Origin of the sequence: Zhouia amylolytica, from assembly GCF_900116365.1 — a bacterium.
GTDB lineage: Bacteria > Bacteroidota > Bacteroidia > Flavobacteriales > Flavobacteriaceae > Zhouia > Zhouia amylolytica.
The window spans coordinates 57,672-140,360 of sequence record NZ_FPAG01000010.1 but is presented as its reverse complement, the minus strand read 5'-3'; the positions used below and the strand labels follow the sequence as shown (position 1 = coordinate 140,360).

General features: G+C 35.8%; 56 protein-coding genes, 1 other RNA gene and 1 pseudogene (1 of these 58 cut by a window edge). 30 read left to right on the top strand and 28 right to left on the bottom strand.

Annotated elements, in window-relative coordinates:
• The 5 genes and pseudogenes from BM361_RS16135 to BM361_RS16115 all read right to left on the bottom strand — a co-directional run.
• A pseudogene (locus BM361_RS16135) lies at positions 1-375 on the bottom strand (glucosamine-6-phosphate deaminase); the annotation flags it as partial.
• Positions 376-505: 130 nt separating this feature from the next.
• Positions 506-2,200, bottom strand: a complete 1,695-nt coding sequence (locus tag BM361_RS16130; RefSeq protein ID WP_262508059.1) for a beta-N-acetylhexosaminidase — start codon at positions 2,198-2,200, stop codon at positions 506-508.
• 4 nt (positions 2,201-2,204) lie between these two features.
• Positions 2,205-3,836, bottom strand: coding sequence for a sulfatase family protein (locus BM361_RS16125; protein ID WP_074980138.1), 1,632 nt, complete (start codon positions 3,834-3,836; stop codon positions 2,205-2,207).
• A 189-nt stretch (positions 3,837-4,025) separates the two neighbouring features.
• A complete protein-coding gene (locus BM361_RS16120; RefSeq protein ID WP_074980137.1) occupies positions 4,026-5,756 on the bottom strand; it encodes a RagB/SusD family nutrient uptake outer membrane protein in 1,731 nt (576 codons plus the stop codon).
• Between the two features lie 12 nt (positions 5,757-5,768).
• Complete coding sequence (locus tag BM361_RS16115; protein WP_074980135.1) at positions 5,769-8,882, bottom strand: SusC/RagA family TonB-linked outer membrane protein; 3,114 nt, start codon at positions 8,880-8,882, stop codon at positions 5,769-5,771.
• Between the two features lie 363 nt (positions 8,883-9,245).
• Here BM361_RS16115 and BM361_RS16110 point away from each other — a divergent pair, with 363 nt between their 5' ends.
• The 14 genes from BM361_RS16110 to BM361_RS16040 all read left to right on the top strand — a co-directional run bounded on the left by BM361_RS16110 (position 9,246) and on the right by BM361_RS16040 (position 27,330).
• Positions 9,246-12,188, top strand: a complete 2,943-nt coding sequence (locus tag BM361_RS16110) for a ligand-binding sensor domain-containing protein (protein WP_217643786.1) — start codon at positions 9,246-9,248, stop codon at positions 12,186-12,188.
• Positions 12,189-12,341: 153 nt separating this feature from the next.
• Positions 12,342-12,914, top strand: coding sequence for a Crp/Fnr family transcriptional regulator (locus BM361_RS16105; RefSeq protein WP_074980132.1), 573 nt, complete (start codon positions 12,342-12,344; stop codon positions 12,912-12,914).
• 200 nt (positions 12,915-13,114) lie between these two features.
• Entirely contained in the window at positions 13,115-14,236 is a 1,122-nt protein-coding gene (locus BM361_RS16100; protein WP_254785857.1) for an MFS transporter, read from the top strand.
• Positions 14,226-14,750: a nucleoside deaminase gene (locus tag BM361_RS16095; RefSeq protein WP_200909603.1), complete on the top strand. Its 525-nt coding sequence runs from the start codon at positions 14,226-14,228 to the stop codon at positions 14,748-14,750. Before BM361_RS16100 ends, BM361_RS16095 begins: the two co-directional genes overlap by 11 nt.
• A 109-nt stretch (positions 14,751-14,859) precedes the next feature.
• The gene (gene uraH / locus BM361_RS16090; protein WP_394364649.1) at positions 14,860-15,264 is read left to right on the top strand and encodes a hydroxyisourate hydrolase; all 405 of its coding nucleotides are present in this window, start codon (positions 14,860-14,862) and stop codon (positions 15,262-15,264) included.
• Between the two features lie 164 nt (positions 15,265-15,428).
• Positions 15,429-16,526, top strand: a complete 1,098-nt coding sequence (locus BM361_RS16085) for a mechanosensitive ion channel family protein (RefSeq protein ID WP_038263272.1) — start codon at positions 15,429-15,431, stop codon at positions 16,524-16,526.
• A 40-nt stretch (positions 16,527-16,566) separates the two neighbouring features.
• The gene (locus tag BM361_RS16080; RefSeq protein WP_074980129.1) at positions 16,567-18,879 is read left to right on the top strand and encodes a beta-N-acetylhexosaminidase; all 2,313 of its coding nucleotides are present in this window, start codon (positions 16,567-16,569) and stop codon (positions 18,877-18,879) included.
• Positions 18,880-19,449: 570 nt separating this feature from the next.
• Positions 19,450-21,270, top strand: coding sequence for a M60 family metallopeptidase (locus BM361_RS16075; RefSeq protein WP_074980127.1), 1,821 nt, complete (start codon positions 19,450-19,452; stop codon positions 21,268-21,270).
• A 253-nt stretch (positions 21,271-21,523) separates the two neighbouring features.
• A complete protein-coding gene (locus BM361_RS16070; RefSeq protein ID WP_175496598.1) occupies positions 21,524-21,898 on the top strand; it encodes a DoxX family protein in 375 nt (124 codons plus the stop codon).
• A 177-nt stretch (positions 21,899-22,075) separates the two neighbouring features.
• Positions 22,076-22,636, top strand: a complete 561-nt coding sequence (locus BM361_RS16065) for a helix-turn-helix domain-containing protein (protein WP_074980124.1) — start codon at positions 22,076-22,078, stop codon at positions 22,634-22,636.
• Positions 22,637-22,719: 83 nt separating this feature from the next.
• The gene (locus tag BM361_RS16060; RefSeq protein ID WP_074980123.1) at positions 22,720-25,137 is read left to right on the top strand and encodes a heavy metal translocating P-type ATPase; all 2,418 of its coding nucleotides are present in this window, start codon (positions 22,720-22,722) and stop codon (positions 25,135-25,137) included.
• A gap of 103 nt (positions 25,138-25,240) precedes the next feature.
• On the top strand, positions 25,241-25,462 hold the full coding sequence (locus tag BM361_RS16055) for a heavy-metal-associated domain-containing protein (protein WP_074980121.1): 222 nt from the start codon (positions 25,241-25,243) through the stop codon (positions 25,460-25,462).
• A 12-nt stretch (positions 25,463-25,474) separates the two neighbouring features.
• Entirely contained in the window at positions 25,475-26,407 is a 933-nt protein-coding gene (locus tag BM361_RS16050) for a cation diffusion facilitator family transporter (RefSeq protein WP_074980120.1), read from the top strand.
• 329 nt (positions 26,408-26,736) lie between these two features.
• Complete coding sequence (locus tag BM361_RS16040; RefSeq protein WP_051413417.1) at positions 26,737-27,330, top strand: fasciclin domain-containing protein; 594 nt, start codon at positions 26,737-26,739, stop codon at positions 27,328-27,330.
• 278 nt (positions 27,331-27,608) lie between these two features.
• On the opposite strand, the gene BM361_RS16035 is transcribed toward BM361_RS16040, so the two are convergent.
• The gene (locus BM361_RS16035) at positions 27,609-29,738 is read right to left on the bottom strand and encodes an amino acid permease (protein WP_074980116.1); all 2,130 of its coding nucleotides are present in this window, start codon (positions 29,736-29,738) and stop codon (positions 27,609-27,611) included.
• 760 nt (positions 29,739-30,498) lie between these two features.
• Here BM361_RS16035 and BM361_RS16030 point away from each other — a divergent pair.
• The gene (locus tag BM361_RS16030; protein WP_051413416.1) at positions 30,499-32,088 is read left to right on the top strand and encodes a discoidin domain-containing protein; all 1,590 of its coding nucleotides are present in this window, start codon (positions 30,499-30,501) and stop codon (positions 32,086-32,088) included.
• 238 nt (positions 32,089-32,326) lie between these two features.
• Here BM361_RS16030 and BM361_RS16025 read toward each other — a convergent pair whose 3' ends face one another.
• Both BM361_RS16025 and BM361_RS16020 read right to left on the bottom strand, forming a co-directional pair.
• Positions 32,327-33,685 (bottom strand): peptidase associated/transthyretin-like domain-containing protein, encoded by a 1,359-nt coding sequence (locus BM361_RS16025; protein ID WP_139226740.1) that lies wholly within the window; start codon positions 33,683-33,685, stop codon positions 32,327-32,329.
• 601 nt (positions 33,686-34,286) lie between these two features.
• Positions 34,287-35,849 carry a glycoside hydrolase family 16 protein gene (locus tag BM361_RS16020; protein ID WP_083425986.1) on the bottom strand — a complete coding sequence of 521 codons (1,563 nt, stop codon included), beginning with the start codon at positions 35,847-35,849 and terminating at the stop codon, positions 34,287-34,289.
• 470 nt (positions 35,850-36,319) lie between these two features.
• Here BM361_RS16020 and BM361_RS16015 point away from each other — a divergent pair, with 470 nt between their 5' ends.
• Complete coding sequence (locus tag BM361_RS16015; RefSeq protein WP_074980113.1) at positions 36,320-37,768, top strand: serine hydrolase domain-containing protein; 1,449 nt, start codon at positions 36,320-36,322, stop codon at positions 37,766-37,768.
• A 168-nt stretch (positions 37,769-37,936) separates the two neighbouring features.
• Here BM361_RS16015 and BM361_RS16010 read toward each other — a convergent pair whose 3' ends face one another.
• The 6 genes from BM361_RS16010 to BM361_RS15985 form a co-directional block, all read right to left on the bottom strand.
• The gene (locus BM361_RS16010; protein ID WP_074980111.1) at positions 37,937-39,364 is read right to left on the bottom strand and encodes a tagaturonate reductase; all 1,428 of its coding nucleotides are present in this window, start codon (positions 39,362-39,364) and stop codon (positions 37,937-37,939) included.
• A 20-nt stretch (positions 39,365-39,384) separates the two neighbouring features.
• Entirely contained in the window at positions 39,385-40,392 is a 1,008-nt protein-coding gene (locus BM361_RS16005; protein ID WP_074980110.1) for a zinc-binding alcohol dehydrogenase family protein, read from the bottom strand.
• 17 nt (positions 40,393-40,409) lie between these two features.
• Entirely contained in the window at positions 40,410-42,059 is a 1,650-nt protein-coding gene (locus BM361_RS16000) for a glycoside hydrolase family protein (protein ID WP_051413414.1), read from the bottom strand.
• A 257-nt stretch (positions 42,060-42,316) separates the two neighbouring features.
• Entirely contained in the window at positions 42,317-43,825 is a 1,509-nt protein-coding gene (locus tag BM361_RS15995) for a SusD/RagB family nutrient-binding outer membrane lipoprotein (RefSeq protein WP_083425983.1), read from the bottom strand.
• 28 nt (positions 43,826-43,853) lie between these two features.
• Complete coding sequence (locus tag BM361_RS15990) at positions 43,854-47,216, bottom strand: SusC/RagA family TonB-linked outer membrane protein (protein ID WP_175496597.1); 3,363 nt, start codon at positions 47,214-47,216, stop codon at positions 43,854-43,856.
• Positions 47,217-47,372: 156 nt separating this feature from the next.
• Positions 47,373-48,554 (bottom strand): FecR family protein, encoded by a 1,182-nt coding sequence (locus BM361_RS15985; RefSeq protein ID WP_083425981.1) that lies wholly within the window; start codon positions 48,552-48,554, stop codon positions 47,373-47,375.
• 138 nt (positions 48,555-48,692) lie between these two features.
• Between BM361_RS15985 and BM361_RS15980 the strand changes: the two genes are divergently transcribed.
• The gene (locus BM361_RS15980) at positions 48,693-49,286 is read left to right on the top strand and encodes an RNA polymerase sigma factor (protein WP_074980107.1); all 594 of its coding nucleotides are present in this window, start codon (positions 48,693-48,695) and stop codon (positions 49,284-49,286) included.
• A gap of 105 nt (positions 49,287-49,391) precedes the next feature.
• On the top strand, positions 49,392-50,186 hold the full coding sequence (locus BM361_RS15975; RefSeq protein ID WP_038263219.1) for a hypothetical protein: 795 nt from the start codon (positions 49,392-49,394) through the stop codon (positions 50,184-50,186).
• Here BM361_RS15975 and BM361_RS15970 read toward each other — a convergent pair.
• The 3 genes from BM361_RS15970 to BM361_RS15960 form a co-directional block, all read right to left on the bottom strand.
• Positions 50,176-50,736, bottom strand: coding sequence for a hypothetical protein (locus tag BM361_RS15970; RefSeq protein ID WP_038263216.1), 561 nt, complete (start codon positions 50,734-50,736; stop codon positions 50,176-50,178). The two genes, BM361_RS15975 and BM361_RS15970, sit on opposite strands and share 11 nt — an antisense overlap.
• Positions 50,737-51,079: 343 nt before the next feature.
• On the bottom strand, positions 51,080-51,775 hold the full coding sequence (locus tag BM361_RS15965) for a response regulator transcription factor (protein ID WP_038263213.1): 696 nt from the start codon (positions 51,773-51,775) through the stop codon (positions 51,080-51,082).
• The gene (locus BM361_RS15960) at positions 51,768-53,222 is read right to left on the bottom strand and encodes a sensor histidine kinase (protein WP_074980105.1); all 1,455 of its coding nucleotides are present in this window, start codon (positions 53,220-53,222) and stop codon (positions 51,768-51,770) included. Before BM361_RS15960 ends, BM361_RS15965 begins: the two co-directional genes overlap by 8 nt.
• Positions 53,223-53,397: 175 nt before the next feature.
• Here BM361_RS15960 and BM361_RS15955 point away from each other — a divergent pair, with 175 nt between their 5' ends.
• Genes BM361_RS15955 through BM361_RS15940 form a run of 4 tightly spaced genes read left to right on the top strand, consistent with a single transcriptional unit; the run spans position 53,398 to position 59,452 of the window.
• Positions 53,398-54,066 carry a hypothetical protein gene (locus tag BM361_RS15955; protein WP_038263210.1) on the top strand — a complete coding sequence of 223 codons (669 nt, stop codon included), beginning with the start codon at positions 53,398-53,400 and terminating at the stop codon, positions 54,064-54,066.
• Between the two features lie 39 nt (positions 54,067-54,105).
• Positions 54,106-54,978 carry an ABC transporter ATP-binding protein gene (locus tag BM361_RS15950; protein WP_074980104.1) on the top strand — a complete coding sequence of 291 codons (873 nt, stop codon included), beginning with the start codon at positions 54,106-54,108 and terminating at the stop codon, positions 54,976-54,978.
• Positions 54,979-54,996: 18 nt separating this feature from the next.
• Positions 54,997-58,629, top strand: a complete 3,633-nt coding sequence (locus BM361_RS15945) for a M1 family aminopeptidase (protein WP_074980102.1) — start codon at positions 54,997-54,999, stop codon at positions 58,627-58,629.
• Between the two features lie 28 nt (positions 58,630-58,657).
• Positions 58,658-59,452: a TlpA family protein disulfide reductase gene (locus BM361_RS15940; protein ID WP_139226739.1), complete on the top strand. Its 795-nt coding sequence runs from the start codon at positions 58,658-58,660 to the stop codon at positions 59,450-59,452.
• A 594-nt stretch (positions 59,453-60,046) separates the two neighbouring features.
• Here BM361_RS15940 and ssrA read toward each other — a convergent pair.
• Positions 60,047-60,447, bottom strand: a transfer-messenger RNA (tmRNA) gene (gene ssrA / locus BM361_RS15935).
• 209 nt (positions 60,448-60,656) lie between these two features.
• On the opposite strand from ssrA, the gene BM361_RS15930 reads away from it, so the two are divergent.
• Positions 60,657-61,865, top strand: a complete 1,209-nt coding sequence (locus BM361_RS15930; RefSeq protein ID WP_074980100.1) for an NAD(P)-dependent oxidoreductase — start codon at positions 60,657-60,659, stop codon at positions 61,863-61,865.
• Positions 61,866-61,883: 18 nt separating this feature from the next.
• Here BM361_RS15930 and BM361_RS15925 read toward each other — a convergent pair whose 3' ends face one another.
• The 5 genes from BM361_RS15925 to BM361_RS15895 form a co-directional block, all read right to left on the bottom strand.
• Positions 61,884-62,714 carry an META domain-containing protein gene (locus BM361_RS15925; RefSeq protein WP_074980098.1) on the bottom strand — a complete coding sequence of 277 codons (831 nt, stop codon included), beginning with the start codon at positions 62,712-62,714 and terminating at the stop codon, positions 61,884-61,886.
• A gap of 80 nt (positions 62,715-62,794) precedes the next feature.
• Positions 62,795-64,711, bottom strand: coding sequence for a redoxin domain-containing protein (locus BM361_RS15920; RefSeq protein ID WP_083425980.1), 1,917 nt, complete (start codon positions 64,709-64,711; stop codon positions 62,795-62,797).
• 67 nt (positions 64,712-64,778) lie between these two features.
• Positions 64,779-66,344 (bottom strand): PepSY-associated TM helix domain-containing protein, encoded by a 1,566-nt coding sequence (locus BM361_RS15915; protein ID WP_074980094.1) that lies wholly within the window; start codon positions 66,342-66,344, stop codon positions 64,779-64,781.
• A gap of 722 nt (positions 66,345-67,066) precedes the next feature.
• Positions 67,067-67,795 (bottom strand): DUF4198 domain-containing protein, encoded by a 729-nt coding sequence (locus tag BM361_RS15900; protein WP_074980090.1) that lies wholly within the window; start codon positions 67,793-67,795, stop codon positions 67,067-67,069.
• A gap of 19 nt (positions 67,796-67,814) precedes the next feature.
• Entirely contained in the window at positions 67,815-70,151 is a 2,337-nt protein-coding gene (locus BM361_RS15895) for a TonB-dependent receptor (RefSeq protein ID WP_074980088.1), read from the bottom strand.
• Between the two features lie 77 nt (positions 70,152-70,228).
• Here BM361_RS15895 and BM361_RS15890 point away from each other — a divergent pair, with 77 nt between their 5' ends.
• A complete protein-coding gene (locus BM361_RS15890; RefSeq protein ID WP_074980087.1) occupies positions 70,229-71,209 on the top strand; it encodes a helix-turn-helix transcriptional regulator in 981 nt (326 codons plus the stop codon).
• On the opposite strand, the gene kdsA is transcribed toward BM361_RS15890, so the two are convergent.
• On the bottom strand, positions 71,204-72,022 hold the full coding sequence (gene kdsA, locus BM361_RS15885) for a 3-deoxy-8-phosphooctulonate synthase (protein WP_038263072.1): 819 nt from the start codon (positions 72,020-72,022) through the stop codon (positions 71,204-71,206). The genes BM361_RS15890 and kdsA overlap by 6 nt on opposite strands.
• 130 nt (positions 72,023-72,152) lie before the next feature.
• Here kdsA and BM361_RS15880 point away from each other — a divergent pair, with 130 nt between their 5' ends.
• The 5 genes from BM361_RS15880 to BM361_RS15865 all read left to right on the top strand — a co-directional run bounded on the left by BM361_RS15880 (position 72,153) and on the right by BM361_RS15865 (position 75,331).
• Complete coding sequence (locus BM361_RS15880; RefSeq protein ID WP_074980085.1) at positions 72,153-73,511, top strand: pyridoxal-phosphate dependent enzyme; 1,359 nt, start codon at positions 72,153-72,155, stop codon at positions 73,509-73,511.
• A 152-nt stretch (positions 73,512-73,663) separates the two neighbouring features.
• Positions 73,664-73,792: a hypothetical protein gene (locus BM361_RS17190; protein ID WP_255084339.1), complete on the top strand. Its 129-nt coding sequence runs from the start codon at positions 73,664-73,666 to the stop codon at positions 73,790-73,792.
• A gap of 107 nt (positions 73,793-73,899) precedes the next feature.
• Positions 73,900-74,334, top strand: coding sequence for an RrF2 family transcriptional regulator (locus BM361_RS15875; RefSeq protein WP_038263066.1), 435 nt, complete (start codon positions 73,900-73,902; stop codon positions 74,332-74,334).
• Between the two features lie 14 nt (positions 74,335-74,348).
• Complete coding sequence (locus BM361_RS15870; protein WP_074980083.1) at positions 74,349-74,738, top strand: group III truncated hemoglobin; 390 nt, start codon at positions 74,349-74,351, stop codon at positions 74,736-74,738.
• A gap of 23 nt (positions 74,739-74,761) precedes the next feature.
• Entirely contained in the window at positions 74,762-75,331 is a 570-nt protein-coding gene (locus BM361_RS15865; RefSeq protein ID WP_074980082.1) for a uracil-DNA glycosylase family protein, read from the top strand.
• A 521-nt stretch (positions 75,332-75,852) separates the two neighbouring features.
• Here BM361_RS15865 and BM361_RS15860 read toward each other — a convergent pair.
• From BM361_RS15860 to BM361_RS15845, 4 genes are read right to left on the bottom strand one after another with little or no spacing between them, the layout of a single operon-like run.
• Positions 75,853-78,231, bottom strand: coding sequence for a GumC family protein (locus tag BM361_RS15860; RefSeq protein ID WP_074980080.1), 2,379 nt, complete (start codon positions 78,229-78,231; stop codon positions 75,853-75,855).
• 29 nt (positions 78,232-78,260) lie between these two features.
• On the bottom strand, positions 78,261-79,040 hold the full coding sequence (locus tag BM361_RS15855) for a polysaccharide biosynthesis/export family protein (protein WP_074980079.1): 780 nt from the start codon (positions 79,038-79,040) through the stop codon (positions 78,261-78,263).
• 37 nt (positions 79,041-79,077) lie between these two features.
• Positions 79,078-81,033, bottom strand: a complete 1,956-nt coding sequence (locus BM361_RS15850; RefSeq protein WP_074980077.1) for a polysaccharide biosynthesis protein — start codon at positions 81,031-81,033, stop codon at positions 79,078-79,080.
• Positions 81,030-82,160 carry a DegT/DnrJ/EryC1/StrS family aminotransferase gene (locus BM361_RS15845; protein ID WP_074980076.1) on the bottom strand — a complete coding sequence of 377 codons (1,131 nt, stop codon included), beginning with the start codon at positions 82,158-82,160 and terminating at the stop codon, positions 81,030-81,032. The genes BM361_RS15850 and BM361_RS15845 overlap by 4 nt, the downstream gene beginning before the upstream one ends.
• A gap of 433 nt (positions 82,161-82,593) precedes the next feature.
• On the opposite strand from BM361_RS15845, the gene asnB reads away from it, so the two are divergent.
• On the top strand, positions 82,594-82,689 hold the 5' portion of the coding sequence (gene asnB / locus BM361_RS15840; RefSeq protein ID WP_074980074.1) for an asparagine synthase (glutamine-hydrolyzing). It continues 1,707 nt past the right edge of the window; 96 of the gene's 1,803 nt are visible here — the first part of the coding sequence; the start codon lies at positions 82,594-82,596; the stop codon falls past the right edge of the window.

Sequence of the window (82,689 nt, the reverse complement as noted above, 5' to 3'; positions counted from 1 at the left end):
ATCGACGTGATTGAATAAATATTCATGCATGAAGTAATGATAACTCTGTACATTCTGCTTGGTCATCGGATAATATTCATCCAAATTAAAGGTCACCACATTTTCAAAACTCAAACCTTCCTCTTTGTGAAGTCTCACTAACTCTTCATACACTTTAATTGGTGATGAACCCGTTGCTAAACCTAATACACATGGTGTGTTTTCTTCCTGCTTCTTTCTGATAAGTGCTGCGATCTCTGCAGCTACTATTGTGGAGGCTATATTTGAATCGTCAAAAACAACGTTGTGAATCTTTTCAAAACGCGTGTTCTCATAGATACCTGCCTCCTGGTAACTTATATCTTTTAGGTTCCTTAACTGTTCTTCAGCAATCATGATTATTTAATAATTAAATACATTTGATGGTTTCAATACTATATATGTATAACATAATGCAAATATATTGGTTTTTAATAGTTACACCCAAATTTTAACCATTATCAACTCATTTTATAAATACTACATGCTAATAAACCGATTTGTTATAATATTTAGGATGAAATCTAATTCCGGATCTTTTCCAAACATCATAATGCCCCTGATTTAATCTCTTAATAAAATCATTATAATTTTTGCGCTGATCTAGTGACCATAAATTTTCTGAAAATGCTGGTAATCTTGGTAAAAGCATATATTCCAGATGTTCTAGAGAAGATATAAACTCTGTCCATACGGCGAATTGACCCCCTTTAATTAGTCCCTTACCATTTTCATCCAATTGCTCAGGCCATATATTATATTCATAAACTCGCTGAAGTGTATTAATCGAATAAGAAGCCGCCAATGGTTCTTTCGCAGAATCATCCTGATAGCGATTAAAATAAAAAGGATTAGAAGGAGACATTATAACGTGGTGATTTTGTTTTGCCCCATTTATAGCTCTCTTTTCCCCTCTCCAACTCATAATTATGGCACTTTCAGGGGCACCTCCTTCTAAAATATCATCCCAGCCGATAACAGTTCTATTATTTTTTTCAAGGAATGAAGTAACCCGCTTCAAAAAATAACTTTGTAGTTCATTTTCATCTTTTAATCTTTCCGAATGCATCCGTTGTTGGCATTCATCGCAACGTTGCCAATATTGTTTATCCACTTCATCCCCACCAATATGAATATATCTTGATGGAAAAAGTTCCATTACTTCCGTTAATATATCCTCTATAAAAATAAAAGATGACTCCTTACCCGGACAGTAATTAAAGTTAACTTTATCCGTATCTACTTTACCGTTCCATAATGTTGAATTTGGAGCAGGATGCCTATATCCTTCGCATGAATATTCAGGATAAGCTGTAAGGGCCGCTGCCGAATGACCCGGGAGATCTATTTCCGGAATAACCATAACCCCCCTTTCCCTTGCGTATTTAACCACCTCTTTTATTTGCTGTTGGGTATAAAACCCTCCATAAGGATAAGGCTCTATCGCTAATGGCTTGGTATATGAACTATCCTTTTTATAAAAAATGCTTCCCGGTATTTCATTTCTCCAGGCTCCTATAGTAGTTAATTTTGGATACTTTTTAATTTGAATTCGCCAACCTTCGTTATCAGTAAGATGCCAATGAAAAACGTTGAGCTTATAATATGCTATCAGATCCAAAACCCTTTTAATAGCTTCCACTGAATAAAAATGCCTGCTAACATCCAACATCATACCCCTCCAGTTAACGGCAGGCTTATCATATACCGTTAAGCCCGGAAGCTTTACAGGTATGCTGGTATTATAAAAAGTAAAATATTGCAGTAAACTTTGTGTTGCATAAAAAAGCCCCTCATAGGAATTGGCCCTTAAATGAATTTTGGTTCTATCGATATAAAGCTGATACGATTCATCATTTTGTTCCCGAGCACTTTTTGTATTAATTTCTAAAATGATATTCTTTGGCTGCTTTTTCCCGGTATCCACTATAATCCCCGATTCCTTTTCAATTGATTTTTTAAGGTATGGAATCAAGAAACCCCGATCTGCTTTAGATAAATTTTTGTAGACCAGTCCAACCTTGGAATCAAACATGAAGCTTTCTGAATTCATATTCATAACCTCGGGATTTGGTATGATTTGACTTTGAAGACTTATACCACATAACAATAGAAAAAGCAACAATATGTTTCCTTTGAAATAAAAATTAAATCCAGATAGACTATATAAACAATTCTCCATAACGCTACTTTTTATAAGACTCTATATAAAAATCATCCAGTTTTTTAGAATCCTTATATTTTATTCTGGTTTCCTCAAGCTTTAATTTCATTTCACTCACAACATCCTGGTAGGCCTTGTCATAATACACGTTATTCATTTCCTGAGGATCTTTTTTTAAATCGTAGAGCTCCCATTCATCTATATCATAGTAAAAATGAATCAGTTTATAATTCTTCGTAGCTATACCATAATGTCTTTTGACATTATGTTCTCCGGGATATTCATAATAATGATAATAAACAGCATCTCTATCCCACTCCTTTTTAGCACCTGTTAACAATGGCATTAAACTTTTTCCCTGCATATCTTTAGGTGCAACTACTCCGGCTGCCTCTAAAAATGTTTGAGCAAAATCGAGATTCTGTACCATTTCATCCTCCGTAATTCCAGGTTTAATCTTGTTCGGCCATTTAATCAACAGCGGTGTTTTAAACGATTCATTATACATTAAACGTTTATCAAACCAACCATGCTCTCCTAAATAAAACCCCTGATCCGAGGTGTAAACCACAAGGGTGTTTTTATCGAGTTCATGAGCCTCCAAATAATCAAGTAATTCGCCTACATTTTCATCCACTGCCTTAATGGTTCCTAAATAATCTTGCATATACCGCTGGTATTTCCATGCCATTAAACTGGAGTCATTCATCTTGGGATAGGCCTCCTTAAATGCTTCTATTATTGGTTCATAAGCCTCATTCCAGTTTCTTCGCTGTTGTTCATTCATTCTGGCATGAGGTGAATAATTCATATAAGGCTCTGAAATCCCAAGCTCCAATAAGGTTTCTTTATCTATTTTATTATCATATGCCAGGGTCATATGCTCCCTGATGTTCATTTCGGCTTGTTTAGCAGCCGTACTATAAGGGTTGAGATTTATTTCTGGGGTCGCATCGATAGTATTAAAATCAGCTCCTGTAGGGTTTCTTTTATAATCATCATACAGTGTTTGTGGCAACGGAAATGATTTTTGCGTAAATTCTTTTAAATGTCTTTCGGCAGGCATCCAAGATCTATGAGGTGCCTTATGTAGGTACATTAAAAGAAAAGGTTGTTCTTTTTTTCTACGATTTTCTAACCAGTCGATAGTTAGGTCAGTAATAATATCCGTCACGTATCCTGTTATGGTGGTATCTCCTTTGTTGGTTATAAAGTCTGGATTGTAATAACTTCCTTGTCCGGGTAAAATTTTAAACTCATCAAAACCTTTAGGGTTATTTCCAAAATGAAGTTTACCAAACATGGCAGTTTGATAACCAGCCTTTTTCAACAATTGCGGAAAGGTAACATTGGTGGTGTCAAACTTGCTAATATTATCAATCTTACCATTAAGGTGACTATGTTTGCCCGTTAAAATAACTGCTCTGGAAGGAGCGCATATAGAATTAGTTACGCTGGCATTGGTAAATAACATTCCTTCTGACGCAATACGATCAATATTTGGGGTCTTGATCAGTTTATCACTATAAGCACTTATGGCTTGATAGGCATGATCATCCGACATAATGAAAACAATGTTTGGCCTTTCATCTTTTTCTTCATGAGTTTTGCATGCCAACATTAAAAATCCTAAAACAACAACTAAATATTTCATAACATTAAAATTTAATAAAAATATCCCGTCTGAAGCCAGAGACTTCAAACGGGAAAAACTAACTAATCCTCAAACTTTATGTATCACAACATAATCTTTTTGAACTAATACAATTTAAACCCCACCTTACTAAAAAGGATTAACCATAAGAGGTGGGGTCTAACCAACTTAATCATTTATTTTATAGACTTACCAGCCCGGATTTTGCTCTAAAGTCCCCTCGCTTAATACGATTTGTTCAGTTGGAATCGGAGATAAATAATCCCTGTCTTTGTTGAATCCATATCCCGAAGGAATTACATTCATATATGGGTCTATATATCCTTGATCATTTACCAAAATAGAGTTCCCAATAAGATCAGCGAATTCTTCCTCAAGATCACTACCCTGAATTTTAAACCCTACTAACCTCTTTCCTATGATTAGGTCATGAGCTCTCCAACGCATTAAATCATCAAATCTTTTTCCTTCGAGTGCAAGTTCAACTCTTCGTTCCCTGCGAATCTCATTAATGATATCGCTTACCCCAGGGAATAGTTTATTAGGGTCCGAAACGGGAAGTGTGGTCAAAGCTGGCATACCCACTCTGTCTCTCAGAACATTAACAGATTTATCAAGATCTGCCTGCGTTATAGTTCCAAGTTCTGCTTTAGCCTCTGCAAAATTTAACAACACTTCTGCATAACGATAAATAATTGATCCAGTAGTACTCTCTACACGCTCATCTTCATCTGTGGCTCCTCCTTTGTATATCTGATATCCTGTAGTAGATACAGTTTCTCCATTTTCTCGAAATGCAGGAAAATCAAAATATATATTATCCAATGCTGCACGTTCCGTAATTAAATCGCCTGGGGTACAAATAGTTTGTTGAAGTCTTGGATCTCTATTAGATACAACAGTTTCCAAACTATTTTCATTCGCTTCACTGTATAACGGACTAACAGAAATAGGTAATCCATCAGAACTCAAATACGATTCAACTAATGATTTACTTAAACCCGTACCAGCCCCGGTATGAGGTAAATAATGGCTTACCCGATGAATGACTCCATCTTCAATAGTATATTTCTTCCAGAATATTACCTCACTAACATCGTTATAATCATATTTATTAAACAACAATCTATAAGTATCGGCAGACCCATCGTTGTAGAGCTGATAGTTCCCCTCATTGATCATAGTCTCTGCGGCATCTGCAGCAAGTGTTAAAAACTTGGTACTCTCATTAGTTTCCGCTCCAAAAGGCGACCCTTCATGGTACTTTTCCCAAGTCCCTTCATAAAGACAAACCTCCGATTTAAACGCCAGAGCCACTCCACGATGAACCCTGAAGTTTTCAGCAGAACTCCTTGGCATTAATAAATTTAAAGCGCGATCTAAATCCTCTACAATCTTGGTAGCCAACTCATTACGAGGCATTCTGGGCGTTAACAATTCTGGAGAATCTGTATTTAAGGTTTTATCAATATAAGGAACTCCTCCATACCTTTTAAGAAGTCTAAAGTAGAAATAGGCTCTAAAAAAATAAGCTTCTCCATTATAATGATTGATAATATCTTCAGGTCCCTCTGCTGTATGGCTATTCTCTAAATAATAATTGACACTCCTGATATTACCAAAATTCCAGGATCCATCTGAAGATGGAGCAACATTATTATTTCCAACCAATCTGTTATTAACATTTACCGGAACAAGATTGTCGCTATTGTTGTCGAATTCAAATACGCCCCCATTCCATCCATTGTGAACCGGAAAAGTGGTATAAAACTGATTTAAAAATAACTTGAGATCATTATCCGTTTTCCAATACTGTTCAGGTGAAATTTCATCCTCCGGCAGTCTGTTTAAAAAATCTTCACTACATCCTGTTAAAAGGAAGCAAACTATGAGATATGAAAGTATTTTATATTTTTTCATTAGTGTAATAAATTAAAATTGAACATTTAACCCAATGGCAATTGATTTCTGTAAAGGATAAATCTTACCATTCCCCCATCGTCCTCCAGTCGCCTCAGGATCAAAAATGTCAGCTATTTTAGTGATCGTTACAACATTTTCTGCAGTCACATACAGTCGTAGTTTATCCATATGAAAACGATCCAGGATCGAATCTGAGAAACTATATCCAACAGTAACATTCTTTAAACGTAAGTAAGAAGCGTTTTGAAGGTATCTGGTTTGAACTTGCTGATTTCTCCATGTATTATTAAAGGTTGGTCTGGGATAAAATCCATTTGGATTATCTTCCGACCAATAATTTAAATGTTCTTTCAAACCAGCCGATTGCCATAAATTCCCTACGGCGCCAAAAGTATATGGACCACCTGTCCAAACATCTCTTTTACCTACACCTTGCCAAAACATAGAAAAGTCAATCCCTTTAAAATTCAATCCCCCAGTAATAGAATAAGTATATCTCGGAGTTGAATTACCGATTATCTTTCGATCACCTGGACTATCAGTAGTACTATCACCATAATCTATGATATTATCACCGTTTAAATCCTGATATTGAACATCACCGGGTTTCCAGTCGCCACCCCAAACAGGTGACTGGTCTGGTCCGTTATCGATTTCATCCTGAGATTGATACAAACCAACCGTTTCAAATCCCCAAATTTCTCCTAATTCCTGACCTACTCTATAAGTATTCAACAAATTATTAGGGTTGGAGTATTCGGTTACTGTAGTTCGTGCATCCGAAAGAATGAATCCTAAGTTATATCCTAAATCTCCAATATTATCCTTCCAATTCACACTCAAATCAAATCCTTTGGTCTCCAAAGATGCATTATTAGATTGTGGTGCACTTGTTCCCAATAAGGCAGGTAATCGTTCAGCCGGACCAAACATATCCTCAGTAGTTCTCTTGAATATTTCAAAAGTTACATCAAGACGTTGACTAAATGCAGAAATGTCTAAACCATAGTTGTCTGTTGTAACAGTTTCCCAGGTGATATCCGGACTAATTAATCCAGGTGTTAGAGTATAGTTAGGTCTACCTTCATCCGTTAACCACCATAGATTAGTGCGTATAGGCATGCGACCGATATAGAGGTAATTAGCAACATTTTGGTTACCGATACTTCCAACAGAATATCTTAATTTAAAAGTGCTAATGGGTTTAACATTCCAAAACCCTTCTTTCGCAATATTATATCCAACGGATACGGAAGGGAAAAAATCCCACCTCATATCTTCTGCAAATCGAGAAGATGCATCGTAACGCCCATTAACCTCTAGTAAATATTTTTCCTTGTAGTTATAAGCCAATCGACCAAAATATCCTCGAGTAACATACGTTCCTTGAGTAGCGTCAATATAATCTTCGCCAACAGCTGTTCTTATGGCAGGTACGTTGTCAGTGATTAAATTATCTTTGCTTCCACTTAAAGATCTATAGGTGTTTTCTTCTTGCTGATATCCGAGAAGCCCATTAAAATTATGATCCTGACTAAAGGTCTTTTTATAAGATAATACAAAGTTAGGAGACAAGTATGTATTGTTTGATGCATAATTCCAGATACTGCTGTTCTGTCTCAATTTACGCTCTGAACCGTTAGGTTCGGTAACCGAAACTATAGCATTATGACTTTGTATTTCAGTATGATAATTTCGATAAAGTAAACTAGTAGTAAACTTCAAATCTTTGATTGGTTCAAAAATCAAATTTAAACCAACATTCGAATTAAAAGATTCACTCAACCTTCTTCCTCCATCCATTATATAAGGAATTTCAGAACCATCACTATAACTTCCATTTGGCATAATTACACCGTTGGTTGGCCATCTTCTGGCTATATTATGTAAATAAAGTCCAGGATCATAACTAGGCCGCTCCTGATCTATTTTAGCCAAACGCATATTAACATCAAATCTGAACCAATTCGTCATTTTGGAAGCCAGTTTGGCATTCAAGTTATAACGATTGTATGAATCATCACCAAAGCTCATAACCCCAGGTGCATCCAACACAGCAGCAGACACGTGATAATTTACATCCTTTTGACGACCGGAAAAACTTAGATTATGTTGCTGACGTAAAACCATATCCTTGTACATGACGTCAAACCAATCCGTATTTGCATTAGATCCTGAGTATTGCTGCCATCTGGTACCATCGGGATTTGCAATAGTTACCGGTGTATTTTCCGGATCAGCTAAGTAAGCTTTAATACGCTCTATAGCCTCATCAGAGAAAACAGCTCCTCTACCTCCATTAGTAGCTGCCAGATTAAAATAATTGGCAAACTCCAAAGAATTCATCATTTCAGGTAAATTTAAAGGCGACGAATAGGCAAAATTGTTCGTGTAACTAAATTTATGTCCATCCATAGCTTCACCACTTTTGGTCTTAATTAAAATAACTCCAAAAGCAGCTCGAGAACCATAAATAGCCGAAGAAGCAGCATCCTTTAAAACAGAAATACTTTCGATATCCTCCGGATTAATATCATTCATATCACTCGGGTTATTCAAGGGGATATCGTCAACGATTACCAAAGGTGCGCCTGTTCCCTGAAGGTTTCCGGCTCCACGAATACTAATATTCATGCTGGCTCCTGGCTCACCACCTTGATTCCCTACACTAAGTTGCAATCCTGGCGCAGTTCCCTGAATCGCCTGCATAACATCAGTTACGGGTCGGTTCTCAATTTTATCAGATGAAATAGTACTAACGGCTCCGGTTAAATTTTCCTTTTTCTGAACTCCGTATCCGACTAATACCACCTCATCTAAATCCTCCATTTGGAGCTTTAAATTTACAGTCAAAAGTTCTGAAGAAGTAACCTTAACCTCCTTACGCTCATATCCAATATAGCTAAAGGTTAAAATAGCACCTCTCTTGACCTTAATGGTAAATTCTCCATCAAAGTTAGTAGCGTTCCCATTTGACGTGTTTTTCTCGAGTACGTTAACCCCAGGAATTGGTGATCCTGATTCCGCATCTAGTACCCGACCATTTAGAGTAATTACATCCTGCTGACCAAAGGTGTTCATTGTGGCAAACAGCATGCAACATAAAAAAATTAAGTTTCTCATAATTTTTTAAACATAGGTTTTGATTAATAGTTAATTGATTAGCTATTCAATAAGGACCATTTTAATTGTCACCCAAATAGATCCATATTGAAAATTTTTCGAACGCCAAATTATCAAACGGGTTAAATAATTGTTAATAATAATGGTTACAATCAGGTTACATCATTCTTACTTTTAGGTTACATCAAAGTATTTGAAAATATCTAACCAGCACAGTATAAAAGGAATTGTGAAAAAAAAGTAAATTGAGCTTCTTTACATTTTTAAATAATGAAAGGATACACATTAAAAAAAATTAAAAAATATAGTTCTACTGTCATCTTGGTGCTTTACGCCAGTATTTCGTTTGGCCAAAAGCCCATTTTGAGGTTTACAAGTATCAATCATAAAAATGGTCTTTCCTCCAACAAAATTACCGCAGTACTTCAAGATTCTGAAGGAATGATTTGGACTGGAAACAAAATTGCTATCGACCGTTATGACGGCTATAGAACACACTCTTATACGCTGGGTAGAAATAATAACATTAATAAAATTGTTGAGGATAAGGATAAAAATATATGGGCCACGACCACCAAAGGCTTATACTGCTTTAATAAAAAAGAAGGTGGTTTTAAAAAAATTACCAGTTCAAATTTCCAACATAAACAATTCTTAGATCAGAATATTGTTGCCTTGAAGTTTATGACGGACAATATTATATATATATCTACGGATAGTGGTAATTTTTTTCAGTACAAATACGACGATTCCTTAAATCCGATTGAAGATTCGTTTAAAGGAATTCTAAACCGCCCAGCTCCTTTGAAATTCCACATAACAAAAATAATAGACGGACCAGAAGAATCCTTAATTCTTGGAACAAGTTACGGTGAAGTCTTCAAAATGAAAGATGGGACCATTTCACATTATTTTTTGAAAAACTCCGAAAACATATACCGAATTAATGATCTGTCAATGGATGAACATAATAATCTATGGGTAGCAACCGATGGCAATGGATTATTCAAGATCGATCTTATAAAAAACAAGACCAAACATTTTATTAAAAATAAAAGCTCTAATCTTTCCATTAATAATAATGTAGTACTATGCCTATTGAGTGATAACAATAGGGTTTGGATGGGTACAGACGGAGGTGGTTTAAACCTTTATTACCACGACTCAGAGACATTTGAATATTATACCCAGGACTTTTACAGTACAACTAATATAGCTGATAATTCAATTTTAGATATTAAGAAAGGACATAATAATACTATTCTATTAAGCACAGTTCATGGGGGCTTGTCAATTGTTAAAAATAATTTTGATATTAAAAACATCCCAGCCCTTAAACTGGGTTTTTCTACTAAAGATCAACAAGGTTCTAACATTCTCGAAGACAGTAACAAAAAAATTTGGATTTCTGCTGGAAGGGAAGGCTTAGTTAAATACGATCCTGATTCTGGTAGCTCAACTCTATTCACCGATAATCCTTCTTTAGTATCAGATCTCAATGGAAGCATCGTAATGTCAATGGTTGAAGACCATAATAAACGTTTGTGGGTAGGCACCTTAAGAGGTGGTATCAGTATTATTGACTTAAATTCCGATGAGTTCTTAAATCTAAAGCCCGAAAACCAGGTTCACCAGGCATACGCACTGGCTTTAGATCATTCAGGGAACATTTGGGTAGGTAACAGAACAGGGATTACCATTTATAATGAAAATTTAGATATAAAAGAAAAGTTTACTCCAACTGAACCTTTATACAACTCATCAAATCTTGTAAATGTGATATTTAAGGATATTAAGAATGATATGTGGGTAGGTACTGCGAATGGTCTCTTCCGCTATGAACTCATAAATAAAGGCCAATATAAAAAACACTCTTATTATCACGACAATACCGATTCTACTACCATTAACGGTAATCACATTTTATCTGTTGGTCAAAATAGTAACCTTAATATATTTATTGGCACCTATGGTTATGGTGTAAATCAATTTAATCGCAAACAAAATAACTTTAGTCCCTATAAATTATCAGATCAGATGGCAGGAAAAACCATCGAAGGAATTATTTGTGATAAAAATAAAAACACATGGTTTAGTACCAATTTAGGACTTACTAAAGTTGATTCGTTACAAAATGTATTCAACTTCAACCATAATGATGCTGTGTATCCCTTTAATGGAGGTGGTGCTTATATAGGTACTAATGGACTGATTTATATGGCGGGTTCTTTCGGTTTGTCATACTTTAATCCAGTCCTTATCGATAACAGTGAATCAGAATTCAAAATCAATTTTATAGCAGCAAAAGCAATTAGCCAAAACACTGAAACAAGTTACTCGTTTAATGAACTTACCCAATGTAACAACAATTTCGATAGTAATATAACAATCCCTCCCAACAATAATTTATTTACAATAACCTACAGCTGCTCCGATCCTATTATTTCGAATGATTTAAAATACGAATACAAAATAGCTGAACTTAATAATACCTGGAATAATGTCGGATCTCAACAGACCATAACCTTTTCAAATATGAATCCTGGCACCTATTCATTATGGGTGAAAGCAATTGATAAAAATGGAACCCCGGTAAAAGCCCATGCCAGTTTAAAAATCACCGTCCTTCCGGCCATTCACCAAACCATCTGGTTCAAAGTTTTAATGATTTTGTTAGCCATTGTATTATTACTAATTATTTACTTTTGGAGAATCTCTTTTTTAAGAAAAAAAGAGATTCATTTAAAAAATCTTCTGGATCAAAAAACCAATGAGGCTAAAAGACAGGAACAAAGGATTGCTCAGGATAAAATTCGAATGCTACAAATAGAAAAAGATCATCAAGAATTATCTCAAAAACAGTTAATAGCTGAATTAAAATTCAAAAATCAGGAACTTACTAATAACACTTTGCTCACAGTTCATAAAAATGACCTGTTGAATAATATAAAAGACAAACTTCAATTTGAGGTAAAGCAAAAACAAATAGACAAAAAGAACATTCTCTTACTTATTGATCATATTAATGATAGCTTCATGTTAGATAAAGAGTGGGAACAATTTTATGCCTTATTTAAGGAAGTTCACCCCTTCTTTTTAGATAATCTAAAAAGTAAACATTCTAATTTAAGTGAACGAGACATAAAACTTTGTGCCCTGATTCTGATGAAATTCACCTCACAAAACATAGCCAATTTATTCGGAATTTCCCTAAGTTCAATTAAAGTAGCACGGCATCGACTGAGACGAAAACTTAACCTGGAAAACGATCAGGATCTTTATACGTTTTTAAAAAAATATAATTAAAGCTATCGCTTAAATTAAATACAGGAACTCCATTTACGCTCTTTTTAAAAGGTAATAATGATCCGTTAAAAAGCTTGGTCCTATCAGTACAGGAAAACATCAGTGCCAAATTCACAAGATTTAATATCTTTAAATTTCCTTATACCATTAAAAATGACTTATTCGATTCTGGAAAATTACCTTAAAAGTAAAGGTGACTTTACTAATAATGATGTCAACTACATTACCAATCATTTTAAACTAAAAAAGGTTAAAAAGAAGGAAATAATAATTGACTTTAACCAGGTTTCAAATGCATTTTATTTTGTTAACAAAGGAGCCTTAAGAATATTTACCATAAACAAAAAAGGAGTTGAATTAACTCGGTTTTTCACTTTTGAAAATAGTTTTTGTACCGCACTTCCAAGTTTCATTGATCAGAAACCGGCTTGTGAATATTTTCAGGCAATAGAACCTTCGGAACTTTTGGAAATAAAAAGAAACGATTTTTATAAATTAGTTGACCAGTACAGTGATTTCGATAAAATTTACAGAGAAATTTTAGAACGTAGCTTTATAAATAACCAAAAAAGAATTTATAGCTTTCAAGGATACGCAGCAATAGATAAACTAAAACTACTTTTAGAAACTTATCCAGATTTTTTAATAAGAGTTCCTAACAATCTTACTGCATCCTATTTAGGCATTTCTCCATCAACATTAAGTCGATTAAAATCTAAGCTTTAAAGTCTTGCTTTAGATCAATGCTTTTTAAGTAGTTGATAACTTTCTTTGCTGCCAAAGTAAATCATATCAATGGTGAACCTATGGGATCGATCATTGTTGTATCATTCCCCTTAAAGTTCGCAATACTTTAAATAAGATATGGATATTTTAACCTGAAACAAGCTATGGCTTTGCAACCCAAAAAATCTATTTTTTATTTAATGAGTTTAGCAGCGGGGTTAATTGTTGCTAACATCTATTATAGTCAGCCCTTATTGAATGAGATTTCCAATAGTTTCAATGTTTCGGAATCGGAAGTAAGTAATGTTGCTCTATGTTCCCAATTAGGTTATGCTTTCGGTTTACTTCTAATTATTCCATTGGGAGATAAAATTGCTACAAAGAAAATCTTGAGCTACAACTTTTTGTTTATGATTACCGGCCTTACTGCTATGGCTTTTTCCCCATCTCTTTTCTGCCTCTTACTGAGTAGCTTCGTCGTTGGTTTAGCATCATCGGTACCACAATTATTAATTCCTCTAGCTGCGCACATAGCTACCCCTGAAGAACGTGGAAAATCCATAGGAATAGTCATGAGTGGTTTACTCATTGGTATTCTGGTAAGTCGCATAATTAGTGGGGTTATTGGTGAACATTTTGGCTGGAGGATACTGTATATAATCGCAGGCATTTCTATGCTCCTGCTATATACCGTTTTACAATACAGGCTACCATCTTACAACCCTGATTATAAGGGAAATTATGTCCAATTAATGAATTCCTTACGGTTTTATTTAGTCGATGATAATAACATCAGAATGGCTGGGTTACGCGGTGCCTTGGGATTCGCTGGTCTAAGTGCTTTCTGGACAACCCTAGTTTTTTTAATGAATGATTCATTTGGTTATGGGAGTACAATTACCGGATTATTTGGCGTTATTGGTATTTTTGGAGCCCTTTCAGCCACTGTGATTGGCAAGTGGAATGATAAACTAAATCAAAAAACGATTCTCCTCATTGCAAGTATTACACTTTTCAGTGCATGGTGCGTTTTATCATTTTCTACACACTCTGTCATAATGTTAATTATTGGAGTAATACTTATCGATTTAGGCCTACAAGCCTTACACATAACGAATCAAAACATTATTTTTGAAAAATACCCCGACGCAAGAAATCGTGTAAACACGGTGTACATGTTCACTTCTTTTATAGGAGGTGCCCTTGGTACTACATTGGGTGCTTTCAGCTATCAAAATTGGGGTTGGACTGGCGTTACAACACTAGGTACTTTTTTAATGATTCTTTTATTAACCATGAATATAAAAAATTATGGATCATAATTTTCAAATGGAAGAAAGTTTCAGTAATAATGATAGGTTTCACCAAAAATATTTATTGAGATGTGTTGAATTGGCTAAAAAAGCCTTAGAAGCTGGTGATAAACCTTTTGGATCAATACTCGTAAATAAAGAGGGAACCATATTGGCTGAGGCTAGAAATAGAGTTAACGAAATTCATAGCTTATCACATCCGGAATTTGAATTAGCACAATGGGCACTTGAAAACTTAACTCCTATTGAGCGTAAACAATCTATTTTATACACCTCAGGGGAGCATTGTCCAATGTGTGCAGGAGCAAATGGCTGGGCTGGAATAGGAAAAATTGTCTATGCCTCTTCCGCTGCACAGTTATCAATATGGTTAAAAGGATTGCAGATAAATGACCTTCCATTAAATCTTATTCCCATACAAGAGATAATAAAAGATGTTGAAATAGTAGGTCCGTTTGAATCCTTTTACCATCAAATAAAGACCTTACACTTCCAATACTATTCAAGACAAAAGAAAATTTAGAAAAACATTAACAAGATTCTGTAAAACCCTTGCTCCATATCAATGTTTTAATGCCATCACCCACATTATTTTTGTGATGAACTTAAAAGCAAAAAATATTATGAACTGGATCAAAAAATTTTTATGGATAGGTATATTCTTACTCGTATCAATAACCAATGGGCAAACCAAAAATTTCCAATTATCAACCCATGTATTAGATATTACGGAAGGTAAACCTGGTGCAAAAATTCAAATAAGCCTGGAACGATATGAAAAAGAACATAATAACTGGGTGCTAGTAAAGACTTCCAAAACTGATGAGAACGGAAGAATCAGTAATTTCCTTCCAACAAGTCAGAACAACGAGGGAGTATATAAGCTAATTTTTCATACCAAGCCATATTTTAAGAATAAAGGAGTAAATTCGTTTTATCCATATATTGAAATTCCCTTTGAAATTAATGACCAATCACATTATCACGTTCCCATTACGGTTTCGCCATATGGGTATTCGACTTACCGAGGTAGTTGATAAAAGAATTCAACATTTATGGAGGCTGTAATAAATTACAAATAAGACATTTCCGTTTAAAATATCTCTGAATATTTTAATTAGAATAAAAATCCCACTCGTAGAAGTTATGCTTTTTGATTAAATTTACAATTTAGAAAAACCCATTGTTTACCAGATTCTGTATGGATTTAAACAACTTTATCGAAAACTATAAGTCGCATCTCTTATACATACTAGTAGTTATAGTTTGTATTTTATTTCTAAGACTAATAACCATTCAATTAAAAAAATGGTTAATAAAAAAAGAACAGCAAAAATTTCCTGATGAAAAACCAAGAACAATAAACCTGGTAGGTAAAATTCTCAATGCTCTTTGGTATATATTAGGAATTATCGCCATTGCCTTTATATTCACCGAAAAGGAAGATCACGAATTATTAATCACTCGTTTTAAACTATTCTCCTACTTGGGATTCCTTGCTATCGCTACCATTATAAGCGCAGCTGTTGCTAATATGTGGTTCCGTAAAACCATTTCAAGGAAAGAACACTCCCATGAAGATACTACCAACTTAAAGTTTTTAAAAAACTTTGTTATTTTCTGCATCTATTTCATCGGTATTCTGTTTGGTTTATTAGCCTTCCCTTCAATGAAAAGCATTGCGCATACTGCACTTGGAGGAGCCGGAGTTTTAGCTCTTATAGCAGGTGTGGCATCACAGGAAGCACTTTCAAACCTGGTAGGAGGTGTCTTTATAATTTCTTTCAAACCGTTTAAAATAGGAGACGTTATAAAGGTAACAGATACCATGGTTGGTACCGTTATGGATATAACCCTACGTCATACCGTAATAAAAAACTTTGAAAACAAAATGATAGTGATTCCAAACGCTATCATTAATAAGGAAAAGTTAATTAATTATGATTTAGGGGACGCTAAAGTCTGTGAACATATCGAAATTGATATCTCATATGACAGCGATGTTGCTTTAGCCAAACAATTACTTCAGGAAGAATGCGAAAATCATCCATTTATTTACGATAACCGAACGAAGCTTGAAAAAAAAGATCAACAACCCAAGGTTAAAACCGCTTTGGTAAGAATGAATGACTCTTCAGTAACTATTAGAGCTTGGGCTTGGTCATTAAATTTCCCTAAAGCTTTCGAAATGAAATGCGATATACTAGAAAGTACTAAAAAAAGATATGAAACCGAAGGTGTAGAAATTCCTTTTCCCTACCGAACACTGGTTTTTAAAAATGGAAACAACCAAAGTTAATTTAAAAAAGTATTCCCTACCTAATTCATAATAATTATACATGAACTTTATTAATAAGACTGTAGCCCTGTTCGTACTTGCCGGTACGTTAATGGCATGTCAAAGCGAAACTAATAATACGAAATTGCATATTATTCCTGAACCGGTATCTTTAAAGAAAACGGATAATCCCGCATTTCGATTTAACGATGAAACAAAAATATTCATCACAGACACTTCAATGTTTCAAGCCGCCAAAAGGTTGAAAAATATTCTTAGTTATGATATAACCATTGAAACCAAGACGGCAATTGCAAAGGATATGACCAATAGAGTGTTATTTAAATATCATATGGAAACTGATTCTTTGGGTAAAGAGGGCTATCTGTTAAAAAGTAACCAAAAGAATATTACTGTTGAAGCTACGACTCCTGTGGGATTCTTTTATGGTGTTGAAACGATCAGACAGCTCTTCCCTCCTGCTTCTGTGAATCAATCAAAATTGGGATTAGAAATACCAAGCCTTCAAATAACTGACAAACCACGATTTAAATGGCGTGGCATGCATTTAGATGTTTCCAGACATTTTATGCCCGTTTCCTTCGTAAAGGAGTTTATAGACTACCTGGCCATGCATAAATTAAATACTTTTCACTGGCATCTGGTAGATGGCATTGGCTGGCGTATTGAAATCAAGTCACATCCGGAACTTACTGATATAGGAGCATGGCGCGTAGTAAAAGAAGGCAAAAAACCTTGGGAAGATTTTGAGGTATGGCGTCCAGGAGATGATCGAAAAAAATACGGAGGGTTTTATACTCAGGAAGAAATCAAACAGGTTGTTGCCTATGCAAAAGAGAGAAATATAACCGTCATTCCGGAAATTGAATTACCCGGACATTCAGAAGTTGTTTTTCAATGTTACCCGGAATTATTATGTGTTGACAAAAACAATGCTCCACTAGCCAATAATGGGGTTTACTGTGCAGGGAATCCTAATAGCTATAAACTCTTAGAAGCTATTATTGATGAAGTCATAACCTTATTTCCTTCGGAATACATTCATATTGGAGGTGATGAAGTAAGTAAGAGGAATTGGAACACTTGCATTAGATGTAAAAAAGTTATGAATTCACAGAACTATGATGCATTCGAGCTTCAAAGTCACTTTGTGAACCATTTTGATCAATACCTTAAAGATAAAGGACGAAAGTTAATCGGATGGCATGAGATTCTCGAGGGTGAATTGAGTCCTACAGCTACCATAATGTACTGGGGTGCAGAAAACGGGGTTGAAAAGGCATTAAGTGAAGGACACCCTACCGTATTAACGACTGGATCCCATCTCTACTTCGACCACTATCAAAGTCTTAGCAAAAATGAGCCAAAAGCCTTTGGTGGTTTTGCCCCATTGAAGAAAGTATACCAATATGAACCACTACCAGACAGCCTGGAAAACAAATACAAATCAAAAGTCTTAGGTATCCAGGCTAATATATGGACTGAATACATGTCAACTCCTGAACATATTGAATACATGGCATTCCCGCGAATAGCGGCCCTTTCTGAAATAGCCTGGCAGGAAAAAGGCAAAAAAGACTGGAAAAGGTTTCAGGAAAAAATGGAATCTCAAATAATGAGATATGAAAAATTCCCAATCAACTTTTCCAGGAGTGCATACAGACCTATTATTGAAAGTACCTTAGATAAGGAAACTAAAGGGATCCTGGTGTCTTTAATAACCGAACTTCCATGCGAGGTTATATATACGACAGACGGTAGTAACCCATCCTTACAAAACGGGAATGTTTACAACCAACCAATTGTATTACAAAATAATACGATTATAAAAGCGATAGCATTGAAAAACGAAATGCCAATTAGTGAAATCGAAGAAAAAGAAATTATTGTTCATAAGGCGCTTGGAGCCAAAACTAGCCTTATCAATCAGCCTTTTGGTAAGTATAGTGCCTCAGGTGCCACTTCTTTGACAGATGGAATTTTTGGAGGTAATAAATGGGGTAATGGTAAATGGCTGGGGTTTTTGAATAAAGATCTGGAAAGTACAATACAACTAGACACTACAACAACGGTACAAAAAATTGGTCTAAGTTGCATCGAAGAAACCGCTGCTGGCATCTATTTCCCGACATCCATAGAGGTGTCTTATTCCCAAAATGGAAAAGTTTTTACTTCGGTTCAAAAATTAGACCTATCCAGAAAAAATATAGAAGTAAACTCAGAGGTGAAAACCCAGATATTTTGGGTCGATTTTCCGGCTGTTGAAACTAAATATTTAAAAGTAACCGCTCGTTACTCGAAAATACAAGATAAAGGGACCTTTATATTCACCGATGAGATCATAATTAAATAAATAAGTTTTAGATAGAATAGCCGGTAAAGCTTCAAAAATGATTTTTATAATAGACTCATTTAGAATCTTTACTGGCTATCAAATCATTGATTAGTAACATTCAAGCCAATAAAATCCACTTAATGACATTACTGCCAACGTAAATTTACCTGGTCCCGTCAACTTCCCCACTCTGCTATTTGCAATCGCCATCAGAGGAAAATATTCGATCATCTGATCCCACAACTCATTTTACACTTTCGAGATATTTTAGTTTCTTTTCAAAGCTCATTCTATATTTCCTACAAACCGAAACACCCCTTGTTTTATATAGCCTTGAACTATGGCTTATCAAAACCATTCCTCTAAAAAACCTTAATTAACTGAAAATAAGTGATGTCATTTAGATCTTTCGATTGTCTAGTACATGAAAAGGTTCCAATATTAGGGAGAATTATCTTTCACAATAAATACGAAATAAGCAACCTGCATATTACTGACCTTTAAAATAATTAACAACAGTCCCTTGATAAAAGCAAGGGAGGTTATAAATGACATTTAATTAATGTTCAACCATTCAAATACTAAAAAATGAAAACACTCAACTTTATGAAAAGGGCTTCAAAGTTCGGCCTGTTAATCTTATTGGTAGCTACTTCAGCTTGCACTGAAAAAGAATTTACGGAAATTTCTGAATCCATGCTTACCAATACAAATAGTACCCTGATCGCTGGTTTTACCCCTGTAGATAGTATTCAAACGGTAATTGAAAAACCTTCTTCAGATGTGGAAAACGATAGATTGGGTCAAGGTGCAGGAGCCTCAGACTTTGTACCTACCGGTTTTTATCTAGAGCCGAATGCTACCCTAACAATAGAAACCTCAGAACTTACCAGTGGTACTACCAACTCCAAAATACAATTGGGTATTGGTACCTACTCACGATACTCAAACAAATGGAATCCCCAATGGATAGCTTTAGACTGGGGGGTAAATACGATACAAGCAGATGCTTATGGAGGTGTTATATGGCTGCGATACACAAACCGACAGGCAGAAAATGAAACCCCCACAGGTCAGGCCACTGTACGCTTTATAGACGGATTCAAACGATTTCCTTACTACAAACACGGAATAACAACACAAAGTGAATGGCACGCCATGCTCAATGCCTATCCTAATGCACCTGATGTTACTCTGGAAGGCGAGCATGTTTATATCGTAGTATCCCGTAACAAAGCCATTGAATTTAAAGATAGAGATCAAGATGTGTTACTGGATCTTACCACCCAGATCATGGATATCGAAGATGATATTAGTGGTTTAGATGGATCTGCAACAATTCACAAAAGAAATGTTCACAAAATTTTAATGACCGAAACCGACGATCCGGGTACCTATATGTCTGCCACCTGGTACCGCACCGCTTATAATGATCAGGGAGCGGTCAATTATATAATTAACCCCGATCAGCTTTACCAACAAGGATGGGGCCCTTGGCATGAACTTGGACATATGCATCAACAACAAGCATGGAAATGGGATGGATTAGGCGAAGTTACCGTAAATATATACAGTCTGGCAGTGGAAAGAGCTATGGGAGTAACTCCTTCAAGACTCGTAAGCGAAGGACATTGGAGTGAAGTTAAGGCCTTTATGAGTCAGGAACAAAGAAAAAGAGACTTCAATGGAAAAGGAGTTAGCGTTTGGGTAAAACTGGCTATGTTTCATCAACTATGGCTAGCCTTTGGAGATGAATTCTATCAAAACCTTCATAAACAAACCAGAGAGGACGCTCCTCAAGTTATAAGTACTGAGGAAAAAATGAATTATTTTATGATAACAGCGTGTACGGTTTCGGGATATAATCTGACGCGCTTTTTTCAAGACTGGGGATTCCAGTTCAAAAACGCGAAAGCAACCTATAATGCCATTGCAGAACTAAACTTACCGGAACCACCACAAGATTTGACTCAATTATCAGACGACCCTAATTATAATACAGCCTTCACTATTGAAAGTTATAGTTCTCAGGAAACGAGTGCCGAAAATGGTGCAGCCTTAAACATTATAGATGGTAACCTCGATACTTATTGGCATTCAGAATGGTCCTCTGGAAATAGCAAATACCCTCATTATATAATTATAGATACCGAATCATCCACCACCATAAATGGATTTAGCCTTACACAAAGGCAAAACGGAAGTCGTCATGTAAAAGACATAGAATTACTAATTAGCGATGATAATAAAAGCTGGAATAGTCTGGGCTCATTCCAACTTAATCAAACCACTACTCCACAAAGCATTGATCTAAATCAATCTGTTCAAAGCCGCTATATTAAAATACAAATGAATTCGAGCTACGACGGAACTGAAAATGCCGCTTTAGCGGAATTTGAGATTATATAGTCACAATAGTTGCCTTCTCATAATTAATTAGGTTAACGGGGGGAAATATACATTTCCCCCTGTTATTTAAAGTTTAACAGCTAAAATCTTCATTCTATCCATAAAACAACATGGTTACCCAAAATTCAATTTTCATAAATCGTCTTGTCTACCATCCTATATTTAAGATTAATATATGGCTTAAGCTTCTTTTTAGTAAATTGGTATGGACAAAACTACTGGCATTGTCTATCAACATCTAAATTTAACTAACATGATAAAAACCATTCTGCTAACCCTTCTCGGAGTCTTCTTTATCCTAAATGGATTAAACCACTTTTTTAATTCAAAGATACTTGAAGAATATGCAGAGAAACGAAGTCTTTTTGCTCCAAAATGGATGCTACTTATAAGTGGTATGTTATTGATATTTGGCGGGTTTACTTTAATTTCTGGATATTTCCTAATCTATGGCTGTTTGGGATTATGTATATTTTTAATAATCGCGTCCTTCAGCATTCATAAATTCTGGTCATTAAATGACAAACAAGAATCAATGATGGAATCAATGCACTTTACTAAGAATTGGGCAATAACCTTCGAATTGATTTATATTGCTGACACCGTGGGAGCTCCTCTTTTTTCCTGAAAATTTCTTTGTGAACTATAAATAATAGAACGCTTTAATGCCTTTTCAATAGAGAGATGCCACCAAAATAGGTTTTATTAAATTGAAATTATGTATAGCATATAAACCTGACAGAAAAATTACGGTCTTCATTTCAGATTTTTATCTTTGTCTCCTAAATTCAGGAAAGGAAATACAATGACCCTCTTTATCAAAAATATGGTTTGCAACCGCTGCATTATGGTGGTTCAAAATGAAATGGATAAACTTAATTTGAAGGTTAAAAACATCAAACTAGGAGAAGTAATCCTCGAAAAAAAACTTACTGCCGAACAAAAAAACAATATAACTAACTCACTCGAATTGTTAGGGTTTGAGATTATCGACGATAAAAAAGGTCGCATCATAGAAAAGATAAAAAATCTAATTATCGAAGCGGTCCACCATCAAAATAACAATGCTAAATCAAACCTTTCGAATTTATTAAGCAACAATCTACACCATGATTATAATTACCTATCTAACCTCTTTTCTGAAGTAGAAGGAACTACAATTGAAAAATACTACATTGCCCAAAAAATAGAAAAAGTAAAAGAGCTATTAGTCTATGATGAACTCTCCTTGAGTGAAATAGCTTTTCGCTTAAATTACTCAAGTGTAGCCTATTTAAGTAACCAGTTTAAAAAGGTGACTGGTCTTACCCCCAGCCACTTTAAAAAAATCAGAGACGATAAGAGAAAGCCTCTCGACGAAGTGTAAATCTTATAAAACAATTCCAAAATTATACAATAGCTTTCCTTCTATTTAAAGTCATTTTTGTACTGTAAAATAATATAGAAAAAATGGCTTTAAATAATAATGAAAAAATCATCTACCTGCCCCTTGAATCAGTAGAAAGTGAACACTGTGCAGGTATTATTGACAAAGGGCTTTCACAAGTTAAAGGAATTAATTCCCACAAAGTTGAACTTAATAACCGAAGGGCTATAATTGTCGTTCCTCAAGAAAAAGGAGTGTCTGATGCTATAAAAACCATTAAAGACCTGGGGTATGGAGTCAGCACTGTAAAAAAAAATTATCCCTTGCTAGGAATGACTTGCGCAGCTTGCGCAGGAAGTGCTGAAAACATTGTAAATAATGAATCGGGGGTGGTCAATGCTGCAGTCAATTTTGCTACCGGTAACCTCTCAGTTGAATTCCTTCCAAATATGACCAATGCTAAAAAACTGCAAAAAGCCGTTCAAGCTGCGGGTTATGATCTCTTAATTGAAGATGAATCCACCCAACAGGAAACTCTGGAAGATATCCACCAAAAGAAGTTCAAAAAACTAAAACAAAAAACGACCTGGGCCGTAATGCTATCCCTACCAGTGGTAATAATTGGGATGTTTTTAATGAATATTCCTTATGCCAATTTAATCATGTGGCTTTTTGCGACACCCGTGGTAGTTTGTTTAGGAAAAGACTTCTATATAAATGCTTGGAAACAAGCAAAACATCGCTCTGCCAATATGGATACGCTGGTTGCCCTAAGTACAGGTATAGCCTACATTTTTAGCGTATTTAACATGACCTTCCCGGCATTTTGGGAAACAAGAGGCCTGGAGGCTCACGTCTACTTTGAAGCAGCAGCCGTAATCATTGCTTTTATTTTATTAGGTAAATTATTAGAAGAAAAGGCCAAAGGAAATACCTCCTCAGCGATTAAAAAGTTAATGGGGCTACAACCCAAAACAGTCACGGTTTTACAGGCAGACGGTCATGAAAAAAAAATAGCCGTCGAAGTTGTAAAACCCGGCGATATAATCCTGGTAAAACCAGGGGAAAAAATAGCGGTAGACGGCATTGTAACCACAGGCAGTTCGTATGTAGATGAAAGTATGCTCAGTGGAGAGCCTGTGCCCGTGCTCAAAACAAAACAAGAAAAAGTGTTTGCGGGAACTATTAATCATAAAGGAAGCTTCCGGTTCAAAGCGAATAAAGTAGGGAAAGAAACCATGCTTGCCCAAATCATTAAAATGGTCCAGGATGCCCAGGGAAGCAAAGCACCGGTACAAAAATTAGTAGATAAAATTGCAAGCATCTTCGTTCCCATCGTTATTAGTATTGCCATCTTAACCTTGATTCTATGGCTATTTCTTGGAGGAACCAATGGTATTGTCCAGGGTCTTTTGGCGGCTATCACTGTGCTGGTAATTGCCTGTCCATGTGCATTAGGACTGGCTACGCCAACCGCTATTATGGTAGGAGTCGGTAAAGGAGCTGAGAAGGGTATCTTAATTAAAGATGCAGAAAGCCTGGAATTAGCAAAAAAAGTAGATGCCATCATTCTGGATAAAACTGGTACAATTACCGAAGGTAAACCACAGCTAACCGACATATATTGGCTTCATAATGACGATTCATCAAAGGATATACTTGTAAGTATCGAAAAACAATCCGAGCACCCGCTGGCAGAAGCAGTGGTTAAATACTTTGGAGAAATCACCTCCCCTAAATTAGATCATTTCGAAAGCATAACAGGGAAAGGTGTTAAGGCCGAATATCACAACGAAACTTATTTAATTGGTAATAAAAAATTATTGACCGAAAATAATATAATTATCCCTAGTGAACTTTTAAAACCAGCCGATAATTGGGGGAAACAAGCCAAAACAGTTATTTGGTTTGCCAGGGGCAATCAGGCAATTTCCGTTCTGGCCATCTCCGATAAGATTAAAGATACATCGGTTCATGCCATCAAAGAACTACAGCAAACAGGTATTGATCTCTATATGTTAACCGGTGATAATCAAGCTACGGCCAGGGCCATAGCAAAACAAACAGGTATTAAGTATTTTAAAGCCGAAGTATTACCTCAAGACAAAGCTAATTTTGTAAAAGAACTACAGCAACAAGGTAAAACCGTTGCCATGGTCGGAGATGGTATAAACGATAGCACAGCTCTTGCCACGGCCGATGTAAGTATTGCTATGGGTAAAGGAAGTGATATTGCCATGGATGTAGCCAAAATGACCATTATTTCTTCCGACCTTACCAAGATTCCAGAAGCAATTAAATTGTCAAAACAAACTGTCGCCACGATTAAGCAAAACTTGTTTTGGGCCTTTATTTATAACCTCATAGGTATTCCAATTGCAGCTGGTATTCTTTATCCCGTGAATGGTTTTTTATTAAATCCAATGATTGCTGGTGCTGCTATGGCCATGAGTAGCTTGAGTGTTGTAAGTAACAGCTTAAGATTAAAGTTGAAGAAATAAATCTGTAAATCTCGTAAATCAAATACAAAATAGTACAATAATCAACTGCTGGCTTATGCAGAAATTTGCCGTATTAAATAACAATTAAAAAATATTCAAAATCATGGATAACAATAATGAATTTCTTTTTAAAACCAACCTGAATTGTGGAGGTTGTATCTCAAAAGTACAATCGGACTTAGATAGTGCTGAAGGTATTTGCCATTGGGATGTTGATACCAATAATGCGGACAAAATCCTTGCTGTAAAATCGGATGGAATAACCGAAGATGAAATAATGACAATTGTAAAAAGTAAAGGATTTCAGATTAAACCTTTGATATAAACCTAATGCATTATGACTATTTCTGAAGCCCATAATAACTGTGATCAACATCATAACCATAAAAATGGTTTAACATTGGCCTTTTGGTTGAATCTGCTCTTTTCGATAATAGAATTAATTGGGGGTATTTTAACAAATTCAACTGCCATTGTAGCCGATGCATTTCATGATTTCATGGATGCAGGAGCGATCGGACTTGCCATAGTTATGGAAAAAATAGCAGGCAAAAAACGCTCGGATAAATTCTCTTATGGCTATAAACGATTTTCTCTTTTGTCAGCCATAAGTTTGTCTATATTTCTATTGGCAGGTTCAATTACCATGCTAATTACAGCATACAATTCGTTCATCAACCCAAAAGAAGTGTATAGCTTCGGGATGTTGTGGTTAGCCTTGTTAGGACTTGCAGTAAATGGATTTGCCTTTATTAAAATCAAAAATGGTGGTCACGGACATCACCATCATGGACATCATCATGGACATAGCCACAACAGTCAATCTATAATGCTCCACCTTCTGGAGGATGTATTGGGGTGGGCCGCAGTATTAATAGGTTCCGTAATCATTTACTTTACAGGCTGGAATTGGATAGATGGTATATTGGCCATAGGAATAGCCCTGTTTATAGGTATCAATGCTATCAAAAGTCTGATCAAAACCCTAAAGGTAATGTTACAATCAGTCCCGGAACATATTAATATAAATAAGTTTAAAGTTGAATTGCAGCGCATAGAAGGGGTCGTTGATATTCATGATCTTCATGTATGGACTATGGATGGCGATTACAATATAGGTTCAGTGCACGCGGTAATAAATGATTCTAATCCGACGACTAAGCAGGACATCTTAAATAAGATTATAAAGCTTATGGAAAATTTTAATATCCAACATCCTACCGTACAAATGGAAACAACTAATAGTAATTGTAAATTACTTACTTGTTAAAATCTTATTGAAGACTTTAAAAACAAGATAATAAATGCATTCCCATCGATGGGGATGCATTTCTATTTTTATTTCAATAAGATTGATGACTTAATGGCTTTATTAATTAAGAGTTACTCCTGGCAAAGCAAAAAATTTGACACTCCATTATATCCGATTCAAAATATTAGTTTTCTTTCAGTGAAAGGTTCTCGATCATCTTCTTCAGGCAATTCAACTTTATTCAATACTATAAGCCATTTTTACATTTTGTTTAACATTTATCACAAAAAGTTGAACAATGTTGAAAATTTTATTATATTTAACTAATAATCAAAAAGTTATATATCATGAAAAATGTATTTACCATAGGAATTTTAAGTATGATGTTGATTTTCACATCCTGTGAAAAGGAATCAATAGATGAACAACTCATTACCGCAGATATTAATGCTCGAGCTTCGGTAGCTGCCGAAAAAGGTGATCAAAGCATCGCAGAAATAGTTGTAGCCAATGCCACAGATGAAGAAGAACCGCAATTTACCCTATTACTGGCAGCTTTAGAATATGCAGGTATTACCTCAATGTTTACTGGTAATGATCAATACACCGTGTTTGCTCCAACTGATGCTGCTTTCGTACGATTTCTGGGAGATAACGCACTAACAGATTTTACACCGGATCAGGTAGCATCGGTATTATCATACCATGTAACAGATGGAAGAAGATTCAGTAACAGTGTAGTTCCAAAACAAAATCCAAGAGAAATAGAAACCTTACTCGGATATTCAATTTTTGTAAGCAACACAGCAGGAATCGATACAAATGATGACGATACGGAAGCAAATGCAACCATTTTGGTCTCTGAAGGGTTATTTAATATTTCAGCAAGCAACGGTGTCATTCATGTAATTGACGAAGTATTAGTCCCTGAATCTGAATAGTTGACTTTTTAATTCCTCCTAAAGCCACCTCCCTCAAGGTGGCTTTATTTTATTTCACCCCAATCATTTCTAATTAATCTTTCTGTCATAATGGCTAGCCTGATTTTTGCCTTAATTTCAAATAAAGGGATATTTGAAAAGTTTATTCATAATTAATTTAAACAGAAACCTCTCCTATGCTTTACTTATCTGACAAGCATTATTTTTCTACATAATAACAGCTGATATAACCCAATAAAACCCGAGAAATGAAGAATGGTTGTTTAGCAAACAATCCATTATATATCCTGCATATTTTCTATCTCCGCCCCCATATAACCCTTAAATAATTTAGAAATAGATTTAGAATCTCCCAGGATGGTAAGAATATCATTTTCCTGCAAGACCGTAGACCCGTTTGGTGTAAATGTTTTATTATTTCTTTCAATCAAGGCTACTAAGACATCCTTAGGCAAGGAAACTTCCATCAGTTGACGTCCGATCATGGCACTTTGTGTAGTTCCTTCTAATAATTTTACACTCACAAAATTCTCGTTTTGTAAAAGGTACTCCTTTATCTCACGATGGCTATCCATGGCTAACAATGCATCCACAACATCAGGTCTTTCTAAAATATCTATAAGTCGAGTCAGCATACGCAACTGCTGCTTGGGTTTTTCATCCGAATTTATCAGAAAACAACATATATGAATAGGAGCTTTAACCGCCCGACTTTTAAAAGGAATCTCACCATCCAGTTCCTGTTTAGAAACAATAATTTGCATGGAAGGATGTAAAACATCATCATAAGTAGCATGAAAAATAAGAACCCCTGGTAACGATATTACGGCATCATCATTTAACGCGTGTAGAAACCTTTTTTTGATTGCTTCTTTTCTTTTTCCCAATTCAACCGAAAGATAATCAGAAACCTTATTCAAAACTCTATCTAAATCCGCAGGAGTTTTGAACATACTGATTTTAGATTTTATTACAGTTTCATCAAAAGGATCACCTTGTCTAAGTCCCTTCTCTTTTAAGATGGTCATTAATTCATTCTCCAGTTCATCATATTGGTATTTTCCTAATAAAGCAAACCAATGAAATATAGCCCCTTCACGCTTTACTTTGCCTCGGGCATGAAAATGATACCAAAGAACCCCCAACAAGACAATTCCCGCAGTAAATAGAATAGGCATCCATCCTAAATATATAATTAATATGAAGGAGATAACTATACCAATAACTTGCATATATGGGTATAAAGGAGACAGGTAACCTGGATCATAAGAGGCTATTTTACTCTTTCTGAAAACAATAACAGAAAAATTAATAAAAATAAATATGAGTAACTGGAAGGTACTGGCAAGCTTAACAATTCCTTCCTCCGACAATACTAAAATAAAAAGAATTATAAATGCGGTAGTAAAAAATATGGCCATAACTGGAGTCCCCTTGCCTCCTATTCTGGCCATTATAGCCGGTAACAATTTATCTCGTCCCATGGCAAAAGGGTATCGGGATGCAGATAATAGTCCGGCATTACCTGTAGAAGCAAAAGCAGCAAGGGCAGCTATAGACATTAACAACACACCGGCATTCTCTGGCAACCATTTAAACATTTGTGAAGCAGCAACAGCCGCAGGTGCCAGCTCATTAGCAAAAGCCTCTGGCTCTATAATGGCAACCATGATAAAAACGCCCAAACCATAAATGAGACCAGTGACTACCAAAGAAAGAATCATCCCCAAAGGAATGTTCCTTTCAGGATTTTTAATCTCTTCGGCTACACTTACAATCTGCGTGAGACCTAAATACGATACAAAAACAAAACCGGCAGAGGTGAACAGACCGCTAAGTCCTCCTGAAAGAAATGGTGTCAACTGGGCATCTAAGCCCTGTTTAGTAATAGTGCCGCCACAACATATAGAATAAATCCCATCAACAATAAAGGTGATCAATATAACCAGTAAGAAGGTTACAAAGACTTTTTGAAAAGCGGAGGTTTTCTTAGCTCCGACCAAGTTTAAAATCATAAATAACAGGGTGGCCACTATGGCAACGATTTTAGTAGGAACCTCCCAAAATAAAGCCGCATATGCTCCAATTCCAATAATTGCAAAAGCGGTCTTCAGCATTAGAGCAAAATAGGTGCCAAGACCGCCAATAGTTCCCATCAATGGACCAAGACTTCGGTCCAGAAAAAAATAAGCGCCCCCAGATCGTGGCAATGCGGTCGATATTTCTGCTATACTAAACATAGAAGGCAAGATTAAAACTCCGGCCAGTATATAGGCCAGAAATACAGATGCTCCCGTATAATGTGATGCAATACCGGGAAGTAAAAAAAAACCAGAACTAAACATAGCCCCGGTACTAATAGCAAAAACATCAAATAACCCTAACTCCTTTTTTAATTTATTTCTCATATACAAACATTTGAAGCAGCAATTACTTTTCTTGTACCTATAATAATATATGAAAAACTACACGATTCGGGAATAACGAACCGACGAACTATACCCGTTCATAGGTTATATGGTATAAAAACACATCAAATCTTAAGATTTTATTACTAGTAGATGATTATCAGTTAATTACAAAATAATATTTCGAAATAACTATGGAAGAAACTGTGTGGTTGTACTAGCAGGGTTTAAATTACAAATTGTACCTACCACTGAATTCTGAATAATAAAGCCTTTGTGCCTCTATTAATTATTCCCAATAAAATAAGCTACAATATAACGCTACAAGGCCTTTGCCACGCAAAATAAACTACGCTTTTCATAATCCAAAACCTACAAAACAAAAATAAAAAACAAGCTAAAAGAAAATTTTAATATTACATTTTATTACCAAACAGTTTATTTACAGAATAATTTATTCATACATTAGAAAACGAATGTTACCTAATTTATATGAACTCATGCTATTAGAATCCATTTATATATCATATGAAAGTAGATAGAAGACTAACTGAAAAATTAAGTAGTAACAACTTGAGTCCCCAAGACTCATCAGCATTCTCATGGATGTTTAATCTTCTATGTTACCCCTATAACATAAATTCACCAAGCATGAAATTAATTGCTGGTTCACCACCAGAAGCACTTCGAATGAATCATGGCATCCACAACATGATTTCAAGAAAAAAATTAAACCACGGAACTATTAAATTTTATTCATATGAAAACCATTAAAATTAAATTATGGGCAACCTATCTGTGCATAGCCGCAATAGGTGTTAGTTGCGAAAAAGCAGATTTCTCGGAAAATCTGACCTCGGAAAATGCGTCAATGACAACCGACAAGAATGGCTTTGTTTCTGCCACTCCACGCGCATTGAACGTTATTTACTTTACACCTACTGATAACGATGCAAAACCTGACTATCGCCGAAGAATTAGTAACATCATGATTAATACCCAATCTTATGTAAAAAAATGGATGGAGCATTGGGGATATTCAAATTCTACATTTGGCTTACAAATCAACCCAAGCAGCCAAATGGTGAATATTATCCGAATCGAAGGTAAATTAACCAAAGACGAATACCCGTATTCCGGTGGTTATCAAAAAATAATCCCCGAAATCAAAGAATATTTTGCTAATAACGACGATGTTGAACCAACCAGCGAGCATTTTCTGGTTATTCTTCCGGAACGTATGGAAGGAGATCAAATTGGTGGAGTTCCTTTTTACGGTGTAGGTAAATATTGTTTTGCTCTCGACGCCGGAGCCGACATGACATGGGATAATATGGGCGCCGGAGGCCAGCCTGGTAACGAAGCCGGTTGGATCGGTGGACTGATTCACGAACTCGGCCACGGAATTAACCTTCCGCACAATTCTCAAAAGAGATCAGAATACATCGATTTCGGAACCTCCCTAATGGATAACGGAAACCATGTAATCAAGGTTGGAAAGATCGATCGTACTTTTATGACGGCCTCTGATGCTGCAATTTTAAGCGAAAATGAAATATTCAGTCCAATTGAAGACAACTTTTATGGTCCGGTAAGCTATAAACTGACAGAATTAAAATCGAAATTCGAAAACGGATCCCTAAACGTAAATGGTAAATTTGAAAGTGATACTCCAGTTAAAAAAATTATTGTAAATCAAGATCCGGAAGGAAGATCAAATTACAATCAGATTGGTTGGGTAGCTAATCCTGGTGCTGATGATACCTTCAGTGTTTCCATGCCCGTTGCTGAACTGTTTCAGGTAACAAACACCAATTACACCCTAAAAGTAATGTTTGTATTTGAAAATGGAACAACAAGACAAATAAACCTGGGTGATTATAAATATATCAATGGAGAAACCAATGTTGACCACCTGCAAATAAGAGACATCCTAAACAGAGATAACTGGGAGGTTATTGATGCGGACAGTGAAGAAGACACAGGTGCTGCATCCAATATGCTAGACGACAATCGCGCTACTGTATGGCATACCGAGTGGAAAAGATCATTACCTGATCACCCGCATTATTTTGTAGTGGATATGGGAGCCGAAACAACTGTTGACGGCCTTGCTTTTCAAAATCGAGATAACCTAAATGGAGTAATCAAAGATTGTGAAATCTTTACGAGTACCGACAACATCAACTGGACCAGTGAAGGACAATACCATTTAAAAAGACAGTCTAGTTGGCAATACACCGCTTTTAGCACAAGAAAAAACATACGCTATGTAAAAGTAGTTACTCAAAACAGTCACGGCGATTTCAACTATACCCACCTCGCTGAATTCGGTGCTTATCTCGATTAAGATCACCTAATCATATCAGACTCAAATCAAAGAGCCTCACTATTTAGTGAGGCTTTTTTGATTCTTTGCATACTTTATATTCTGCCCCGTAATGAGTCATGACAATATTGAAATTCCATCCAATCAGTCAGACCAGGCCTCCGAATCGGACAAAACTGTAATCATTAATGCTCATCATGATTTTATTAACCAAAAAAATGTGAAATTTTAAGACCTTCAACTTTCTGCATCCAAGCTCTCATTCATTTATGTTCAAATCCTTCTCCATATATGTTATGAATTCATTTCTAACATCCTCAAAAAACTCTATTCCTTTAATGGCTAAAGAATTAGCCTTATACTCCTTTTGGCTCGCTCCTTTTACAAATGCAGAATCCCAGTTTTGTTTTCCCAATATAGAAAATACATCATTTCTATACCTTATATCAGATAAAGGTCGGTCGATCCAATATTCAGGATTATAGGTTTCATGAACATCATACCAAACAAAGGCATTCCCATCCCCTCCGCCATGAATATATGGGTTTTTCGTATTTGCTTTGTAAATGGTATTCAACTTTACGGTACCTCTTTTTACAACATTATGTTCACCCGAAGAGGTTTGGTATTTATAAGTCGATAGGTCAATTTCATAAGGAAACAACTTGTCTTCAAAAAGTTGATATTGAATATCATAATTTATATAAGAATAATGCCATCGATGTCTAAATTGGGTTATTAACTTATGTAATCCAAAGGTTCTTTTATTAACCCAAAGCTTACCCTGCATATGTGTAAGTTCCCAACCCTTGTTGGAAATAGTTTTATGTTGTTTAAAATCAATAACGTAAAATTCCTCATCCCCCTGGTTTATTATTTTATCAATATTAAATCTAAAATATTTAAATCCCTTGTTACTCAATGGATGGTTTTCAGCTAAAGATCCATAATCCCTCCAATGACTCCTCATATATAATCCTCCAATATGCTTGAAAGGGATTTGTATTTTATTACCATTACGGTTATTAACAAACATATCTTTAAAGTCCAATTCGGCAATTTCAGGATCCTCATTAAGCCTTCTCATCTGATTAGGCACGATAATAGGAGAGTTCCATGATGATATTTTTTCTGGCATTAATATATATCCGTCAGACTCCAAAAAACCTTGTGGTTTACTATTATTATATATCGTTTGTTTATAGTTAAAATCAGACCAATAAGGCGATGTTTTGCCGGAATCTTCGTATTGTTTTACGGCCCTTTTTAAAATTTCCTTTTTGGTAAGTTTTCCTGCAGAAGAAATCACAACTTCTTCTAATGGAATAGACATCTGAACTAGCTGAATAGTTTGCAAACTTTTTAACTTCGAGATTAAAAGCGCCTTATTTGGATATGAAAAATGATGAAAAGAGATAATTTCATCCACATGACTATTATCAATTTCAAATTTAAACGCACCTTCATCATTGCTGTAACATATAATTCGATCGTTTAACATTAAAGCAACACCAAAAATAGGTTCTCGTGTACCTTCATCAATAATCTTCCCTGAAATGGTTATGTTTTGTGCAATCAATCCGTTTCCCAGCACTATTGCAAAAGCGCAAAAAATCATTTTTTTTATCATTGTGAAATATGTTTATTGAACGAATAATTAAGATTTCTAAATTCATACCCTTTAACACAAACACACAATACAGAAGGTTAAACCCAATCAATTACAAACAATTACCCTTGCATTGAATCCTGTAAAAGTGTTATACATCAAAAAAAGCCACACCTGCTAATTTTAAGCCAGATCATAACGGGGTTAAGTATTTATAACAAAACACAACTTAAAAAGCTTCAATAAACATTGATAATCACCTACATATACGGTGCTATTTTCATAATGAAAATTATATATTTCATTTTGACACCTGTAATAAAACCTTGTTAAATGACATATAAGATTTTGTTAATTCACCCCTTATAAACAATATTCGTATCAGCTAAATTTCAAAGTACTAAGACAGAAATGGTGTTCAAATCCAAATCAGTTGAATATCATACTGCTTAAAGTGATTTAATAACATGTCTAAAGAGTTCGCAATGATTTGCCTTAATTTAAGATTACCTTTTCCTTGTATCATCCAACCAAATTATCAGAATTAAAAAACCAAACACCCAAGAGATGTTTGGTTTTAAAGTGCTTAATATTGAAAATAGCAGTGGCCTTAAAAGAACACCTGATAGTTTTGAACATCATAAGTCTCAACAGGTCCATAGTTTACTCCATCTTTTGATAAAGAGACTTCTACACCCTGATACGTACGACTGTCACCATTAAATACTCCTAGTTTCACGGCATCAAACAACACTTCCTGTCCCAGATTAATTACAAGCAGTCCGCTGGAATCCAAACCATAATAACCAGTACTGGCTCCATTCTCGCCAATACCGTCACCTAACAGAACCGATGCATCATGTCCGGAAGGCAATACAAACGTCGTTCCACCATTTATCAGGGTAACTTCTGTTAAATGACTCCAGGTGTTGGCTGTACTCCCATTCATTTGAATTTTTATATACTGATAAACTGGAGGATTCAACGCAAAAGTCTCAGAACTTTGTACATCTTCAACAATCAAATTTCCATAGGTTACCCCATCTGAAGAAACAGATACTTCAACATCTTCATAAATGCGATTATCTCCATTATAGACTCCTAATTTAATGGCGTCAAAATCATAGCCCTGTCCGAGATCAATTTCCAACAACCCATTGGCATCCAACCCAAAAAAACCGGTACTAGCCCCATTCACCCCTACACCATCTCCCAATAATGATGGTGCATTATGTCCTGCAGGAAGCACATATTCAATTCCTTCATTTATTAAGGTTACCTCAGTGAGATGATTCCAGGTATTTGTAGTGTTCCCATTCATCTGTATTTTAATGTACTGTTGAGAGCCTGATGGTGGCGCAGGAGAAGGAACATATTCATAGTATTTCACATAATCAATTACATAATCAACCGGTAATTGACTAGAATTAATACTACCAACCCAACTACCTCCAAGCTGTTGTGATAAAATCAAGTGAAAATCCCTGTCGAATGGCCATTGACGCCAATCAGCACCGGATTCCTTATAATAAGTAAAGGTAGCCGCTCCGTTGAGGGTAAATACAATGTGATCAGGATACCATTCAACTCCATAAGTATTAAATACCCCTGGATTAACACTAACGGTACTGCTACTTGGAGAACTTTTAGTATTACTATGAATGGTGGAGTAAATATAGTTATCGAAATTAAGGTGCTCCATAATATCTATTTCGCCATAATCAGGCCACCCTCCATACTCATTTGTGCTTCCTAGCAACCAAATGGCGGGCCAACATCCCTGGGCAGAATCCATTTTAGCACGTACTTCGACCTTACCATAGGTGAAATTAAATTTCCCACGGGTCCATACACCACCCGTTAAATAGGGTCTTGGATCGGTTTGGGTATCCGGATTTACAATTCCCTTTAAATGGAGGTGTCCATTAGAGATCTCATAAACCTGGTCATCGGTAGTCATGTAATTTTTCCAGTCCGGAGTTCCTTCCGAAATACGACTCCATTTCGTGGTATCTAATGTGGATCCGTTAAAATCATCTTGCCAAATCAATTGGAAATTTGAAGATGAGGTTGACTGAAAATGTTCGGTAAAAAGCTGTTCGACAGTTTCCTCTTCCTTATCACAGCCAAAAAATAGAATAATAGAAAACAGAATAATCCATTTGTTTTTCATTTCACTTCGTTTTAGGTTAATAAAAAGTTTTTGGTTGAAGTTGGGGGCAGAATTAATATCTTTAAAAGTCAATAGGTTCGTCACAATAGAATAGCTATTTTCCACCGATTTGCTTAAAAAGAAATAAGTCTCGTATCTAAATATATGCACAGCAATTTTAATCTAACCAATCTACTGGTTACAAGCAGGTTACACCCTCATTACATTTAGGTTACCTGAAAAACAATAATCAAGGAAAGCCAATTTAGATAAAAGTATTTGCTATCATCATTTAACTTAAATTAAAATTCCTTTCAGGAAAAGTCGATCCCCTTTCTTAAAATGCTTTGGAAGCTACCTCTGAAAGAATTTGCCATTGTTTAGGGTAAACACATACAACTTCTAAACCTTAAAATAACCGTTCACAAAGAACAACGTTTTGCCACACAAAAGAAATCGTGTCGTCTTTAAAAAATAAACAACAAACTCACATGGAAAAATTTAAACCACTTGCTATCATCCTGTTTTTATTATGGATCGGTTCATGTAATATGCATAAGAGCAATCCTGACACAATTAAAAAAAACATAGATGACTATCTTACCAGCACCATGGAATTACATAATATTCCCGGATTGGCACTGGCCGTTATAATTGATGATGAAATAGTATATGAAAATTATATGGGGGAATCGTCATTAGAAAGTGGAGAACTTGTAAATGAAAACACCTTGTTCAGAATATTTTCAGCCACAAAACTGATTACCGCAACAGGCGTTTTTCAATTGATAGAAAATGGCACCCTCAACCTCGATGATAATATTTCAATTTATTTAGATAATTTACTCCCTCAATGGCAAGAAGTCAAGATTAAAAACCTGTTAAGTCACTCCTCAGGTTTACCGGATATCATAAAGTATAAAAGCACTTTAAGTGATCACGAACTAATGGATAAGCTGTTCAAAGACAAAATGGATTTTGCTCCCGGTGATCAGTTTCGGTATAATCAAACGAATTACTGGTTACTTGCTCAAATCATGGAGAAAGTTACAGGAATGACCTTCGATAACTACATTATGAAAAATGAATTTGACAATGATACAACAGGAGTTCTATTTTCTTCTAGTTCACAAGAAATCATTCCTAACCGGGCAACCAGATATTTTTATAACGAAAAAACCAAAGCCTTTGATAAAGACACCAATAACAGTGGTAAAAGAGGACATTCCGGAAACGGTCTGAATATTACGCTAAAAAGATTTATGGAGTGGAATAAAAAACTCGACAATGACCAACTTCTAAGCCATAATGTAAAATCCAAAATGTGGGAACCCTTTAATTTTAATAATGAAAATGACCACTTTTCATATGGTTGGGGATACTATCCTGTAAATGAAATAAATTCTTATGGGTTTTCAGGTGGTAATCTGGCTGCCATACGAAAATTTATCAATCATAAAACAACCATTATTCTATTATCTAATGGATATCAAATACCAGCCTATGATATCATTATCAATGACATTGCAAAAATTGCAATTCCAGAGCTGAGAATACAAAATCTTGCGTTGGAAGAAGACATCATGAGCCTTGTAAAAAACAGTCAGTTTAAAGAGGCTACTCTGGCATTTAAAAAATTAAAACAGGAAAATCCGAATTCAGACTTTGATAATTTGAAATGGAATATAAATAGTATAGGGAATTCCTATGCATACAATGAGCTTGATCTTCAAAAAGCATTTGACATATTTCAACTCAATGCAGAAGCAAATCCAAATTGGTGGGTTTCAAAGGCGAGTTTAGCAGAAATTTATGAAATAAATAAAGATAGTTCCCTAGCCATTGAAAATTATAAAAAAGCCATACTTCTCAATAAAGATAATGATTGGAATTACAATGAACTGATGAAAAATAAAATAGACAAATTATACCATAATTAACCCTGGACCTCATCCCCTAACCAAGACTTAATTTCTTAAATACTAAGGCTGGCATTTTATTAACTGTAAGGACATGAAGGGTATTCTACCTTTTCCTGTTAAAAAAGCTAGCTGGTTTTAAACTTATCTATTCTTTAGATTTATAAGGACGTTAATAATTATGAAAGATTAAACTAAACCCTCTAAGACCTGCATAACACCCTTTCCCTCAATATCCTTTATATAGAAAGCTGTTTTCTGTATAAAGCCTTTATCTAATTCTTTTTCTGGAATTCCAGAAGTGACTAAAATATTATGTACCAGATCAATTCTCGACAACTCTCCTCTTAAATATAGCTGCCATAATCCCGAAAAGTTTTGAATTCTATCCTGATCATCATTTAATGCAATTAGGTTCCCCTTGTAGGCTCCTCTAAAAAACAATACCATACAAGCTGTTATAAAAGCCAACCTATCAGGTGTATTTTTAAAGGTATCTACATAATCAATGATGGTAGGCCATAATCTGGATACATACTTATGGGAACTGTTAAGTGATATATCAGCCAATCGATGTTTTAAACTATGATTTCTAAATCTGTTAATTGTACTATGGTAAAATTGATCTTTAATTTCAGTCGGTATGTCCATGGTCATTAATATCTCATTCCTAATCAAAGCGTCGAGAAAATCATTTAATTTTCGATCCTCTACAACTTCATGAACATACACCAGTTCTAATAAGCTTCCTAAAAAGACCATCGCTGTATGAGCCCCATTTAAGACTCTTACCTTCAGATCGTGATAAGGCATAATATCCGATACAAAAGTCACATTTAATCCCGCCTCGTCAACAGGGAACTCATCGGTTATTTCAACATCAGCCTGAATTACCCAACTATGATAAAATTCTCCCGTTACCATAAGTTTATCATCAAAAGTAATTTGTTGTTGAATTTCAGGTGCAATGGTAACCGGATAACCTGAAACGATCCGATCGACCAGGGTATTATAGAACTTGTTATATAATGCTACCCATCTAATAAATTCACCGTCCAGTTTCCAGGCTGCTGCATATTCCAAAACACATTTTTTCAAGGCTTCACCATTTTTATGGATCAACTCACAAGGAAGTATTATCAAGCCTTTGGAAGGATCGTTACCAAAATGTTTGTACCTATGAAACAATACCCGGGTGAGTTTAGCCGGAAATTCATTAGGCGGATCATCATGAAAGTTATCCTTAGGATTGAATGTGATTCCTGCCTCTGTAGTATTCGAAATTACATACCTTAAAGACGCATCGTTGGCATAGTCCAAAAACAATTCCCATTCCTTATAGGGATTAACAATCCCCTCTACACAATCAATTTCTTTAACCGTAGTAACTATTTTATTCCCTTCCCAATCATTTAAAAGCACATGAAAGCGTCCCTTTTGCTCTCTGAGCTCAAGATAGTCACCACCTTTAGTTGGCTTTACAACTAGCACACCGCCGTTAAAGTTAGTTTTCTGATTGAGTTCCTCTATCATCCAAACTGCAAAGGCTCTTAAAAATTTACCTCCCCCGAATTGCATGACTTTTAATGGTCGGTTGGTCCTGGTAGTCCCCTTCATTACATCTTTTTGATTAGATATTAAAATTCGACAGTAGCTTTGATAACCCCCGATTCAGGATTCGTCCAGGAATCAAAATGATGAATCATTTCTGAAAAATGTACAGTGTGCGTAATGAATTTATCCGTAGGAAACTCTGGAAGAATTTCAATAACTCTTTTAAAATCTTCAAGGGTTGCATTACGACTACACATCATTGTCATTTCTTTGGCATGAATAGCCGGATGGTGGTATATTAGATTTCCTTTAGACAGCCCTACTAAAACATAGCGCCCACCATGTGCCATATAATCAGGGCCTTTCTCCAGGGCAGTCTTATTTCCTGTTGCATCAAAAACTACCGATGCCAGATCGCCATTGGTTATATCTCGTATTTGAAGCAGTGGATCATCCTTAACATCCACCACATGGTTTACCCCAATAAATTCCTTCGCGTATTGTAGCCTCCCTTCATCAACATCAAGAGCTATGGTTTGAGCGCCCAGTAATTGTGCCTGTTTTAATATCCCAATCCCTATCGGTCCGCACCCTATCACTATAACAGACTCCCCTTCTTTAAGATCGGCCCGTCTTATAGCATGTGCACCAATAGCCAGAGGCTCTACTATAGCCATTTCATCATCAGTAAGGTTGTTTGCAGGAATTAACAAGTCATTCGGAACAACAATCTGCTCTTGCATTCCTCCATCGGTATGAACACCCAAAACCTTGATGTTCGTGCAACAATTTGTTTTACCATGCTTACAAGCGATGCAATTTTTACAGCTTATATAAGGCATGACTACCACTTTATCTCCAGCCTTTATTCCTTGCTCATTCGTGTCAATCGCTAAAACATGAGTTGCCAGCTCATGTCCAAGAATTCTCGGGTATGTAAAAAAAGCCTGGTTCCCCAAATAAGCATGCAAGTCAGTCCCGCAAATGCCTACCCTGGTAACCTTCAATAAGGCTTCACCATTTTTCCTTTCAGGAGTAGGTTTTTCTTTTAATAGAAAATCTCCTGGTTTTTCACACACAATATATTTCATAACTCAGTTTAAACTTTTTATTCAACTTTCACTTCAAATTCAGATTCCTCGAAATGACTCTCCTCTGTTTCAATCCCTAATTTAAGGGTATATATACCACCCTTAACAAACTCGTATTTCGTAAATAACCTTAATTTTATCTTTTCAAATGGCTCAATCCCCTGCAGTTCAGCAGCAGCTATCTTCTCATAACCATTTTGCTCCTTTACATAGATTTGTATTGGAATAATGGATGAAGTTACCTGGCCAAAATTTTGAATTTCAACTTGAATATCCGCGCCTTCTGAAGCTTGCTCAATTTCAGGTGATTTTGGAGAAAGTATAGGTTCATAATAGCTGATCCATGGCAATCTCGTATAACCGAATAACAATTCTCCATCGCTTGTCTTCCCTAAGAGCTTACCTACAAAGTTTTCAGCACTTAAACCATTACCCTTTCCGTTAAATGTTATAATCAAATCATTACCTTTCATTTTCGAATCTACCGCCACGCAACCCCCACCATAATTAACAGCTTCCGAAGCCCCGAACCTTAGCGATTCCAAATCGATATCAGTATGCGGATTAAATCCCTCTTCAGCTTTTATTAATAATTGAATACGCTTCGTTCGTTCTGTTATTTTTTTCTTGCCTAGTAATTCTATTTGTCTCCCAACAATTAATGGAATACTGATGTTTTTTGAACTATGAGTATCTCTTGGTTTATCCTCGTGTTTGAGCGTATCAATAACAGCAAAGTTTGCCTGATATGCCCTTCCTAATTCATCTTGTAGAACCTTAATCCGTTCGTATTTAAACCAATCTACCTTCGTTCCGTCTTCATAAATAGCCAGTCCGGGCATGTATGCTTCCCCTGTATCGACCTTCCAATTAACTCCGTCTTTAGACCTTAAATAATAAGCGATCCTTCCGTACCAATCATTTACAATCATATGATATTGTATATTGGTTTTCCATATCACAGGATCTTCAAACCGTCCATCAACTGGTGGGTATACACTTTTATCTGAAACCTGATTATACGAACTTATACCATCTTTACTAAACCAGATACCACCACCTCTGCAAACCATTAAAAAAGAACCATCTTCTCTCCTGGCAAAAGACAAATTAGATAATCCCTCTATGACAGGGCGATCCCGGGCATCGAAATGAAAAGTATTATACTCCCACGGACCGTTTAATGATTTGGAATGATAATACCCATCAATAACATAGATCACATAACTACCATCTTTTAACTGAAAAGCCTCAGGATTATGTCCAGACCCTACGATGTCCATTACTTTATAGGGTCCGATAGCATTATCAGCTACCGCATGTACTACGATGGAATGAAACCATTCCATATGCCCTTTTGGTGAATCCTCACGCCAACGGCATACATAAAGATGATACTTTCCATCATCTCCCCTCACTATATTACCACCCCAATAAGAATAAACGCGATCTTCGATACCATTCGATGTATCTCTTGGTAATACGTTTTCACCTCCCCATGTGTCTGAGGTTGGTTTATTCATGATAGGAATTGCCTCAAATCGATCCATAAAACGTCCGCCATTTACCAGATCATTCCATGCTGCAGGGCGACTACGATCCGTTATTTGAGCTTCAAGGAAATTACAGCAAAGTAATAAAAGTGATAAAAATCCTGTTTTTTTCATAATATTGGTATGGCTTGGTGTATCCTGTTAATCTAAATGATTGTCAATAATTACAAGCTAATCGTAAATCAGACTTCAAAAACATATTGATGTAATCTCCAAAATCTTTGATCCGTTAAACTTAAAGGTTCTTTTAGAAATACCAAAACTGTATTTGCTTCTATATTTTGGGAAAATTGAATATTTATAAAAGAAAAGGGAGGCAAATGCCTCCCTTTCATAAAGTGATTAACGCAACTTAACAAACTATGTATATATTAATTTTTATCCCACCAAATTCTGGTGGTATAGCTATTAGGTCCTTGTCGGGCCTCAGCAGCCCTAACATTTTCCTCGTTCAACGTATATTCAGTATCAGGATATTTTAATCGACGTGGAATGGTTCCTCCTGTAGCATTTCCTGGATAATTCACCGGGGTTAATACCGGATACTCTATTCTTCTCCAATTAGCATAACCTTCCCAGGGATTTAAAAAAGTAGCAGCCCAATATTGTTCCCCTATCATTTCTAAAGCATTAGCCGCATCAAAAGGATTTGCTGCCAAATAAGCATCAACTGCTGCTGTCGTAGGAGTTGTCACCCCATAAAAACTCCAATTTTCCATGGCAGCTCTAACACCATTATTATAATGTGTTTGGGCGTCTCCACTATACCAACCTCTAACAGCGGCTTCCGCTAACATAAACTCAACCTCCGCATAGGTCATAAACACAAAAGGAGAATCTCGTTGAACCAAAGCCTGGTTTAATTGAGAATAATTTTCTAAATCCCCACCGGCTGGCCCCATGGTCTCTAAAGTATTCGGATCCAACCCATTGGGCAACCCTTGATGTGGGCCACCGCTTTCTACAAAAGATAATATTTCTAATCTCGGATCACCATGATCTTGCATCCAACTAACAAAAGTATCACTCAACCTCATAAACTTATCAATTTCAAAAGCTTCTCCGTAAGGATTCGTATTGATCCATCCGCCATCAATCTGATGTTCAGTTTTAACAACATCATTTAAATCAGTCATAACACCACCTGCAATGGCTTTTGAAACCCAAAGTTCCGCAGCAGCAGGATCTACCTTCACCAATCGCAAACCCAATCTCAACATGAGAGAGTAGGAAAGTTTTTTCCATTTTGTAATATCACCGCCATAGAATAAATCCTGACTTCCAATGGAAGGAGCCGAATTACTGAATTCCAAAGCTGCTTCCTCTAGTTCCATGAGCATATGATTATAGATTTCTTCCTGGCTATCATACGATGGAGTCCACTCATTATCTAAATAACCCAAGCCCGCTTCAAAATAAGGTATATCTCCATATAAATCGGTAGTGCGGTGAAACGACAATACGCGCATTACCCTCCCGGCAGCATGATAATTTATAGCTTCAGGATCTTCAGAAACTCTTGCCATATAATCAGCCAAATCTTTATACTCATTAGTGAAAGCCCTATCAAATAGCGACGAACTGTAATCAAGAAAGTCGATGTATTTATCTCCGGGAAGTAAACTCGTAGATATATTAACATCGGCAAACTGTTGTATGGCAGACATAGCCCAACCCAATGATGCTCTACGCATTTCATACCGAGTACCTGAAAGATATAGCTGTAACCTTGTGAGTTGTATTCCATATGGCAACTCTTCTATAGCATTCGGATCGCTATTCAGTTCTTCCAATTCCTTAACACAAGAGGTAGTTGATAAGGTAAATATTGCCAAAAAAAGCAATATAATCTTTGTTCTAATATTATTTATCTTCATCATGATTTTCTCTTTTAGAATTGTCTTTTAATTAAAAGCTAACATTCAAATTAAATCCAAAGGACTTCGTTTGTGGTAACCCAAAGAATTCCAATCCTTGACCATTACCTGCATTATAGCTAGATTCCGGATCTACGTTATCAACACTCGAGTGAATCAGCCATAAGTTCCTCGCAACAAAAGAAAGTGTTGCATTTTCTATAAAAGTATCATCTAATACATTTTTAGGAATTCTAAATCCGAGGGTAATTTCTCTCAGTTTAATGAAGCCGGAATCATAAATAAACTCTTCACTGATATTATTATAAATATAGTTGTAGTAGTTAGCAATCTGACTTGCAGGTAGCACTCCTAAGCCATTTTCTCTACCAACCAACGTATTTTTATGAACCCCTCTTCGGTATAACTGACCATTGGTACCACTGTGCATTACAGCGCCATCCTTCATGTCGATTAAAAAACTTAGTGTCAAATTTTTATATCTAAAGCTATTACGTAAGCCTGCCACAAATGGATGTACACCAGTACCAAAAGGCACAAAACCAGCATCGGTATCCTGTATCGGTAAACCTGAATCATCGAGGGCAATATCACCATTGGCATCTCTTACATATTTAAATCCGGATATTTGACCATAGGGTAAGCCTTCAATATGTTGTACCCAGGTATTTAATGAACGACTTCGTTCTATATTTAATACTTCATTGTCAACTTCCGGATCTAACAGGCTTACCACCTTACTTTTATTGTAACTCATGTTAAAAGAAACATCCCAGCTAAAATCGTTTGTTCGGATAGGCGTTCCTGTCAGTAATAATTCCACTCCTTTGTTGGTAACTTCTCCCACGTTCACTTTGGCAGAAGTATAACCAGAGGTTTGAGATATGGTAGCATTCAGAATATCGTCTTCGGTCCTTTTATCGTAATAACTAAAGTCGATTCCTAACCTTCGCTCAAAAAGTTGCATGTTCAATCCAACTTCAAACTCAGTTACCATGAGAGGAACAAGTTCTGAATTAGCAACCGTGCTTCCACTTATACCTCCCTGAGGAATCCCGTTTTGAGCTACGCCCAGACCATAAAACTGATTAAGTGCATAAGGATCTGTAGAACCTCCCACCTGGGCCCATGCCGTTCTGAATTTGGCAAAATCAATCACCTCTGGCATATTCACCACATCAGATAAAATAGCACTCAATCCAACAGAAGGATAAAATATACTTCTACCATTTAAAGTAGAGAACCAGTCATTTCTTCCGGAACCCGTTAAGAAGAGCCAATCGTTATATGAAATTTCAGCCTGACCATAAACAGAATGTGTACCTAATCTGGTAATATCGCTTCCACCGGAATTAGAAATACCATTAGCTACCGAATAAAAGAATGGAAGTGCAAAATTATTGCTACTCACTGAGGTTGTATTCTCCTGAATTCTCAATTTATTGGCACCCGCTAAGAAGTTATAGGCGATTCCATTATCAAATTCGTGATCGGACCCTAGCATAATATCGAAATTGGTCTCTTTATGCTTTCGCTGTGATTCACTGATGCTCCCATTTGGAGCATATCCGGTACCTGTTGGACCGATTCCTCCGCTTAATCGATCCCATTGATCAATACCCGCTCTTCCTTTAATATAAACCCATTCATTAATATCATATTGCACCGAAGCACTTCCCAAAACCCTGTCTTTTGAATATCCTCTCTGCTGTTGATATGCAGCCCAATAAGGATTTTGAAACCAGATACTGCTCGATGGCAACAACTCATAACCCTTTTGTCCTTGAGTACCGTATAAATCCGTTGCGTCTTCCGGGTGGGCACCTAACCTGTTCGGATCTCCTTTTAAATCATATATATTCGTTGTTACGGGTAATTGCCAGACCGAATAGTTGGCATTGTTTGGAGAATCTGCCAATCCTGGCTGATTCTTTACATCCTGTAAAATATACTGGGCACTTGATTTAAATTTTAATTTATCATTCAAACCTTTTCCATGCAGGTTCACACTAAAATTCTGTCGTTTCATTTCGGAATTAGGCATAATACTTTCGTTCTCCATATTGGAAACTCCAAACCTGTAGCCAATATCAGCGGTTCCGCCACTTAATGACACCGTGTTGGTAAAAGTACTCCCGGTTCTGTAAAACTTATCGAAGTTATTCCCTGAATACGAATAAGGTCTGCTGACACCATCAAATTGTATGACATCAGATCCATCTAATCTGGCACCCCAGGATGATTCACCCGCATCCCATGCTATTGATTGTGTTGTAGGCTTTTCACCATTAAAACCATGACCGTATTCTTTTTGTGGATCCAGGAGATTAATGGCTTCCTCAAACACATAATTTGAATTAATTTCAACACGTAATCCCTGGTTTAACTTTCCACTTTTAGTGGTGATAAGTATCACTCCATTGGAAGCTCTTGATCCGTATAATGCTGCCGCAGTATTCCCTTTTAAAACAGTCATACTCTCTATATCATCCGGGTTGATATTACCAATTCCATCACCCCCATCAGATCCACCCCACATACCGGCAGACCCCTGATTGCTATTGTCAATAGGTATACCATCAACCACATACAATGGCTGATTATTACCCGTTAATGATGTATTTCCGCGAATCATAACTCGAGCGGTGCCTCCCGGACCACTTACAGTTTTATTAACACTAACACCTGCCACTTTACCAGCCAATGCATTTGCAACATTCGTTTCTCTGGCCTCTGTAAACTCTTCACCTCCTACTTCTGTTACCGAATAAGCAAGTGACTTCTTCGAACGTTCAATACCTAATGCAGTTACCACTACTTCATCAAGTGCTGCTGCACTTTCTTTTAATGTTATATTGAAGGTTGATTGACCGGCTACGGGAAGTTCCTGTGTGGCAAAACCCACATAAGAAACCACTAAAACAGCATCATTTCCAGATACATCGATGGTGAAGTTACCATCAAAATCTGATTGTGTACCATTCGATGTTCCCTTTTCCAAAACACTGGCTCCAATTAAGGGTACACCTCCGGCATCCTTAATCGTACCACGAACCCTGAGTTGCTGCACAGAACTGTTAAAAGTCCTGTTTTTCTTAACAATAATAGTTCTGTTTTCAGTTAATTCATAGGTGCAATCGATTGGATTCAAGGCCGATAATAATAGATCATTGGCCTCAATCTTTCCCTTTACCAAGGATATCTTAGGTGCCTCAGCAATTATCTTATCATTATAGACAAACTTGTATCCAAGTTGTTCCTGGATGAGCTCAAACATTTCAGTTGCCGATATAACGGTATCGGTATCAACTTTAATAATGGCATTTTGAGAAAGGGAATTACTGGGCACAAAACTAAATGCCGTAGTAACCCATAAAACAATAAATGTCCTCATAACAATTTTAGAAAGTTTCCCTATCCTGAGGTGGAAAACATTTGTAAAGTTAATTTTCATAAATTTGCAATGGTTTGGTTAAACATTATTTTAATCTTACTAATCAATAAGGAATAAAGTCTAAACTGTAGGAGGTGGCAACTTTATTCCTTTTTTTTATTCAATAATTACTTTTTTATCTTTCACGCTATAATTAAATTCGTTCGTCTTTTGAATATACCTTAGCAACTTGTCTATACTAACCTCACGATCTAAAACACCGGTAAATCGTTTCTCTTCAATATCCGGATTTTTAAAAGTATATTCTATATCGTACCACCTTGAAAGCACTTTCATGATCTCTTTCATCGTCATATGCTTAAAACTAAAGTAACCTTCCTTCCAGGCTATTTCATCAAATACCTTGTCCACTTTATGAACCGCCAAAGCACCTGTTTCCGCATTAAACAAAGCTTGTTCAGAAGGCCTCAGGAATCTGTAACTATCTGCTTCACCTGCTTTAACCTTCACCTTTCCTTCCACCAAAGTAGTTACAACATTAATCTCTTCCTGATAAGCCTTTATATTAAATTCGGTTCCCAGCACTTCTATGTCCTGTCCACCAGTATGAACCATAAAGGCACTACCATCATGATGGATGCTTTTCGAAACATCAAAATAGGCCTCACCATATAGCAGCTCAACACGACGCACTGCTCCTTTAATAAATTGAACTGGATATTTAAGCTTAGATTCAGAATTTAACCATACACTAGTACCATCAGATAATTGTACAAAAAAACGCCCTCCTTTAGGAATGGTTAAATAATTGTATTGAACGGTCGACTTCCCATCCTCCTGATTGGAGTCATAGATAAGTTGCTGTTGGTTTAAAGTACGTCCATGTAACTTTACATCAACACCTTTTTCTAAAGCAACATCTGCTCCATTCTCTAAAGTTAAAATGGCTTTATCACTGCCCGGTAAGATGTGAACACCATTATCAACAACCTGAACGGACGTGGGGTTCTTTTTTAATAAAGATTCCGGTAGCATAAAATAAGTACCGATACCCATTATAACAAGCCCGACAGCTGCATATTTAAAAACGTTTAGGTATCTTTTATGACGTAGTCTTCTGTCCTGTTCTTTAATCCTGCGAAGAATGTGCTTCTTTTCTTCATCGGTATTGAAATCAACCAAATGCACATCTGCCAAAAAATTGGCTTTAACAAACTGCTTAAAAATAACATTGTTAGAAGGTTCTTTTAACCATTCTGTCAACTCCATTAATTCATGGATGGTGGCCGACTTCGAGAAATATTTTATGATAATATCTTCTATTCTTTTATCTGTCAAAACGATATCAATTTTAATAATGACGTATTAAATTATCATAACACTTACGTATTTGTCAATTTTTTTTATGTATTTATCATTTTTTTATATTTTTAGTTCTTATATTTTTAGTTCTTATATTTTTTTATTCCCTAAAATTTGAACAAAGAATTTTCTAATCCAGAAATACTAAAACGTGAATTGGAAAAAGGTAACCAACGTGCCTTAACCTTTTTAATTGATACCTATCACCAACCTCTTTGCGTTTACATATACAGTCTTTCTAATGATTATGAAGGTGCACAGGATATCGTACAAAATGTGTTCATTAAAGTTTGGACAGACAGACAAAAATTGGGAAGGGTAAAGTCACTGAAAAATTTTTTATACAAATCGGTGTACAATGGCTTTATAGATCAGTGGAGGAAAGATAAAAGGATGTTAGCCATTGAATCAAAGCATTTGGAAAACCTGAATGAAATTATAGAAGATTCGAATGAAGACCTTCTTAAAATCAAAATAGCCATGGTTCGCCATGAAATTGACAACTTACCAGAAAAATGCAAAGAAACCTTTTTGCTAAGTAAGCAAGAGGGACTTACCAATATAGAAATTGCGAATTTCATGAATGTATCCATCAGAACTGTAGAATCTCAAATAAATAAAGCATACAGATTACTGAAACAGCGACTGTCAAGTGCCGACGTCGTTTTAAAAATTTTCGCTGTCCTATCAACTTTAATTTATTCATAATATCTATTCCATTAATTCATAATTCTTGAGATTATTCCAATATTTCTCAACGCAACCTTTTCACAACTTGTACATCTAATCCTACAAATGATTAAATTTATAATTATGAAAAAGCAATTATTATATATTATGTTTTTGGTATGGTTATCGGGATGCTCGGATAGCAACAATGAAGACATCAATGGCACTCCCGACTCAATAAATGTATCAGAACAAATAGTTGGTAGATGGATGCCGTTTAAAACCGTACTTAACGACCAGGTAGTCTACAATAGAAAAACATTTACAGGAATGGAAAGTGACACACACTATGAGCGTATACTCTTTAAGAATGACCAATCTGTACGTAAATCAACTAGTGATGGTAACATTGATTTATTCACATGGGAATTAAATGCAACAAATGATACCCTGATCCTTGCCAAAGGGCAGTCAAATGAACGTCGCTATTTTATAGAAAATGTCTCCAAAGACAGTTTAACTTATTCAATAGAACCATTCGCGGGACATAAGGTTATATATAGCTTTGTAAAAGAGCATAAGAAAGAAATAAACCGAAGTGACCTGATCTGTAAGGATTGGAAATACGATTTGGTCTGGGCTCGATTATTCAGTATGGATGGATTTAAATATGTAAGAAACGGATCGGTCGACAACCTATTTTATGAAAAGGCTAAGGTAAGTTTCAATACTAATGGTACTTTTTCTGTATACTCCAATAATGTTTTGCATGAGCAAGGCATCTGGCATCTTGATTTAGATGACATGTTGTTAGTCATTGAAGGTGATTTTAAAAGGGAAGCTACCTTATTAGAGCTAAAAGAAGACACCATGGTTTTCGTGTTCAAGAACACCAAGGATAACAACATCCATTACCAAATGGATTTTTCTACTTTTTAAAGAATATAGCATATTCCTTGTCTATTCCGTTAAGGCTATTTTCAGGATAATCCCTGTACAAGAAAAAAATGGAGTCATTATTGATTTCCATAATCGGGTAAGCTATAAAGTCGTTAGTGTCATAACCTCTGTAGTAGGTAAGATTGTTGTTTTCAACCAGCCAACCATTCACCCCGCTGGGAAAACACCATGAGAAATATTTTGCCGATTCGGAGGTTACAAGCTTCACCTGTGCCTTATTAGGGTTTTGGTAAGGGCAATCCCAACTATATCCAACCAATTTATTCGAATAAAATTGTATGGTGTCAGTCCGTTCGTTATTGGGATAGCTTGTACCCGAATCATAACTGATCTCTACCGATCCATCGAGCATTTCTTTATAGCAGTACCCAAAATACCACTTCCCAATCAATATCCGCTCGGTTTCCGAAGCTTGCGAATATAAATCTTCACCACTAAATTGATCCGGACTTGGAAATTCATCCTGATGACCGGATGAACAAGCAACAGCAATAATTAAAAATAACAGAAGTCTAATCTTTAAAATCATAATGACTTAATCATTGGCTACTTATAAATTTAATAAAAATGATTTAATTAGGTAGTTGAAGCATAGTTGAAGTATACCTATAGTATGGTTAAAATATAAGGAGAGTTAAATTGATGTATTTAGATATAAATTGATTTTATGCTACTAATGACTATACACATCAATCACTAGAGAATAACCCATCAATATCTTAATTAAAAATTGTTAAGTTTTATGTTGTATTAAGTGAGGGATGATTTCAATGAAAGTCACCTATTTCAAAAATAATTGAGTCAAAATTAACTCATAATAACCACAAAAGAATATTCATCTTCTAATATTAGAAACTTAATCCCTCAAAGTCCTAATTTTCGTCAATAAATAGTTTATAACCTATCCCCCTGATGTTAATAATTTGAACCCCTTGATCCTTATTGAGGTATTTTCGAAGTTTGGTAATAAATACATCCATACTCCTTGCATTAAAAAAAGTATCATCACCCCATAATTTATCTAATACTTTCTTTCGCTCTAACACCTGATTCCGGTTTTTATATAGCATGAACAATATTTGTGATTCTCGATGGGTCAGTATTCTTTCATAACCATCCAACTCAAGACTTTGCTTTTGCACATTGAATTTATATTTCCCAATAAAACAATGGTCTAAAGGTGCTGTTTCTGAAGTATTTATGCGGTTGGCTAATGCTTTTATACGAACAATTAACTCTTCGATACTAAATGGCTTTTTAAGATAATCATTTCCTCCCAGCTCAAATCCCTTCACTACATCTTCGGTCAATGATCGGGCTGTTAAAAATATAACCGGGGTGCTACTGTTTTCCCTCCTAAAAGCTTCAATAAGACTAAAACCATCCATCTCAGGCAACATAACATCAATAACCAATACATCATAAGTATTCTTTACAGACGCCTCCAATCCCTTTTTTCCATCATCATAGTGATCGACAATAAATCCACGACTTCTAAGGCTATCGCCTACCACCATTGCAAGGGCTTGCTCATCCTCGACGTATAAAATTTTAAGCTTATCATTCATAATTTACTGGTAAAACGATTATAATGGTAGTCCCATTTTTAAGCTCACTCCTTACAGCTACGGTTCCTCCATGTTTCTCTATGGTGTTTTTCACATAGTAAAGTCCTAACCCAAATCCTTTTGTATTATGTACCGATCCGGTTGAGACTCTATAAAAACGATCAAATATCTTTTTTTGATCAACCTTTGAAATCCCAATACCATTGTCAGTGATGGTAATTAAAAAGTTGTGGTGTTCTCGTTTAGCAGCTACCTTTATCAACACATCATCAATTGAATATTTTATACTGTTTTCAAACAAATTCTGCATAACATTCACCATATGAAATCGATCTACCCAAATCCTTTCAGCTTCAGGTTCAATTTCTAATTCAACCTTAACTTTCTTATTGATCTGACCATACTTCCTGTCATTTAAAATATTCTGACACAACTCTCGGAAATTTACTTCTTCCGGATGCATGGGTGCTGGCTCCCTTTCCTCACGCGACATATTAAGAACTTTTTCAACTAAACCAGAGAGACGGGTTAATTCCTTTTGAGAGGAATCAAGGTATTTATCAGTCATTTCCCTATCGTTCAAAACTCCGAAGTTCTTCATGGATTCAACAATTGCAGAAACGGTTGCTATCGGAGTTTTTAATTCATGTGTCATATTATTAATAAAATCACTTTTTATTTGCGAAAGTTGTTTTTGTCTGAATATAGTCCGAAGCATATAAACAAAACATATCATGATAAGTATGAACAATGCCAATGAAGCTAATCCTCCAAAACCAAATTGTGCATATAAAACTTGACGTACATTAGTACATACTACCCGTATATTTTTGTTTCCCTTAAAATTAAGAGGAAACGTTCGGGATGCCAAATAGCTATTTTTAAAAGGAAAAGACATATTAAACTTTGAAACAGTACTCGAGTCCAACACATCCAACCTATAATCCATATCTATTGCTCTATTATTAAGCTCTGATCGAAATAATGAGTCTATTACTGATAATTGCACGTTTTCATTTCTTGAGTTATCCTCTGAAATTAATTGTTGTACTAACTCTCTCAATTTTAATTCAACAGATTCAGGTACTGAATCTATCATATTAAATGCTTCATCCAGATATTGAGGGGAATCTACATGCATGGTAACACTCCCCGATGGAAAACTTTCACTTTTAGATAATAAATCCATCGGAATTTTATTCAAAATAGAATCCGGTGGAGATGAGATGATTTTAGCATTCATATTAGGCAGAACTCTCTGAAGATCTTCGCTATATCGTAAACTCATCTCTTCATTAACACTCTTTTCTAAAGCAAGGTTAAGCTCTTTTATTAATTGCTGTTTGTTTATATGGTAGAACTTTCCTATCCAATGAGCCTGTAACAGGACTAAACCAATAATCGAAACAGATACTAAAAAAAAGATAATACGAATGCGCTGATTCATGTGTAAAACAATTTCGTGTACAAGGCAAAAGTACAACTAATATTTATCCATTAATACAAAACAAACGCCTGTTAACACTCGATAACACTATGTAACAATGAGTTAACCATCTTCTCTAAACATCTCCAATACTTTTGAACTCAGAAAGTTTAACCTAACAAAAATCTTAAAGAATATGAAAAAAGCAATCCTTCTATTCAGTGTAATTATAGGCTTAGCTTATTCCTCGAAAGCTCAAAATTCAGGAACTATTATTTACGAACGAACTATCAATTTGCATAAAAACTTATCGGAAGATCAGCAAATGATGAAAAGTATGATACCAGAAACTACCAGTTCTGATTTTAGATTTACATTTAATAAATCAAAAGGTGTTTATGAAGAAATACCATCTAAAAAGTCAACAGGAATAATCATATCATCCGAAGGAGATGGAGGAAAAACATGGTTTGATTTTGATAGAAATGTTTTTCGTAAATACATTACCGTTGATGGGGAATTATACCATAACAATGGACCAATTGTAGCTTTAGAAAACATCAAACCTACCGGAAAGTCAAAAAAAATTCTTGGTTTCCCTTGCGAAGAATTCAAAACAAGTGAAGGACAATTTTCCATCTGGGTTACCAAACATCTTCCTAAATATATTACCCCACTAGCTCCTATGTTTTATAATGGAGCAGTTCTAGCCATTGAAGGTGATAAAGTTTCCTATATCGCTAAGTCATTCTCCGAAAATATAGATCCTAAAAAACTCATTCCTGATTCTTCGACAGAAATCACCAAAGAACAGTTTTTGGATCTGCAAGAGGAAAAAATGGATGCTTTAAAACAAAAACTCTAATCTCTTTTTCAACCATTACAACAAGTAACAAGAATAGTTATGGAGTTAATTATAAATAATTTATCAAAGACATACCCCAATGGGGTTAAGGCTTTAAACAATCTAAACTTAACCATCGGAAAGGGCATGTTTGGTCTACTAGGGCCCAATGGAGCCGGAAAATCATCTCTCATGAGAACAATCGCAACACTCCAAGAACCTGACCAGGGTAGCATACATTTTAACGATATCGATGTCTTAAAGGAAAAAGAAAAAGTGAAAAGAAACCTGGGGTACCTACCACAGTCCTTTGGTGTTTATCCAGGAATCAGTGCTCAAGAATTACTTTTGCATTTTGCGGTTCTTAAAGGTATAAAAGGTGTAAAACCAAGAAAAGAAACCGTTGCGAATCTCTTACATCAAGTCAATTTATATAAAGACCGTAAAAAAAGTGTACACACTTTTAGTGGTGGTATGAAACAACGATTTGGTATCGCTCTGTCTCTTTTGGGAGATCCTGATTTGATCATCGTAGATGAGCCAACCGCCGGCTTAGATCCAGCCGAACGCAATAGGTTTAACAATTTGCTTAGTGATATCAGTGAAGATAAAATAGTGATTTTGTCAACACATATCGTTGATGACGTCAAGGACCTCTGTAACAACCTTGCCATCATTAATCATGGAAACAAACTTATAAACGGTCGACCATCGGAATTAATGAAAGAACTGGATGGTAAAGTATGGCAAAAACGAATTAGTAAGTCTGAAATTGAACAATATCATTCAAATTACCATATCATAACTTCACGTTTAAATGAAGGGAATATGCTTATTAATATTTTGGATGATGATCATCCGGGAAATGGTTTCAGCCCGGTTTACCCCAGCTTGGAAGATGTTTATTTTTCGGTGATTAACCATTCTGCCTAACCTTTAATATCCAATCTCATGTTATTCGAAATTATACGATTTGAAATAAAGCGAGCTCTTCAGCGACCAGCAGTTTACATTTACTGGGGCATACTTTTTCTGTTGGCTTTCGCTATCATAAATGTAACAGGCGGAGCATTTAAAAGTATTAACCTACAATTAGCCGGCGACAAAACCTTTATCAATGCTCCTGGAATTATTGACCTGATTATGGGGAGCATTTCATACTTAGGGATCTTTATCATCGCGGCCATATGTTCTAATATTGTATTAAAAGACTTTAATAATAACACACTGGAACTTGTTTTCGTTACACCATTAAAGAAGGTAAACTACGTTTTGGGACGCTTCATTGCGGCAAATGCCCTTACCATTATGGTGTTCACGGGTGCAGGTATTGGTTTTTTTGCAGGTAGTTTGATGCCTTACCTTAATCATGATTACATTGGCCCCAACCAATGGCTAACTTACATTAATCCTTACCTCACTCGAATAATCCCTAATATCTTTTTTATAAGTGCCATATTTTTCAGCTTTAGTCTGTTACTGCGTAGTGCTGTAATCAACTGGATTACAATTCTAGGACTCTATATTTTGTACGGTGTAGCCATGAGCCTTTTTAAAGATCTGGAAAGTCAAACTATAGCTGCCTTACTTGATCCGTTTGGAATTGCAGCATCAGTAAGTGTCAGTTCTTCAGCATCAGCCACCGACATGAATAAAACCGGAGCACAACTAGTAGACGTTTTTATGTATAATAGAATGCTTTGGATTGGGGTAGGAATCATTTTATTAGTGTTTACCCTGGTTAGGTTTAAATTTACTTACACCCTATCTACCTGGTCTATAAAGAAGAAGAAAACTCAAAAAAGCAAAGTATTAGTAACAGAAAATAACTTTAGTAATAAACCTGGAAGACCTTTGCCTAAAGCTGAAGCAAACAGAAAGGTATGGCCCGAATTTATGCAACTTTTTAAATTCGAAACCAAAAACTTAATAACTAACACCTGGTTTCTACTAATCACTTTGGTAATGGTTGTGTTTATGTTTGTGGTTTCTAAAGGAATTGGAAAAACCTACGACACTAACACTTACCCGGTTACTTACCAGGTACTAGGCATTCTAGGTGGTAGTGCTCGATTTTTTATTTTTATCATCATCATGATTTTCTCCGGGGAAATGATTTGGAGAGATCGCGACAAAAATATTCATGAAATTAGTTGTACCTATCCTACCCCTCGATGGGTTTCCTATGCCAGCAAATTTTTAGCACTCACCATTGGGATTGTCTTTCTAAAATTAGTGATGATAGTATGTGGAATCATCATTCAAAGTTTGGCGGATTATTATAACTATGAATTAGGCTTGTACTTTTTCTCAGAATTTGGAATAGGCCTGGTACAAAGTATACTAGTCATGGCTCTGGCATTTTTCATTCATATTATCGTAAATAATAAATATCTGGGATATGTTTTTATCATTCTTTATTGGGTACTGAATACTTACTTCATAGATCAATTGCTTAAACATCCTTTGTTAATCTATGGTAGAGGCCCGTCCGTAATGTATTCCGACATGAATGGATGGGGCTTTGGACTCTTTCCATATTCGATCTTTAAATTATACTGGACTTTCATCGCTGGAATTCTAATTATCCTGAGCATCGAACTATTGGTTACCCAAAGTGAAACCAATTGGCGTATACGTATAAAGTTATTAGGAAGGAGAATCAAAGGAAAATCCATGAAAGGCATTTGGGGGCTGGCTTCCCTAGCCTTGATTGTGGGATCATATATTTTTTATAACACCAATATTAAAAAAGAATTTAAAACTTCATATCAAAGAGAATTACAAGCTGTTGAATATGAAAATCGATATAAATCTTTTGAAAAAACACCACAACCTAAGATTTCTAATATTAAACTAAAGGTTGATTTATATCCAGAAAAAGGCGACATGATTGCAAAAGGAACTTTTACATTAAAGAACCGGGGAACAACCTCAATTGATACCCTTTATATTAATGCAGGAATAAATGTTAAAACATTAGAGTTTAACCGAGAGGTTACCTTGATCGAGCGTGATGACACTTATGGAGTTTCCCTATATCTTCTTAAGCAACCATTAGCATCTAAAGACAGTCTAAACCTTGACTTTTACTTTGAAGGCATTAATAACGGATTTAGTGTTGGTGGTGCAAATAACTTCTGTGCCAAAAACGGGACTTTCCTTTACAATTCTTTATTTCCATCATTAGGATACAATAAGGGAGGAGAACTTACAAATCCTCGTACTCGAAAGAAGCATGGATTACCCAAAAGAAAAATTGCTGCCGATATCAATGATCCACAAGGAATACAGCATAACTTTATTAATAATGATGCAGACTTCGTAGACTTTGAAGCTATTGTAGGTACTTCCAGTGATCAAACAGCATTAACCCCCGGAAAATTGATTGATCAATGGAAGGAAAACGGAAGAAATTATTTTCATTACCGCTCAGAACATCCAATGGTAAATTATTATGCAATTCTTTCTGCAAATTATCAGGTAAAAACAGACGTATGGAAAAGTGAAAATGGTAAAGAAACGGAGTTAAGTATTTATTACCATAAAGGACACGAATACAATCTTGACAACATGATGAACGGGATGAAAACAGCCTTAAATACTTATAGTAAGATATATGCTCCATATCAATCGGAACAGCTACATATTGTTGAATTCCCCCGATACTCAAGTTATGCACAATCATTTCCAAATATGATTCCTTTTTCCGAAGGTATTGGCTTTATTGCTGATTTACGTGAACTCAACAATAAAACTAAAGACAAATCTGAAATTACTATCGACTATCCATTTTTTGTTACAGTGCATGAAGTGGCACATCATTGGTGGGCGCACCAACTTATAGCTGCCGATGTTGAAGGAGCACAAATGCTTATGGAATCACTTACGCAATATAGCGCCCTTCAATCCATGAAAAATAGATTTGATGATGCGGCCATAACCAAGTTCCTAAAAAATGAAGCTTTTAAATATATCACCTCCAGAAAAAAGGAACAATTAGATGAACGCCCGTTGGACAAGGTTGCTAATTATCAAATACAAACATTCTATCAAAAAGGAATTCTAGTGATGAATGCGCTTGAGCAGTACCTGGGTAAAGATACATTTCAAGGAGTCCTTCGTAACTTTTTGAATGACTATGCATATAAATCAGCCCCTTATCCTACTACTGCCAACCTTATAACACGTCTTAAACAAGAAACTCCTGATAGCTTACAGTATTTCGTAGAAGATGCACTAGAGAAAATAACCTTCTATAAAACCACTGTTAAATCTGCTCACTATAAGAGAAATAAAGACTTTACATATACGGTTGAAGCAAAAGTCGATATTCGAAAATTCTATATCAATGACCAGGGAGAGGAAATCGAAGTGCCTTGTAACGACTACATTGAAGTTCGAGAGAATAACTCAAAAGGTGATATCCTCTTTAATCAAAAACTAAAACTTAAATCTGGTGAAAACAACTTAAATCTAAAAACCAACAGAAAACCATCAACTTTAGTGATCGATCCTAACTATTTAATAATGACTAAAGAATGGGAACGGCCTCCCTATACGATTGAAAAAGCCGAAAAATAAAAAAATAAATATTAAAAATTCTATTAAAATGAAAACACATCTATTTACACTAATCATGATCTTATTAGCAATAGGGGTTATGACACGTTCGACCTATGCTCAAAACGGTTCAAAGACTCCCCCTAAATTTGAATTTTTAAAAGGGCTTAGAAAAGCACAAGAAGGAGAAATGAATAAAAACCAACAAATAACACTCGATGGTGAAAGTATTCCTGTTTATGACAATACAGGAAAGAGGTTAAAAGGGTTTTCTCTTATGAAAGCTTTTACCTCTGGAGATTTTGCACCTGACTTCTATATAGATAACGATAAAGAAATAAAGGCCATTTTAATGAGGGAGGCTACTGATGAGGAAAAAGCTCAAATGAAAATTGCGAATTCAGATGCTTTAAAAAGTAACAAAAAGCTAAACGAACCTGCCCCAAATTTTGAGGCTACCGACCTGAAGAATAATGAACTTTATTTAAAAAAATTAAAAGGAAAGGTTATTGTTTTAAATTTCTGGTTTAAGAACTGTAAACCCTGTGCGATGGAAATTCCTGATTTAAATAAACTCGTTGAAAAATACCAGGGTAAAGAAGTTGTATTTATAGCTTTCGCTCTTGATAAGCCCGGCGATTTGGAATCTTTTTTAAAAGAAACCCCTTTTAAGTATCAAATCGTTGCCGGGGCAAGGTCTATTGCTGACGAATATAATGTACATAGTTTCCCTACCCATATTATCATCAATCAGGATTCCAAAATTATTTATAAAGCCACAGGCTTAACAACTAATACGGTGGAAAATTTGGACCACGTTATAGAAGAAGAATTAAAGAGTTAGTTTTTAATTTATTTGAATTAATTAGAAAAGATTTAGTTAAAGTTTTAATCTAGGGTTGCAAAAGCCCCAGGTTAAAACTTTATTTAATAAAGACTCTGGTTGTATCGAATTAATCCATTGATCTTTAATGCGTTTATTAAAATCCATGAATTAAGATACCTGTGTACATGAATAATATTTTTAGCAAATCCTTAAAAAATACTTTTTAAAGATAAGATATTTAATACGGCTGAATTTTCTCATAAAAACATCCTATTTCACATGTTTTTACCACCATGTACAAATTGATACAAAATCATATAAATTGTTTATTGAACTTGTAAAAACACAATTCTCAACCCTAAATTACCAATGGTTTAATAGGTAGTTGAAGCATAGTTGAAGTATAGTTAAAGTATGGATAAAGTATGAGGAGGATTAAATTGATGTATCTCGATACAAATTCTTTATATACTACCAATAAATATTCAGGAACAAACTACACTGGTTACAAAGTGTAAGTAAAATATGGAATCTGAGATTACTGCCGTGATCTTCATTGCATCAAGTCCTCTAAAACAAAAGCCTGCACTTCTGTGCAGGCTTTCCGCTTAATCGTGGAGTCGGGGAGATTCGAACTCCCGTCCAAACAAGCAATTCAAATGCTTTCTACATGCTTAGTCTTCGTTTAATTGTCGACGCAAAGCTGACCGAAAACCGCCTACCCTGCGCTTAGCTTCTTAAGATTTGAAATTGTGACGAAGCTACACAACTTCTATGTTGACTTTTATGGTGTCTCTAATTAGATCGCCGTCAACAAGGGCTATCAAGAGACATCTCGCCTCCCCGCCTTGCGGGGACGTGGCCGATAATCTTACTATAAATTCAGATTAGGCAGCAAGAGCGTAGTTATTCTCGCCATTTAAAAAGTGTAGCACAGATATTAACGAGCATTAGTACTCTAGCTCGGCATGCTTACATTTCAATTCGACTCGCTGTCAAAACCAGTCGACCCCAATATTTTAAAAGAACGTTTTTTACTACTTTAGCTCCTCGGTTACCTTTATAACCTTTTAGGCATTATGTGCAACGCTTTAATTGAACACCCTAATCTTAAAGGAGGCCAACAAAGGTAAATCAAAAATTATTCCAAAAAAAGTTTTGTGTCATAAGTTCACTTATGTTACATTTGAAACTTATCAGACTATTAAAGTTATAAAAATATATGAAATTCGGAATCATTAGAGAACGTAAAAATCCACCTGATAAAAGAGTGGTTCTGTCACCGGAAGCTTGTACACAATTGCTAAACCAATACAACAAGGCTAGTATTGCAGTCGAAAGCTCCGATATCAGAGTCTTTAAAGATGAAGAATACCTCAACAGCGGATTGGAAATAGTAAACGATGTCTCCGATTGTGATGTGCTATTAGGGGTTAAAGAGGTGCCGATTGAAGCGTTAATTCCCAATAAGAAATACTTCTTCTTTTCGCACACTATTAAAAAACAACCTTATAACCGTGATCTTCTAAAAGCAATATTGGAGAAAAATATTGAGCTCTATGACCATGAAGTCATAACAGCTCCTGAAGGTTACAGGTTAGTAGCCTTCGGACGCTACGCTGGAATTGTTGGGGCTTATAACGGGTTTAGAACCTATGGCTTAAAAAATGATGCCTTCAATTTACCCAAAGCTGAAAACCTCCCGAATCAGCAAGCACTGATCGATGCCCTAAATCGCATTCACCTTCCCAATATTAAAATCCTGCTTACTGGTGCCGGCCGTGTAGGTAATGGAGCGAAAGAAATGCTGGATGCAATGCATCTTAAAAAAGTCACCGTTGATGAATATATAAACAAAACATTTGAGGAACCTGTCTATTGCCAGGTTGATGTTTTGGACTACAACAAACGAAAAGATGGTCAACTCCTGAACAAAGAAGACTTTTACCAAAACCCGGATGCGTATCAATCTGATTTCATGAAATTTGCCAAAGTGACAGACTTCTATATTGCAGGACATTTCTTTGGCGAAGGGGCTCCGTATTTATTTACCCGAGATGATGCCAAATCAGCGGACTTTAAAATTAAAGTAGTAGCAGATATTAGTTGTGATATCGATGGACCTATAGCTTGCACCATCAGACCCTCAACAATCGCAGATCCTATTTATGGATATGACCCTCAAACTGAAAAAGAAATTGATTATAAGGCCCCTAAAGCTATTGCCGTAATGGCGGTAGATAATCTTCCTTGTGAACTCCCGAGGGATGCCAGTGAAGGTTTTGGTGAAATGTTCCTTAAATATGTAATTCCCGCATTTTTTAACAACGATAAAGATGGAATCCTGGAAAGAGCTCGTATGACTAAAGATGGTAATCTTACCAAGCGATATGAATACCTGCAGGATTATGTAAATGGGGAGTTGGTCTAACTCCCCAGAATTATTTTATTAATCGATTTTTTTAAACACCAACTGCATTCCGTTATCGTTATACAAATACAGTCTGTTGTCCTCTATCCTGTATTCCACTGAGCTTTGTAGTGCTTTTAAAAACTCATCTTCTTTATTTTCACCCATGCAGGCCTTTTTAGTACTGATCACCTGCGTAAAACGTAATAAACCTTTTTCAAAAAAGATGGAACCCCGCATATTATTACAACCTGCGTAACCAAAGAACTTGTTGTCTTTGGTATTGATTTCCATATTAGGTAATTCTTTGGTAAACATGTCAACCGTTACTTCTTCTTCTCCTAATTTTTCCAAAACCCACAGGTCGTTCAATCTGTAATCAGTTATGTAATTTCCACACCCTTCATAAACTGTATAATCGGTTTCATTACCCTTCTTTATTTCTACCTTAACTTTATATCCAAATTCATTGTCCGACATATTATCAGAACAAGCTCCCTGAGCTATTTGAATATTCATAGATCCACTTTCAACTTCCGCCTTATATAACTTAACATTGGCATCAGCAGCTCTGATCGGCTCTACTCCGGGCACTGTAAATTCCTTATGAGCCTCTGTTAGCGAAGTAAACTTTATCATATTATCAGCTATCTCAATACTCCAAAAAGGCTCTGTACCCACTCCTTTAAAGAATACACTGCTTTCAGTATTCATAGCTTCACTTGTTTTTGAATCATTCGTACTTTTTTCCTGTTTAACTAACATCGTATCTACCGTAGAGGTGCTATCTGCTGCTTCCTGTGACTTATTCTTTTTACAAGCCGTTAAAGACATCCCTAAAACTAAAATTGATAAAACTACTTTTTTCATTGTTCTTGAATTTAAACAATAAAGGTAATCTAAAAACTAGATTACCTTTATAAACTATCGTTAGATTTATATTAACCTTTTTAAGATTGTGCCAACGTAATCATAATCTCTAATTCATCAACTAATTTGGCATCACTACCGCTAAATCCTACTGACTTAAATTTAATCTTACCATCAGGACCAATTATAAATTTAGTAGGAATTCCGGAAACCTCATATTTACCAATTACGTCATATTCACGACTCCCTTCCTCTACAGGAGTATCCATCAATACATTGAATGTATACTCATTAGATTCTATAAAACTCGAAACTGATTTTTGTCTGGCATCGCCATTAGTACTTTCCCATGTATTTACGAATAAGAACTCAACATTTGGATTGTCCTTATACTTGGTTACAGCCTTTTGCATACCCGGGAAAGAAGCCTTACACGGTCCGCACCAGGTGGCCCAGAAATCCACGATAACAACCTTTCCTTTTAATTCGTTCAAGGCCACATCTTCTCCTTGCAAATTTTTCAATTGAAATGTTGGAGCCTCTTCATCCATCATAGTCTTTTCAATTTCAGCTTTCGCCTTTTCATATGCAATACCCTCAAGTTCCTTCAAATAAGCCTCAAATCCTTCATCTGAACCTTTATTTGACATATATGCAGCCTGTAAATATTCTTTAATCTTATCAGTGGCCGCACCTTCCTTTATGAAGTGTTCAGCTTTATCTTGTGCCATGGTATTATTTCCGTCAGCCAATAAATATTGAATATAACGCTCGTTAGGTTCAGCACCTCCTCCATCTTCTCCAACGGCAACTTCCTGGTTCTTGATCGCTTCTTTAACCTTGCCTTGCTTAAAAAGAAGTAAAGCATAGGTATCTACATACATCTTATAAGTACCTTCGATATTATTCTTATACTGACTCACAGAAAAATAATCCGGTTTTTCAGAAATATCCGATTTCATGGAATCTAAAATATCTAATGATTTTTTAGAAATACCAGCAGCAAACTCAAGATCAGTACCTTCCTCGGCCATTGGCCAGGCTATACTGTTGTATAAACCAGCTTTTTGTAGATTGTCAGGCATCTTATCAGCATAAATAGCAAAAGACTCAAAATCCTTATCCTTAGCATAACCACTAGCCATATAATAATTCATTCGGTCACTTAAATCGTTTTTACCAAAAGTCTCATTAAATTCAGCTAACAATTCCTTTTTCTTATCAAGGTCTTTTTCACTGTAGAAATCCATCCAAACAGCTTCCTGTGCTAACTTGCCTTTAGGAAATTCCTCCATTGCCTTCGTTTTAAGAACCTCAACGACAGAATCATTTCCAATGGTTGAATTCAAAACTACCAATGTTCTGTAGTCATCTTCATCCAAAGAACTCTTTTGGTTGATGGCACTTATACGTGATTTAATAAAGGTTTCCCCCGCTTCCTTTTGCTCTCTGTATAAAAAACGTGGATAATTAAAGTCCCATTCATCAACTATAGCAGGGTTTGCTTTAAAATCTTCCTGATATAACGAAATAATTGAATCGTTTTCAATATCCAAATTCAATCGGCTACCATATCTCATATAATATGCCCCGGCACTAGCCATTGACCCGGGAACTAAAGCTCCTTCGGATGAATACAGATAAGTGACAAATCCCTTCTTATCATTATCGTCAACCTCATCACCTGCCTTAATGTTAAAGATTAAAGCAGTAGCAGAATCAGGAACCTTAATTGTACTTTCCCAAGCACCCTCCTTCTTTTCAAAATCGATGTCCACCGGATAATAAGTATCGTGTACCGCATAGGAATAGTAAGCATCTGAAACTTCTTCGTCCGAACTATACCTAAGGTTTAGGGAATCTCCAGGTTGTGGCTTTTCTTTTGAAATGAATAAAGATCCCATCTGTTGTCCGGAATCTTCAGCTTGCTGCTGTTGTTGGCATGAAATCATTATAAAAACCATGCAAACAACTAAAAAATAAGATGTTAGTTTCATAATTTTCCTTCTGTGTTTTTATGATTGAACATCCCAATATACAATTATTGTCAGAAAACAGCGATATTTAATTCTTTATTTCTGACATGCTATTGATTTTTAACCTCATTTTAACCCACACTAAAAAGACAATTATACTTACGACTAGCCAAAGCATATCTACAAATAAAATATCCAGATAACCTCGCTTGAAGCTTACCCACAACCAATTCCCGGATATAATTCCACTTACCAATGGAATCATGAAACCTGAAAGGCTTCCCACTAATAAGCTGTTCCTACACATAAACTTATCGTCTCTCTTTATAAAATACACAATACTAAACACCAGCCAACTTATAAAGAACCATCGATATATGAATCCCTGAGATGCACTTCCATTGAGTTTAACTGCAATAAACGAGAAAGCTGTTACGGGATAAAGCGACATGCAAACAGCCATATATGCATGGAATAATATATTGTTAAATACCCTTTTCCTGGGTTCCAGATGTTTCTTATCACGGGCAATCTGCCAAATAAGTATCCCTGAAATAATTACAAAACAACCAATTAATCCTAAAACGAACGAAATGACCTTTAATCCCATTCCTCCATAATCGCCAAAATGTAATCGATACATCAAATTTCTAACGGCATCGATATAGGTTGATTCGATATAAGGATTCTTTTGAGCAACTACCTTTTGTTGTGATACATTGTAAACAAGCTTTCCGGCACCATTCATCTTAGCTCTATAATCCGTTACCCCTTCTATAATTATATGCATATTAGTATCTCCATAATTATTTAAAAAGATCTTGGTTACCCTAAAATTTTCCCAGGTATTTTGGGCATCTAACACATACTCATTAATCCTGAAATCCTTATCCAGTCGTTTATGATTCGGATCATGTGGTGTTGGAGCAAAGCCGAGTTCTTGATACAATTTTTCTTGATCGTTATCATACAAAGTAATCAAGCCTGGTGCAACCAATAAGAGTTTAATCATAAAAAAAGCACCCGTTACAGCATAGATAAACTGAAATGGTAATCCTATAACCCCCAAGGCAGTATGGGCATCGGTAAATAAGGTCTTTAGTTTGGCCTTGGGTCGAAAAATGTAGAAATTAGGAATGATTTTTTTCCAGTGAACCAATATTCCGGTAATAATGGCAAACAGGAAAAAAAAGGCGACAAAACCCGATAGATAGTATCCATAAGGATAGGGAATCTGAGCTAAAAAATGCAAACGATATAAAAATTCCCCGAGGGAATAAGATTCCACATAAGTGGTTTGTTGAGAAGTTTCAGGATCGAAATAAAAGAAAGAAGGTGTCCTATCTGATGCTGAAGAAAGACTGTCTTTAGAGCCCGTAAGATTAAAGTTAATGCGCCTCTCCGCATGTGGCCAATTAATGGTTATGTCCCTGTTGTATAAATCGTATGTATTTTTAAGAGTATCTAATGCCTTATCAAAATCAATAGAAGCAACAAAGTTTTCGTCAACAGATTCATTACGCTCCCAATTGATAATTTCATCCCTGAAAAATGAGAACGATCCGGTAAAGAAGATGACGTATAAAATGGCACTTATAAAAATGCCGCTTATGGTATGCGTATGAAAGAAAATATTATATAATCGTTTATCCATAGTAAAGAATTAGAAGTTGAACCAATAAAAAGGTATTAATAAGAAAAGTGCTATTAAAAGGTAAGTGCCCCAGGCATTCCATCCATTTCGAAATAGGAAAGCTAACAAAAGCAATAGCGCCCATAGAATAAAACCACTAAAACTCATCGTTATCATGATTATATTTTTATCAAACCATAATGAGAGAAATAAGTGTACTGCTATAGTGATTACATACCCCCCTATCAATCCTGCACTTATTTTTAAGATTCGGTGTAATGCAGAACTTGTTAAATATTTTTTATTTGCCGGCATATCAAAAAATGAAAGTTTCTAAGACTAATGAGATAATAAATGCAATAAATAAATGTCTCCATTTAAAGTGTTGTAAGGGATGAAGTAATACTACAAGACTCCCAATTGTCATTAGAGTTACTGTAGCCAATAAAATTCCTCCTCCAATGCCATAGACAACACAAAAAAGCAGATAGGCGAATATTAGTAGTCCGACGCCTAAATACTCACCGGGTAATGGAATGAATTGAATCCATTTATTAAAATTCGATTCTTTATTTATAATTGCGCGACTTGACGTATTGTATAAACAAAAGAATCCTAATGCTATAATCGTCATTGTAATACTTACCACTTTTCAAACTTTTTAAATTCAATGGTTAAAACCCCGGAACAAAATCCGGGGTCTAACAACTAACTAACTATTAACTCAAACAATTAAACAAGGCCTACAATGGAATGCAGTAGGTTGCGCAATGCCAGATAAATTCATAAGCGGTATTATTAAAACTGCCCGGCACTTGTTCATTATAAGTTACCTCAACTGTATACATGGTTTGCCATGGTAACTTCAATGACACTTGTCCGTTTTCGTCTGTTTCTAAAGTTTTACTCCATAGATCTGCCACATAAATCACAATCTCATTCTTTGCTAATGGTTTGCCTTTAAATAGAACTTTTAAGGTTACCTGTTGATCTTTCCCCGGCTTATCGTCACTTAAATCAATAATTTCAATACCCTCCGGATTCGTTTCTTTTGTTTTATCAATTCCATTACCAACCACTACCCTTGCTTTTGCATGGTATTGAGGTTTAAAAATTCCGAAGTCATAGGCTGTATAATCCAGAACTTTCATGCTTTTGTTATCGAGTGCGATGGTATAAGTCCCCTTTTGAGTGGGAACAAAAGAGGTAGTGTAATGATCTTTTTCAGGATTAACCGTTAAAGTAGTTTTGGATCCGTCCGGTGCAATTAGCCAAAGCTGAAAATCATTAACTCCTTGAAATGCGTCCCCATTTACTTGTTCTATTACACCATAAGTATATTCTCCAAATCGAACTTTAATCTCATGTTTTTTATGCTCCTTACCTACAGGTTTAGTTTCAATCCATAGATAATGTGCAAATGTATTTGTAGCTAAAAAAAGCATTAATACTAAGAGTATATTCTTCTTCATTTTTTAAAAATTTAATAGATTAGAATTTATAAGCCAGGGTAAGTCTACCGTTAATACCCGGTTCACTTTGCCAATACACATAGCTACTGTAAGCAGAACCAGAATAGAGATAATCATCCAGAATGTTGTTAATGTTCAGATTGACCCTCAAATGGTCGTTATTCCAACTCAATCCTCCATCTAATCTAAAGTAGTCAGGTAAAATGGCTTCATTACCAGCACTCCATGCCCAGGAAGATCGGTCTATTTGATACTGATATCCCAACGATAAACCAAAGCCTTTCAAAGCACTGTCGTTATTGAAGTTATAATTGAACCACCCATTAGTGATGTGTTTAGCATGTCCCGCCAAACGCGTACCGACCAGGTAATATTCATTCCCTTCAGTTACTTCTACCTTGGTATTGGCATAATTTAAAACCACGTTTAACTCCGGCGTAATTTCGCCTTGCAGATCAAATTCTAAACCTTGTGAAGTTACTTGTCCTACCTGAACAGAGAAGTTCACATCTTCCGGATCGGTTGCTAAAATGTTGTTTTTGGTAATCTTATAAGCCGTTAATCCCGTAGTCAATCGTCCATCGAGAAATGACTTCTTAATTCCACCCTCAATATCGGTGGCCTCTACCGGATCAAACTTTTGATTGGTTCGGCTTATACCATAATTAGGCGTAAACGATTGGTCATATAATCCATAGATGGTAAGTGTTGGAAGGATATCGAAACTTAGTCCTACGCGGGGTGTAAATTTAGACTCATTGCTGGAGTCCCCATAGGCAAAGATCTCAGCATCCGTATATCGACCGGCAAGGGTTACTCTTAATTGATCATCCAACATCCATATTTCATCTTGTACATAAAAGGCGTTGTACTTGGTTCCTTGTAAATTTCCTTCTCCACGAACTTTAACTGACTGAGATCTGTCGAAATCCGGCCAAACTGCATTCCCGTATTCAGGATTATAAATATTGAAAGGTGTTTCGTCGATAGCAGCACCTTGACCCCAGTCGGCATAGTACTTTAAATCTCTATAATCATATCCCCCCATTACTTTATGCTTTATACCTCCGGTATAGAATTCTCCATTCAAATACACCTGGGCTAATTGATTTGTACTTAGAGCATCCCATATACTTACTCCCCTGATCATATCTCCATTTTCAGCAACGCTCCAGGGCCAAAAACTTGCTCCTTCGGCATTATATCTCATGTACATATATTGAGCATTTACATTCCATTGGTCATTAAACTTATGGGTGAAATTTGAAGTCAAACTATACTCTTCTATATTCGATACAGGAGCACCCTCATCAATTGATGAAAAGTTTCTGTCTACCGCCTCAAATCCAGGCTCAGTCGGAGCAAAAACATATGCTGATCCTACGATCATATCGGCATTCTGATATGTAAATTCATTAGTAAAGGTCGTATTATCTGAAATCTCATAGGTAATTGCAGGCACCAAACTGTAACGACTGCTTTCATCATACTTTATATGCGACTCCCCATCTTCAATCATAGCATTAAAGCGATACTTTAATCGTCCGTTTGAGGTTAATTTGCCTCCTGAATCGAAAGTCACCCGGTAGTTATCAAAGCTTCCTGCGGTAAAAGTCAACTCATTAATTTGTTGATCGGTTGGTTTTTTAGTTACGACATTGTAAAACCCTCCCGGCTCACCGGCAGATAGCATAAAACCAGCAGGACCTTTTACAAATTCAATTTGTTCAACCATACTCATATCCTGTGATAATGGCCCCCAGGGCATCTGTACATTCATTCCATTTCTGAAAGCCGGCAAATTAAATCCTCGCATATTTATTCTTGCAAAATGTCCCCAATGTTCAATCATCATTGCACCACTAACATTTCGGGTAACACTCTCCATCATGTTGGTAATGTTTTGATTTTTAAGCACCTCATCACTAACTATTTGAATATTTTGAGGAAGTTTTATAGTCTCTGTAGTGAGTCTTAAGGATGAAGAAGGTTTCTTTACGATAAAATCACTTTTACCATTTCCATTCACGATTACCTCGTCTAAAGATTCAGTTGTTTCCGTTAATACAATTGCGGGAAGGGATACTATTTCCCTGGAAAATCTAATTTGTTTTTGATATTTCTGATATCCCACACTGGTAATCATCAGCGTATAGATACCCTTATCAATATTCTTAATTTCAAATACTCCATCCTGATTGGTTATGCCACCCTTTGAGGTTTGATCTAGCCACACATTGGCATATGGTATCGGTACACCGTCTGAAGTTACCACTTTACCTCTTACAACACTGCTTTGTGCAAATGCGCTCATTATCAGACATAAACTCGCACAAATAGTAAAAATTCCTTTCATAAATTTTTTATTTATAATTAGTCTAAATAAATTTGAAGCAAAAATAATAGAAGTGCATAAGGTCTTAGTGACGATTTATGGAGGAAAAAAGACGTAAAACAAAAAACACCTTGAGTTGTTTGATTCCAATCCACGAAATGATTGGGATAGAAACTGGTTCAAGTGTTTCAGAATGGATCACAAAGAAGCAATATAAAATCTTACCTGAATTAGGTAGAGGTACTATTGAGGTATACTCCTTTGAGGATATTTATATCTCTATAAAAAAACTTAGCTTGGAAAATGACCTTATTCTTAGTATGAACAATGATTATGAAGGGAAACATCTGTCTTTTCTGATCAAAGGAGAGACTATTCTAACCAATAGCAGGAATGGCAATGAATACATTTATGCAGACCAGGACTCCTATTTATTAAATTTTACAAACTTTAAAGGCGACATCAAAGTATCTGGTGGTAAAATTCATCATGAGGTAAATATCAAACTATCGGATGAATTTCTATTAAAACACGACCTCAACAACGACACCTTCTTTAAGCGTATTGGAGATCCTGATGGCCATGTCATCATCCCTATGACCAATGAACTCTATAGCATTATAAGCGATGTTACAAAAAGGGCTTACAAAGGAATATCCTATAAGATCTTCCTTGAGTCTAAGATCCTGGAGCTTATTGCGATCCAGATCGATAATTATAAAACCAGGAAAAACATTGGAGTAAAAGTAAATACCTCCTGTACTATTAAAAAACTATATTCGATTACTCAAATTCTCCGCGAACGAATGAATGAGAACTTATCGATCAAAAGTCTTTGTAAAGAGGTTGGATTGAATGAATATATTCTTAAAAAAGAGTTTAAGCGAGTTTTCGGAACTTCTGTTGGTGCTTATGCTTTAAAAGTGAAAATGCAAAAAGCGAAAGAGCTGTTGGAGGGAACTGAAGTCCCGATTTATGAAATATCAGAAACCATTGGATACAAAAATGCAACACATTTTAGTGCTGCATTTAAAAGATTTCATGGTATCAGTCCCAAAAAACTAAGAGACCGTTTATAACGAATTGATAGTTTTTCTTATGGCTACCAAATTGGTTAATAATCCTTCCAGATAATCAAGGTGAAGCATATTAGCTCCATCACTTTTTGCATTAGCCGGATCAAAATGCGTTTCCATAAATAGTCCATCGACACCAGTTGCTACGCCCGCTCTGGCAATGGTTTCTATCATATCCGGTCGCCCTCCTGTAACACCACTGGTTTGATTGGGTTGTTGTAGCGAATGGGTCACATCCAAAACAACCGGAGCATATTCTTTCATCGTAGGTACCCCTCTGAAATCAACAATCATATCCTGATACCCAAACATCGTTCCTCTATCAGTGATCATAGCCTGCTCATTACCAGAATCAATTACCTTTTTAACGGCATGTTTCATGCTTTCAGGACTCATAAACTGTCCTTTTTTAAGATTCACTGTTTTACCGGTATTGGCCGCTGCCACTACCAAGTCAGTTTGTCTTACCAAAAAGGCTGGTATCTGCAGAATATCAACATATTCAGCAGCCTTTTCTGCATCTGTTACCTCATGAATATCCGTAACTGTTGGTACATTAAAGGTCTCCGATACTTTTCTCAATATTTTTAAGGCCTTTTCATCACCAATACCAGTAAAAGAATCAATACGGCTTCTATTTGCTTTCTTGAAACTTCCTTTAAAGACATAAGGTATATTCAGTTTATCCGTTATTTCTACTACACGTTCAGCAATCCTTAATGCCATGTCTTCACCTTCTATGGCACATGGACCTGCCAAAAGGAAAAAGTTACCAGCATCAGTATGTTTTATTTGTGGAATTTTGTCTAACTTCATTGTAAATATATTTATCAGGCAAAAATAAGCAATTAATACTTATAATCCTTTAAGGTAACACAAGGGAAATACGACCATCCGTATTGCTTTATTTTTATTGGTATATCTTTATCTGAAACACTACAAACTAATGAACTACGCACATAACATTTTAGAAACCATAGGGAATACGCCTTTGGTTAAGTTAAACGAACTCACCAAAGAAATAGAGGCCTTGGTCCTGGCAAAAGTGGAAAGTTTCAACCCAGGTAACTCCGTAAAAGATCGAATGGCCATTAAAATGATTGAGGATGCGGAGACTTCCGGGCTTTTGAAATCGGGAGGCACCATCATTGAAGGAACGTCTGGGAATACGGGTATGGGATTAGCCTTAGGAGCCATTGTTAAAGGATACCGATTGGTTTGCGTTATCAATGATAAACAGTCAAAAGAAAAAATAGATATCCTTAGGGCCGTAGGAGCCGAAGTTGTTGTTTGTCCCACAAACGTTGAGCCTCAAGACCCACGTTCGTATTATTCAGTTTCAAAAAGACTTGCTGAGGAGACCCCGAATTCTTGGTATGTAAACCAATATGACAATCTTGCCAACACAGCTGCCCATTATGAACAGACCGGTCCGGAAATATGGGAACAAACGGATGGTAAAATAACTCATTTTGTAGTGGGTGTTGGAACCGGTGGTACTATATCCGGAGTAGGAAGATTTTTAAAAGAAAAGAATCCTCGTATTAAGGTATGGGGAATAGACACTTATGGTTCGGTTTTCAAAAAATATCATGAAACAGGAGTATTTGATGAAAATGAAATTTACCCTTATATCACTGAAGGTATTGGAGAGGATATTTTACCTAAGAATGTAGATTTTAGTGTAATAGATGGGTTTACAAAGGTTACGGATAAAGATGCCGCTATTTACACGAGAAAATTAGCCAGACAAGAAGGTATTTTTGCCGGTAATTCTGCAGGAGCAGCAGTTAAAGGGCTATTACAACTAAAAGAACACTTTAAAAAGGATGATATTGTAGTGGTGCTTTTCCATGATCATGGAAGCAGGTATGTAGCTAAAATGTTTAATGATGATTGGATGAGAGATCGAGGGTTTCTGGAATCTGATATCAAAACGGCTGCAGACCTCGTTAGCAGGCAAGAAGAAGGGGAACTAATTACAGCAAAAACTGAAGAGCTCGTCATGCATGCTGTAGAACGCATGAAGAAGTATGACATCTCCCAGCTACCAATTGTCGATAGTGAAGGTTTTGTGGGCTCCATAGATGAATCTGATCTTTTTAAAGCCTGGATGGATGATAAAAATGTGGTGGATAAGCCCATAAAAGACTTTATGCAAGCACCTTATCCTGTTGTAAATGAATACACGTCTATTGAAAATATCTCTAAACTTATTAACAAAAAGAACAAGGCGGTGCTTATTAATGCAGGCAATGGAAAATACCGTATTATAACTAAACACGACATTATCAGCGCATTATAGATTTTGAGATATTAACAATCTTTTTTATAGCATTTAATCGGAATTAGCCTATAAAAATTGGTTAATACACTGATTTTTCGTAATTTAGAGATCGACAATCGCCCCAAGTCTGTTTAAAATTAAGATCAAGATTAACTTTAAATAAATATCTTATGGGGCAAATTGTACATCAAAACGCAGTTCTTAATGGTTTTCTTAAAATCATTGTATTCCTTTTATTGGCCGTATTAGGCATGGTGGTTATTACCACAATATTAGGTATTTTAGGAATTGTTCATTAGAGAAAAAGAAGAACATGAATAAAGCCGCTTATTGCGGCTTTTTTTATTTCTTTATTTAAGACAAAAAAATCTTTTTTATTATATATTTGTTATCAAATCGAATCAATATGTTTTCAAAAGCCTGCGAATATGGTATAAGAGCAACCCTATATATAGCTGAGCAATCACTAAATCAACGTCGGGTTAACATTAGAGAAATAGCAAAAGCTATCGATTCACCCGAGGCCTTTACTGCCAAAATAATGCAACAATTAGTAAAAAGCCAGATTGTTCATTCTGTGAAGGGACCTCTTGGCGGATTTGAGATGCTGCGTAGTGGTTCTCATGATATCAAGCTTTACCAGATTGTTAAAGCCATTGATGGCGATAACATATACAAGGGATGCGGTTTGGGATTAAAAGAGTGTAACGAAGAACATCCTTGTCCGGTGCACTTTAAGTTTTTAAATATTCGTGAAGAATTGAGGGAAATGTTAGAAACAACCTCTATTACCGAATTAGCCAAAGACCTTGATAAAGGAATCGCTTTTTTAAAACAGTAAAAGTAATCGGTAAAATGAATAGTGATATTACAAACCTGGATGATATTAAACTACTTGTAGATAGCTTTTATGATGAAATAAAAAAAGACAAGCTACTCTCCCCTATTTTTAATGGCATTATTCAAGATAACTGGAACATACATTTAGAAAAAATGTATCGTTTCTGGGAAACTGTTCTTTTAGATCATCATACGTATCGGGGAAGTCCCTTTATGCCTCATGCAAATCTACCTGTTGAAAAGCAACATTTTGAAACATGGCTGACGATATTTCGAAACACGGTAGACTCTTTTTTTAAAGGAGAAAAAGCCGAGGAAGCAAAATGGAGAGCCGAGAAAATGGCGCAGATGTTTTATTACAAGATTAATTTCCATCGTAAAAATTCATCCACACCACTATTCTAACCAAATTATGGAACACTATATCCATGAAAAAGCTGCTTTCGGAAATACAAGCCTGTACCCATTGTAAAAACCATTTACCCTTTGCTCCAAATCCTATTGTTTCTGCTCACAAACATTCAAAAGTTAGAATTATCGGACAGGCTCCGGGAACATCAGTTCACAAAACCGGCATACCGTGGAACGATCCAAGTGGACGTTTATTGCGATCGTGGTTGGGTGTTGATGAGCAACAATTTTATGACCCTAAAAATTTTGCCTTAATTCCAATGGGGTTTTGTTATCCTGGCAAAGGTAAATCTGGTGATTTACCACCACGTCCTGAATGCGCTCCTTTATGGCATTCACAGCTCAATTCAAAAATGCCCGAAGTACAACTAACCCTTTTGATAGGTCAATACGCTCAAAAGTATTATTTACAAAGGAATGTTAGAAAAACCCTGACAGAAACAGTTAAGAATTATGAACAATATTTACCAAGCTATCTGCCTATTCCCCATCCTTCTCCAAGGAATAGATTTTGGCTTAAAAAGAATCCATGGTTTGAAATTGAAATATTACCCAGGTTACAGGAATTGATCAAAGAAATCCTGTAAATGAATATAATCACCTTCTTTAAATACTTTAATTCCAGTTCTTGAAAATGTTTTTATAGCTCTAATGAAAACAAATTGTATTACTTTATACAAAAATACATGTGCTCATACTTTATCCATGCTTTATCCATGCTTTATCCATACTTGAACTATGCCGTAACTACCCATTAAACCATAGGTAATTTTGACTTAAGACGGGTGAAATTTCAAGTTCAATAAACAATTTGAATCCTATTGTATCAATATATACAAAGCGGCAAAAAAGTGCAAAAACGGACAAATGCTACCGTTTCTTTTGGAGTATTGTGGAAAATTATTTAATCGTCAAAAGCTCTCTTATAATTCTTCCTACCAACGAAAGGGTGTATGTTTAAAAACGCATTTTTAATAACTTAAATTCCGGAAGGTTTGGATTAATTAGCGATTAAACTCACCGCCACATCAAGAAGCAATAACTAAAAGATGGCACCTTGAGAAGCATCCCACCCGATTTATTAAGCTTTTTGAAAACACAATGAATTTTAAATTTTCACCTTTTCAAAACGCTTTTTCTTAACTTTTTTCGCTTTCCTGTTTGTTCCGTAATAACCATATCCATAACGGCCTCCATAGCTAAAGTTAGAAGTATCTACATCATTGACCACCATAACCATTCCATTTAACTTATGATCGTCGAAAAGTTCCCTTGGATAATCGAGCATACGTTTATCGGTATATTCTGCCCTGGTTAAATAGATTGTATGTCCGGCATATTTACTGATTAAAAGCGTATCTGTTACTAACATTGAAGGAGCGGTATCTACTATAATGTAATCATAAATATCTGTTACCGCATCAAATAAATACCCTAAACGATCACTCATCAATAATTCGGCCGGATTTGGTGGAATTTTACCGGAGAGGATAATATCTAAAGGTATATCATTATATATAGGATTAATAATTTCCTCCACTTCAATTTCTGCTTTTTGTAAATACTCTGTCAGCCCGACATTGGTTGGGATCCCATTTAAAAATAAGTTTAACCCCGGATTACGGATATCACCCCCTATTATTAAGGTTTTTTTATTCGAGTATGCCAATGTAAGTGCCAGGTTGTATGCAACAAAAGATTTTCCCTCTCCATTAATCGTTGAGGTTATAAAAACCACATTATTGTTTCTTTTATTTTTTTGCTTTTTCATTACGTGATCCAGATTGGTACGGATCAATCTGAATGATTCTGCTAATATAGATCTGTCATTGATCTTAATAGCTTTTTCCTTTTTATCATCGATCTTGGGTAATTCGCCAAGAACAGGAATATCAGGAAACAGTTTTTGTAAATCTTCTTTATTATAAATTTTATTATTGAACAGATCCTGAGCATAAAGGATTGAAAATGGAATAAACATTCCTATGATAATCGCCGCAAGGTAGACGAATTTCTTTTTGGGCGTAACGGGAGTATTGCTTACCACATAAGCCTTATCAATTATTTTAAGGTTTGGTGATACCGATGCTGTAGCTATTTCAGATTCTTCACGTTTTTCCAGTAAGTACAGATAAAGTGATTCCTTTATCTGCTGCTGCCGCTGTATATCTCTTAGTTCCCTTTCCTGACCGGGTACCGAATAAATTCTTGAGTTAATTCGGGAGGCCCGATCCTGCAGATCGTTATATTTAATTTTTAAGGTATTACTTAAATTGTCTAAACTCTGGCTCATTGATTGTCTTAGCCCTTCCAGTTGCTGGTCAAGATTGACAACTACCGGATTCTTTTCATTAGAGCTTTTAAGCAGGCGTTGACGCTCTAAAACAAGGTTATTGTATTTAGAGGTGATTTCTGTGATCCCCTCATCAGACAATCCCATATTAGCCGGAATTGATTCGAAGGACTTTTGGGTATCCAATGATTCCTTCATAAAGTTAACCATGCTTAATTCTGTTCCGGTCTCCACCATTCTTTGTTCGTTGGCCGAACCTGATTCAAGGTAAATATCTGCATCAGCTGCAATATTGGTTAGCCTGTTTCCTGTTTTAAAACGTTCTGCTACATTATCTACATCAGCCAGATCGGCTGCGATCAGATTAATTCGATCATTCAGGAAATCAGTTGTATTCTTGGACACCAGCGTTTTTTCGTCTACTATATTTTGTTTATAGACCTCTATCAGTGTATTTAAGATGTCATTTCCTTGTTGTCTATTTTCACTATTGATTGCTATATCGACAACATTAGAATTATCTTCAGTTGGTATAGCCATCACTTTTGTTTTCAGACCCTGTGCCACTTGATCAAGTGGTTTTATTTCCATTTTGATAGTCTTCCCGATATAATTAGAAATATAATCGGGTGAAGGAGTAATTATAACCTCACCAAGGGAGGTGGTAAACTTTTCTCCAAAAGAATAGTTCTTAGGAACGGTTTCTTCTTCCAAACCGGAATTCTCGTTAAATGAAAACCTATTGTTTGATATAATTTTAAGATTTGCAGATAATCTCGATTTATAAATGATGGAGTCCGTTGAAAAGAAATTAACACTGATTGGTATATTCGGATAAATTTGAGGCTCTATGATTCTTCCTTTGTTGAAATATTGAATATTAAGGTTTAATCGTCTTGCGGTTTCTATAAAAGCAGACCTGGAGGTTAGCACTTCAATCTCGTCCTGAACTTTTCTTGAATTGCTGGCAAACACTCCTAAATCCTGAAAAATAGCATTTTCAGATGAACTGGATTTATCTTCCAAAATCATTACGGATGCATTGGAAGCATATTCCGGAATGGTATATCTAATATAAAAATAAGCTAAGACGACAACCATCAGAACAGATAATGCAAACCATTTCCAATGCTTACCATATTTTAGGAGATACTCTCTAATATTATTATTGTCCGTCTTTTTATCCACTTTCATTATATGCCCGTTTAAATGCATAATTCCTCCTAATTACTATTGGTTATAATAACGACTGCTGATGTAACTAACATCGATAAAATAGAAACTGCTATAGTAACTCTGTTATCGAGTGAGGCAGAGGTAATTGCGGATTTATTAGGTTCCACATATACCACATCATTCTGCGTTAAAAAATAAACAGGAGAGTTGATTAAGGCTTTTGAAGTTAGATCTACCCTCGTATAGGTTTTAGTTCCATTAAAATCTCTTATGACCAGCACATTATCTCTTTTCCCTTTTATCTTGAGATCGCCAGCTAATCCGAGCGCTTCGAATATGGTAACCCGCTCACTATCTACGGTATAGGTACCTGGTTTATTTACTTCACCTAAAATAGTAACCCGAAAGTTTTTAATACGCATATTAACAATCGGATCCTTTAAATAGTCTTTTTGTAAAATTTCGCGAATTTTTTGCTTGGCTTGTTCTGTGGTGAGTCCAACCAATTCTACTTTACCCAGGACAGGAAAATCTATATTCCCTTCTTTATCGATCAGGTAATCCAACTCTTGAGGATTCCCCGTATTGGTAATTCCTTTAATCAGATTAAAGGGCTTAACTGATTCCGGATCAGAAGCTGAAACATATATACTTAATATATCATCAACTTTCAGTTTAGGTTCAAAAGTATCTGTATTAACTACGGTTTCAAATTTCTTAGCATTTTGCATATAAACAACGTCTTCTCTTGAGGCACATGCTGTAAAAAATAAACTCAACAGTACTGTATAACATACCTTTTTAAAGGTGCTAAATCTTAGATTCATTAGTAATGTTTTTACCTGATTTTCTTCAATTTAAGGATTAATCATTCACCCTTTCAAAGAAATTCGATGTAAGTACTTTTTTTCGATTATCGGTAAGTTTTTCCTGTTTTTTATCGTATTTTTCGAATTGCGAATTGTTTGAAATGTACTCTGGAATCAGTTCTTTCATCTTTAAAACGATGTTATTATTCTGAAAGAAATTGGCAATACATATTTCTTCAATAATTGGTTTGATTCTTCTGTGATCTACAGGTCTTGTTTTGCTTATTTTAATTTTGTCGTGATACGTAGGCAATGTATTTTCCCCATTGGCTAATAATTCTTCATATAACTTTTCACCAGGTCTCAAACCTGTTATATCAATATCTATATCAGTTGGATAATGCAGGCCTGATAAACGTATCATATTAAGAGCCAGATCGTATATTTTAACGGATTCTCCCATATCGAAAATAAAGATCTCTCCTCCTTTTCCCATTGCTCCGGCTTCCAGCACCAATTGAGATGCCTCAGGAATAGTCATAAAATAACGTGTAACCTCTTTGTGCGTAACGGTCAACGGGCCTCCTTTTTCAATTTGCTTTTTAAACAATGGAATTACAGAGCCGTTAGATCCCAGTACATTTCCAAATCTTGTAATGATGAATTTCGTGTTACTTTCGTATTGCATACAGCTGATATACATTTCTGCGGCCCTTTTGGTTGCTCCCATTACGTTGGTAGGGTTAACAGCTTTATCTGTGGAAACGAACACGAATTTTTTCGCTTTGTAATACGATGCCGCATCAGCAATTGTTTTTGTACCTCCCATATTAATTTTAATAGCCTCATAGGGATTTGATTCCATTAAAGGGACATGTTTATAGGCTGCTGCATGAAAGATCATTGTAGGGCGGTATTTATTAAAGATATAATCCATACGAGTCTTATCTCTGATATCCGCTACAATTGGAATTATATTTTCAACTTTCAACTGAACCAACTCCTGTTGCAGATCGTACAAGGCCGATTCTGCCTGATCGATCATGATTAGCTGCTTGTAATTGTAGTTTGCAATTTGTCTTGATAATTCACTTCCTATAGATCCTGCAGCACCGGTAACCAATACTACTTCTCCATCAAGCTCATTCTCTATGACAGGATTTTTTATATCGATAGGATCTCTGTCGAGTAAATCTTCAATTTGTACTTGTTTTATTTGATTTGGATTCAGTTCACCATTGATCCAGTTTTCAAATGGAGGTACCACCTTAACTTCCAGGGAAAGGTCTATTAAGTCATTTACCAATACTCTGAACTCTTTAACCGGTAATTTTTGAATCGATACAATTACTTCAGAGATCTTATTATTCTCAACGAATTCGGGATTTAATTTTCTACGCTCAAAAATTGGAACTCCATTAATAGATTTTCCTGCCTTAGTTTCGTCATCATCAATAAAACCGATAATATTTACCTTTTCACTTGGATTCGATATTAAGGCATTAAAGGTTATAATACCCGCATCACCAGAACCATAGATTACAATATTTTTACCATATTGGGCTCGACATGACAGGTATTTATATGTCATTTTAAAAAGTACTCTACTGGAGCTCATCGCAACGAAACTCAATAAAGAATGTATGATGATGATAGATAATGGAATGGTAAATCCGGCTACCATATCCGTTTCTCTATTCAACAAAACAAAAGAAACCGTGATTGAAAAGTAAATACCTATAGCAACAAACACATTAATGATATCTCTAAAACCGGTATGCCTAATCACACCTTTATGTGATTTAGCTATAAGGAAACTGACCAGAGTAATAAGAAATACGATGGGAAGCTGTTTTAAAAACGAGGTGGTGTCAAAGTTCAGTGTTAAGTTAAATCTAACTAAATAAGCCATCATAAAAGACACAACAACTATGGTTAAATCAATAGCTAAAACCAGCCATTGAGAGGCATATCTTTGTGAATTATAGAGTACGTAATTTTTTAGTTTCATAATATAGATTTAATAACTTGAGTGATGTGGTAAAGATTTTCTTGAGTAAGGTCTGATCCACTTGGCAGGCATAATCCCCTGTTGAATAGATCTTCCGAACAACCATTGTCAAATGACATGTGATCCTTGAAAACGGGTTGCAAGTGCAAAGGTTTCCATAGCGGACGGGAGTCTATATTTTCTTCCTCCAGTGCTAAGCGAATTTTTTCTCTAATCTCATACGAAGGTGTCAATATCGCAGTTAGCCACCTGTTTGAATATACGCCTTCAGGCTCGGGTAGAAATTCTAGTTCATCGATTTCATTTAACTGAGCTTTATAGAAAGCGTGGTTAGCTCTTCTGGCATAAATTCTTTTATCCAGTACTTCCATTTGTCCTCTTCCAATACCAGCTAATACATTGCTTAACCTATAATTGTATCCGATTACGGAATGTTGATAATGAGGAGCATTATCGCGAGCTTGTGTAGCCAGATGCACGGCTCGTTGCTTTTGTTCTGTTGAACGACATATCAGGGCGCCTCCTCCGGAGGTTGTAATTATTTTATTGCCGTTAAAGGACAAAATAGCAAGATCACCCAGAGTCCCACATTGATTATTGTGATACATACTTCCTAATGCCTCAGCACTATCTTCCAAAACGGGAATTTGATACTTTTCAGAAATGGCCTTAATTTCTGCCACCTGGTATGGCATTCCATAGAGATGTACGGCTATGATAGCTTTGGGTTTTATCCCGGCATCTAACCTTGACCTTATCGCCTTTTCTAATAATTCAGGATTAATATTCCATGTTTCCGGTTCACTATCTATAAAAACCGGGGTTGCTCCTACATAAGTAATGGGATTTGCAGATGCCGTAAAAGTAAAGGACTGACAAAGCACTTCGTCGCCTTTAGACACTCCTAATAATTCTAAACCTAAATGTATAGCTGCAGTACCTGAACTCAAGGCAGCAACAAAAACTTCATCATTCAGATGCTGCTCTAAGCATTCTTCAAAAGCAGTTACATTGGGTCCTAACGGAGCTATCCAATTAGTTTTAAATGCTTCGTCTACATATAATTGTTCCCGTCCGCTCATATGAGGCGACGACAACCATATTCTCGATTTGGTAATAACTGTCATAATATCCTTAAATGATTAAAACCATATGCAGACAGTTAAGTATGCAAAACCTGGGCTTGCTATTAATCAATTATTAAGGATATAAAAAGGGTAAGGAAAAATCAGACACACAGGGGTTGGATAATCAAAAGTGTGTTCTGACTTAATTTAATCGAAATAACTAATACCCTCTCTATTCAATCAATTCTCTGCTATTAATCAATTCAATACGTGGTATCGTGACATAAAATTATAAAAAGTTTAGGAAGACGGAATATATGAAGTACTTAAATCGTTGAAGATGGAAAAATGCTCGGTTAATGGCTGTTTTATTTGAGGTATAAAAAGTTCCTCTCTTTACAACCATATTTTTAAGCTTTTGATAGAGAATCACATACAATAATTGTACACTACTAAATATTATTATTTTTTTGTTATAAAGAATACATTATATATGTGTGGTATATATTTTACAAATATTCCTTACCGTCGAGAGGAAGTAAAATCGAAATTGCAATCTATCTCTTTCAGAGGTCCGGATCATATGGAG

What these genes read in the sequence shown, in the direction of transcription:
- BM361_RS16095 (WP_200909603.1), top strand. Translation starts at nt 14,226, where the DNA reads ATGGATCATAATTTTCAAATGGAAGAAAGTTTCAGTAATAATGATAGG.
- BM361_RS15960 (WP_074980105.1), bottom strand. Translation starts at nt 53,222, where the DNA reads ATGAATCAGCGCATTCGTATTATCTTTTTTTTAGTATCTGTTTCGATT.
- BM361_RS16060 (WP_074980123.1), top strand. Translation starts at nt 22,720, where the DNA reads ATGGCTTTAAATAATAATGAAAAAATCATCTACCTGCCCCTTGAATCA.
- BM361_RS16015 (WP_074980113.1), top strand. Translation starts at nt 36,320, where the DNA reads ATGGAAAAATTTAAACCACTTGCTATCATCCTGTTTTTATTATGGATC.
- BM361_RS15875 (WP_038263066.1), top strand. Translation starts at nt 73,900, where the DNA reads ATGTTTTCAAAAGCCTGCGAATATGGTATAAGAGCAACCCTATATATA.
- BM361_RS15890 (WP_074980087.1), top strand. Translation starts at nt 70,229, where the DNA reads ATGGAGGAAAAAAGACGTAAAACAAAAAACACCTTGAGTTGTTTGATT.
- BM361_RS15970 (WP_038263216.1), bottom strand. Translation starts at nt 50,736, where the DNA reads ATGATTTTAAAGATTAGACTTCTGTTATTTTTAATTATTGCTGTTGCT.
- BM361_RS15870 (WP_074980083.1), top strand. Translation starts at nt 74,349, where the DNA reads ATGAATAGTGATATTACAAACCTGGATGATATTAAACTACTTGTAGAT.
- BM361_RS15950 (WP_074980104.1), top strand. Translation starts at nt 54,106, where the DNA reads ATGGAGTTAATTATAAATAATTTATCAAAGACATACCCCAATGGGGTT.
- BM361_RS16040 (WP_051413417.1), top strand. Translation starts at nt 26,737, where the DNA reads ATGAAAAATGTATTTACCATAGGAATTTTAAGTATGATGTTGATTTTC.
- BM361_RS16120 (WP_074980137.1), bottom strand. Translation starts at nt 5,756, where the DNA reads ATGAAAAAATATAAAATACTTTCATATCTCATAGTTTGCTTCCTTTTA.
- BM361_RS16050 (WP_074980120.1), top strand. Translation starts at nt 25,475, where the DNA reads ATGACTATTTCTGAAGCCCATAATAACTGTGATCAACATCATAACCAT.
- BM361_RS15915 (WP_074980094.1), bottom strand. Translation starts at nt 66,344, where the DNA reads ATGGATAAACGATTATATAATATTTTCTTTCATACGCATACCATAAGC.
- BM361_RS16100 (WP_254785857.1), top strand. Translation starts at nt 13,115, where the DNA reads ATGAGTTTAGCAGCGGGGTTAATTGTTGCTAACATCTATTATAGTCAG.
- BM361_RS16115 (WP_074980135.1), bottom strand. Translation starts at nt 8,882, where the DNA reads ATGAGAAACTTAATTTTTTTATGTTGCATGCTGTTTGCCACAATGAAC.
- BM361_RS15880 (WP_074980085.1), top strand. Translation starts at nt 72,153, where the DNA reads ATGAACTACGCACATAACATTTTAGAAACCATAGGGAATACGCCTTTG.
- BM361_RS16065 (WP_074980124.1), top strand. Translation starts at nt 22,076, where the DNA reads ATGACCCTCTTTATCAAAAATATGGTTTGCAACCGCTGCATTATGGTG.
- BM361_RS15975 (WP_038263219.1), top strand. Translation starts at nt 49,392, where the DNA reads ATGAAAAAGCAATTATTATATATTATGTTTTTGGTATGGTTATCGGGA.
- BM361_RS16000 (WP_051413414.1), bottom strand. Translation starts at nt 42,059, where the DNA reads ATGAAAAAAACAGGATTTTTATCACTTTTATTACTTTGCTGTAATTTC.
- BM361_RS15955 (WP_038263210.1), top strand. Translation starts at nt 53,398, where the DNA reads ATGAAAAAAGCAATCCTTCTATTCAGTGTAATTATAGGCTTAGCTTAT.
- BM361_RS16070 (WP_175496598.1), top strand. Translation starts at nt 21,524, where the DNA reads ATGATAAAAACCATTCTGCTAACCCTTCTCGGAGTCTTCTTTATCCTA.
- BM361_RS15850 (WP_074980077.1), bottom strand. Translation starts at nt 81,033, where the DNA reads ATGAAACTAAAAAATTACGTACTCTATAATTCACAAAGATATGCCTCT.
- BM361_RS16005 (WP_074980110.1), bottom strand. Translation starts at nt 40,392, where the DNA reads ATGAAATATATTGTGTGTGAAAAACCAGGAGATTTTCTATTAAAAGAA.
- BM361_RS16085 (WP_038263272.1), top strand. Translation starts at nt 15,429, where the DNA reads ATGGATTTAAACAACTTTATCGAAAACTATAAGTCGCATCTCTTATAC.
- BM361_RS15945 (WP_074980102.1), top strand. Translation starts at nt 54,997, where the DNA reads ATGTTATTCGAAATTATACGATTTGAAATAAAGCGAGCTCTTCAGCGA.
- BM361_RS15855 (WP_074980079.1), bottom strand. Translation starts at nt 79,040, where the DNA reads ATGAATCTAAGATTTAGCACCTTTAAAAAGGTATGTTATACAGTACTG.
- BM361_RS15990 (WP_175496597.1), bottom strand. Translation starts at nt 47,216, where the DNA reads ATGAGGACATTTATTGTTTTATGGGTTACTACGGCATTTAGTTTTGTG.
- BM361_RS15995 (WP_083425983.1), bottom strand. Translation starts at nt 43,825, where the DNA reads ATGATGAAGATAAATAATATTAGAACAAAGATTATATTGCTTTTTTTG.
- BM361_RS16125 (WP_074980138.1), bottom strand. Translation starts at nt 3,836, where the DNA reads ATGAAATATTTAGTTGTTGTTTTAGGATTTTTAATGTTGGCATGCAAA.
- BM361_RS17190 (WP_255084339.1), top strand. Translation starts at nt 73,664, where the DNA reads ATGGGGCAAATTGTACATCAAAACGCAGTTCTTAATGGTTTTCTTAAA.
- BM361_RS16010 (WP_074980111.1), bottom strand. Translation starts at nt 39,364, where the DNA reads ATGAAGGGGACTACCAGGACCAACCGACCATTAAAAGTCATGCAATTC.
- BM361_RS16055 (WP_074980121.1), top strand. Translation starts at nt 25,241, where the DNA reads ATGGATAACAATAATGAATTTCTTTTTAAAACCAACCTGAATTGTGGA.
- BM361_RS15940 (WP_139226739.1), top strand. Translation starts at nt 58,658, where the DNA reads ATGAAAACACATCTATTTACACTAATCATGATCTTATTAGCAATAGGG.
- BM361_RS15860 (WP_074980080.1), bottom strand. Translation starts at nt 78,231, where the DNA reads ATGAAAGTGGATAAAAAGACGGACAATAATAATATTAGAGAGTATCTC.
- BM361_RS15865 (WP_074980082.1), top strand. Translation starts at nt 74,762, where the DNA reads ATGAAAAAGCTGCTTTCGGAAATACAAGCCTGTACCCATTGTAAAAAC.
- BM361_RS16130 (WP_262508059.1), bottom strand. Translation starts at nt 2,200, where the DNA reads ATGGAGAATTGTTTATATAGTCTATCTGGATTTAATTTTTATTTCAAA.
- BM361_RS16025 (WP_139226740.1), bottom strand. Translation starts at nt 33,685, where the DNA reads ATGATTTTTTGCGCTTTTGCAATAGTGCTGGGAAACGGATTGATTGCA.
- BM361_RS15925 (WP_074980098.1), bottom strand. Translation starts at nt 62,714, where the DNA reads ATGAAAAAAGTAGTTTTATCAATTTTAGTTTTAGGGATGTCTTTAACG.
- BM361_RS16035 (WP_074980116.1), bottom strand. Translation starts at nt 29,738, where the DNA reads ATGAGAAATAAATTAAAAAAGGAGTTAGGGTTATTTGATGTTTTTGCT.
- BM361_RS15845 (WP_074980076.1), bottom strand. Translation starts at nt 82,160, where the DNA reads ATGACAGTTATTACCAAATCGAGAATATGGTTGTCGTCGCCTCATATG.
- BM361_RS15920 (WP_083425980.1), bottom strand. Translation starts at nt 64,711, where the DNA reads ATGAAACTAACATCTTATTTTTTAGTTGTTTGCATGGTTTTTATAATG.
- BM361_RS16080 (WP_074980129.1), top strand. Translation starts at nt 16,567, where the DNA reads ATGAACTTTATTAATAAGACTGTAGCCCTGTTCGTACTTGCCGGTACG.
- BM361_RS15895 (WP_074980088.1), bottom strand. Translation starts at nt 70,151, where the DNA reads ATGAAAGGAATTTTTACTATTTGTGCGAGTTTATGTCTGATAATGAGC.
- BM361_RS15900 (WP_074980090.1), bottom strand. Translation starts at nt 67,795, where the DNA reads ATGAAGAAGAATATACTCTTAGTATTAATGCTTTTTTTAGCTACAAAT.
- BM361_RS16030 (WP_051413416.1), top strand. Translation starts at nt 30,499, where the DNA reads ATGAAAACCATTAAAATTAAATTATGGGCAACCTATCTGTGCATAGCC.
- kdsA (WP_038263072.1), bottom strand. Translation starts at nt 72,022, where the DNA reads ATGAAGTTAGACAAAATTCCACAAATAAAACATACTGATGCTGGTAAC.
- BM361_RS16020 (WP_083425986.1), bottom strand. Translation starts at nt 35,849, where the DNA reads ATGAAAAACAAATGGATTATTCTGTTTTCTATTATTCTATTTTTTGGC.
- BM361_RS16075 (WP_074980127.1), top strand. Translation starts at nt 19,450, where the DNA reads ATGAAAACACTCAACTTTATGAAAAGGGCTTCAAAGTTCGGCCTGTTA.
- BM361_RS16105 (WP_074980132.1), top strand. Translation starts at nt 12,342, where the DNA reads ATGACTTATTCGATTCTGGAAAATTACCTTAAAAGTAAAGGTGACTTT.
- BM361_RS15930 (WP_074980100.1), top strand. Translation starts at nt 60,657, where the DNA reads ATGAAATTCGGAATCATTAGAGAACGTAAAAATCCACCTGATAAAAGA.
- BM361_RS15965 (WP_038263213.1), bottom strand. Translation starts at nt 51,775, where the DNA reads ATGAATGATAAGCTTAAAATTTTATACGTCGAGGATGAGCAAGCCCTT.